This is a genomic window from Clostridium sp. Marseille-P299, assembly GCF_900078195.1.
Lineage (GTDB): Bacteria > Bacillota > Clostridia > Lachnospirales > Lachnospiraceae > Lachnoclostridium.
In genome coordinates this window covers 867,573-982,915 of sequence record NZ_FJVE01000006.1, presented here as the reverse complement: position 1 = coordinate 982,915, position 115,343 = coordinate 867,573, and the positions used below count along the sequence as shown (strand labels likewise).

The 115,343-nt window shown below is 33.4% G+C and carries 108 protein-coding genes, 8 tRNA genes and 1 other annotated feature (2 of these 117 cut by a window edge); of the genes, 103 read left to right on the top strand and 13 right to left on the bottom strand.

Going from position 1 to position 115,343, the window contains the following annotated elements; genetic code table 11:
- From BN4220_RS08330 to BN4220_RS08260, 14 genes are all read left to right on the top strand, one after another.
- Positions 1-548 carry the 3' end of an N-acetylmuramoyl-L-alanine amidase gene (locus tag BN4220_RS08330; RefSeq protein WP_066715405.1) on the top strand. 604 nt of this gene lie to the left of the window's left edge, so the window shows 548 of its 1,152 coding nt (coding positions 605-1,152); its start codon lies beyond the left edge, outside the window; it ends in the stop codon at positions 546-548.
- 78 nt (positions 549-626) lie between these two features.
- Positions 627-1,220, top strand: a complete 594-nt coding sequence (locus BN4220_RS08325) for an XTP/dITP diphosphatase (protein ID WP_066715404.1) — start codon at positions 627-629, stop codon at positions 1,218-1,220.
- Positions 1,221-1,223: 3 nt separating this feature from the next.
- Positions 1,224-1,718 carry a metallophosphoesterase family protein gene (locus BN4220_RS08320; RefSeq protein ID WP_066715403.1) on the top strand — a complete coding sequence of 165 codons (495 nt, stop codon included), beginning with the start codon at positions 1,224-1,226 and terminating at the stop codon, positions 1,716-1,718.
- Positions 1,719-1,902: 184 nt separating this feature from the next.
- A tRNA-Pro gene (locus tag BN4220_RS08310) sits at positions 1,903-1,977 on the top strand.
- A 20-nt stretch (positions 1,978-1,997) separates the two neighbouring features.
- Positions 1,998-2,068: transfer RNA gene (locus tag BN4220_RS08305), tRNA-Gly, on the top strand.
- A gap of 40 nt (positions 2,069-2,108) precedes the next feature.
- Positions 2,109-2,182: transfer RNA gene (locus BN4220_RS08300), tRNA-Arg, on the top strand.
- Between the two features lie 32 nt (positions 2,183-2,214).
- Positions 2,215-2,288: transfer RNA gene (locus BN4220_RS08295), tRNA-His, on the top strand.
- Positions 2,289-2,350: 62 nt separating this feature from the next.
- Positions 2,351-2,422, top strand: a tRNA-Gln gene (locus tag BN4220_RS08290).
- A gap of 45 nt (positions 2,423-2,467) precedes the next feature.
- A tRNA-Lys gene (locus BN4220_RS08285) sits at positions 2,468-2,540 on the top strand.
- A 33-nt stretch (positions 2,541-2,573) separates the two neighbouring features.
- A tRNA-Leu gene (locus BN4220_RS08280) sits at positions 2,574-2,653 on the top strand.
- 51 nt (positions 2,654-2,704) lie between these two features.
- Positions 2,705-2,779: transfer RNA gene (locus tag BN4220_RS08275), tRNA-Pro, on the top strand.
- Between the two features lie 698 nt (positions 2,780-3,477).
- On the top strand, positions 3,478-4,350 hold the full coding sequence (locus BN4220_RS08270) for an AraC family transcriptional regulator (RefSeq protein WP_066715401.1): 873 nt from the start codon (positions 3,478-3,480) through the stop codon (positions 4,348-4,350).
- Between the two features lie 250 nt (positions 4,351-4,600).
- Complete coding sequence (locus tag BN4220_RS08265) at positions 4,601-5,152, top strand: DJ-1 family glyoxalase III (RefSeq protein ID WP_066715400.1); 552 nt, start codon at positions 4,601-4,603, stop codon at positions 5,150-5,152.
- Positions 5,153-5,252: 100 nt separating this feature from the next.
- A complete protein-coding gene (locus tag BN4220_RS08260; protein ID WP_066715399.1) occupies positions 5,253-6,608 on the top strand; it encodes a hypothetical protein in 1,356 nt (451 codons plus the stop codon).
- A gap of 2 nt (positions 6,609-6,610) precedes the next feature.
- Here BN4220_RS08260 and BN4220_RS08255 read toward each other — a convergent pair whose 3' ends face one another.
- Complete coding sequence (locus BN4220_RS08255) at positions 6,611-7,918, bottom strand: alanine/glycine:cation symporter family protein (protein WP_066715398.1); 1,308 nt, start codon at positions 7,916-7,918, stop codon at positions 6,611-6,613.
- Between the two features lie 739 nt (positions 7,919-8,657).
- Between BN4220_RS08255 and BN4220_RS08250 the strand changes: the two genes are divergently transcribed.
- The 8 genes from BN4220_RS08250 to BN4220_RS08215 all read left to right on the top strand — a co-directional run bounded on the left by BN4220_RS08250 (position 8,658) and on the right by BN4220_RS08215 (position 18,663).
- Entirely contained in the window at positions 8,658-8,885 is a 228-nt protein-coding gene (locus BN4220_RS08250; protein WP_066715397.1) for an alpha/beta-type small acid-soluble spore protein, read from the top strand.
- Positions 8,886-9,168: 283 nt separating this feature from the next.
- On the top strand, positions 9,169-10,515 hold the full coding sequence (glmM, locus tag BN4220_RS08245; protein ID WP_066715396.1) for a phosphoglucosamine mutase: 1,347 nt from the start codon (positions 9,169-9,171) through the stop codon (positions 10,513-10,515).
- Positions 10,516-10,836: 321 nt separating this feature from the next.
- Positions 10,837-12,123, top strand: a complete 1,287-nt coding sequence (gene tig, locus BN4220_RS08240) for a trigger factor (RefSeq protein ID WP_066715395.1) — start codon at positions 10,837-10,839, stop codon at positions 12,121-12,123.
- Between the two features lie 103 nt (positions 12,124-12,226).
- On the top strand, positions 12,227-12,808 hold the full coding sequence (gene clpP / locus BN4220_RS08235) for an ATP-dependent Clp endopeptidase proteolytic subunit ClpP (protein ID WP_066715394.1): 582 nt from the start codon (positions 12,227-12,229) through the stop codon (positions 12,806-12,808).
- A 127-nt stretch (positions 12,809-12,935) separates the two neighbouring features.
- On the top strand, positions 12,936-14,240 hold the full coding sequence (clpX, locus tag BN4220_RS08230; protein WP_066715393.1) for an ATP-dependent Clp protease ATP-binding subunit ClpX: 1,305 nt from the start codon (positions 12,936-12,938) through the stop codon (positions 14,238-14,240).
- A 141-nt stretch (positions 14,241-14,381) separates the two neighbouring features.
- A complete protein-coding gene (lon, locus tag BN4220_RS08225) occupies positions 14,382-16,694 on the top strand; it encodes an endopeptidase La (RefSeq protein ID WP_347477066.1) in 2,313 nt (770 codons plus the stop codon).
- A gap of 41 nt (positions 16,695-16,735) precedes the next feature.
- Positions 16,736-17,338, top strand: coding sequence for a ribosome biogenesis GTP-binding protein YihA/YsxC (gene yihA, locus BN4220_RS08220; RefSeq protein ID WP_066715392.1), 603 nt, complete (start codon positions 16,736-16,738; stop codon positions 17,336-17,338).
- Positions 17,339-17,352: 14 nt separating this feature from the next.
- Entirely contained in the window at positions 17,353-18,663 is a 1,311-nt protein-coding gene (locus BN4220_RS08215; protein WP_066715391.1) for an LCP family protein, read from the top strand.
- A gap of 185 nt (positions 18,664-18,848) precedes the next feature.
- Here BN4220_RS08215 and BN4220_RS08210 read toward each other — a convergent pair whose 3' ends face one another.
- The 4 genes from BN4220_RS08210 to BN4220_RS08195 are packed head-to-tail and all read right to left on the bottom strand — an operon-like array spanning position 18,849 to position 21,922.
- A complete protein-coding gene (locus tag BN4220_RS08210) occupies positions 18,849-19,268 on the bottom strand; it encodes an HIT family protein (protein ID WP_066715390.1) in 420 nt (139 codons plus the stop codon).
- A gap of 39 nt (positions 19,269-19,307) precedes the next feature.
- Positions 19,308-19,832 carry a DUF4364 family protein gene (locus BN4220_RS08205; RefSeq protein ID WP_066715389.1) on the bottom strand — a complete coding sequence of 175 codons (525 nt, stop codon included), beginning with the start codon at positions 19,830-19,832 and terminating at the stop codon, positions 19,308-19,310.
- On the bottom strand, positions 19,833-20,813 hold the full coding sequence (locus BN4220_RS08200; RefSeq protein WP_347477065.1) for a TIGR01212 family radical SAM protein: 981 nt from the start codon (positions 20,811-20,813) through the stop codon (positions 19,833-19,835).
- Positions 20,774-21,922: an NAD(P)-dependent malic enzyme gene (locus tag BN4220_RS08195; protein ID WP_066715387.1), complete on the bottom strand. Its 1,149-nt coding sequence runs from the start codon at positions 21,920-21,922 to the stop codon at positions 20,774-20,776. The genes BN4220_RS08200 and BN4220_RS08195 overlap by 40 nt, the downstream gene beginning before the upstream one ends.
- Before the next feature lie 383 nt (positions 21,923-22,305).
- On the opposite strand from BN4220_RS08195, the gene rho reads away from it, so the two are divergent.
- The 28 genes from rho (at position 22,306) to BN4220_RS08060 (ending at position 48,478) form a co-directional block, all read left to right on the top strand.
- Entirely contained in the window at positions 22,306-24,018 is a 1,713-nt protein-coding gene (gene rho, locus BN4220_RS08190; protein ID WP_066715386.1) for a transcription termination factor Rho, read from the top strand.
- Positions 24,019-24,136: 118 nt separating this feature from the next.
- Positions 24,137-24,343, top strand: a complete 207-nt coding sequence (gene rpmE, locus BN4220_RS08185; protein ID WP_066715385.1) for a 50S ribosomal protein L31 — start codon at positions 24,137-24,139, stop codon at positions 24,341-24,343.
- A gap of 99 nt (positions 24,344-24,442) precedes the next feature.
- Complete coding sequence (locus BN4220_RS08180) at positions 24,443-25,744, top strand: DUF1385 domain-containing protein (protein WP_082812220.1); 1,302 nt, start codon at positions 24,443-24,445, stop codon at positions 25,742-25,744.
- Positions 25,745-25,754: 10 nt separating this feature from the next.
- On the top strand, positions 25,755-26,615 hold the full coding sequence (prmC, locus tag BN4220_RS08175) for a peptide chain release factor N(5)-glutamine methyltransferase (RefSeq protein ID WP_082812219.1): 861 nt from the start codon (positions 25,755-25,757) through the stop codon (positions 26,613-26,615).
- Between the two features lie 26 nt (positions 26,616-26,641).
- A complete protein-coding gene (gene prfA, locus BN4220_RS08170; RefSeq protein ID WP_066715383.1) occupies positions 26,642-27,718 on the top strand; it encodes a peptide chain release factor 1 in 1,077 nt (358 codons plus the stop codon).
- Positions 27,719-27,825: 107 nt separating this feature from the next.
- Positions 27,826-28,479 (top strand): potassium channel family protein, encoded by a 654-nt coding sequence (locus tag BN4220_RS08165; protein WP_066715382.1) that lies wholly within the window; start codon positions 27,826-27,828, stop codon positions 28,477-28,479.
- 18 nt (positions 28,480-28,497) lie between these two features.
- On the top strand, positions 28,498-29,289 hold the full coding sequence (locus BN4220_RS08160; protein ID WP_066715381.1) for a TrmH family RNA methyltransferase: 792 nt from the start codon (positions 28,498-28,500) through the stop codon (positions 29,287-29,289).
- 155 nt (positions 29,290-29,444) lie between these two features.
- Positions 29,445-30,812, top strand: coding sequence for a hypothetical protein (locus tag BN4220_RS08155; RefSeq protein ID WP_066715380.1), 1,368 nt, complete (start codon positions 29,445-29,447; stop codon positions 30,810-30,812).
- A 250-nt stretch (positions 30,813-31,062) separates the two neighbouring features.
- Entirely contained in the window at positions 31,063-32,409 is a 1,347-nt protein-coding gene (locus BN4220_RS08150) for a glucose-6-phosphate isomerase (protein WP_066715379.1), read from the top strand.
- Positions 32,410-32,776: 367 nt separating this feature from the next.
- Positions 32,777-32,989 (top strand): FeoA family protein, encoded by a 213-nt coding sequence (locus BN4220_RS08145; protein WP_066715378.1) that lies wholly within the window; start codon positions 32,777-32,779, stop codon positions 32,987-32,989.
- 11 nt (positions 32,990-33,000) lie between these two features.
- Positions 33,001-33,219, top strand: a complete 219-nt coding sequence (locus BN4220_RS08140) for a FeoA family protein (RefSeq protein WP_066715377.1) — start codon at positions 33,001-33,003, stop codon at positions 33,217-33,219.
- Between the two features lie 308 nt (positions 33,220-33,527).
- Positions 33,528-35,588, top strand: coding sequence for a ferrous iron transport protein B (gene feoB / locus BN4220_RS08135; RefSeq protein ID WP_066715376.1), 2,061 nt, complete (start codon positions 33,528-33,530; stop codon positions 35,586-35,588).
- 83 nt (positions 35,589-35,671) lie between these two features.
- A complete protein-coding gene (locus tag BN4220_RS08130; RefSeq protein ID WP_066715375.1) occupies positions 35,672-36,124 on the top strand; it encodes a transcriptional repressor in 453 nt (150 codons plus the stop codon).
- Between the two features lie 34 nt (positions 36,125-36,158).
- Positions 36,159-36,314: a FeoB-associated Cys-rich membrane protein gene (locus BN4220_RS19780; protein WP_082812218.1), complete on the top strand. Its 156-nt coding sequence runs from the start codon at positions 36,159-36,161 to the stop codon at positions 36,312-36,314.
- A 61-nt stretch (positions 36,315-36,375) separates the two neighbouring features.
- A complete protein-coding gene (locus BN4220_RS08125) occupies positions 36,376-36,744 on the top strand; it encodes a metal-dependent transcriptional regulator (RefSeq protein WP_066715374.1) in 369 nt (122 codons plus the stop codon).
- Positions 36,745-36,931: 187 nt separating this feature from the next.
- Positions 36,932-37,216, top strand: a complete 285-nt coding sequence (locus BN4220_RS08120; protein WP_066715373.1) for a DUF2325 domain-containing protein — start codon at positions 36,932-36,934, stop codon at positions 37,214-37,216.
- 139 nt (positions 37,217-37,355) lie between these two features.
- Positions 37,356-37,802 carry an NfeD family protein gene (locus tag BN4220_RS08115; RefSeq protein ID WP_066715372.1) on the top strand — a complete coding sequence of 149 codons (447 nt, stop codon included), beginning with the start codon at positions 37,356-37,358 and terminating at the stop codon, positions 37,800-37,802.
- Between the two features lie 35 nt (positions 37,803-37,837).
- Positions 37,838-38,764 (top strand): SPFH domain-containing protein, encoded by a 927-nt coding sequence (locus BN4220_RS08110; RefSeq protein WP_066715371.1) that lies wholly within the window; start codon positions 37,838-37,840, stop codon positions 38,762-38,764.
- A 222-nt stretch (positions 38,765-38,986) separates the two neighbouring features.
- Complete coding sequence (locus BN4220_RS08105) at positions 38,987-40,186, top strand: patatin-like phospholipase family protein (RefSeq protein WP_066715370.1); 1,200 nt, start codon at positions 38,987-38,989, stop codon at positions 40,184-40,186.
- A gap of 183 nt (positions 40,187-40,369) precedes the next feature.
- A complete protein-coding gene (gene argF / locus BN4220_RS08100; RefSeq protein WP_066715369.1) occupies positions 40,370-41,305 on the top strand; it encodes an ornithine carbamoyltransferase in 936 nt (311 codons plus the stop codon).
- A gap of 140 nt (positions 41,306-41,445) precedes the next feature.
- Complete coding sequence (locus tag BN4220_RS08095) at positions 41,446-42,327, top strand: LiaF transmembrane domain-containing protein (RefSeq protein ID WP_066715368.1); 882 nt, start codon at positions 41,446-41,448, stop codon at positions 42,325-42,327.
- Between the two features lie 147 nt (positions 42,328-42,474).
- On the top strand, positions 42,475-42,825 hold the full coding sequence (locus tag BN4220_RS08090) for a DUF6145 family protein (protein WP_066715367.1): 351 nt from the start codon (positions 42,475-42,477) through the stop codon (positions 42,823-42,825).
- A 36-nt stretch (positions 42,826-42,861) separates the two neighbouring features.
- Positions 42,862-43,635: a type III pantothenate kinase gene (locus tag BN4220_RS08085; protein ID WP_066715366.1), complete on the top strand. Its 774-nt coding sequence runs from the start codon at positions 42,862-42,864 to the stop codon at positions 43,633-43,635.
- Between the two features lie 96 nt (positions 43,636-43,731).
- Positions 43,732-44,703 (top strand): tRNA dihydrouridine synthase DusB, encoded by a 972-nt coding sequence (dusB, locus tag BN4220_RS08080; protein WP_066715365.1) that lies wholly within the window; start codon positions 43,732-43,734, stop codon positions 44,701-44,703.
- A gap of 74 nt (positions 44,704-44,777) precedes the next feature.
- Positions 44,778-45,218, top strand: coding sequence for a hypothetical protein (locus BN4220_RS08075; protein ID WP_066715364.1), 441 nt, complete (start codon positions 44,778-44,780; stop codon positions 45,216-45,218).
- A 285-nt stretch (positions 45,219-45,503) separates the two neighbouring features.
- Positions 45,504-46,586: an aspartate-semialdehyde dehydrogenase gene (asd, locus tag BN4220_RS08070; protein ID WP_066715465.1), complete on the top strand. Its 1,083-nt coding sequence runs from the start codon at positions 45,504-45,506 to the stop codon at positions 46,584-46,586.
- Between the two features lie 231 nt (positions 46,587-46,817).
- Positions 46,818-47,516, top strand: a complete 699-nt coding sequence (locus tag BN4220_RS08065) for a helix-turn-helix domain-containing protein (RefSeq protein WP_066712009.1) — start codon at positions 46,818-46,820, stop codon at positions 47,514-47,516.
- Positions 47,513-48,478 (top strand): IS3 family transposase, encoded by a 966-nt coding sequence (locus tag BN4220_RS08060; RefSeq protein ID WP_066712010.1) that lies wholly within the window; start codon positions 47,513-47,515, stop codon positions 48,476-48,478. The genes BN4220_RS08065 and BN4220_RS08060 overlap by 4 nt, the downstream gene beginning before the upstream one ends.
- A 100-nt stretch (positions 48,479-48,578) precedes the next feature.
- Here the strand turns inward: BN4220_RS08060 and BN4220_RS08055 are convergent, their stop codons facing one another.
- The 3 genes from BN4220_RS08055 to BN4220_RS08040 all read right to left on the bottom strand — a co-directional run bounded on the left by BN4220_RS08055 (position 48,579) and on the right by BN4220_RS08040 (position 53,058).
- On the bottom strand, positions 48,579-49,295 hold the full coding sequence (locus BN4220_RS08055) for a hypothetical protein (protein WP_066715363.1): 717 nt from the start codon (positions 49,293-49,295) through the stop codon (positions 48,579-48,581).
- 427 nt (positions 49,296-49,722) lie between these two features.
- A protein-coding gene (locus tag BN4220_RS19775; protein ID WP_242867755.1) for an IS3 family transposase occupies positions 49,723-51,146 on the bottom strand; the annotation gives its coding sequence in 2 pieces (ribosomal slippage) (positions 49,723-50,621 and positions 50,621-51,146; 1,425 coding nt in all).
- 199 nt (positions 51,147-51,345) lie between these two features.
- The gene (locus tag BN4220_RS08040; RefSeq protein WP_066715362.1) at positions 51,346-53,058 is read right to left on the bottom strand and encodes a DUF6583 family protein; all 1,713 of its coding nucleotides are present in this window, start codon (positions 53,056-53,058) and stop codon (positions 51,346-51,348) included.
- Positions 53,059-53,687: 629 nt separating this feature from the next.
- On the opposite strand from BN4220_RS08040, the gene BN4220_RS08035 reads away from it, so the two are divergent.
- The 40 genes from BN4220_RS08035 to BN4220_RS07850 all read left to right on the top strand — a co-directional run bounded on the left by BN4220_RS08035 (position 53,688) and on the right by BN4220_RS07850 (position 97,514).
- On the top strand, positions 53,688-56,183 hold the full coding sequence (locus BN4220_RS08035; RefSeq protein WP_066715361.1) for a GH36-type glycosyl hydrolase domain-containing protein: 2,496 nt from the start codon (positions 53,688-53,690) through the stop codon (positions 56,181-56,183).
- A gap of 324 nt (positions 56,184-56,507) precedes the next feature.
- Entirely contained in the window at positions 56,508-58,124 is a 1,617-nt protein-coding gene (locus BN4220_RS08030; RefSeq protein WP_066715360.1) for an ABC transporter substrate-binding protein, read from the top strand.
- Positions 58,125-58,186: 62 nt separating this feature from the next.
- A complete protein-coding gene (locus BN4220_RS08025) occupies positions 58,187-59,128 on the top strand; it encodes an ABC transporter permease (protein ID WP_066715359.1) in 942 nt (313 codons plus the stop codon).
- A 22-nt stretch (positions 59,129-59,150) separates the two neighbouring features.
- Positions 59,151-59,939: an ABC transporter permease gene (locus tag BN4220_RS08020; RefSeq protein WP_066715358.1), complete on the top strand. Its 789-nt coding sequence runs from the start codon at positions 59,151-59,153 to the stop codon at positions 59,937-59,939.
- An 86-nt stretch (positions 59,940-60,025) separates the two neighbouring features.
- Positions 60,026-61,591 carry a dipeptide ABC transporter ATP-binding protein gene (locus BN4220_RS08015; protein WP_082812217.1) on the top strand — a complete coding sequence of 522 codons (1,566 nt, stop codon included), beginning with the start codon at positions 60,026-60,028 and terminating at the stop codon, positions 61,589-61,591.
- Between the two features lie 326 nt (positions 61,592-61,917).
- The gene (locus tag BN4220_RS08010; RefSeq protein ID WP_066715357.1) at positions 61,918-63,768 is read left to right on the top strand and encodes an ABC transporter ATP-binding protein; all 1,851 of its coding nucleotides are present in this window, start codon (positions 61,918-61,920) and stop codon (positions 63,766-63,768) included.
- A gap of 29 nt (positions 63,769-63,797) precedes the next feature.
- Complete coding sequence (locus BN4220_RS08005; protein ID WP_066715356.1) at positions 63,798-65,555, top strand: ABC transporter ATP-binding protein; 1,758 nt, start codon at positions 63,798-63,800, stop codon at positions 65,553-65,555.
- 31 nt (positions 65,556-65,586) lie between these two features.
- A complete protein-coding gene (locus tag BN4220_RS08000) occupies positions 65,587-66,165 on the top strand; it encodes a GNAT family N-acetyltransferase (RefSeq protein ID WP_066715355.1) in 579 nt (192 codons plus the stop codon).
- 304 nt (positions 66,166-66,469) lie between these two features.
- Positions 66,470-66,964, top strand: coding sequence for a translation initiation factor IF-3 (gene infC, locus BN4220_RS07995; protein WP_066715354.1), 495 nt, complete (start codon positions 66,470-66,472; stop codon positions 66,962-66,964).
- 156 nt (positions 66,965-67,120) lie between these two features.
- Entirely contained in the window at positions 67,121-67,318 is a 198-nt protein-coding gene (rpmI, locus tag BN4220_RS07990; RefSeq protein ID WP_066715353.1) for a 50S ribosomal protein L35, read from the top strand.
- A 27-nt stretch (positions 67,319-67,345) separates the two neighbouring features.
- Positions 67,346-67,702 carry a 50S ribosomal protein L20 gene (gene rplT, locus BN4220_RS07985; protein ID WP_066715352.1) on the top strand — a complete coding sequence of 119 codons (357 nt, stop codon included), beginning with the start codon at positions 67,346-67,348 and terminating at the stop codon, positions 67,700-67,702.
- A 380-nt stretch (positions 67,703-68,082) separates the two neighbouring features.
- Positions 68,083-68,757 carry a LiaF transmembrane domain-containing protein gene (locus tag BN4220_RS07980; RefSeq protein WP_066715351.1) on the top strand — a complete coding sequence of 225 codons (675 nt, stop codon included), beginning with the start codon at positions 68,083-68,085 and terminating at the stop codon, positions 68,755-68,757.
- Positions 68,754-69,656 (top strand): DUF4097 family beta strand repeat-containing protein, encoded by a 903-nt coding sequence (locus BN4220_RS07975; RefSeq protein WP_066715350.1) that lies wholly within the window; start codon positions 68,754-68,756, stop codon positions 69,654-69,656. The genes BN4220_RS07980 and BN4220_RS07975 overlap by 4 nt, the downstream gene beginning before the upstream one ends.
- A gap of 514 nt (positions 69,657-70,170) precedes the next feature.
- Complete coding sequence (locus BN4220_RS07970) at positions 70,171-70,986, top strand: hypothetical protein (RefSeq protein WP_066715349.1); 816 nt, start codon at positions 70,171-70,173, stop codon at positions 70,984-70,986.
- Positions 70,987-71,264: 278 nt separating this feature from the next.
- Positions 71,265-74,822 carry a DUF5717 family protein gene (locus BN4220_RS07965; protein WP_148401708.1) on the top strand — a complete coding sequence of 1,186 codons (3,558 nt, stop codon included), beginning with the start codon at positions 71,265-71,267 and terminating at the stop codon, positions 74,820-74,822.
- Positions 74,823-74,865: 43 nt separating this feature from the next.
- Positions 74,866-76,128, top strand: a complete 1,263-nt coding sequence (locus tag BN4220_RS07960) for a DUF5716 family protein (RefSeq protein ID WP_066715347.1) — start codon at positions 74,866-74,868, stop codon at positions 76,126-76,128.
- A 25-nt stretch (positions 76,129-76,153) separates the two neighbouring features.
- The gene (locus BN4220_RS07955; protein ID WP_066715346.1) at positions 76,154-76,993 is read left to right on the top strand and encodes a hypothetical protein; all 840 of its coding nucleotides are present in this window, start codon (positions 76,154-76,156) and stop codon (positions 76,991-76,993) included.
- Positions 76,994-77,015: 22 nt separating this feature from the next.
- Positions 77,016-78,194, top strand: coding sequence for a hypothetical protein (locus BN4220_RS07950; protein WP_066715345.1), 1,179 nt, complete (start codon positions 77,016-77,018; stop codon positions 78,192-78,194).
- A 179-nt stretch (positions 78,195-78,373) separates the two neighbouring features.
- Positions 78,374-79,144 (top strand): basic amino acid ABC transporter substrate-binding protein, encoded by a 771-nt coding sequence (locus BN4220_RS07945; protein ID WP_066715344.1) that lies wholly within the window; start codon positions 78,374-78,376, stop codon positions 79,142-79,144.
- A gap of 25 nt (positions 79,145-79,169) precedes the next feature.
- Positions 79,170-79,883: an amino acid ABC transporter permease gene (locus BN4220_RS07940; RefSeq protein ID WP_066715343.1), complete on the top strand. Its 714-nt coding sequence runs from the start codon at positions 79,170-79,172 to the stop codon at positions 79,881-79,883.
- Positions 79,873-80,616 carry an amino acid ABC transporter ATP-binding protein gene (locus BN4220_RS07935; protein WP_066715342.1) on the top strand — a complete coding sequence of 248 codons (744 nt, stop codon included), beginning with the start codon at positions 79,873-79,875 and terminating at the stop codon, positions 80,614-80,616. The genes BN4220_RS07940 and BN4220_RS07935 overlap by 11 nt, the downstream gene beginning before the upstream one ends.
- Before the next feature lie 274 nt (positions 80,617-80,890).
- Positions 80,891-81,670: a nucleotidyltransferase domain-containing protein gene (locus BN4220_RS07930; RefSeq protein WP_066715341.1), complete on the top strand. Its 780-nt coding sequence runs from the start codon at positions 80,891-80,893 to the stop codon at positions 81,668-81,670.
- Between the two features lie 61 nt (positions 81,671-81,731).
- A complete protein-coding gene (gene splB / locus BN4220_RS07925; RefSeq protein WP_066715340.1) occupies positions 81,732-82,754 on the top strand; it encodes a spore photoproduct lyase in 1,023 nt (340 codons plus the stop codon).
- A 63-nt stretch (positions 82,755-82,817) separates the two neighbouring features.
- Positions 82,818-83,717: a tocopherol cyclase family protein gene (locus tag BN4220_RS07920; protein WP_066715339.1), complete on the top strand. Its 900-nt coding sequence runs from the start codon at positions 82,818-82,820 to the stop codon at positions 83,715-83,717.
- Positions 83,718-83,904: 187 nt separating this feature from the next.
- Positions 83,905-84,630, top strand: a complete 726-nt coding sequence (locus tag BN4220_RS07915; RefSeq protein WP_066715338.1) for an MBL fold metallo-hydrolase — start codon at positions 83,905-83,907, stop codon at positions 84,628-84,630.
- 219 nt (positions 84,631-84,849) lie between these two features.
- Entirely contained in the window at positions 84,850-85,218 is a 369-nt protein-coding gene (locus BN4220_RS07910; protein WP_066715337.1) for a VOC family protein, read from the top strand.
- Positions 85,219-85,305: 87 nt separating this feature from the next.
- Positions 85,306-85,614, top strand: a binding site (T-box leader).
- Positions 85,615-85,792: 178 nt separating this feature from the next.
- Positions 85,793-88,471 carry a valine--tRNA ligase gene (locus BN4220_RS07905; protein ID WP_066715336.1) on the top strand — a complete coding sequence of 893 codons (2,679 nt, stop codon included), beginning with the start codon at positions 85,793-85,795 and terminating at the stop codon, positions 88,469-88,471.
- Between the two features lie 373 nt (positions 88,472-88,844).
- Entirely contained in the window at positions 88,845-88,985 is a 141-nt protein-coding gene (locus BN4220_RS20255; RefSeq protein WP_197467907.1) for a hypothetical protein, read from the top strand.
- 28 nt (positions 88,986-89,013) lie between these two features.
- Positions 89,014-90,420, top strand: coding sequence for a tetratricopeptide repeat protein (locus BN4220_RS07900; protein WP_066715335.1), 1,407 nt, complete (start codon positions 89,014-89,016; stop codon positions 90,418-90,420).
- Between the two features lie 134 nt (positions 90,421-90,554).
- A complete protein-coding gene (gene spoIIAA / locus BN4220_RS07895; protein ID WP_066715334.1) occupies positions 90,555-90,935 on the top strand; it encodes an anti-sigma F factor antagonist in 381 nt (126 codons plus the stop codon).
- A 69-nt stretch (positions 90,936-91,004) separates the two neighbouring features.
- Positions 91,005-91,481, top strand: a complete 477-nt coding sequence (gene spoIIAB, locus BN4220_RS07890; protein ID WP_242867757.1) for an anti-sigma F factor — start codon at positions 91,005-91,007, stop codon at positions 91,479-91,481.
- 68 nt (positions 91,482-91,549) lie between these two features.
- A complete protein-coding gene (sigF, locus tag BN4220_RS07885; protein ID WP_066715333.1) occupies positions 91,550-92,266 on the top strand; it encodes an RNA polymerase sporulation sigma factor SigF in 717 nt (238 codons plus the stop codon).
- A 143-nt stretch (positions 92,267-92,409) separates the two neighbouring features.
- Positions 92,410-92,550, top strand: coding sequence for a hypothetical protein (locus BN4220_RS20035; RefSeq protein WP_156476408.1), 141 nt, complete (start codon positions 92,410-92,412; stop codon positions 92,548-92,550).
- 28 nt (positions 92,551-92,578) lie between these two features.
- A complete protein-coding gene (locus BN4220_RS07880; protein WP_066715332.1) occupies positions 92,579-93,208 on the top strand; it encodes a stage V sporulation protein AA in 630 nt (209 codons plus the stop codon).
- Between the two features lie 51 nt (positions 93,209-93,259).
- A complete protein-coding gene (locus BN4220_RS07875) occupies positions 93,260-93,676 on the top strand; it encodes a stage V sporulation protein AB (protein WP_066715331.1) in 417 nt (138 codons plus the stop codon).
- Between the two features lie 54 nt (positions 93,677-93,730).
- Positions 93,731-94,228 (top strand): stage V sporulation protein AC, encoded by a 498-nt coding sequence (gene spoVAC, locus BN4220_RS07870; RefSeq protein WP_066715330.1) that lies wholly within the window; start codon positions 93,731-93,733, stop codon positions 94,226-94,228.
- Between the two features lie 63 nt (positions 94,229-94,291).
- Entirely contained in the window at positions 94,292-95,347 is a 1,056-nt protein-coding gene (gene spoVAD, locus BN4220_RS07865) for a stage V sporulation protein AD (protein ID WP_082812215.1), read from the top strand.
- A gap of 48 nt (positions 95,348-95,395) precedes the next feature.
- Positions 95,396-95,752, top strand: coding sequence for a stage V sporulation protein AE (spoVAE, locus tag BN4220_RS07860; protein WP_066715329.1), 357 nt, complete (start codon positions 95,396-95,398; stop codon positions 95,750-95,752).
- A gap of 101 nt (positions 95,753-95,853) precedes the next feature.
- Complete coding sequence (locus tag BN4220_RS07855; protein WP_066712009.1) at positions 95,854-96,552, top strand: helix-turn-helix domain-containing protein; 699 nt, start codon at positions 95,854-95,856, stop codon at positions 96,550-96,552.
- The gene (locus BN4220_RS07850; RefSeq protein ID WP_066712010.1) at positions 96,549-97,514 is read left to right on the top strand and encodes an IS3 family transposase; all 966 of its coding nucleotides are present in this window, start codon (positions 96,549-96,551) and stop codon (positions 97,512-97,514) included. The genes BN4220_RS07855 and BN4220_RS07850 overlap by 4 nt, the downstream gene beginning before the upstream one ends.
- 150 nt (positions 97,515-97,664) lie before the next feature.
- Here BN4220_RS07850 and BN4220_RS07845 read toward each other — a convergent pair whose 3' ends face one another.
- Complete coding sequence (locus tag BN4220_RS07845) at positions 97,665-100,553, bottom strand: transglycosylase domain-containing protein (protein WP_066715328.1); 2,889 nt, start codon at positions 100,551-100,553, stop codon at positions 97,665-97,667.
- Between the two features lie 144 nt (positions 100,554-100,697).
- Positions 100,698-101,354, bottom strand: coding sequence for a YigZ family protein (locus BN4220_RS07840; RefSeq protein ID WP_066715327.1), 657 nt, complete (start codon positions 101,352-101,354; stop codon positions 100,698-100,700).
- Between the two features lie 221 nt (positions 101,355-101,575).
- Here BN4220_RS07840 and BN4220_RS07835 point away from each other — a divergent pair, with 221 nt between their 5' ends.
- A complete protein-coding gene (locus tag BN4220_RS07835; protein ID WP_066715326.1) occupies positions 101,576-102,145 on the top strand; it encodes a VanZ family protein in 570 nt (189 codons plus the stop codon).
- 5 nt (positions 102,146-102,150) lie between these two features.
- Here the strand turns inward: BN4220_RS07835 and BN4220_RS07830 are convergent, their stop codons facing one another.
- Complete coding sequence (locus BN4220_RS07830) at positions 102,151-102,330, bottom strand: DUF4250 domain-containing protein (protein WP_347477070.1); 180 nt, start codon at positions 102,328-102,330, stop codon at positions 102,151-102,153.
- Positions 102,331-102,446: 116 nt separating this feature from the next.
- Between BN4220_RS07830 and BN4220_RS07825 the strand changes: the two genes are divergently transcribed.
- The 5 genes from BN4220_RS07825 (at position 102,447) to BN4220_RS07805 (ending at position 106,986) form a co-directional block, all read left to right on the top strand.
- Complete coding sequence (locus tag BN4220_RS07825) at positions 102,447-103,766, top strand: replication-associated recombination protein A (protein WP_066715324.1); 1,320 nt, start codon at positions 102,447-102,449, stop codon at positions 103,764-103,766.
- 85 nt (positions 103,767-103,851) lie between these two features.
- Positions 103,852-104,109 (top strand): hypothetical protein, encoded by a 258-nt coding sequence (locus BN4220_RS07820; RefSeq protein ID WP_066715323.1) that lies wholly within the window; start codon positions 103,852-103,854, stop codon positions 104,107-104,109.
- Between the two features lie 237 nt (positions 104,110-104,346).
- Complete coding sequence (gene sdaAB / locus BN4220_RS07815; RefSeq protein ID WP_066715322.1) at positions 104,347-105,009, top strand: L-serine ammonia-lyase, iron-sulfur-dependent subunit beta; 663 nt, start codon at positions 104,347-104,349, stop codon at positions 105,007-105,009.
- A 70-nt stretch (positions 105,010-105,079) separates the two neighbouring features.
- Positions 105,080-105,952 (top strand): L-serine ammonia-lyase, iron-sulfur-dependent, subunit alpha, encoded by an 873-nt coding sequence (sdaAA, locus tag BN4220_RS07810; RefSeq protein ID WP_066715321.1) that lies wholly within the window; start codon positions 105,080-105,082, stop codon positions 105,950-105,952.
- Between the two features lie 533 nt (positions 105,953-106,485).
- On the top strand, positions 106,486-106,986 hold the full coding sequence (locus BN4220_RS07805) for an SEC-C metal-binding domain-containing protein (protein ID WP_066715320.1): 501 nt from the start codon (positions 106,486-106,488) through the stop codon (positions 106,984-106,986).
- A gap of 253 nt (positions 106,987-107,239) precedes the next feature.
- Here BN4220_RS07805 and BN4220_RS07800 read toward each other — a convergent pair whose 3' ends face one another.
- Positions 107,240-107,587, bottom strand: a complete 348-nt coding sequence (locus BN4220_RS07800; RefSeq protein ID WP_066715319.1) for a helix-turn-helix domain-containing protein — start codon at positions 107,585-107,587, stop codon at positions 107,240-107,242.
- Positions 107,588-107,904: 317 nt separating this feature from the next.
- Between BN4220_RS07800 and BN4220_RS07795 the strand changes: the two genes are divergently transcribed.
- The 3 genes from BN4220_RS07795 to BN4220_RS07785 are packed head-to-tail and all read left to right on the top strand — an operon-like array spanning position 107,905 to position 112,033.
- Entirely contained in the window at positions 107,905-109,410 is a 1,506-nt protein-coding gene (locus BN4220_RS07795; RefSeq protein WP_066715318.1) for an ATP-binding protein, read from the top strand.
- Positions 109,411-109,419: 9 nt separating this feature from the next.
- The gene (locus tag BN4220_RS07790) at positions 109,420-110,508 is read left to right on the top strand and encodes an HD domain-containing phosphohydrolase (protein WP_066715317.1); all 1,089 of its coding nucleotides are present in this window, start codon (positions 109,420-109,422) and stop codon (positions 110,506-110,508) included.
- Between the two features lie 40 nt (positions 110,509-110,548).
- A complete protein-coding gene (locus BN4220_RS07785; protein WP_066715316.1) occupies positions 110,549-112,033 on the top strand; it encodes a putative glycoside hydrolase in 1,485 nt (494 codons plus the stop codon).
- 137 nt (positions 112,034-112,170) lie between these two features.
- Here the strand turns inward: BN4220_RS07785 and metF are convergent, their stop codons facing one another.
- On the bottom strand, positions 112,171-113,040 hold the full coding sequence (gene metF / locus BN4220_RS07780; protein ID WP_066715315.1) for a methylenetetrahydrofolate reductase [NAD(P)H]: 870 nt from the start codon (positions 113,038-113,040) through the stop codon (positions 112,171-112,173).
- Positions 113,041-113,281: 241 nt separating this feature from the next.
- Here metF and BN4220_RS07775 point away from each other — a divergent pair, with 241 nt between their 5' ends.
- From BN4220_RS07775 to fabD, 4 genes are all read left to right on the top strand, one after another.
- Positions 113,282-113,869 (top strand): RNA polymerase sigma factor, encoded by a 588-nt coding sequence (locus BN4220_RS07775; protein WP_066715314.1) that lies wholly within the window; start codon positions 113,282-113,284, stop codon positions 113,867-113,869.
- Positions 113,859-114,248, top strand: a complete 390-nt coding sequence (locus BN4220_RS07770) for a hypothetical protein (RefSeq protein WP_066715313.1) — start codon at positions 113,859-113,861, stop codon at positions 114,246-114,248. The genes BN4220_RS07775 and BN4220_RS07770 overlap by 11 nt, the downstream gene beginning before the upstream one ends.
- 42 nt (positions 114,249-114,290) lie before the next feature.
- Positions 114,291-114,524 carry an acyl carrier protein gene (acpP, locus tag BN4220_RS07765; RefSeq protein WP_066715312.1) on the top strand — a complete coding sequence of 78 codons (234 nt, stop codon included), beginning with the start codon at positions 114,291-114,293 and terminating at the stop codon, positions 114,522-114,524.
- 203 nt (positions 114,525-114,727) lie between these two features.
- Positions 114,728-115,343, top strand: the 5' portion of a protein-coding gene (gene fabD / locus BN4220_RS07760) for an ACP S-malonyltransferase (protein ID WP_066715462.1). The gene runs 305 nt beyond the window's last position; the window shows 616 of its 921 coding nt (coding positions 1-616); its start codon is at positions 114,728-114,730; its stop codon lies off the right edge, out of view.

Sequence of the window (115,343 nt, the reverse complement as noted above, 5' to 3'; positions counted from 1 at the left end):
GAATCGATAGTGGTACATACTCAAGTGGGTTTGAGCATTTAGAAAAAGATATGAATTTAAGCATGCTTTTATATCTAAAAGAATACTTAGAACAAGCAGATTTTAAAGTTTATTATACAAGGACAACAGATAGGAAATTATCACTTAGCCAAAGAGTTGGATTAGCTAATGCAGTGAATGCAGATTTATTTTTAAGTATTCATTGTAATGCAAGTGAGGATACTACTACGAATGGTATTGAGGTCTTGTATAATGAAAAGCAGAATGAATTAACTTCCTTTCGATCCATAGATTTTGCTGAGATTTGTTTAGACGAGGTAAATCAACTCATTAATAAAAATAATAGAGGAATTGTTCCAAGAAGTCAAAATGTTCAGATTATTGGAGATGCAAAGGTTCCTGTTGCACTTGTTGAGGTTGGCTTTATGTCTAATACCAGTGATCTTAATTTTCTATTGCAAGAGTCAAATCGTAAACTAGTTGCCAAAGGCATCTATAACGCGATTTTAAGGGCATTAGAAGAGATTGATTCGTCTGTAAGAAATTGAAGTTGACAAAGAAATAAAGATTATATAAGATTTTGAATAAAATAGAAAAGGTAAGTCTGTGCCAGTATGGAGGATAAGATGAAACGAATTATTTTTGCAACAACCAATGAAGGTAAGATGAAAGAAATTCGATTAATATTAAAAGATTTAGACTATGAAGTAGTTTCTCTTAAAGAAGCTGGATTAAATCCTGAAATAATCGAAGATGGTAAAACATTTGAAGAAAATGCAATAATTAAGGCTAAAAAAGTCATGGAGTTGACCGGTGAAATGGCACTTGCTGACGATTCAGGTTTAGAAATTGACTATCTTAACAAAGAGCCAGGTATTTATTCGGCACGTTTTTTAGGTGAAACAACTTCTTATGATATCAAAAATCAATATTTTTTAGATCAATTAAAGGATGTTAGCGAGGATAAGAGAACCGCGCGCTTTGTTTGTGCAATTGCACTTGCATATCCTGATGGAAGATGTATTACAAAGCAAGCAACCATTGAAGGTAGAATTGCACATGAAATTGCAGGCGAGAATGGGTTTGGTTATGATCCAATCTTTTATGTGCCAGAGTTTTCATGTACGGCAGCAGAATTATCTATGGAACAAAAAAATAAGATTAGCCATCGTGCTAAAGCGTTAAATGCAATTAAAACTGAGTTAATTTCAGGAGAATAATACATGAAAGTACTAATTGTAAGTGATTCTCACAATAAATGTTATTATTTAGAACGTGTACTAGAAAAAGTTCAACCCGTTGATTTATTAATTCATCTGGGTGACTTTGAAGGTGATGAGAGATATATTAAAGGAATGGTTAATTGTCCAGTAGCAATGGTTTCTGGAAACAATGATTATTTTACAGAAATTCCCCGAGATGATTTTATACAATTGGGGAAATACTATATTATGATAACTCATGGACATAAATACGGAGTTAATTATGGCGTTGATCAAATCAAAGAAGTGGCAGTTCTTAATGGAGCCAACATTGTTATGTTTGGTCATACACATCGTCCAATGATTGATTTATCCGATGATAATATTTGGGCTATTAATCCAGGTAGTATCTCTCAGCCACGACAAGATGGTAGAATACCATCCTTTATTATCATGGATATTGACCCACGAGGAGAGGCTCATTTTACGATAAATTACGTAGATAATGCCTACTAAAATACCATACAAAAAATTACTTTTTTCTTGGCTAAAAATGGATTTAAAAAAAATAAAAAAAAGTTTAAAAAAAGTGTTGACATTCTTCTTTGAGTCATATATAATATGTCTTGCGTCTGACAGTGATGAAAACAAACGACAGACACGAGATAAGCAATTTGATAATTGAATATCGTTTTTAATCCGGGGTGTGGCTCAGTTTGGCTAGAGTGCTTGATTTGGGATCAAGAGGTCGCAGGTTCGAATCCTGTCACCCCGACTTTAGAAACAAAACCCTATGCGGGTGTAGTTCAATGGTAGAACACTAGCCTTCCAAGCTAGATACGTGGGTTCGATTCCCATCACCCGCTTGATGTTTGACAGAAACATCTAAAACAAGCTGTCGTAAATGTGCTAGTAGCTCAGTTGGATAGAGCAACGGCCTTCTAAGCCGTGTGTCGGGGGTTCGAATCCCTTCTGGCACAGTTGTCTTTAGAAAATAAAGACGAGTTTTGTGGTGGGTATAGCGCAGTTGGTTAGCGCGCCAGATTGTGGCTCTGGAGGCCAAGGGTTCGAATCCCTTTATCCACCCTTGCAAAAGCTATTATATATATTTAATATTATTATATTGAAGTTTAATAGGTTTTCGCTATTGGGCTATCGCCAAGCGGTAAGGCACAGGACTTTGACTCCTGCAGTCGGTGGTTCGAATCCACCTAGCCCAGTTCCAATTTTAAATTGGAAAGTTATTTCTTCTTGATAGAGAAGATGGGACATTAGCTCAGTCGGTAGAGCACTTGACTTTTAATCAAGGTGTCCCGGGTTCGAATCCCGGATGTCTCATGTAAAAGATACAATTTTTTGTGTTTTTTATACGCGGATGTGGCGGAATTGGCAGACGCACTAGACTTAGGATCTAGCGGGCGACCGTGCAGGTTCAACTCCTGTCATCCGCAGTTGCCTTGTGGGCACGCTCACAAGGCATTTGTTAACTACATAGTGAATCTCGGGGTGTGGCTCAGTTTGGCTAGAGTGCTTGATTTGGGATCAAGAGGTCGCAGGTTCGAATCCTGTCACCCCGATTGAATTATGGGAAGAAGTCAATTACAATTGTTTTACAATAGTAATTGGCTTTTTTGTTATTATAAATAATTGGTTAATAAAAACTTATTAAAAGTAATAAATAGGTTAATATACTTTATATTATTAATTCTATGGATAAATAAATCCAATAGGATCATGTCAATAGTTTTATGTAAATTAATCTTAAGTAATAAACGATCAATATAAATAAATCCTATATGTAGATAAATCTAATACATGAACTTCACCAATGCATGGGATGTTCTAAATTACACCAATATGCCCATTATTCCAAATGTGAATTATTTCAATCTGAGAATAACCCAAATAGATAAATTCTCCAAGAATCAAATTTCTCCAATTGATAAATTCTCCAAAACTCGAATTTCTTCAATAAATAAATTCTCCAACACTTGGATTACTCCAATAAATGAATGGCTCAAATACTTAAATCAATCGAAAGCTATAATATTATCAATCTAGCAGCAGAATGCAATAAATGCTAGGTAGAGAACATTGCAACCTGATATATTTTATTTGTAAGCAAGTTCGATGAAATAAGATATTTGCTTATATAGATGGGCGAGTATGTTATACATAGAAGGAAACATATAAATAAAAAGTTTTAAGATGCTGTTCTGATGGATGACATATTATGCTTTCAGCTTTAAGTTATTATTGAAGGGAGGAAATATTGATGGAGTGGCTAAATAGGATGAATAATGCCATAAACTATATTGAGAATAACTTAGAAGATAAGATGGATTATGAAAAAATCGCAAGAGCTGCCTGTTCTTCTGTATATCATTTTCAACGTATGTTTTCATTCATAACGAATATACCACTATCTGAATATGTTAGACGTAGAAAAATGACACTTGCTGCATTTGAGCTTCAAAACAGCGACATAAAAATCATTGACCTTGCTCTTAAATACGGATATGAATCACCAGAGGCTTTTACACGAGCTTTTCAAGCGGTTCATGGTATTACACCGACATCAGCGCGCAGAGACGGTGCTAATCTAAAGGCATATCCGCGTATTTCCTTTCAGATGAGTATGAAAGGAGACAGTGAGATGAATTATAAGATTGTTCAAAAGGAAGCATTTCAGGTGTATGGGGTAGAAAGAATTTTTGATACAAAAGATGGGGAGAATTTAAGAGAAATACCGCAATTTTGGTTGGAGTTAAGAGATAATGGGGAATATGAAAAGCTACAAAATTCTGCGAATTATCCGCATACCATTCTTAATTCTATTTGTGGGTATAAAGAGATTGAGGGGAGTAAGTTCCCATATATGATATGTACTCTTAAAACACCATTAAGCGATACGCAAGGTTATACAGTAGTTGATGTTCCAGCTTCTACATGGGCAGTTTTTGTAAATGAGCCTCATAGTATAGAAGAAACTTCAAAAGAAATACAAAGCTTGGTGTCACGAGTTTATACGGATTGGTTGCCTACCTCAAATTATGATATTGATCCGGGATTTGAATTTGAGATGTATTATACCATAAATGAGAAATTCTATGAAGAGACATGGATTAGGGTACTTCCGAAGAAGTAAATGGTAAATACTCATATACCTTAGTAATAAATTGAGATAGATTTCCGATTAACTAAAAGAGAAATGAAAAAGGATTAATTGTAAATAAAATAATTTACAATTAATCCTTTTTTTGACAGGTAAAAATAAATATGATATAAATGATAGTAAGTAAATAAAATTGATTCTTAAAAATTAGAAATTTCAATTCTTGCAGATAATCTAATTTTATATGTCAATATTATTTAAAAAATAAGGAGATGTAATTGATATGAAGAAAGTATATATTTTTTTAGCGGATGGATTTGAGGAGATTGAGGGATTAACAGTTGTAGATATTGCAAGAAGAGCAGGAATTGATGCTGTTATGGTATCGATTACTGGAAAGAAAATGGTGGAAGGGGCTCATGGAATTGGAGTTTCTGCCGATATATTATTTGATGAACACGAATTTTTAGATGCAGATATGCTAGTATTACCTGGTGGTATGCCTGGCACAAATGCATTAATGGAACATGAAGCATTAAGAAATCTATTGATAGAATTTGATAATAAGAAGAAAAATATTGCAGCGATATGTGCAGCACCTTCTATATTTGGTATGAATGGATTATTAAAGGGCAAGAATGCAGCTTGCTATCCAGGGTTTGAAAATAAACTTATAAAAGCCAATGTATGTTATGACAATGTTGTTGAAGATGGTCACATTATAACTAGTAGAGGAATGGGCACAGCAATTGAGTTCTCACTTGCTATAGTAACCAAGTTAATTGGTAAAGAAGCTGCGGATAATCTAGCAAAAGCGATTGTTTATCGTGCATAGATTTTAATAAAATGATTTATTTTTGATTCTATCTTTCTAGATTTTGAGTTTGATTATTAAACTTTGTAACAGTTTAATGCTAAGTACATGGAGGGGTAGAATGGACGTCAAGAAGAAACAGAATGGAAACAACAAGATAAAGAAGGTAAGATATAAAAGAAAGTCGGTTATTGTTAGTACATTATTTATACTTTCTGTCATTTGTAACTTAATTTTAGTTTATAATATGGAAACAAATGAGGAAAATAAAACGAAGAATAAAATACTTGTAAATGCCGCAGATATTTCGGAAGATGTGACATCAGATGATTTTGATGTGATTCAGGTTGAACAGGATACAGAGGGCAGTTTAACAGAGAATACTGTAGAACCATACGCATCTTCTCGGTCTGTTTCAGGCTTACAGTCGAATATAGATTATGTGAAAAGTAAGATTATATTAACGTCAAGCAATGGAAGTACGAAGTTTTATATTAGTAAAGATAAACAAAAAAGTTGGGAGCTATTAAATAGTACGGTAAAAGGAAGTAGTACTGAGCTCGAACTTGCGGCCTATATGAAGACTTCTGAGGTAGTCCTATATTTTAAAGGGGACAAAGATTTGACTCCAATTGAGCTTAAGATACCAAAAGAAGAGACAGATTTAAAAGTAACATATAAAGTATCTGGTACAAATGGTTCACTTGTTTTTACAAATAGAAAAGGTGCTCTTCTAGAATATCGTACAAGTGCGACGGGATATTGGATTGAGCATAATAGTGATACCTTTGATACATCTGCTTATGACGACACAGGGATGACATTACAATTCCGTACCAAAGCGACTACGAACAAAAGAGCAGGTAAGATTGTAAACGCTAAAATTCCAAAACGACCTAGCGCACCTACTGTTAAAGTAGATTTTCAAAATATGGAGATTACTGGCCTTAAAAAAGGAAATACGCAGTATCGCGTTGGTAATAACAGTACTTGGACAACTTTTAATCCAAGTGACACAAAAGTAAAAGGCTTATCTTTATATGATATACTTTCAAATGGAACGGTATCCAATACAACTCAATTAAATGCAAATACCATTGAATTTAGAACTATAATTGATGGAAAAAAAGTACCTTCTGCAATTAAGTTGCTTGATTTTAATAAACAACCATCGGCTCCTAATATCGATGGGGTTTTAAGTGGAAGCACCATAACGATTAAAGACGCGTCAAAAGATAAACCTTATGAGTATGTTGTTTTAAAAACGACAGAGATTGCAGAAATGAATCCTAAAACTGCAAAGTGGAAGAAAGTAACAAGCCCTAAAAGCATTATTATTAAGAAAACTGGGAATGCAACAACGATTAAAGGGGATGTTGTGTTTATACGACTTGCTGCTGTAACTGATGCGAAGACATCCAAAATAACACCTCCTTCTCTTTACGCTCAAAAAGTAATTGAATCCACGACACCTTAAAGCTAAGTAGATTTTATTTCTTTTCGTAAATAAAATAAAGCAATAAGGTTAGGAATTGCCATTAGTGCATTTATTAAATCGGCCGATTCCCAAACGATATCAAGAGATAGAATAGAACCAAAAAATATCATAAGTATGTAAATCAGGCGGTAGCTATTTATTCCTTTTCCGTGGAATAAGTAAACTACCGCTTTTTCGCCAAAATAAGACCAACCAATTAGGGTAGCACAAGCAAATGCCACTAAGGATACATTCAACATTCGTACACCAATGAAAGGTATTTGGGCAAAAGCAGCTGTAGTTAATTCGCTGTAAGAAAGTCCATTTATAGAACTCGGACTTTTTATAATGGTAGAAATAATAACAAGCCCGGTAATTGCACACATAATTACAGTATCCCAAAAGGTAGCAGTCATAGAAACAAGTGCTTGTTCTTTTGGATTTTTTGAATGAGAATCGCAAGCGGCAATAGAAGCGGAACCTAGGCCAGCCTCATTTGTAAAAAGACCTCTTGAAACGCCATATCTTGCAGCAGTTCTTAATGAACCACCAATAACACCACCGGCGATCGCCTCAGGAAGAAATGCTGACTTTACGATTACAATGATAGTATCTATAAGAAAGTGACGATTTAAAAACAATATAATTAGACAAGCTATGATATAAAAGGCTCCCATTGCTGGAACTAAACGCATACAAACCTTTTGAATCGAACGGACACCACCAACAATCGCAAGTCCAATAAGAAATGCTGTAATAATTCCGGATACATAAGGTGAAATACCGATGGTTTTAGTCGCATCGGTTATTGATCTAGCTTGTGTAGAACATCCCATCCCAAAGGCAGCTAAAAGAGTGCAAACAGCAAATAAAATGGCAAGAGGTTTTGAATGGACACCATGTTCTAGGGCATACATTGGTCCACCTGTATAACTTCCATCCTTTTTTTGCTTACGATAAATATGTCCTAAATAACATTCTGCATATGTAGTAGCCATTCCAAAGATGCCAGTGATCCAACACCAAAAAACAGCACCTGGACCACCAAGTGCAACAGCGGTAGAAATTCCTACTATATTACCTGTACCAAGAGTGGCAGCAAGTGTTGTAGTAAGTGTTGAAAAGCTACTTGCGTTACCATGGCTATCTACATCGGAAGAGAGAGAAAGTTTTATTCCCTGCTTTAGATTTTTTTGTACGAATTTTAGATGAAACGTAAAATATAAATGGGTTCCAATGAGTAATAAAAGCATTGGACCTCCCCATAAAAATGAATTCAAGCCTTTTAAGGTTACTAAAATATGATTCATATATTCTCCCTTCCGCGTAGTAATAAAACAGATAAAGAAAGCAACGATTTATGTTATGAGATGAAATTTTAAATTAATATGTAATAATGAAGGCAAAAAGGAATATCAAAAAGGAATGATAAAAGGAACATAAAATACGAAAACTAATACTAATAGTGTGCTTAATCAATGTTTAAATAGTGAAAATTGTAATACTAATAACTGTAATACCAATAACTGTAATTTTAATAGCTGTAATACTAATAACTATAATTCTAACAACTGATAATTAGTAACTTATAATAAATAAGGATAATTTGGAGGCATTGAATAGAAACATCATGTTTCATATATATGAAACGATAAAGAAGAATAGCCCTAAATACTAAAACTTACCATAATATTATTTATATCAAAGGTAATAATAATACCAAGATAAGTGAAGAAAAACAAAACTTTCATTAAAATAGTTTATTTCGTATTCATTATAGTATCGCAATGCGATTTTCTCGAAACGTTTAAGCAAAATGGCTAGTTATGCCGCATAATACGCTTTATCATGAGAGAAAAATTCTATAATATGTTATTCTATCCACCGTGTTTGGAATTATAACAGTACGTTTAAATGTTTTTTCGATAAGTGTTGTCAAGTAAGCGCTTATCGAAAAAAAAAGAATAATATATCCTAGTATTATTACAGGATAATCCTAACAAAATGGATATTATTCAAAAACTATACAGACTCACGGAGGTGAACGTAATGGCAAGTAACAACACAGGTTCTAACAGAGTAGAAGTACCACAAGCGAAGGAAGCATTAAACCGTTTTAAGATGGAAGTTGCATCTGAACTTGGAGTACCACTAAAACAAGGTTACAATGGTAACTTAACAAGTGCACAGAATGGTTCTGTTGGTGGTGAAATGGTTAGACAGATGATTAAAAGACAAGAAGAATCAATGTCTGGTTCCAGCGGAACAAGTGTCTAATACGTTAAAGTAGAAGATACAAGCCTTGCTATGATTCTATTATAATCTAAACGAGAGAGCAGTTGCATAGTAGTTGCAATATTCAATAAACATTGAATGAGCTACTATGTAATAGCTCTCTTTCTTAATTTTATGACAGTGCGTAGTTGCAAGAATACGCCACAAGATTTATTATTCTTGATGAAAGATAACAATAATTAATCATTTTCATCTAAGAATAAATATGTTACAATAATCGGTATGTGAAGCATATAATGACTTGAAAGGATATAGGAGTAATCACATGGGTAAGTATTTTGGTACAGATGGCTTCAGGGGAGAAGCTAATATTGATTTAACCGTGGAGCATGCATATAAGGTTGGAAGATTTTTAGGATGGTATTACGGAAGAGAACATAAAGCAAAAATAGTAATTGGAAAAGATACAAGAAGATCTAGTTATATGTTTGAATATTCTTTGGTAGCAGGATTAACTGCAAGTGGGGCAGATGTTTATTTATTACATGTTACTCCAACACCAAGTGTGTCCTATGTAGTAAGAACAGAAGATTTTGATTGTGGTATTATGATATCTGCAAGTCATAATCCATATTATGATAATGGAATCAAGGTAATTAATGGAAGTGGATATAAACTAGAGAATGATGTTGAAGAATTAATAGAATCTTATATTGATGGGGTACATGAAGAAGTTCCATTTGCCACTCGTGAGAATATTGGTCGAACCGTTGATTATAGTATTGGTAGAAATAGATATATCGGATACTTAATATCTTTAGCAACTCGCTCTTTTAAAGAAGTAAGAGTTGGTCTTGATTTAGCGAATGGTTCAGCAACCACTGTTGCAAAAGGAGTTTTTGATGCACTTGGTGCAAAAACATATACGATGAGTAGTGAACCAGATGGTACGAATATCAATGAAAATTGTGGATCTACACATATAGAAAAGTTACAAAAATTTGTAGTTGAAAATCAGTTAGATATCGGTTTTGCATACGATGGAGATGCGGATCGTTGTCTTGCAGTAGATGATTTAGGTAACGTAGTAGATGGTGATTTGATCTTATATTTATGTGGAACATATATGAAAGAAAAAGGGGAGTTACCAAATAATACAATAGTTACAACCATTATGTCTAACCTAGGATTATATAAAGCCCTTGATAAAAAGGGGATTTTATATGAGAAGACAGCAGTTGGAGATAAATATGTATGTGAAAATATGATTAAAAATAATCACGCTATAGGTGGGGAGCAATCTGGTCATATTATTTTTAGCAAACATGCAACTACTGGAGATGGCGTATTAACTTCTTTAAAAATCATGGAAGTAATGCTTGAGAGTAAAACAAAGATATCTGAATTACTAAAAGAAATACAAGTATATCCTCAACTCTTAAAAAATGTTCGTGTGAAAGATAAAAAGACAGCAAGAGAGGACGTTGATGTTCAAAAGGCTGTTAAGGAAGTTGAAAATACACTTGGAGAAGAAGGAAGAATTCTCGTTCGTGAGAGTGGTACAGAACCAGTTTTACGTGTTATGGTGGAAGCAAAAACTGATGAATTATGTACAGAAAATGTAAATAAAGTAATTCGTGTCTTAGATGAAAAAGGACATGTACAAATATAATTAAATAATTTACAATTGTATAGATTATAGTTTTTGATGGTAAAATTAGTATAAAGTGCTGGAATAGGCGAATTTATAGTCATTTCATAAAAAAGTTATAGATTTTGTAGAAACTACGTGATATAATATACCAATGTCAAACTGCGTTCTGCACTTTATGCATATAAAGTGTAAAAACTAATGATTTAGGAAGAAAGATGTTCCAAGAGTCAGGTGGATGGTGTAATAAATACACCTGATACATGAAAACGCATGTTTTTATAGAAAGTGTGGTATATGAAGGATGCATATACTTTACAATATTTAAGGAGGACTTAACAAATGAGTTACAAGGTGGAAGATTTAGGAAAAAACATGACAAAGCTTACAATAGAAGCTACAGCAGAGGAATTTGAAGTTGCATTAGAAAAGGCTTATCAAAAAAATAAGAATAAGCTTAATGTACAAGGATTCCGTAAAGGAAAGGCTCCAAGAGCTGTTATTGAAAAAATGTATGGCGTTGGTGTTTTCTATGAAGATGCTGCAAATGAAATTATTCCTGAAGCATATGAAAAAGCTGCTGAAGAAAGCAAACTTGATATCGTTTCAAGACCTGATATCGATGTAGAACAGATTGAAAAAGGAAAGCCTTTTATCTTTACAGCAACAGTAGCTGTAAAACCAGAAGTAACACTTGGTGAATATAAAGGAATTGAAGTAGAAAAGACAGTTGTAGAAGTAACTGAAGAAGAAGTTAACGCTGAACTTGAAAAAGTTAGAGAACAAAATTCTAGAATGATTACAATTGAAGATAGACCAGTAGCAGACAAAGACATCGCTGTAATCGATTTTGAAGGTTTCGTAGATGGTGTTGCATTTGATGGTGGCAAGGGTGAAGATTACTCCTTAGTAATTGGTTCTCATTCCTTTATTGACACTTTCGAAGAACAATTAATTGGTAAAAACATTGGTGAAGACGTTGAAGTTAACGTTACTTTCCCAGAAGAATACCAAGTTAAGAGCTTAGCTGGAAAGCCTGCTTTATTTAAAGTTAAGATTAAAGAAATTAAAGAAAAAGAATTACCAGCACTTGATGATGATTTCGCTCAAGACGTATCTGAATTTGATACACTTGCTGAATACAAAGAAGATATTAAGAAAACAGTATTAGAGAGAAAAGAAAAAGCTGCTAAGACTGCAAAAGAAGATGCAGTTGTTGATAAGTTAATTGAAAATGCAACAATGGATGTTCCAGATGCAATGGTTGCTACTCAAAAACGTCAAATGGCAGAAGAATTTGCTCAAAGATTACAAATGCAAGGTTTATCCTTAGAACAATACTTCCAGTTCACTGGAATGAATGCAAATGGATTCTTAGAAACACTTGAACCACAGGCATTAAAGAGAATTCAAAGTAGATTAGTATTAGAGGCTGTTGTTAAGGCTGAAAACATCACTGTATCTGAAGAAGAAATTGATAAACAATTCGCAGATATGGCAGCTGCTTACCAAATGGAAGTAGATAAGTTAAAAGACTTAATTGGAGATAAAGAAAAAGAAGCAATGTCTATGGATATTGCTGTTCAAAAAGCAATTGATCTTGTTGCTAGTGAAGCAAAAGAAGTTTAATTTCATCAGGCTGTTGCTTAGCAACAGCCTATTATGCAATAAATGATTGGGAATAACATACAATGTTAGGCCTTGTATTTTAAAGAAAGGTGAGGGATAAGTTATGAGTTTAGTTCCATATGTTATTGAACAAACAAGTAGGGGAGAAAGATCTTATGATATCTACTCTAGACTATTAAAAGATAGAATTATTTTCCTTGGGGAAGAAGTAACTGATGTTAGTGCAAGTGTAATTGTTGCTCAATTATTATTCCTTGAAGCAGAAGATCCAGGTAAGGATATTAATCTTTATATTAATAGCCCAGGTGGTTCTGTAACTGCTGGTATGGCAATTTATGATACAATGAACTATATCAAATGTGATGTTTCAACAACTTGTATTGGTATGGCAGCTAGTATGGGAGCTTTCTTATTAGCTGGTGGTGCAAAAGGAAAAAGATATGCTCTTCCAAATGCAGAAGTTATGATTCATCAACCATCTGGCGGCGCTAGAGGTCAAGCAACTGATATCCAAATTGTAGCTGAAAATATATTAAAGACTAAGAAAAAGTTAAACCGTATCTTAGCTGAAAACACTGGAAAACCAATCGATATTATTGAAGTTGACACAGAAAGAGATCATTATATGTCAGCGGAAGAAGCACTTCAATATGGTATCATTGATAGTGTTATTACAAGCAAATAATAATTAAGTTACTATAGAAGTTCTGGCAATAAAATATAAAATACAACATATCTTATGATAAAACTGTTGTATTTTATATTTGTTGTTAGAAAATAATGTAGGTATTAGATAAAGTGAGGTGAATTTATTGGCAAATAGAACAGATGAAAGAAAACAACTACGTTGTTCTTTCTGCGGTAAGTCTCAGGAGCAGGTACGTAAGTTATTAGCTGGCCCTAATGATGTTTACATCTGTGATGAGTGTATTGAGCTTTGCTATGAGATTGTCGAAGAAGAATTTGAAGATGATGATGTCGTAGAGAACAATAATGGCATTAATTTGTTAAAGCCTGCAGAAATTAAAGAGTTCTTAGATCAATACGTTATCGGGCAGGATGATGCTAAAAAAGTACTTGCTGTATCCGTTTACAATCATTATAAGAGAGTATTATCTGAAAAAGATTTAGATGTTGAATTACAAAAAAGTAATATTTTAATGATTGGTCCAACAGGTTCTGGTAAGACATACGTTGCACAGACATTGGCGAAGATACTTAATGTACCATTTGCAATTGCAGATGCAACTGCACTTACAGAAGCTGGTTATGTTGGTGAAGATGTTGAGAATATTTTACTAAAAATAATTCAGGCAGCAGATTATGATGTTGAGAGAGCGCAATATGGTATCATCTATATTGATGAAATAGATAAGATAACAAGAAAATCTGAAAATACATCAATCACTAGGGATGTTTCTGGTGAAGGTGTACAACAGGCTTTGCTTAAGATATTAGAAGGAACCGTTGCAAGTGTACCACCTCAAGGTGGTAGAAAGCATCCACATCAAGAATTTATCCAAATTGATACTACGAATATTTTATTTATTTGTGGTGGTGCGTTTGATGGATTAGATAAAATTGTGGAAGCGAGAACTGGTCAAAAGGTAATTGGCTTTAATTCTGATATTACCCTAGGACAAAATGTTAATATCGGTGATTTATTTAGAAAAGTACTTCCACAGGATTTAATCAAATTTGGTATGATTCCAGAGTTTGTTGGTCGTGTACCAGTGAATGTAGCACTTGATTTATTGGATGAGAAAGCATTGGTTCGTATTTTAACAGAACCACGTAATGCTATTATAAAACAATATAAGAAGCTATTTGAATTAGATGGCGTTGAACTTGAATTTGAAGAAGATGCTTTATATGAAATAGCAAAACGTTCCTATGAACGTAAAACCGGTGCGAGAGGACTTAGAGCAATTATGGAATCTGTCATGATGGATACTATGTATAAAGTTCCAACGGATACTAGTGTTCTAAAGTGCATAATTACAAAAGAAGCTGCACAGGGCACGGCAGAACCAAAGTTAATTTGTTCTGATGATGGTGGTCAAAGAAAACCGGCACAAAAAAGAACAATGAAAAAGAGCAACAACGAGATTGCCTAGTATTGTCTGTCAGCGGATACAGAAGTTGAAGCTGACAGATTTTTTTTCTTTATAGACATTGAAAAGCACGGAGTACATGATCGTATAAAATAAAAAACTATATTAGATGTAATCAACTAGGTACAGAATGGAGGAAATTAAGTGAGTGAATATACGAGACAAATGCCAGTCGTGGCCATAAAAAACATGGCGGTAATGCCCGGAATGTTGATTCATTTTGATATAAATAGAAAGTTCAGTATGAAAGCTGTGGAAGAAGCTATGATGTCTGGTGAGCGAATATTTTTAGTAGCTCAAAAGGATGATAGCATAGAAGAACCAACCAAAGAAGATCTGTTTGAAGTAGGAACCATCGCCTTAATTAAACAGTTAATTAAACTTCCTGGTAATGTAATGCGTGTCTTAGTAGTTGGTGAAGAAGCGGCCATTCTGAATGAAATAACATCATCGGAACCATTCTTAACAGGTATCATTTCACCATGTATTACCGACAGCGATGAATTATATAAAAATGAAGAAGAGGCTATGATTCGTAGCTTAAAGGACATTTTAGAGGTCTACCTAAAAGAAAATACAAGTATAAACGTAGATGTAGTGAATCAGTTACAATCCATCCATGAATTAGAAAAAATGGTGGAGCAGTTATCGATTTATATACCTATGTCGCTGGAAGAAAAGCAGGATATCTTAGCTGCAACGACCCTTATGGAACGTTATGAGCGATTGCTTGTAATCTTAACGAATGAAATCGAGATTATTCGTATTAGGAAAGAACTTCAAGGGAAGGTAAAGGATAAAGTAGACAAGAATCAGAAAGACTACATATTGCGAGAGCAATTAAAAGTGATTCGTGAAGAGCTCGGCGAAAGTAATTCAATATCCGATGCAGAAGAATTTATGAATAAAGCGAAAAACCTTGTTGCATCCGATGAAATTAAAGAGTCTATTTTTAAAGAAATTGAACGTTATAAAAATGTTGCAGGCAGTTCCTCTGAAAGTGCAGTATCCAGAACATATATCGAAACATTATTATCACTACCATGGGATAAGATGAGTGAAGATAGAAATGATATAAAACAAGCAAGAAAAATTCTAGATCAAGAGCATTACGGACTTACTAAGGTAAAAGAGAGAATTTTAGAATTTTTAGCAGTAAGACAATTAAAGAAGGATGCGGATAGTCCAATTCTTTGTTTGGTAGGCCCTCCTGGTACGGGTAAGACATCCATTGCGAAATCATTAGCAAAAGCATTACAAAAGGAATATATTAGAATTAGTCTTGGCGGAGTAAGGGATGAGGCTGAAATACGTGGACATAGAAGAACTTATGTTGGGGCCCTTCCTGGTAGAATCGCCAAAGGATTAATAAATGCGAAAGTGAAAAATCCTTTAATGCTACTTGATGAAATAGATAAAGTTGGATCTGATTATAAAGGAGATACGGCAGCTGCACTTCTAGAAGTGCTTGATGGAGAGCAAAATAATAAGTTTGTAGATCACTATGTAGAATTACCAATTGATCTTTCTAATGTATTGTTTGTGGCTACCGCGAATTCACTTCAAACAATACCAAGACCATTGCTTGATCGAATGGAAATTATTGAAGTGAGCTCTTACACTGCAAATGAGAAGCTACACATTGCAAAAGATTATCTTGTGAAGAAACAGATTTCAAAGAACGGACTTAAAAAAGAGCAGATTAGTATTTCAAAGTCTGCGCTGGAAAATATTATACTCCGTTATACAAGAGAAGCTGGTGTACGTAATTTAGAAAGAAGAATCGGCGAAGTATGTAGGAAAGTAGCGAAGGATATACTAGAAAAAGAGGATACGAAATATAAGATTACGGACAAAAATCTAGATTATTATTTAGGAAAACCTAAGTTTAGTTTAGATAAAGCAAATGAAACAGACGAAATAGGTATTGTTAGAGGATTAGCATGGACGAGTGTCGGCGGTGATACTTTACAAATCGAAGTCAATACAATGAGTGGTAGAGGTAGCTTTGAACTTACTGGCCAATTAGGTGATGTTATGAAAGAATCAGCAAAGGCTGGGATAAGCTATATACGTTCTGTCAGTGAAGAATATGGGATAGAAGAAGATTATTTTAAAAAGCATGACATCCATATTCATATTCCAGAAGGGGCAGTTCCTAAGGATGGTCCATCCGCTGGTATTACAATGGCAACGGCTATGATTTCTGCAATTACGAAGAAAAAGGTTCGCCATGATATTGCAATGACAGGTGAAATTACGCTTAGGGGTAGAGTACTACCAATTGGCGGGTTAAAAGAAAAATTATTAGCGGCTAAGATGGCAGGTATTAAGCTTGTATTAATACCAGATAAAAATCAAAAAGATGTAGATGAAATTGAAGCTGAAATTAAAGAAGGAATAACAATTATTCCAGTAAAAACAATGACAGAAGTATTAAAATATGCATTTGTTTAAATTAGAGTGGTACTTTAATTTAAAAGAGCATGGAGGTAAAAATGAACGTCAATAAGGTAAATTTAGAAACTGTTTGTGGAGTTACAAGTGTATTACCCGAAAATGATAAACCTGAGTTTGCATTTGCGGGGAAATCAAACGTTGGAAAATCTTCTTTGATTAACGCTTTAATGAATCGTAAATCTTATGCTAGAACATCGTCACAACCAGGAAAAACACAGACAATTAACTTTTATAATATTCAGGATAGTCTATATTTTGTAGACCTTCCTGGATATGGATATGCAAAAGTTTCTTTGGAGTTAAAAGCAAAATGGGGTAAAATGATTGAAAGATATCTAAAAACCTCAAAACAGTTAAAAGCAATCTTTTTACTTATCGATATTCGTCATGAGCCATCAGCAAATGATCGAGATATGTATGAATGGGTTGTATATAATGGATTTGAACCAATCATCATTGCAACAAAATTAGACAAAATTAATAGAAGCCAAAAAGACAAACAAGTGAAAATAATTCGTGAAGGATTAGGGGCAAAAAAAGAAACTGTAATCATTCCGTTTTCGGCTAGTTCAAAACAAGGTTTAGAAGAAATATGGTCACGTATTGAGGGACACCTTACCCCTAACATGGAAGAAGAGTAGAAGAGGATTTCAGGATGGATGAATTTGATGAAAAGAAGGACCCCTTTACAGAAAGATTTGAAGAAGAGCAGGATTTAAACTTCTTTGCTGGAGAAACAGACGATTTATTTGATATCAGTGATATATTGAAACAACAAGTAAATGAAGAATTTTGTGCCGAGTCTGCGGCAACAGTCATCTCAGAACCTGTTGGAGTACGCAAAAGAAAAGGTACACCAAAGAAAAAACTACCATTTAAGTTATTAAAAATATTTGGGATTACAATTACATCCTTTATGTTAATCATCGGATTCTTTGCTGGTACTAAGGGTGGTCGAAGTATCATTTATGATGTAGCAAGTCGCATTATCTTAGCCTATGTTAATAAGGGCGAGAGTGTACAGACCTATGCTACAATCAGTTTTGAAGATGTTATGAGTAACTTGATAAAGATTGCTGGTGAAGAGCAAAATGAGTTAAACACTGGAAGTCTTACCAATGTTAGAAAAGAAGTATATGTAAAAAACTATTTAATCTTTGGTATTGAAGAAATTGGTGGTGCAAAGAATACGGATAGTATTATGATTGGATCACTGAATACAAAAGATAATACGATTAAATTAACTTCACTACTTCGAGATTCCTATGTGGAAATACCAGGTTTTAGTCCGAATAAATTAAATTCTGCTTATGCCAAAGGCGGTATTTCATTGCTTATGCAAACCATAGAGCAGAACTATAAAATAAAACTAGATGGATATGCCTATGTAAATTTTGATTCCTTTGAAAAGATTATTGATTTATTAGGTGGTATTGATATAGAATTAGGTGCTTCAGAAGCAAATTACTTAAATACAACAAACTATATTTCTAATCCAGCGAATCGATACGTAAAACAAGGTTGGAATCATTTAAATGGTAATCAAGCACTCGGTTATTGCCGTGTAAGAAAAGTTGCTACACTTGGTGGAGCAAATAATGATTATGGTCGTACAGTTCGTCAAAGAAGAGTTTTAAATGCGATATTTGAAAAATGTAAGTCAAAGAGTATATTTGAATTGCTAGGTATCGTAGATGATTGTCTAGGCCTTGTTACAACAAATGTCAGTGCTAGAGATATTAAAGATGCTTTAGAGCATTTGGTTGAGAATGGAATTACAACATTAGATACTACAAGAATCCCTGTAGATGGTTTGTTTGATGATCCTCGTGAATATAATGGGGTTACATATCCAATTGTTTTAGATTGGGAAGCGAATATCAAAGAATTATATAAATTTATATATCTTGATGATGATGTAGAAGCCGAAACGCAGTTGGATTCCTTGTCAGAGACAGGACAATAAAGAGTCAATAAAATAGAAGGTCTAGAAAACTTCAGATAGATATCAATCTATTACAAAATTATTTGATTATAATTAAATAATAAAAGAGAGGCTATTTTTATGGTATCCCTGATGTAAACAGCTTATATTAAACTGTTTGTACAAGGAAATAATCATAAATAATAGTCTCTCTTTTTTAGATATTCTTATAATTGTTCTTTTAATGCTTTAATTATTTCATCATATTCAGCATCACTTAATGTAAGCTGTTTTGGATCCATTGCAAATGTTCCGCCCCATTCAAATTCGTCTTTGTACTTTGGTACAAGGTGGAAATGTAAATGGTGTCCAGTATCTCCATAAGCACCATAGTTCACTTTATCTGGATGAAATGCTGCATGGATTGCCTTTGCTACATGATTTACATCAGCAAAAAATGCATTTCTTTCTTCATCTGATAATTCAGTCATCTCACTTACATGAAATTTACTTGCAACGATGCATCTGCCTTTGTGGCTTTGTTCTTTAAAAAGATATAATTTTGTTGCAGGTAATTCACAGATTTTAATACCAAATTTCTCAACAAGTGCGCCTTCTGCGCAATAGGAACAATTTTCATCAAACATAGTTACCTCTTTCTGCCGTAAGTAGCGGCGTATAAAATTTTAGTTATCAGCAAGGAGAGAAGAGATAACATAAGCATAAATGTCAGAGCTTTTATTCTTCCAATTTGAGCAGATAAGGTTGGCTTCCTTTTCTGTTGGAACAGATAGTTTTAAATCAATGATGGCACTATCACGTTCCATAACTCGAAGGTGAGCAATGTACTCGTCTTTTTTAGCTTCGTAGTAATCTGCCAAACTAGAAACTTCTTCTCTTAAGCTGTATTTATGAATCTTTAGGTATTCCTCAATTTCTTCACGAATGACGGAAGAAATTGTATTGCTAAAGAAAGATAAGGTCTCGCGACCACTATCTGTGATTTGATAGAGGGAACTGTTGCGTATGGTTTCAGAGGAAATATACTGATCGTCTACTAATTCATTAATCGTTTGTTGAATATTAAAGTAATTGGTATATTCCTTTTCTAAAATAAAGTTGGTTAACTGCCCATTGGTTAACGGAAAGTCTACTTTATCTAAAATATATAATACGATTAACTTATAAAGCATAAGTGTTTCCGCTTGCATTTAAGTTCCCCTTTCACATAGTATTCCTTGATACGTATTTCGTTTTTTTAATTCATGATGAATCGTGTTTAATACTCGTTTTTTATCACTACTCCATAATGGTGCTAGTAGTATTTTTTTTGGCCCATCTCCAGTAATTCTATGAATCACAATATTACTTGGAATTCGTTCTATACAATCAATAAGAGTATCGACATAATCTTCAATATTTAACATACGAAATGCTTCAGGGTGTGTTTTATAAACTTGCTCTAGTTTCGTACCCTTTAGCACATGCATTAATTGTAGTTTTATTCCCTGGATATCTAGGTTACTAACGTAAGAAACGCTTGTAAGCATATCCTCTTTCGTCTCATATGGCAGACCAAGGATGATATGCACGATTACACTAATATTTCTTTTACGCAATTGCTCTACCGCTGTGTTAAATATTGAGAGTGGATAGCCACGATTAATAAAATTGGCTGTTTCTTCTTTCGTTGTTTGTAAGCCAAGCTCCACCCATACAGGCTTTATTTGATTTAATTCATCTAATAAAGATAGAACTTCCTCTGGAAGGCAATCTGGTCTTGTAGCGATTGATAATGCCACAATTTCAGGATTTTCTATAGCCTCATAAAAGATTTTTCGTAAATAACTAACAGGAGCATAGGTATTTGTATATGCTTGAAAGTATGCAATATATGCCCCGTGGTCCATTTTATTTCTTACAAGTGCTTTTGCTGATTCAATTTGTGTGGTAATTGAATCTAGAGAATTCGTAGCAAAGTCACCAGAACCACCGGAAGAACAAAAAATACAACCGTTCATTCCAAGGGTACCATCACGATTTGGACAAGTCATACCACCATTTAATGATAGCTTATACACCTTAAAACCAAATGTCTCCTTAAGGTAATAGTCAAGTGAGTGGTATCGTTTATCATTCCACATAGTCATAATTATATCAAAGCCTTTACTGCATTGCTTACTACTTCGCATACTCGTTCATCAAAGGCTTCTGGAAGAATAAAATCTTCATTTAATTCGTCCTCACTTACTAAATTAGCGATTGCAACTGCAGCAGCTAGCTTCATTTCATCTGTGATCTTAGATGCTCGACCTTCTAAGGCACCTTTAAAAATACCTGGGAATGCAATTACATTATTCACTTGATTTGGAAAATCACTTCGGCCAGTGCCTACAACCTTTGCACCAGCAGATTTTGCAAGATCAGGTAGAATCTCAGGTACAGGGTTTGCCATTGCAAAAAGAATGGAGTCTTTGTTCATTTTAGAAACCATCTCAGGGGTAACGATGTTTGGAGCAGAAACACCAATAAAGATATCTGCACCTACAAGGGCGTCACTTAAAGTTCCCGCTTCGTTCAAAGGATTTGTGACTTCCATCATTTCCCGTTGCATGTAATTAAGGTCTTTCGTATCTTTTGATAGGATACCAACTTTGTCGCAAAGGATTAGATTTTTAAAGCCATATTGTAATAATAGTTTCGAAATGGCAATACCGGCTGAACCAGCGCCATTTACGACAACTTTGCAATCTTCTTTTTTCTTGTTTGTAACTTTAAGTGCGTTAATCACACCTGCAAGAACTACGATTGCAGTACCATGTTGATCGTCATGAAAAACAGGAATATCTAGAAGTTCCTTTAACCTATTTTCTATTTCAAAGCATCGTGGAGCTGAAATATCTTCTAAATTAATACCACCAAATGCTGGTGCGATATTTACGATGGTTTTAATAATTTCTTCCGTATCTTGTGTATCTAAGCAAATTGGAAAGGCATTAACGCCACCAAATTCTTTAAATAAAACACATTTACCCTCCATTACAGGCATTGCAGCTTTTGCACCAATATTTCCAAGTCCAAGAACTGCGCTACCATCACTAACAACAGCTACTGTATTTGATTTAATTGTGTATTTATATGCAGCTTCTGGGTCATTGGCTATGACCTTACAAGGCTCAGCTACACCAGGGGTATATGCAAGTGATAAATCTTCTCTAGATTTCACTTCACATTTTGCAGTTGTACTCAACTTTCCATGCCACTCTTCATGTAACTGTAATGCTCTTTCACTTAGTGTCATATGATATCCTCCTAATGGTATTAGCGCAATTTATTTGGCCAAGTAGTAATCGAATTAATAATAACACTATGAAGTGGGTAAATCAAGCAAGAATCTAAGTGTAGCTTTTAATTTGTTCTATTTATAGTAAATTTGGCCCGAAATCAAAAAACTCTTTTTTTTCTTATATATATAGTGTATAATGAAGCATATCAGAAGTTCTAAAACAATTTTTGACAATAGTTTATTCGGAACAATCATGAAATATAAGTAGTAGTCTATATTATTTTAGTATTCGTATTACTAGAATGCACTGCAGACATTATGTTGACCCTATATCAATTCTAAATCAATTCCGATTATCAATCCTCAGAAAAAACATTTTATATTGAAGGAGTATGTCTATGAATAATATGTATCATGATATGCCATTAAGTAGTTTAAAGGCTTTAGCAAAAGAAAGAGGCATTAAAAATTTATCCACGTTACGGAAGCAAGAATTAATAGATATATTAATTAAAGCAGATGATGTAGATTCTGAGGCTTCTATAGAAGTTAGTGGAAAAGAAAATCTAAATAAACAGGAACATCACACCATAGGGGAAGGTGTAAATATAAAAGAATCAGGTAAAAAGCAAGAGGAGCCCCAATCAAGTGAAGTAAATAATAAGCAAATGGTTCGTGGTAAACAAGTTGATATAAATAAAGCTGAGGATGTAAGTAAAGACAAAGCAGAAAGCAAACATGAAGAATCTAATAAGATGCATGGATTGAAAAAGAGCGATGAAACAAATAGATATGAGGATAAGAACAAAAGAGAAATGAATCATAGAACAGATATGTCTCGACGTGAGGATTATTCAAGTAGGGATAACAACAAAAAACATGAGGAAGCTGTTACAAGAGTTGATAATATTAGAACGGAGAGCAATGATAGAAATAGGGAAAATTCGAGAAATTCCAATACAGTTGATATGGAACAATTGGATTCAGGAGAAACCAAAGAAGGCATCCTAGAGGTGCTAAGTGATGGATATGGTTTTATTCGTTGTGATAATTTCCTTCCTGGTGAAAATGACGTATATGTATCCCCTGCGCAGATTCGAAGATTTAATCTAAAAACAGGAGATATCATTGTTGGAAATACTAGAATAAAAAATCAAAATGAAAAGTTTAGTGCACTTTTATATGTAAAGAGTATCAATGGATTACATCCATCGGATGCTGTTAAAAGAAAGAAATTTGAAGATTTAACTCCAATTTTTCCAAATGAGAGAATCCATTTAGAAACACCTGGATGTGGCGTTGCTATGAGAATGGTAGATTTAATTTCTCCAATTGGAAAAGGACAAAGAGGTATGATAGTTTCCCAGCCAAAGGCAGGAAAGACGACGTTATTAAAGCAGATTGCTAAGGCAATAACAAAAAATCATCCAGAAATGCATCTAATTATTCTATTAATTGATGAACGTCCTGAAGAAGTTACCGACATCAAAGAATCTATCGAAGGAACAAATGTTGAAGTTATTTATTCCACCTTTGACGAATTGCCAGAAAATCACAAAAGAGTATCCGAGATGGTTATTGAACGTGCTAAGCGTTTAGTTGAACATAAAAAAGATGTTGTAATCTTATTAGATAGTATAACAAGACTTGCAAGAGCGTATAATCTTACAGTACAAGCCAGTGGTAGAACATTATCTGGAGGTCTTGATCCAGCAGCTCTTCATATGCCAAAGAAGTTTTTTGGTGCTGCAAGAAATATGAGAGAAGGCGGAAGTTTAACAATTTTAGCAACAGCTCTTGTTGAAACTGGAAGCCGTATGGATGACGTTGTTTTTGAAGAATTTAAGGGAACTGGTAATATGGAACTTGTATTAGATCGAAGTTTATCAGAAAAAAGAATTTTCCCTGCAATTGATTTGCCAAAATCTAGTACAAGACGTGATGATTTATTACTTACAGGTGCTGAAGTGGAAGCAAATTATTTAATGCGAAAAGCCTTTAATAGTATGAAGTCGGATGATGCTGTAGAGAGAATTATTCAATTATTTTTACAAACAAAGACAAATAATGAATTTATAGAGCTTATTAAAAAGACAAAAATCGTTTTTTAGGTATTGCAAAAAAAGGCTGTCTATGTTATAATGAAAAAGCTGTTTATTTGAATGAAAAAGTTTTGTTCGAGTAATCGAATGAACTATCATAGAAATGGGATATAGAGAGGTGAAAATCATGCAAGAAGCAATTCAACCAAAATATTATCAAGCTAAGGTTACCTGTAACTGTGGAAATGAATTTGTAACTGGTTCAACAAAGGAAGAAATCCATGTTGAAGTATGCTCCAAATGCCATTCTTTCTACACTGGACAACAAAAGGCTGCTGCAGCACGTGGCGCTATTGATAAGTTCAATCGTAAGTATGGTATTAGCAACAATTAGGTTTATTGACAATAAAGAGACAAAATCAGGTTGAGGTGTATAATCTCAACCTATTTTTAAATTGTAAAAAAATGTCAATCGTGAAAAGGGGATCTGAGTATGAAATCATCTGGAATAGGTGGACAGGCCGTACTTGAAGGCGTAATGATGAAGAATAAAAATCAATACGCTGTTGCTGTGCGTAAGCCTGACGGAGATATTGCAGTAGATACGAAGGAATTTAAAGGCGCAAGCGAAAAGTACCCATTTTTAAAACTACCAATTGTAAGAGGAGTAGTTGCTTTTATCGAATCTTTAATGATAGGAATTAAAACCTTAACTTTCTCAGCAAGTTTTTATGAAGAGGAAGAAGAGATAAAGAAAGAAACAGAATCCAAAAAATCAGGGGAAGGATTTTCAAATTTTTTAATCGTATTTACATCAGTATTACTTGCCGTAGGTGTATTTATAGTTTTGCCATATTATGCATCTCAATTTTTAGGTAAGAAAATAGATTCTCAAACGATTTTATCATTATTTGAAGGTCTCATTCGTATTGCATTATTTGTTGGTTATGTGATTGCAATTTCACAAATGAAAGATATAAAACGAGTTTTTATGTACCATGGTGCGGAACATAAAACTATAAATTGTATTGAACAAGGTTATGAATTAACCGTTAAAAATGTAAAACGTCAGCCAGTACAGCACAAGCGTTGTGGTACTAGTTTTATGTTAATTGTTATGTTTATTAGTATTATTTTCTTTATGTTTATACGTGTAGAAGCTCCTTGGCTTCGTTTACTTTTACGTTTGATTTTGGTTCCTGTAATTGCCGGTGTATCTTATGAATTTTTAAAGCTAGCAGGTCGTAGCGATTCTAAAATTGTGGATATACTTAGTAAACCAGGTTTATGGATGCAAAAACTGACAACAAAAGAACCAGATGATAAAATGATAGAAGTTGCAATACAGTCTGTAGAAGCTGTGTTTGACTGGAGAGCTTATTTAGAAGAAAATGCTCCTAAGAAGTCGGTTAGAAACAAGAAAAATAAGAAAAATAATAAGAATAAGACAGAAGAGAAAAGTGCGGTAACGAAAAAAGCCTCCACAAAGGAAACGTTAACCAAGGAAACAAACAAGACAACTGATTCTAATCAGCAAACATTAAACAAGAATGATTTGGAAGATGAATTAGAAAGTCTTGATATGATATTAGATGACACAGAAATCGATTCTAGTGTTTTAGCAAAACAAAAACAAGATAGTTTAAAAGAAAAAGTTCGAATTGCAGAAGAAAGTGTTAGAAATTCATCATTGGAAGTTTCTTCTTCCCTAGAGCCAACGGAGGAAGAAGATGATTTGATTTTAAGAGCTCTTGATAAGTATTTTGTTTTTTCGAACGAAGATGCATCAAATTAGGGAGTAGATGATGATATCTTATAACAATGCATTAAAAGAAGCTATCACTTATTTGGAACAAGAAGATATCATGGATGCAAAGATAGATGCATGGTATTTATTAGAGTATATTACCGGATTTTCACGTGTGGATTTCTTACTACGCGGAAATGAAGATATGTCAGATCAGGAGTATCAAAAGCTTAGGGAACTGACTGCGAAACGTGCAGCCCACGTTCCCTTACAGCATCTTATAGGGACAACTGAGTTTATGGGTCTTTCTTTTTGTGTGAATGAACATGTTTTAATTCCAAGGCAGGAGACCGAACTTTTAGTCGAGGAAGTACTTAAAGTTTGCAACGGAAGAACAGTACTAGACATGTGCACAGGATCTGGATGTATCATCATAAGTCTTGCTACATTAGGAAATGTAAAAGAGGCTTATGCTGTAGATTTATCGAATGAGGCATTAGCGGTTGCAAGCAAGAATGCAACACTTCACAATGCGAATATTACCTTTATCCAAAGTGATATGTTTAAAGACATAAAAAATAATAATAATATCAATACTAAATTTGATATTATTGTATCAAATCCACCATATATTAAGACAGAAGATATAAAAGATTTAATGCAAGAGGTGAAAGAATACGAACCTTATATGGCATTAGATGGTGATGAGGATGGTTTGAAGTTTTATCGTATTATTGCAAATGAAGCTGGGAACTATTTAAATGAGGGTGGATATTTATTTTTAGAAATTGGATACAATCAAGGAGAAGATGTAAAACAATTATTAAGTGAACGTAACTTCACTAATATAAAATTACTAAAAGACTATGCTGGACTTGATCGTATTATTATTGCAAGATTAAATGCTAATGGTATCTAATACCAACGGGTTATGGAGGAATAGAGATGTTTGATAAGTTAGAAGATTTACTGATTCGTTATCAAGAAATTCAAAACGAATTAAGTGAGCCAACTGTCATTAATGACCAAGTAAGATTTCGTAAATTAATGAAAGAACAAAATGATTTAAGTGAAATTGTAGATAAGTATATTGAATATAAAGATACTAAGAAGAATATTGAAGATAGCTTACTTATGCTTGAGGAAGAAAGTGATGCTGAGTTAAGAGAACTTGCTAAAGAAGAGCTTTCTACTAGCAAAGCTAATCTTGAAGTAATCGAAAAAGAATTAACAATTTTACTATTACCAAAAGATCCAAATGATGAAAAGAACGTTATTGTGGAAATCAGAGCTGGTGCAGGTGGTGATGAAGCTGCTCTTTTTGCTGCTGAATTATTCCGTATGTATACAAAATATGCAGAAACAATGCGTTGGAAAATCGATACAATGAACGTGAATGAAAACGGAATTGGTGGCTGTAAAGAAGTTATTTTTATGATTAATGGTCAGGGTGCATACTCAAAACTTAAATATGAAAGTGGAGTTCATCGTGTTCAACGTATTCCAGTAACTGAATCTGGTGGTAGAATACATACTTCTACTGTAACCGTAGCGATTATGCCAGAAGCAGAAGAAGTAGATGTTTATATTGATATGAACGACTGTAAATTCGATGTTTTCCGTTCTTCAGGTAATGGTGGTCAGTGCGTTAATACGACAGACTCCGCAGTTCGTTTAACTCATATTCCTACTGGAATCGTTATTTCATGTCAAGATGAAAAATCCCAGCTTAAGAATAGAGATAAAGCATTAAAAGTTCTTCGTTCTAGATTATATGAATTAGAACTTCAAAAAGCACATGATGCAGAAGCGGCAGCAAGAAAGAGCCAGGTAGGTACAGGAGATCGTTCAGAAAAAATCCGCACTTATAACTTCCCTCAAGGTCGTTGTACAGATCATAGAATTAAATTAACTAGCCACCGTCTAGATGATATTATGAATGGTGACCTTACTGAAATAATTGATAGTTTAACAGCAGCAGATCAAGCTGCTAAGTTAGCGAATATGAACGAAAGTGCATAATCTTTCGTATGCATTTGGGTTCTTGGGTAAATAATTACCAGGAACCCTATTGCTATTTCTAGCAATCAATTTTTATTTAAAATCATATTAAGGAGGTTCGTTAACATATGGCTAAAAAAGAATTTGTAGTATTTGGTTTAGGAAGATTTGGATTAAGCGTAGCCGAAACACTTTCCGATAGTGGGTGTCAAGTGCTAGCAGTGGATAATGATGAGGATAAAGTAAATGCAGTAGCTGATAAGGTAACTTATGCTGTTAAAATGGACGTAACAGATGCAGATTCCTTAGCTACACTAGGTATTCGTAATTTTGATGGTGCGATTATTGCAATCGGTGAAAATTTAGAAGCAAGCGCTTTAGTAACAATTCTTGCAAAGGAAATGGGAATTCCTTATGTATTAGCCAAGGCACAAAATGATATCCATGCAAAAGTTCTTAAAAAAGTTGGTGCTGATATGGTGGTATTTCCAGAGAAAGAAACGGGAATACGTATTGCAAATAATTTGATTATGGGCAACTTTTTTGATGCCGTTGAGCTTTCGACCACTCATAGTATGATGGAATTAGATATCCCAGAAGAATGGATTGGGCATAGTTTGCGAGAGTTGAATTTGCGAGCTAAGAAAAAAATAAATGTAATAGCAATAAAAAGACATGATAAAATAGATATAAATCCAGAGGCAGAAGATCCACTAGAAAAAGATGATGTACTTGTGATTATTGGCCAAAACGAAATGCTTAATAAATTAACGAGTCAGTAAAGGAAAGGTACCAAAGACATGATTAGTAGTCTATCAAATGCTCAAATAAAAAATATTATACAGTTACAAAAAAAAGGTCGTGAGAGAAAAGAACAAGGTGTATTTGTTTGTGAAGGAATTAAAATGTTCGAAGAGGCAAGGGCTTTTAAAGATGGAAGAATCATAAAAGCGTATCTTTCAGAAAGTTACTTCGAAGAACAAAATCAAATAGGAAATCATTTTGAGGATGTACCCTATGAAGTTGTATCGGATCAAGTATTTCGTGAAATCTCTGAGACTATGACACCACAAGGAATACTCGCCATTGTGAAGCAACCAGAATACACTCTTCTAGATATGATAAAAGATGAGGAAGCTAGATTACTATTACTAGAAGATATCAGAGATCCAGGTAACTTAGGAACTATGGTAAGAACTGCAGAAGGAGCTGGCTTTAGTGGGATTATTCTTAGTAAGGGTTCTGTTGATATGTTTAATCCTAAAGTAATCAGGTCTACGATGGGGGCTATTTACCGTGTACCATTTATATATTCAGAGAATTTTTTGGATACATTAGCTGATTTAAAAAAGAAGCAGGTAAGTATATATGCGGCACATTTAGAGGGAGCATGTGATTATGATGCTATTTCTTACGAAAAAAAGACAGCAATCTTAATTGGAAATGAAGCCAATGGGTTAAGCGATGAGAGTGCCGCAATAGCTAGTCGCTGTATTAAAATTCCGATGGAAGGTAATGTTGAATCGCTAAATGCAGGTGTTGCTGCAGCCATCCTTATGTACGAAGTGTATCGTCAGAAAAGAATAGTATAAATTTTTTAGAGATAGAGTCTACCATGAAGTATGAAAATCCTTGATTACAAAGCGTATGTTGCGATTTTTGTCAATCTAAGACGTTCGTTTTTTCTTTTCAAAATTGGGACAATCATTTATAATGAATGTAAATTATTGGAAAAGGAGCGACTAGGATGATACAGAAATTGTTTGATACATATGTGTTTTTGTATGTCATGGGGGGATTATGTGCAATAGGTATTCTAATTAAACTATGTTTATTTCTGGGATATCGTTCTTTCATCAAAGCTTCGGATTCCGTTAGCGCTAGTAAAAAACGCTGGATGAAGCAGATGAAGATGAAGTTTGAAACATGCTATCAGTTAAAGATAGGTGTGAATAATGTGGATGTTTTTGTGGATAAGTATGTTAGTAAACGCAAATTTTGTGGATTATTGTTATCCACGTGGGAAAATATTAGTGGACAAATGATAACGCTGTGTCTGCTAACCGCTTCCTGCGCAGGCATTTTAGGCATCGTTTATGACTGTGGAAAAGATATCGTTTTATTCACTTTTTTTATGGGAGCAGTTGCAAGTATTCTTGTTATTATTGTGGATAACCTTGTGAATATATCTGCTCATAAAAATATTTTGTTTTTAAACTTAAAAGATTATTTTGAAAATTATTTAAAAGTACGGTTAGAGAGAGAGCATTTTTATCCAGAAGAATTAAACCAATACAGAAGAGAATATTTTAATCCAGTGTCTGAAAGTAAATTAGAAATGGCTAGTACAAAAGAAGCTAATATTATAAAGCCAGAGCTTCGCGCACCTAATATTAAAGTAATAAATTCATCTTCTATGGTGTCAGAAAAAGAGCCAATACAAAATGATGGTAAAATCAATGAAACTTTGAATAATAAGGTTTCAAAACGTCAGGAGAAAAAGACAGCGAAACTTGTTAAAAAAGAGGCAAAAAAAGCTGAAAAGTTTGCTAGAAAAGAAGCCAGGGAATCAGCAAAACTTATTAGAAAATCTGAAAAAATGATAAGCAGACGTTCAAAAAAAGATGATAGCTTAGCTAAAAAAGTAGCTAAAAAAGAATCGGTTTTACAGATGAAACTTTCTAAAAGAGAAGCAATCGAAAAAGAAAAGCAAGAACGCATTAATGAAAAAGCACGTTTAAAACAAGCTCGTATCGATGAAAAGAAAGCGAAAGAAGATAAGCTTTCACAAGAAAAAGAAGAGAAGATACGTTCAAAGCAGGAAAAAGAGTTATCTCAGCAAAAAGCTTATCAACTTAAAATGCGTTTAAAAGAAGAAAAAGAGTTAGAAAGAAAAGAAATGGAGCAAAGAAAAGCAGAGGAAGCCCTTAAAAAACAAGAGGAAGAAAAACTTGCGAAAAGCAATGAATCCTTACAGGAAACTAAGGTTACTGAAACTGTTAATATGAATGCTGATGACTTGAAGGATTTGGATAAAACTGCTAAAAATCCAAATGAACGTAAGTCGGAAGAGGACAAGCTTATTGAAGAAGTTCTTAGAGAATTTTTGGCATAGAATTCATTAATAGTTCTAAGAAAATTACTATAATTGAAGAGAAAGACTTTTACTAAATGTGATTGAGATACATAGTAAAAGTCTTTTTTTAGCACTTAAATAAGCAGATATAGATTATTTTACGAAACGCAACGAAAATATTGAAATATCTTACAGGCTTTGATAGAATGAAACAGAGTTACAATAAAATAAGTGTTCGGTCTACATATTAATAAAGTAAAAAAATGTGCTTAAAAAGGAGTGTTTTCTCATGGCAAAAGTATCGTTTGATTATTCAGTTGCAAAACAGTTTATTCGAGATGAAGAAATAAACAATATTGAAAAGATAGCAGAGGCTGCTAAATCAGAATTATTGTCCAAAGAAGGTGCAGGGAACGATTATTTAGGGTGGATAGACTTACCTGTTAATTATGACAAAGAAGAATTCACAAGAATTAAAAAAGCGGCAGAAAAAATTAAGGAAGATTCGGAAGTATTACTTGTAATTGGTATAGGAGGTTCTTATCTTGGTGCTAGAGCTGCAATTGAGTTTTTAAGACATAGTTTTTACAATTCAGTTTCTAAAGAAATAAGAAAGACACCTGAAATCTATTATGTTGGAAATAATATCAGCAGTACTTATATCACTCATTTAATCGAAGCAATTGGTGAACGTGATTTTTCTATTAATATCATAAGTAAATCAGGGACAACAACAGAACCAGCAATTGCTTTTCGTGTATTTAAAAAGTTATTAATCAATAAATATGGTAAAGAAGAAGCTGCTAAGAGAATTTATGCAACAACAGATAAGGCCAGAGGAGCTCTTAAAAAATTAGCAACAGAAGAAGGGTATGAAAGTTTTATCGTACCAGATGATGTTGGAGGCCGTTTTTCTGTTCTTACAGCAGTAGGATTACTACCAATCGCTGTAAGCGGCGCTGACATTGATCAATTAATGGAAGGTGCAAAAAGCATGAGAGAGCGTTGCTTAAATAATAGCTTCGCAAACAATGATGCTGTTTTATATGCAGCGGTACGTAATATTTTATTAAGAAAAGGAAAAAGTATTGAAATTCTAGCAAATTATGAACCTTCTCTACATTATGTTGGTGAATGGTGGAAGCAATTATATGGAGAGAGTGAAGGAAAAGATCAAAGAGGAATTTTTCCAGCAGCAGTTGATTTAACCACAGACTTACATTCTATGGGACAGTTTATTCAGGATGGTCAAAGAACTATGTTTGAGACTGTTTTAAATTTAGAAAAGTCAAGTTGCGAAATCGTCTTAGAGGAAGAAGAAGTTGATCTAGATGGCTTGAATTATCTTGCTGGAAGAACTGTAGATTTTATTAATAAAAATGCGATGAAGGGTACCTTACTTGCACATACCGATGGTAATGTACCAAATCTTATTGTTAATATTCCTGAGCAAAATGAATTTAGCCTAGGTGAATTATTCTATTTCTTTGAATTTGCATGTGGTGTAAGTGGTTATATGCTTGGTGTGAATCCATTTGATCAGCCGGGTGTTGAAAGCTATAAGAAAAACATGTTTGCTCTTCTTGGTAAGCCTGGTTTCGAAGAACTTAGTAAAGAATTGTTAAAACGTTTATAATTTGAAATATATTGTCTAACAAATAGACTGTTTTAAAAGTGTCAAAGCATAGACCAAAGTATATGGTTGTGTGTTGGCACTTTTTTTATATCATAAGAAATTGCTCTACATTTCCTATGATATAAAAGCCCTGCGGGAAAATGATGTATAGCTGCTCGCGCGGAACCAAAGGTGTGGTATATCAGTATTTGCTCGCGAGTACATTTTACGATTGTAATAATAAAAAATGATGTTTAAAGATAGTTAAATTAAATTTTATTCAATATTAAATGAAAATAATTATCAAAAACATTATTGACAAAATATGAGAAATATTATATGATGTAGGAAGTTAATGATAATCAATATCAAATAGGAGGTAAGAGCTATGCCACTATCTTTAGTAGACCTAGGAGAAGTGAAAACAATACTCGATTTTCGTGGTAAAGAGGATGTGAAACGTCATCTCACTGATATCGGTTTTGTTAAAGGAGAACAGGTGAAAGTACTAGCAGAAAATGAGAGTGGTCTTATTTTATTGGTAAAAGGTACAAGAGTTGCAATCAATAAGGGGCTTGCCTCAAAAATTGTTGTAGAATAGGAGACGCCAAGATGACATTATTCGATCTAAAGCCAGGAGAAGAAGGAAAAGTTGCTACGATTGGTTGTAAGGGAGCTTTAAAAAGAAGAATCATGGATATGGGGGTTACACCAGGAACTGCAATTAAAGTAGTTAAGATCGCTCCACTCGGTGATCCGATTGAAGTGAATATTCGTGGTTACGAATTAAGCCTAAGAAAAGAGGAAGCAAAACAGATAAATCTTGTTTAACAAATCAATCTGGTATAGCAAATCAGTCTTGTTTTGCAGATAAGCTTTGTTAACAATAAATATTTGTTAACAAATCAATCTGGTTTAATGAATAACCTTCATTAAGAAATAATTTGTCTTGATAAATTAAATTTTTAACAAATAGAGTTGCTTAAGCTTAAATTTAAAATAGATAACCATGCTTAAACAAATACAATTGGATAAGGAAAAAACAATTGTTTACTAAACAATTGCTTTCATGGGTATGTGAACAGCATAGCCATATATTTTATTAAAAAGTTAGCCAAAACTAACTACGGGAGGAAATCATGGGTATTAAAATTGCTCTAGCAGGTAATCCAAACTGCGGAAAAACAACACTTTTTAATAGTATCACTGGTTCAAAACAACATGTTGGAAACTGGCCAGGTGTTACAGTTGACAAGAAGGAGGGAATTTATAAACGCGATAAAGAAGTAAGCGTTATTGACCTTCCAGGAACTTATTCATTATCGCCATATTCTCAAGAAGAGATTATTGCAAGAGATTACATTGTGAAAGAAAGTCCAGACGTTGTAATAAACATTGTTGATGGAACGAGTATTGAAAGAAACTTGTATTTAACATTGCAGATCATGGAAACAAGAATTCCCATGGTTATTGCAATGAATATGATGGATGAAGTTGAGGCGAAAGGTGATGTTATTGACTGCAACAAAATAAGCAAAGAGCTAGGAATTCCAGTGGTTCCGATTGTAGCAAGAAGCGGCAAAGGAATTCATGAACTTATGGATGCAGCCATACGTGTGGGGAAACAAAACTATGAACTTAAGCAGTTAGACATTTATGATGATAATATTATACAGGCAAAAGATCAAATAAAGTTACTACTTGATAAAGATACAGAAGCCGTAGCAGAATGGAAAGCTCTTAAACTTGTTGAGGGAGATGAAATTGTTACAAACAGTCTTCCAGAAGATGTGAAAGCTAAAGTAAGCAAAATTGTGGAAAAAGCTGATAATGCAGCGGATGGAGATGTGGAAGCCAAAATTGCTGATTTACGATATCGATTCATCGGAGAACTTGTAAAGAAAACAGTGAAAAAGAAGAGCAAGGGACATACACTTACAAAGTCAGATAAAATTGATAAGGTATTAACGAATCGTATTTTAGCATTGCCTATTTTTGCTGGTATCATGTATTTGATGTTCTCAATTACCTTTAGTGAAACGATCTTTGGTGTATTACCAGGTATCGGTGTTTGGTTACAAACAATAGTTGTGGACTTTTGGGATGGCCCACTAACTGATTTCATTATGGGAGCAATTGAAAGCGCAGGTGCTTCTCCTTGGGCACTATCCTTAGTTGGTGATGGAATACTTGCTGGTTTAGGTGGAGTTATCTCTTTCTTACCTCAAATTTTAATTCTATTCTTACTAATGTCTTTCTTAGAAGACAGCGGATATATGGCAAGAGTTGCCTTTGTAATGGATCGTTTGTTCCGTAAGTTTGGTTTATCAGGAAAATCATTTATTCCATTATTAATGGGATTTGGCTGTTCTGTTCCTGCATTGATGGCAAGTAGAACATTAGAGAATGATAAAGACCGTAGATTAACAATGATGATGACACCATTTATGTCTTGCGGTGCAAAATTACCAATTTATTTAATGTTTGCAGCTACCTTATTCCCAAGTAGCAATCAAACCTTATTAGTTTATTCTGTATATTTCCTTGGTATGGCAGTAGCGATTATCTCTGGAATTATATTAAGTAAGACTATGTTTAAAGGTGAAGTAAGTAACTTCATCATGGAACTACCTCAATATCGTATTCCAACCCTTAAGAGTGTTTTAATTCATGGCTTTGAAAAGGTTAAGGGCTTTGCAATTAAGGCAGGTACAATTATCTTAGCATCTACTGTTTTAATTTGGTTCTTATCAAGATTTACATTCGGTTTACGTTATTTAAGTGAAGATGAAATGAATTTAAGTATTATTGCTAAGATTGGTCAAGCACTTAAGTTTATTTTTATTCCTTTAGGATTTGGTAATGACTGGAGACCAGTTGTTGGTACACTAACAGGATTTATTGCAAAAGAAAACATCGTTTCAACATTTGGCGTATTATTTAATGCAGCGGATGGTATTGCGGATGCAGCAGCTGAAGGTAGCGCAGCAATTCCAGGTTTAGAAATGGTATTCACACAAGTAACAGCATATGCGTATATGGCATTTAACTTATTATGTATGCCTTGTTTTGCAGCAGTTGGTGCATTACGTAAAGAGATGGGAAGCACAAAGTGGACATTAAGGGCAATTGGATTCCAAATGCTAGTTGCTTATATTGTTGCTTTATTAATTAATGTAGTAGGAAATTTGATATTCTAACTGTAGGATATTAAATCTGAAACTAAGTAGTTATTTCTTGGTAAAGGGAATGCTTTCCCTTTACCATAGTTAGAAGGTGAAGTATGAGAGCAAATGATATTTTATTAAACCAACCTTTTACAAGTCATCATAAAAAAAGAGAGCTAGTAATCGAAGAACTTCGTAATAGTGGTTGCCGTATTACCCAGCAACGAAAAATAATTCTTGATATTATTTTAAATAATGAATGTTCTTGTTGTAAGGAAATATATTACCAAGCAGTTCATAAAGACGATTCTATCGGTATTGCGACTGTGTATCGAATGATTAAAAAACTTGAAGAAATAGGAGCGATCGATCGTAAAAATCAATATCAAGTTACTAGTGAGAAGTTTGATGAAACACTTAATGAACGAATGATTTTGCACAAAGATGAAGTTTCCATTGCCATTAAAGATGAACAATGGTTAGAAGAGATTCGTGCGAAGTTAAAGGAACATGGATATATTAATAATGAACCAGTATCTGTAGTTTTTCATGTAGGAAATAAGCAGTAAGTTCTAGGTTATTAAAAACCGGAAGGGAGTTTTTATGATAGACATCGTAATTGCAGTTTTATGTATTGGATTTGTAGGATTTGTTGCAGGTAGAGGTATTTGGCGCATGAAAAAAGGTGAAAGTGGAAGTTGCGGATGTGGGTGTAAAGGATGTTCATCACAATGTCACAGCGTTGAGGAAAAAAAATAGCTGGACGATTCCTGTGGAATCATATATGATGGACTTAAGCTATATAAAGGAGTGAAGAAACATGTATGAGTCTGGGGAAAATTATTTAGAAACAATTTTATTATTAAGTAAGAAAAATGGAGCGGTACGCTCTATTGATATAGCAAGAGAATTAGAATTTAGTAAGCCAAGCGTTAGTCGTGCCATGGGATTATTAAAAGAATCGGGCCATATAAATATAGCGGCTAACAGTGAAATCACATTAACAGAATTAGGATTAGAAGTAGCTAATCAAATCTATGAAAGACATAGAAGTATTACAGAGTTCCTTATGAAAACAACAAAGGTAACACCAGAGATTGCAGAAAAAGATGCTTGTAGAATAGAGCATATTATGAGTGAAGAAGTATTTCTTGGAATAAAACAATATCTTGAGGAACATAAAGAATAAATCATGCATAAATTGGAATATAATATAGAGTATTTATTCGTTTAAATAAATTCGTATAAATTATATATTCAAATAAATAAAATATGAAAACTTATGGAATAAAACAAATATGTAATTGGTAAAACCATGATTATATTTGTTTTTTTTCTAAAAAAGAGTTAGCATAGACTAACCAAGGGAGGCTATTATGAGTATCGTAATCATTGGCGGTAATGAAAGAATGGAATGTCAATATAAAGAAATATGTAAACAGCACAAATGTAAAGTAAAAATATTTACAAAAATGAAAAGTGATTTAAAGAATCAAATAGGTAAACCTGACTTAATTATTTTATTTACTTCAACCGTTGCCCATAAAATGGTGCATTGTGCATTGAATGAAGCAAACAAACACCAGATAGTTGTTGAAAGATCTCATAGTAGTAGTGCAAACGCGTTAAAAAGTATTTTAAAGGACTATACAGTTGCATAACTATCAATCAATTGCATAACCATCAATAAGTTGCATAACCATCCATCTGTTGCATAACATGGTATTAATAGAATCAGCTTGTAATTTTTTGCTAAATCAAGTATGATGTGGGAAAGGAGATGAAAGGAGGACAGATCGTATGACTTCCATAGCATGGCTTGTAATACTTGCAGTATTAATTGTTATTGAAATTGCTACGCTAGGATTAACTACGATATGGTTTGCCGCAGGAGCCCTGGTAGCATTTTTGCTTTCTTTAGTACAGGGAAGTGTATTCTTAGAGGTAATTATATTTTTAGGGATATCATTATTAATGCTAATATTTACAAGACCAGTAGCAGTAAAGTTCTTTAACACAAAACGAATTAAGACAAATTATGAGAGTGTGATTGGACGTGTTGCTAAGGTTACTGAGACAATAAATAATTTTAATTCAACAGGGGGAGTCATTGTAGCTGGTGTTGAATGGACTGCTAGGGCAGCAAATGATAATAACATCATTAAACCTGGAACTAAAGTTATTATTAAAGAAGTTTCTGGAGTTAAATTAATTGTTGAACCACTTGGAGAACAAGTAGCCATATAGTTAGTTATGTGATGAAAAGATAGGGAGGAAGAAGGATGGGATCAGGATTTCTTATAACGGTTTTAGTACTATTATTATTGGTTTTAATCGCTTCATGTATTAAGATTGTTCCACAAGCAAATGCATTTGTTATTGAACGACTTGGTGGGTATCAGGCTACATGGGGAGTGGGAATACACTTTAAAGTACCTATTATTGATAAGGTGGCTAGAAAGGTTGTTTTAAAGGAACAAGTAGTTGATTTTGCACCTCAACCTGTAATTACAAAAGATAACGTAACAATGAAAATTGATACTGTTGTATTTTATCAGATTACAGATCCAAAGTTATATGCTTATGGAGTAGAAAGACCGATTATGGCCATTGAAAATCTAACAGCTACTACATTAAGAAATATCATTGGTGATTTAGAGCTTGATGAAACACTTACTTCTAGAGAGATTATTAATACTAAAATGAGGGTTTCCCTTGATGTTGCAACGGACCCTTGGGGTATAAAAGTAAATCGTGTTGAATTAAAAAATATTATACCTCCATCTGCAATTCAAGATGCGATGGAAAAACAAATGAAAGCAGAACGTGAAAGACGAGAGGCAATCCTTAGAGCAGAAGGAGAGAAAAAGGCTACGATTTTAGTTGCAGAAGGTAACAAAGAGTCGATTATTTTAGAAGCAGAAGCTGCAAAAGAAGCTGCTATACTAAGAGCAGAAGCTGCGAAAGAAGCAATGATTCGTGAAGCAGAAGGCCAAGCATCAGCAATCATTGCTGTTCAAAGAGCAAATGCAGATGGAATTGTTATGTTAAATGAATCGGCACCAGGTAACGCAGTTCTTCAATTAAAGAGTTTAGAAGCATTTGCAAAAGCTGCGGATGGTAAAGCTACTAAGATTATTATTCCATCAGAAATCCAAGGACTTGCAGGATTAGTAAAAGGTATTACTGAAGTTGCAAAAGAAAATTAAATATACATAATAAAAAGGGCTGTTGCTAAAAATTGTTTATATAGAGTCACTATATGTTTTTATAAGTTTAAGAACATATTATTGTGTCAATATATCATACAAATAATCATAGCGACAGCCCTTTATTCTTGCAATTTGATTACAAATAAAGTAAAATATAATATATTTTAAACAACTCATCATCTTAATGTAACGAAAGAAGAAAGTGAGGGATAAGATAATATGTCCAAATTTGATTTTAGCAAGGAGTATGGTGTTGTATTAGAAGGTGGAGGAGCCAAAGGTGCTTATCAAATAGGCGTTTGGCGCGCTATGCAAGAATGTGGTGTCAAAATAAAAGGTATCTCAGGTGTTTCAGTTGGGGCATTAAATGGAGCACTCATGTGTATGGGAGATCTAAAGAAGGCAGAGTCAATTTGGGAAAATATATCATACTCACAGGTTATGGAAGTGGATGACGAGCAGATGAATCATTTGATAAATCTAAATCTAAAGCAATTAGATTTAAAGCTATTATCAAAAACCGTAGCAAAATTTTTAACGGATGGAGGATTTCATATTGATCCGTTAAAAAAATTAATTGATGAATGTGTGGATGAAGAAAAGATTATAAATTCCCCAATAGAATTTTTATTGGGTACGTTTTCAATGAGTGGTTTTAAGGAGCTAGAAATCCCAGCAAATGCAGATAATAGCGAATATTTAAAAGATTATCTATTGGCAAGTGCATACTTTCCGGCATTTAAAAACGAAAAACTTCATGGGAAAAAGTACGTAGATGGTGGAATTGTAAATAATGTACCCGTGGACCGTTTAATTAAGCATGGTTATAAAGATATCATTGTAGTTCGAATCTATGGAATTGGTATTGAAAAACGTATAAAGATTCCAGAAGATGTAGTAGTGATTCAGATTGCACCAAGGGTGGATCTTGGTAATCTTCTTGATTTTGATAGTAAGAAGAGTAAACGTAATATGAAAATCGGATATTACGATGGATTACGTTGTTTCCGTTCATTAAAAGGGTATATTTATTATATCGATAGCAACTTAAGTGAGGAAGAATGCGTCAATCGTTTGATGCATAGTGATGAATTTGCGCAAGTGGCATTTTTAGAATATTATGATTTAGAATATAGTGATCCGTCTACTTATTTAAGAAATATACTTGAGAAAGTACTTCCATTAATTGCAGAGGAACTAAAACTTTCTAAGAATTGGGGATATGAAGAACTTTACCTAGCCATGTTAGAAATTTGTGCGAAAGCGGTTCGGGTCCCAAAATATAATGTTTATACTGTAGAAGAATTGATTTGTAAAATACGCGAAAGATATAAAATACTTAAGAAAAAAGACCCTAATTTTATGTTACCGTTATTTATAGATTTGGTTATGAACTTAATTATCACACCAAATGAATAAAAATTAATGGCAGAATCTTATAAGTTTAAGAAGCGTGAATCATCTTCTTAAATATAAGTATTCTGCCATTTTGTATTTTATGGATAATATTTATATTGACAAAAATAATGATAGGGGTATAATGTATAAATAAACATAAACGTGAATAATATTACAATAAAATTAATATAAGGGGGATGCAACATGAATTTAAAAGGACGTTCATTTCTAACACTAAAGGATTTTACAGCAGACGAAATTATGTATTTCATCGACTTGGCAGCAGAGTTAAAGGCTAAGAAAAAACAAGGCATTACAGGTAAGAGTTTACAAGGTAAAAATATTGCTTTGATTTTTGAAAAACCATCAACACGTACTCGCTGCGCATTTACCGTTGGATGTATTGATGAAGGAGCTCATCCAGAGTACTTAGGGAAAAATGATATCCAATTAGGGCACAAGGAGAGTATTGAGGATACCGCTAGAGTTCTTGGAAGAATGTTTGATGGTATAGAGTACCGTGGCTTTGCACAAGAAACGGTAGAAAAGTTAGCAAAATATAGTGGTGTTCCAGTATGGAATGGTTTAACAGATAGTGATCATCCAACGCAGATATTAGCAGACTTTTTAACAATGAAAGAACAATTTGGTGAGTTAAAGGGGCTTAAATTAGCATTTGTCGGTGATGGTAGAAATAATATGGCAAATAGCTTGATGATAGGCGCTACTAAGGTTGGAATTCATTTTACAATACTAGCTCCAAAGAGTTTATGGCCAGAAGAAGAGTTAGTAGAAACTTGCAAAGAATATGCAAAAGAGTCTGGAAGTGTTATTGAAATTTCAGAAAATATAGATGCAATTAAGGATGCAGACGTTGTTTACACGGATGTTTGGTGCTCAATGGGAGAAGAAGATCAGGCAGCTACTCGAATCGAACTTCTTCGTCCATATCAGGTGAATGACAATCTTATGAAAAAGACCGGAAAAGATTCTACAATTTTATTGCATTGTTTACCTGCAGTAAAGGGAAATGAAGTGACAGAAGAAACATTTGAAAAGTATGCAGATGTTATTTTTGATGAGGCTGAAAATCGTATGCATACGATAAAAGCAGTTATGGTTGCAACCTTAGGTAATTAGTTAAATGTACACCCTAATTCATTTTTATTTCATTAGATATCTCTAATCAAACTTTAATTTGATATTCTACGTTGTAGAGGTTATTATAAAATTAGTAATTGAATGTAGAATAGAAATTGAATTAAAAGGAGTGAGATATAATGAAACGAAATTCTAATGGATTTATTTGGGGAATTATATTAATTGTTTTAGGATTGTTCATCGCTAGTCGAGCTTTTGGATTAATAACATTTTCAATATTCTTTGATGGTTGGTGGACTTTATTTATTATTATTCCATGTTTTATTGGTTTATTTAGTAATGAACATGGAAAGATGTCTTATTTAGTTGGTTTATGCATAGGTGTTTTATTATTGATGTCAGCACAGCATATAATTACGTGGAGAATGTTTGGACCATTGATTTTTGCTGTTATCTTGGTACTTGCAGGAATTAGTATCTTATTTAAGAAGGATCCTTCAGAATACCAAAATCATTATACTGAGCATCAGAATGGTCATAATTTTAATCAATCTGGTGAATATAAGGAATATAAGAGTAATCATGATGCAAATGGTGATTCAACAAATGCTTCCTTTGAGTATACTTACTCCAATGATGAGAATAATACTACAAGCGAGAACAATACGCAAAATAGAAATTATAATACGGGAAATAATAATAAATCCTATCAAAATTACCATACTGGAGCAGGATATTGTGCGTGTACAGCAGTTTTTTCTGGAAAAGATATCAGATTTGATAATAAAGAGTTTCGTGGTGCGGCATTATCTACAATCTTTGGTGGAATTGAATTAGATTTAAGAAATGCAATTATCAACGAAAATGTTGTGATTGATGCGAAGGCAATTTTAGGTGGAATTGATATATTTGTACCAAATTATGTTCGTGTTTCTATCGATTGTACACCAATTTTAGGTGGAGTTGATGATAAAACAAGAACACCACTTGGTGCAAATGAGAGTACACCAACAATTTTTATTAATGCAACTTGTGTTTTAGGCGGTATCGATGTAAAATAGAATAGCACCTATTTTAGTGCAAAAGTCAGGGGCGGTTTAAAAAACAGCCCCTTTTTACTTTTAGGAAAATTCATACTATGAAATAAAAGCTAGAATGCTTTGTTATGTTATTAAATTACGATTTCAATTAAATTTAGGAGGAATACGATGTACCAGGAAAATGTCGTCCTTTGTGGATGCAATTCATACGAACAAAAATATTATTTAAATGAGAATTTTGATGGATTGCCACAAACAATAAAAGATGAGCTAAAAATAATGTGTGTGTTATATACAGAGGATGTTGGAGGGATAGTAACTCTTGAATTTGAGGAAGATGGACATTTGATTTTTAAAGTTTCCAGTGAAGAAGGAGACTATTTATTTGATGAAATCGGAAGTGTTTTAAAAATGAAGCAATTACAGGAAGAGAAAAAAGAATTATTTGAAACCCTAGAAGTTTATTATAAAGTATTCTTTTTGCATGAAGAAATTGCGGATTTACTTTCTGATGAGTAGTTAGTTAAAATCATCCAGAATGAGAGAGGTGACAATATGTTATTAGTAATAGATATAGGGAATACAAACATAACATTAGGCTTATTTGAAGGTGAGACATTGACTGCTAATTTTCGTATTACAACTACAATCAGTCATACTTCCGATGAATATGGATTATTAATATGTGATTTGTTAAATTCCAAAAATATAAACAAAAACCAAATCGATGATGTTATTATAGCATCCGTAGTTCCAGGGATTATGTATTCATTTACGAATGGAATTAAGAAGTATTTAGATAAGAAACCAATTATCGTAGGGATAGGAACTAAGACAGGAATTAAAATTGTTACTGCAAATCCAAAAGAAATCGGTGCTGACCGTATTGTTGATGCAGTTGCAGGATATGAATTGTATGGTGGACCTATTTTAGTGATTGATTTTGGAACTGCAACTACCTATGATTTAATTTTAGAAGATGCATCTTTTGCAGCTGGAATTACATCTCCAGGAATTCGAATTAGTGCAAATGCGCTCTGGAGAGACACCGCGAAGTTGCCTGAAGTTGAAATAGAAATGCCTGATTCCATCTTAGCAAAAGATACGATAACTAGTATGCAAGCGGGACTTGTATTTGGTTGTATCGGACAAACAGAGTACATTATCAAACGAGTGAAAGAAGAAGCGAAACTTTCCCAGATGAAGGTAATTGCAACTGGTGGGCTTGGTAAGATCATTGCGGATGCAACACCACTCATTGATGTTTATGATCCTGATTTAACGATGAAAGGATTGCGATTAATATACTTAAAGTGTAAAGGTAAATAAAAGTGTTAGAAAAAGCATTTTTATCTACGTAGGTTTCATCAATTCATAGTAAAGTGAGATTCATTTTATGAGTTGAATTGATTCATGGAGGTTAATATGAGTTTTACCATTGGTAATATAACAATGGAGGGGAATTTGGTACTTGGACCTATGGCTGGAGTCACAGACTTGCCATTTCGTCTTCTTTGTAAAGAATGCGGAGCAGATTTAATTTATACAGAGATGGTAAGTGCAAAAGGCATCATGTATAATAATAAAAACACAGAAGCTCTACTTATGGTAGAGGAAGTTGAGCGCCCAGTCTCTTTACAGTTATTTGGTGAAGATCCTTATATCATGAGCGAAATGGCTAAAAGAATCGAGGATAGAAATTTTGATATCCTTGATATTAATATGGGCTGTCCTGTTCCTAAGGTTGTAAATAATGGTGAGGGTTCTGCGTTAATGAAGAATCCTAAGAGAATTGGTGAAATTGTTTCTGCTGTATCAAAAGCGATTCAAAAACCTGTAACAGTTAAGATTCGTAAGGGATTTAACGATAGCACTATAAATGCAGTTGAAGTTGCTAAAATCGCGGAAGAAAGTGGTGCAGCAGCAGTTGCAGTACATGGTAGAACGAGAGAGCAGTATTATAGCGGACAAGCAGATTGGGAGATTGTTCGTAAAGTAAAGGAAGCATTAACAATTCCCGTAATCGGGAATGGAGATGTCTTTACACCACAAGATGCAAAACGTTTGATAGAGGAAACGAAATGTGACGCTATTATGATGGCAAGAGGTGTTCGAGGAAATCCTTGGTTGTTTATGCAAGTAAAAGAGTATTTAAAGAGTGGAACACTAATGGAAAAACCAAGTGTTGATGAGGTTATTTCAATGATTCTGCGACATGCTGATTTACAGATTCAATTTAAGGGTGAATTTACGGCAATGAGGGAGATGCGAAAGCATGTTGCATGGTATACAACTGGTTATCCAAAGTCTGCAAAATTACGCAATAGGGTAAATGAGATTGAAGATAGACAGGGCTTAGAGGAGCTTATGCAAGAGTATAGGGAGTATTTAAAATAATTAAAGGTTAAAAATGCGCGTTTAGGTGTTTTAGCGCCTAACTTTTTCTGAAAAGGAAAGGAGGAGCACATCGATTGACTAATAGATACAAACAAAATGGAGAAACACAAGTATGCGCAAGATGTAGACGCATGTTTACTTACTCAGGATTTGGGCATCGTTACTGTGAAATTTGTAAAGAATATGATGCTGCGGACTTTGAAAAAGTAAGAACTTATATTTATGAGAATGGGACAGCGACTATGCTAGAATTAACTGAGGCTACTGGGGTTGAAATCCATTACATTGAACAGTATTTGCGGGAAGGCCGACTAGAAATACCAGAGTCATCGAATATTTTTATTCATTGTGAGATGTGCCATGCAGAAATCCGTTCCGGAAGGTATTGCAAAGATTGTGCAGTGCAACTCTCTAAGAATTTTAGTGGAGTATTTGATGAATATGAAGTTGGAGAAAAAGCAAAACGAAGTGACGGCAAAGGTAAAATGTACTTCTTAGGAAAAAATAAAAAGTAACAAAGGAAAAATGGCGAAGGCATATGTCTTCGTCATTTTTAACAAATTATCGAATTAAAGTAAAAAAGAGTTGATTTTTTTGTAAAAAAGGCATAGTATACTTAACAGAAAGACAAATGTACGCAATACAAGTACAAAAAATAATGAGTGTTATGATGCTAAAATATGTATACATAAGAAAAAGATATGAGTAAGATGATACTAGGTAAAAAGTGAGAAGAAACATATTCAAACTTATACGCAGATATCAATCGATCAAAATTATTGAAAGGTATGGGTAAAGATATGAGTAAATTAAAAGTTGGTATTTTAGGTGCAACTGGTATGGTTGGTCAACGATTTATCGCATTATTAGAAAATCATCCATGGTTTGAAGTAACTGCATTAGCGGCAAGTCCTAGAAGTGCAGGAAAAACTTATGAAGAAGCAGTAAGTGATCATTGGAAGATGACTACTCCAATGCCAGAAGCAGTAAAACATATCGTAGTTAAAAATGTGAATGAAGTTGAGGCAGTTTCTAGCGAAGTAGATTTTGTATTTAGTGCAGTTGATATGACTAAAGATGAAATTAAAGCACTCGAAGAGGCATATGCAAAAGCAGAAACTCCAGTTGTATCTAACAATAGTGCTCATCGTTGGACAAAAGATGTACCAATGGTTATCCCAGAGATTAACCCAGAACATTTTGAAGTAATTAAGAGCCAAAAAGATCGCCTAGGCACAAAAAGAGGATTTATTGCTGTAAAACCTAACTGCTCTATCCAAAGTTATACACCAGCATTACATGCATTAAAAGAATATGGACCAAAGGTAGTAGTAGTAACCACATATCAAGCAATCTCAGGTGCAGGTAAAACTTTTAAAGATTGGCCTGAAATGATAGATAATGTAATACCTTTTATCGGTGGAGAAGAAGAAAAGAGTGAACAAGAACCACTTCGTATTTGGGGTAAAGTTGAGAATGGTGAAATTGTAAAAGCAAATGCACCTCTTATTACAACACAGTGTATTCGTGTACCAGTTTCAGACGGACATACAGCAGCTGTATTTGTTAGCTTTGATAAGAAACCAACAAAAGAACAAATTATTAAAGCATGGGATGAATACAAAGGTTTACCTCAAGACTTAGAATTACCTAGTGCACCAAAGAAGTTCTTAAATTATCATGAAGAAGAGAATCGTCCTCAAACAAACTTAGATCGTGATTATGAAAATGGAATGGGTATTTCACTTGGTAGACTAAGAGAAGATACTGTTTATGACTATAAATTCGTTGGCTTATCTCATAACACAAAGCGTGGCGCAGCTGGCGGAGCTGTTCTTACCGCAGAATTATTAAAAGCACTTGGCTATATAACAGCAAAATAAGCTTTATAATAAGCTATATAAAATAATTTGCATATAACTGTGTCATAATCAGAAATTAAGTTGCAAAAATGTAGAGATTAAACTGCTAAGTAAATTGTAAAATAAGTTTTAAAATAAACAATAAATAATACCTGAGAAATAAAAAACAAGAGGCCTTCGCATTACGAATTGATATGATCCTCCTTAAGTAGACAAGGTAAATAACCAAAATCTACTTAAGGAGGATTTTTCATGTCCAGAAAAGCTAAATACTCCCCTGAAACTAAAGCGAGTGCTTGTGAAGATTATTTATCTGGAAATTTATCAATGCGAGAAATTTGTGCAAAATATGATATTCCTTTTAACGAAAAGAAAAGGAATTGTTCTGTTCATAAATGGTTACATTTTTATAACTATTCAGGTATTGAGGTGTTTCAAAATCCAATAGGGAATAAAGCTTATACAAAAGAGTTTAAAACTGAAATGGTCGAACGATATCTGCGTGGAGAAGGATCTTTAGAAGAACTTGCAGCTAAATATAATATTTTGTCTGATTCGACACTAAAACAGTGGATTATGAAGTATAATGCCAATAGAGAACTTAAGGATTACGATCCGAAACGGGAGGTCTATATGGCAGAGGCAAGGCGAAAAACAACTATTCAGGAACGCAAAGAAATCGTTACATACTGCATTGAACACAATCGTGATTATAAGGACACAGCAGCACTTTACGATGTTTCTTACAGTCAGGTGTATTCCTGGGTGAAAAAATATGATGCCACAGGTGAAGAAGGTCTTACTGACAAACGTGGTCGACATAAGACAGATGATGAAGTTGATGAATTAGAACGATTACGAAGAGAGAATCTTCGGCTAAAGCGTCAGCTTGAAGAAAAAGATATGGTGGTAGAACTGTTAAAAAAAGTGAAAGAATTCGAAGGGATGTGAGACTCGGAAAGCAACGCCATGAATCAAAGTATCTTGTTATTGAATACTTCCATACGAACAAGGGTTGGAGTGTCAACTGGATGTGTGCACAGCTTGGAATCGCCAGAGCTGCGTTCTACAAATGGAAACATAGAATTGTACCAGAACAAGAAAAAACTAATATCGAAATCGCAGAATTAATCAAAGAGTATGATGAAAGATTTTCTCATATCTTAGGGTACCGAAGAATGACGGATTGGATCAATCATTTCAATCATACTCATTATTCAAGGAAACAAATTCATCGTATTATGAAAAAACTTGGAATCCATTCTGTTATTCGTAAAAAGAAGAAAAAATACAATTCTTCCAAGCCAGAAGAAACAGCAGAAAATAAGTTAGCAAGAGACTTTTATGCAACAGAGCCTAATCAAAAGTGGGCTACTGATGTAACGGAGTTTAAGATTCCTGAAACCAATAAGAAACTATATCTTAGTGCGATCATAGATCTCTATGATCGTTATCCTGTTGCATTTGTTATAAGCGGCAGAAACAACAATCAACTGGTATTCAAAACCTTTGATAAAGCAATTGATGCTAATTCAACTGCAAAGCCTATTTTTCATAGCGACCGAGGCTTTCAGTATACAAATAAGGTGTTCCAGAGAAAACTTCAAGATAGCGAAATGATTCAATCAATGTCCAGAGTTGGCCATTGTATTGATAATGGACCAACGGAAGGTTTTTGGGGAATCATTAAATCAGAAATGTATCAAATGTACGAGATAACAGATGAGTTATCATTACGTCATGCAATCAAAGATTATATCCGATTCTATCGAGATGAGCGACCTCAAAGCAGATATGATTGTAAAACACCTGCTGAGGTAAGGGCTGAAGCGTTAGCTTCCGCAACTCCAACAACATATCCGATTGCAAAGAATAAAAGAATTGAGAAATATAAATCAAAGTGGTGCGCATAAAAAATCAGCCATACGAAAATCGTATGACTGATTTATGAGCATTACTTTAGATATTTGGCCTGTCTACTTGACAGGGAGCATATCAAATGCCTCTTGTTTTTTATGGATTTATATTGAATAAATAACGAATAAATTCGACGGCGTTCTCATTATGTGAACTGGATAAAACAATTCCTAGTACAGGTGGATCTTCTTTAGAATAACCTTTAAAGAGTTCAGTGTCATCTAAGTAGATTCCAAATACATAAGATGGTCCAGTGGCCTCTTCCATAGATTCCTCATCCTGACGAAGCTGTGAAAGATAAAATTTATCAGATAATGCACTGTATAAATCAGTAGGTAATTGATCAGATAATGACCAAAGTGAACCACTAAATGCATACTCTTTAAATTTGGATTCTGGTACTATAAGAACATCTAATTCTCCCGCAAAGGCTAAAATAGAAAGTTTTTCGGTACTTGTGTAATCAAAATCACTAAGAATATAAGTTGGGTCAAAGAGTATGTCTTGTTTGTCGGTGTTAATTCCAAGGTATTCACCAAAGCCTTGTTCCAGTTGTTCTATTTGCTCCTCTGAAAATTGATAATTAGCACAGGCAACATGTAAAACTGTTTCTGGTTTTGGAGATAAAACGGTGTATAAGAAATAAGCTACGAATGCAATTAAAATGGTCGACATGATAGTCTTTTTTAAATAATAATCCTTGTAATATTGCCATTTTTCTTTGCCATTCATTTCACTAAGCTTTTGTCTTTCTGTTTTTGGGTTTCGACGTTCATATATACTAGCACTGTCGTCTAAGCGTGTTTCTTTCATAGATTGCCCTCATTTCGTTTTAGGATAATTATACCTTCCTCATAAAAATCTATACTCAATTAACATAAAGAACTTTTAAAGTCTGCTAATAGTTTAGCACATATCAACATCTAATAAAAGAAATTATTTCTAAAATTAATGTAAAATAACCTGTTATTTTATATTAAAAAACAAAATAAGCCTTCGTAAAACGAAAGCCTATTTTGCGTATTATGATTATAAGATATGAGTACCACCGATATGGGATAAGAGTGGCACAAGAAGGAGAGCTATTAAAGTCGTAGCAGTTCATATCTGATCCTCCCTTTTACAGATATAAGCCCTAACGAAACAATAATAAAAAAAAGGCACTTCTTAGATTTCTATGATGTGACCCCTAAAAGTTAGACTTTATTGCGAAGTGGATTTTCCGCTTCGCATTTTTCATTTATGCGGCTAAGAGTTTGAACCTATATTCAACAGGGCTCATCCATCCAAGTTTCTCTTTTATTCGTTGCTTATTATAATACTCTATATATTGATCTATTGCATCTTTAAGTTCGTCATAACTGTAATAAACTTCTCCATAATACATTTCCTGTTTCATTATTCCGAAGAAATTTTCCATAACTGAATTATCATGGCAATTTCCTTTTCTGGACATACTCTGAAAGATTCGATGTTCTTGTAAAGTATGAACATATGCCTTCATTTGATACCCCCATCCTTGGTCTGAATGAAAAGTTCTACGATATGGGCAATCTGATGTAATCTCTATTGCGGTGTTCAGTGCATCCATTATGTTTTTAGCTGATGGTGTAGGTGATACACCATAGCTAATAATTTCTCTATTACATAAATCCATAAACGGATCTAGATATAATTTTTTAATAATCATACGGCCTTTAGAATCAGTATCATAATATTTGAACTCTGTAGTATCTGTGGTAATCTTTTGATGTGGTATTTTGGTTTCAAAACGTCTTCGTAATCTATTAGGAGCAACTTTTCCAATTTTCCCTTTATATGAACTATATTTTCGGCTTTTTCTTGTAAAAGAAGTAACCTGTAGAGATAGTTTCTGCATGATTCGTTGAACGCGTTTTTTGTTTATAACGCGACCTTGTTTACGAAGTTCTCCTAGCATACGTCTATAACCAAAATCTTTATGAATTGAATGGATTTCCTTGATTTTTTCTTCCAATTCTTGATTTGGATTCACTCTATCAAAACGTTTTTGCCAGTACATATAGGTTGCTTTAGGAAAACCAACAATTGCGAGAATATTTTTTAGTTTGAAGTCTCTTCGGAGGCTGTGGATAATTCTCGCTGTTTTTTCAGAAGAGCTTCCTCCTCTAATCGCAGCCTCCTCAATTCTTTTAAATAGGCATTCTCTATTCTTAACTTTAATAATTCATCTTCAAGTTCTTTTACATGATCTATACTAGTATCCACAGAAGTAGCATCTGATATGGCTTTTATGTTCGTGTTCTTATTATTTGAATTCAATGTTTTCTTTCGACCTTTCTTTTTAGGTCTCAATGCATCAGGTCCAGCGATTCTGAAATCATTTACCCATTTACATATTTGAGCAGGATTATTGATTTTTTCTTGAACTGCTAATTCCTGATATGAAACCTCACTCGATAGATATAACTCTACCACATGAAGTTTGTATTCAAAAGTATATTTTTCATTTTGTCTTGAACAAAGTAAACCTTCATCTCCATGAGCTCGATATAGATCAACCCATTTTTTGATGTTGCTACTTGCTGGTACATTATATTTGGTTGCTAAATAATTGCGACCTCCTTTTCCACCTAAATAGTCTTCAACTATTTTTTTCTTAAATTCAAAGCTATATTTTGCCATGAAAAAACCGACCTCCCAATCGTTAGATTTTTGGTCTAACTTTTGGGGGTCGGCTCACTAAGAAACGCCTTTGTTTATAATGACATTATACTATAAGTATATTAAAAGTTAAATAGTATTTACAAAAAAAATCCTTTTTCGTGATATTAAATAAGAAACTGTCATGGAATAATAAGTTTTTGGTTAATACATACATAAATTACCAAATATCTTCAGAGCCCATTAATAGTGAGGTAAGATCAATATTAAGTTTTTCACTTAGATCATAAAGAAAACCGAATAGATTTGAATTACTAATGTAGGTTTCCATATCAGTTTCCATATCATAAACCTCTGCATCAGCAGCAGGGTAAATTATTTCATTAAATTCAGTTTGTGTATAATCGATACTAAGAGTTCCTAATTCCATACCCATTGTGTTTACTGCTAAGGTAATGTTCTGGGTTTTATCGCTTCCTTGTAAGGAACATGCTAGTGAAATTCCTGCAAATGAATCTGAAGATATTAATAATGTGCCGTTCACTGTACCTATTTCTTTATTTACAACTTTTATATCCTGAAAGGATATGTTAATAGAAGTAGTGGTCTCACTATAGTCGTCAGTAATCGCTTTTATATCAATTGTTCCAGTTTCACCAGTTGAAGTGGAGTCCCATTTACCTAATACAGATACATATTCGGTATCATTATTTGATACTTTAAAAATTAAACTGTTGGAGTCAGCTTTTTTGGCTGTAAAAAATGAAATTTTAGTAGCGTTGTCATCGGTTGCATTAATTTCAATACCTTTTAAGGATTTATTATCTACATAGATACTAAAATTAACGATTTCTTCTTGACTTGCTGTCTCACGAGATGCTTCTAATTCATCAATATTTGTTTGAATATCTTCTTTTGTCGGTGCAGACTGTTCAGATAATTGAAACAGTTGATCGATAATATTAAGAGATTCTTTGTCATTAAGGGCTTGTTTAAGGATTGCTATTTGAATATCAATCATATCTTGCTCACTTAATGAAACAGATAATTTATCATAGGTAGCATCTAAAACATTTACATTTACTTTTACGTCTTTTTCTAATGAGACGTCATCAAGAGTATCTAAGATAACGTTGATATAGTTCTTTGATAGCTTTTCAATGGTATCAGGTGTTAATGTATTTTGAAAAGCTGTGACCTTATTTAGGTAATCGTAGCTATATACCTCTTGGGACATTTGTACTAAATTTGTTTTCAGGTATGCACTTGATAATTCGGGGATTTGCATATACATAACTTGTTGATCTAGACTCATGGACATAAGATAAGAGAATAAATCAATTCCATTTAAGCTAAATTTAGCTGTGGTACTTACTTCATTACCCTTCATATTTATTTTCATAAAAGCATTTAAATTGTCTAAATCAATGGTATCATTGGCTAAAAATTGTTTTGCATAATCTCCTAGTGTTAATTTTAAATTCATATCAAAAGAAGTGCCATCTGCTCTAGCTTTTAATTGCTTTTCAGTGTTACTTTTAAGATAAGTGGATAGTTTGTTAGTTTCCACGCTTAAGACTGATTTTAAATATTCGTTGGGATTTTTGGTTGAAAAACTAAAGACACTTCGAATTGCAGGTACTGAGAATGCACCAATAATAATTAATAGACAAGCAACTGCAGCGAATATACCAAGTTTTACTTTTTTACTCTTCTTTCGTTTGGTTTCAATTTCTTCAATAATAGTTGAAGATTCCGGATTTGATGAAGCATTATTTGTACTTTCTGATTGGCTTATGCCATCCGTAGTAAAATCAATTCTACTTGCATCTAAATTTGTAGTTTCACCTAGGTTTGAAGAATCATTTGTTGATGTGTTTTCATTTGGACCCTTATTAATGTTTGAGCTATTTTGCTCATCATTTTGTGACATACTCTCTACTCCTTTTTAAAAACTTTACCCCTTATAAATGAGAAGTATTTTAGTATCATATGTGTTTTATAAGAAAAATAAAACTATGAATAAAAATATAGTCCATATCAAAGGTGGTAAAATTTGTTTATAATATACAACTATGATTATAAGTTACATAATTTGATATGTCAAAGCAATATTAAGAAAACAGGTTGTATATAATGCGAATATTTTCGACAAAATATGACAGAAACACGTATATCATAATTCTTTATAAAATAGAAACTTTGATAATATGCATTCAATAAGATATAAAATCACAAAATGTGAAGTGATTAATAATGAAAATAAATAAATGCGTTGAAATTACAATATTACATAGATAAGGTGGAATTATTTCATAGATAAGTTTGCAAATTGTGAAATTGAAATTTAGATTAACGAAAAATTTTCGTATGATAAATATTAACTAATATTAAAAAATACGAAAGTTTTCGTTAAAAATTCGTGTAATTTTCACAAGGTTTAACTCTAGAATTTGTGGATTACTTCAATTGTTTACATGAAAAATATGGTATATAATGGGAATATAAAACAGTTACTTTTAGTAAGGGAGTTCCCTATCAATTCAATAAAGGAGAAACGACATGAAATTCGGTTATTTTGATGATGTAAATAAGGAATATGTCATTACAACACCGCATACACCGTATCCATGGATTAACTACCTTGGTTCGCAGGAATTTTTTTCATTAATTTCTAATACGGCTGGTGGCTATAGTTTTTATAAGGATGCTAAGCTACGCAGGATTACGAGATTTCGTTATAATAATGTACCACTTGATTTAGGTGGTGGTCGTTATTATTACTTATATGATAATGGTGATGTTTGGTCTCCTGGATGGGCGCCAGCAAAAAAAGAGTTAGAGTCTTATGAATGCCGCCATGGTATGGGATATACTAACATTAAAGGAAGAAGAAACGGGATTGAAACGAATGTATTGTTTTTTGTTCCAAATAATTATAATGGCGAAGTACATAAAGTAACGGTTACGAATGTAGGGAATGAATCAAAGACAGTTAAATTATTTTCTTTTATAGAATGGTGTTTATGGAATGCACAAGATGATTCTACTAATTTTCAAAGAAATTTTAACACAGGGGAAGTAGAAATCAAAGGTTCTGTAATTTATCATAAAACAGAGTATAAGGAACGTCGTAATCATTACGCTTTCTTTTCTGTTAATGCTCCAATTAGTGGTTTTGATTCAGATCGCGAGAGTTTTATTGGAACTTACAACGGATTTGAGAATCCACAAGCGGTTATGGCTGGAGCATCCAATAATTCGGTAGCAGATGGTTGGTCACCAATCGCTTCTCATAGCATAGACATTACACTTGAACCTGGCGAAAAGAGAGAGCTTGTTTTTGTTCTTGGTTATGTTGAGAATGAGCAAAATGAAAAGTGGGAGTATCAACTGGGTGACGTAAATGAGGAGGGGCTTTTATTATCAGCGAAAGCACCGAATGGAACGAATATTATTAATAAGAAAAAAGCAGAAGAAATGATACAGAAATTTGCAACAGTGGATGCGGTGGATCAAGCATTTAATGAACTAGCGGAGTATTGGAATCAATTATTATCAAAATATACGATATTTTCTAATGACGAAAAGTTAAATCGGATGGTTAACATATGGAATCAATATCAATGTATGGTGACATTTAACTTATCAAGAAGTGCATCTTATTTTGAGTCTGGTATTGGAAGAGGTATGGGATTTCGTGATTCCAACCAGGATTTACTTGGATTTGTTCACCAGATTCCAGACCGCGCAAGGGAGAGAATTATTGATTTAGCTTCAACACAATTACTAGATGGTGGAGCATATCATCAATATCAACCGTTAACCAAGAAAGGAAATGACGAAATTGGTGGTAACTTTAATGATGATCCATTGTGGCTTATTTTAGCAGTAGTAGCTTACATAAAAGAAACGGGAGATTATAGTATTTTAGATGTGAATACTCCATATGATAATAAGGAAGAATTAGCGAGGCCATTGTCTGATCACTTGAAACGTTCCTTTGATCATGTTATTAATAATGTTGGACCTCATGGTCTTCCACTCATTGGTAGAGCTGACTGGAATGATTGCTTGAATTTAAATTGTTTTTCTATGGAGCCAGGTGAGTCCTTCCAGACAACTACTAGTAAAGATGGAAAAGTTGCAGAATCTGTTATGATCGCAGGAATGTTTGTATATATAGGGGAAGAGTATGCTAAGCTCATGGAAAAAGCGGATAACCTTGAAGAATCAAAACGTGCGTATCACGAAGTTGAAAAAATGCGTGATATCATTATGGAACATGGTTATGATGGTGAGTGGTTCTTAAGAGCTTATGATGACTTTGGTAAAAAAATTGGTAGTAATGAATGTGAAGAAGGAAAAATTTTCATAGAATCTCAAGGTTTCTGTGTAATGGGCAAGTGTGGTTTAGAGGATGGGAAAGCAATTAAGGCACTTGACTCGGTAGAGAAATTCCTTGGAACAAAATATGGATTAGTACTGAACAATCCAGCATTTACTAGATACTATGTAGAGTATGGTGAGATATCGACTTATCCAGCAGGATATAAAGAAAATGCGGGTATTTTCTGTCATAATAATGCATGGATTATGTGTGCAGAAGCATTGGTTGGAAGAGGAGATAAGGCATTTGATTATTATACAAGAATTGCACCTGCTTATACCGAAGAATTCTCAGAGGTTCACCGTTTAGAACCATATGTTTATGCACAGATGGTGGCAGGCAAGGATGCAAGACGCTTTGGAGAGGCCAAAAATTCATGGTTAACAGGAACAGCATCTTGGAACTTTGTAGCTATTTCACAATATATTCTAGGTATTAAACCAGAGTATGATGGATTGATGATAGACCCGTCCATTCCAAAAGATTGGGATGGTTATAAAGTAATTCGTGAGTTCCGTGGCGATACGCTACATATTGAGATACAAAATCCGAAGCATGTATCAACTGGTGTTGCTAAATTGGTTGTAGATGGTGAGGAGATATCAGGTAATATTGTACCTGTATTTGGTGATAGTGAGGCACATAACATACTAGTGATTATGGGCTAACTAATAAATACTTTCTTTTCAAACCTTCCTTTTAACAAAAGAGTGTCACAAAGCATTAAGATATTAATGTTTTGCTGATACTTTTTTGTTATATTAAGTTGAGATACCCCCTTTCGTAGGTGATTTTTAAAGAGTTTGACTCTTATATTAGGGTAAATAGAAAATTAAACATGGATTTAAAACTTAATTTGCTTAATTTGAGAATAAGAATTAGAAAAAAATACTTGCATCATCGATAATTTGAGTATATTATTGTTATGCTAAGTATAATTTAGCAAAACAATTGAATAATAATGAGAGAATATATCAATTTGGAGGTATTTTATGAAGAATGTGAAACGAACCCTTCTTCTCTTGTTATTACTCTTATCATCAATTGCACTCTACGGATGTAGTGGCGGTATGAAGGAAGGAGATAATAATAAGACACCAACGGATGATATTACTTCGGGAGCCGGGCAGACAGAGGATGATAACCAGACAGTAAGTAAAGAACCGGTGTATGGAGGCTCAATAATTGTAGGAATACCACAGGATTTGGATAGTCTTGACCCACATAAAGCAGTTGCGGCGGGAACTAAAGAAGTGCTGTATAATATTTTTGAAGGTTTAGTAAAACCGGATGAACATGGTAATTTAGTTCCTGCAGTTGCAAGTGATTATGAAATGAATGAGGATGGAACTATTTATACCTTTACACTAAGAGAAGGTGTAAAATTTCATGATGGATCACTTGTTACAGCAGAAGATATTATATACTCATTAAAACGCAGCGCTGGTTTACTTGACACATCCGATCCGGAGGTCAAGGTGGAATCGGCGCTTTCTATTATTGATTCGATAGATGAAATTACAACTAGCGACGGTAAAGATGCGATTCAGATTCACTTAAGTGAGCCTAATACAGAATTGATTGGATACTTAACCTGCAGCATCATTCCGAAGGATTATGACGATCAAGCAAATCATCCAATTGGAACAGGCCCTTTTAAGTTTGTTTCTTATGCGCCAATGCAAAATTTAGTTATGGAAAAGAATGAGGATTACTATATTGAAGGTGTTCCTTATTTAGATCAAGTAACATTTAAAATATCAGCAAGTATTGATGCTGCTTTCTTAGAATTGATGGCAGGTTCCATTGATATTTTTGCTAGATTAACAGAAGAGCAGGCAGCGCAGTTACCAGACGATTATAATGTTGCTGTTGGTAGTATGAATTTGGTGCAGGCGTTATTTTTAAATAATGATGTGGAACCATTTAATAATGAATTAGTAAGAAAAGCATTATGTTATGCAATTGATAGACAATACATCATTGATATGGTTGGTGGCGGAGACGGAGTTGCAATCGGAAGTAATATGCTCCCAGCCTTCCAGAAATATTATGATGAGACATTAGTGGATATGTATCCATATGATGTGGAAAAAGCAAAGGAATTATTAGCACAAGCGGGATATCCAGATGGTTTTTCATTTACGATAAAGGTGCCATCAAACTATGATTTCCATGTAGATACGACACAAGTAATTGTAGAACAATTAAAGCAAGTAGGTATTACAGCAAATATTCAATTGGTTGAATGGGCTAGTTGGTTATCTGATGTTTACACTGCTAGAGATTATGAAGCAACCCTTATTGGATTAGATGCCGATTTAGCTCCAAGTGATGTCTTAAATCGTTATCGCTCCGATGCACGTAATAACTTTGTAAATTATAAAAATTCAAAATTCGATGAAGTACTTACTAAAGCCATTGCGACAACAGATGAAAATGAAAAAATCGCAAACTATAAAGAACTTCAAAGAATTTTAGCAGAAGACGCAGCGTCTGTATATCTACAAGATCCAACGCTAAAAGTTGCGATTAATAAAAAATTAAGCGGATATAAATTTTATCCAGTTTACGTACAAGACATGTCAACAATTTACTATACAGAATAAAGAGATATCAATATTGATATTATTTTAATAAGAATTACTATGAACAAGGAGATGGACTCAGCATGAAATTTTACGTAAAGAAAATAATAACTCTCATTATTACCTTATTGTTAGTATCCATGCTGACGTTCATCGCCTTTCAGGTGATTCCTGGAGATAGCGCATTATCAAAATTAGGGATAGATGCAACCGAAGAACAAGTGGAAGCTTTACGAGAAGCTATGGGACTTAATAAAAGTATTCCGGAGCGATATATTAATTTTGTCTCTGGAGCAATTAAAGGTGATTTTGGAAATTCGTCACAATATAGTCAACCAGTGACTCAGATGCTAAAAGAACGACTTCCAGTCACTCTTTGGCTTGCAGTTTTATCCATTGTAATGGTTATCGTTATTTCCATACCATTAGGAATATTAAGTGCTAGGAAAGAAGATGGATTCATTGACCGTTTCGTATCTTTCCTTAGCCAAGTCTGCATGGCAATTCCTCCATTTTTCTTAGGAATTATGCTTACACTCTTATTTGGTATTATATTAAAATGGTTTGTTCCAGGAAAATATGTAGCACCCAATGAGAACTTTCTGGAATTTATAAAATATTTATTTTACCCAGCACTTGCAGTTAGCTTACCCAAGATAGCGATGACTGTTAAATTTTTAAGAAGTTCTATTTTACGAGAACTTCATCTTGATTATGTAAGAACGGCAAAAAGTAAAGGTAGCAGCGGTGAGAGAATATTATGGCGCCATGTACTTAAGAATGCATTGATTCCTGTCATTACTTTTATGGGTATGGTAATTGCAGATTTATTTGCAGGTAGCATTGTAATTGAGCAAGTGTTTAATCTTCCAGGCTTAGGAAGGTTATTGGTGGTTGCTATATCAAATCGAGATTTTAATGTTGTACAGGCAGCAGTGCTATACATAGCAGCCATTGTTATTTTTGTTAATTTTATCGTTGATATTTTATATCAAGTATTGGACCCAAGAGTACGAATTTCGTAGACTACAGTAAGGAGCAAAGAAAATGAAGAGAAAATTAAATCTTAATTTAATCATTGGAATTATTTTGATTTCATTTGTTTTACTGCTTGTTGTAGTAGGAATTTTCTATACACCATATGATCCGAATGCTATGGATATTATGGCTAAGAATAAGGCACCAAGTTTAAAACATTTGTTTGGAACGGATTTTTTAGGACGAGATATCTTATCAAGAGTTATGAAGGGTGCAGGGACTACGTTTTTTATTGGACTAGCAACCGTTTTCATTGGTGGAATCATTGGAACTATCGTAGGTGCAATCACAGGATATTATGGTGGTATTTTAGATGAGATATTAATGCGTTTAAATGATGGACTTACGTCTTTTCCTAGTATTTTATTAGCCCTTGTTTTTGTGAGCGTATTAGGAACAGGTAAGTATAATATTATTTTAGCGCTTGGAATTATCTTTATTCCTAGTTTTGCACGTGTTGTGCGAAGTGAATATATTTTGCAAAAGCAACTGGATTATGTTAAAAACGCAAAACTTATGGGCGCAAGTGATTTTCGGATTATGTTTGTACATATCTTACCGAATACATCCTCAATTTTAGTTTCTGCGTTTGCAGTTGGTTTTAATAATGCAGTATTAGCCGAAGCAGGTATGAGTTATTTAAGCCTTGGGGTACAACCTCCAGATGCAAGTCTTGGTAGAATGCTCTCAGAAGCGCAAACATATTTATTTAAGGCTCCTTGGTTTGCAATTGCACCTGGTGTGATAATTATTATAACAGTATTAGGTTTTTCTTTAATTAGTGAAAATAGAAGATAGGCCTAAAAACATTTCAACTGGGAAAAAAGAAGAGAGGTTACTTTTTACTAGGAACTTAGCTACCGAACGGCAACATGGAGGATAGAATGCAAGAAAATAAAAATACTCCCCTTTTAACTGTAAAAGATTTATCAATTGGATTTATAAATGGAAAAAAAGTCACAAAGGTTGTTGATGAAATTTCTTTTTCCTTAGGGGAAGGAGAAATCGTTGGTATTGTTGGAGAATCTGGATCTGGTAAGAGTGTTACAGCGCTATCCATCATCGGTTTGCTAGCAAAGGATGGAAGGGTACTGAATGGAGATATTATTTATAATGGTAAGAAATTAAATCTTTTATCAGAAAAAGATATGAGAAAATATCGTGGTAATGAAATAGCAATGGTGTTTCAAGAGCCTATGACTTCTCTTAATCCTGTTCTAACCATTGGGAATCAGTTAGAAGAAATGCTTCTTTTACATTCAAAGCAAACAAAAGAAGAGCGTAAACAAAATATACTTGAAATGTTAAGTGAGGTTGGTTTACATCAAGGAGAAGCACTTCTTAAAAAATATCCCCATGAGTTATCTGGCGGGATGAGGCAAAGAATTATGATAGCTATGGCAATGTTATTAAGACCAAAGCTTTTGATTGCTGATGAACCCACAACGGCTCTGGATGTAACAATTCAAGCTAAGATTTTGTCATTACTTAAAAAGATGAATGAAAAGCATGGTACAAGTATTTTGCTGATTTCACATAATTTAAATGTTATTAAAAATATCTGTAGCAAAGCCATTGTCATGCATCATGGAATTATTGAAGAAATAGGAACGATGCATGAACTTTTTGAAACACCAAAAAAAGAGTATACGAAGTGTCTTTTACAAGCTTCCAATCAGGAAATGAAGCCATTAAAAGAAAAAAGAGAGCTTTCCAATACAAATATCGTTTCAGTGAAAGATTTACAGGTTTTTTATAATAAGAAAAAAGAAACTTTGTTTGGTAAGAATGAAAAGGTAGAAGTAGTAAAAAAAGTTTCTTTCGATATGAAGCAAGGAGAAATTCTTGGTATTGTTGGTGAAAGTGGATCTGGAAAATCAACATTAGCAAAAGCCATTGTTGGATTGCAAGACTTCGTAAAAGGGACGATGAATGTGAGTACGAAATATCCTCAGATGGTATTTCAAGATCCCTACAGTAGTTTAAATCCTTCAAAAAAAATAGGTTGGCTATTAGAAGAGCCTCTTCGTTTTCATAAGAATATAAGTGAAAAGGAACGAAAAGAACGTGCTCTTTTGATGTTAGAGAAGGTTGGCTTACCAAGGGATTATGCAAATAGATATCCATCAGAGTTAAGTGGAGGACAAAGACAGAGAGTTGCAATTGCTATGGCAATTATTCTAAATCAAGATCTTATTGTTTTAGATGAACCAGTATCTGCGCTAGATGTCACAGTACAGGCACAAATCCTAGAACTTTTAGTAAACTTGCAAAGCGAATTTCACTTATCCTATTTATTTATCTCCCATGACATGAGTGTAATAAGGAAACTATGCGATCGTGTTTTAGTTATGTATCAGGGACAAATTGTTGAGCTTGGTGATACAGAAGATATATTTAATCGACCAAAACATGAGTATACTAAAAAATTAATTGATGCTATTTTATAGAACATAAATCAGTAAAGAATATATCGGTAAAGAATTTATAACAGTAATCAATATATAATAGTATTGAATATAGCAATAAAGTAAATAAACAAAATAATTAAATGATTAGAAAGTGAGTTGTTATTCAAGCATTAAATGGTTTGAATGGCAGCTCATTTTTAATATTTTTTACTTAACATATTTTTAAAGTACATGCCTTTAACTAGATAATATGCATAAAGTAGGGTGTTGCAAAAAAATATCATTTGTAGCATAATGTATTACGTTACATAAAATTGCATTTTTATAAGTGAGAATAGGAAAAGAGGAATAGGTGCGGAGGACATATGGTTGTAAAGTATATAAAAAAATATAAGTGGAGTTATTTGTTTGGTATAATAACTCTTTTTTTTGTTGATTTATTGGGGCTTTATATCCCACAATTTACAGGAGATATAACAGATGGTTTAGAAAGTGGAAGTATGGATTTTAACGGAGTGATGCGATATGTTTTAGGCATCGTACTTGTTGGACTTGGACTGACATTAGGAAGATTCCTTTGGAGGTTCTTTATTTTTGGGTCTTCTAGAAAAATTGAGTACGAACTAAGAAATGATTTATTTGAACACTTATCAAAACTCTCTATGCGTTATTATAATGAGCATAAAACAGGAGATTTAATGGCGCATTTTACAAGTGACTTAAATGCAATTCGTATGTCAATTGGACCAGCAGTTATTACTTCTTTTGATGCAGTGATATTAACGATTATGGTTATTATAAAAATGATCGTTTATGTAGATTTAAAATTAACATTGATGGCATGTATTCCGATGATATTTATTGCCATTGGTGGTGTAAAATACGGAAAATCCATTGAGAAACGTTTTACACAAAAGCAAGAAGCGTTTTCAGAGATGACAGATCAAGTACAAGAGAATATCTCAGGTATTCGTGTCATCAAAGCGTTTGTTCAAGAGCATAAAGAAATTATTTCATTTGCAAAACTGAATAAGAAAAATAAAGATATGAATTTGCGTGTTGTTAAATTGCAAGCAATTGTATTGCCTTTATTAGACGTAATTATTGGACTTTCAAGTGTAATTACTTTGTTATATGGAGGATATCTAGTAGTGAATGGTCAAATATCTCCAGGTAAATTTGTTGCGTTTAACTCTTATATTGCCATGCTTGTATGGCCAATGCTTGCGACTGGTGAGAGTATTACCTTCTTTTCACAAGGCTTTGCGTCTATGAGACGTGTTGAAAGTATATTTAAAGAACAACCAGAAATCGTGGATGATAAAGAGGCAGATTATAATATAACTTCTATCAAGGGTGATATTTCCTTAAATCATCTTACATTTCGCTTTCATGAGGAGTTACCACCGGTACTTAAAGATGTTTCGGTTGAAATTCCAAAAGGAAGTACCCTTGCTATCTTAGGCCACACCGGCAGCGGAAAAACAGCGATTGCAAACTTATTATTACGTATGTATGACGTTGATAAAGGTATGATCAAGATTGATGGAAATGATATCAAAAAGATTCCTCTTATGACATTAAGAGAGCAAATTGCTTATGTTCCACAAGATAATTTCTTATTTTCAGACTCGTTACAAAGCAATATTGCCTTTGGAACTCGTAAATTAATGGATTTCCCAGAGGAAAAAACAAAATTATTGCTAAAACATAAAAATCATCTTGAGGACTATTTAGAGATAGATTTATTAAAACGAACCAGTAAAATTGATGAAGCTTACGGGGATTTAGAAGAGGTAAAAGAATCTGCAAAACTTGCTTGTGTCCATGAAAATATTATGGATTTCCCAAGACAATACGCAACTATGGTTGGTGAGCGTGGTGTGACCGTTTCTGGTGGACAAAAACAAAGAAGCTCCATTGCACGTGCTTTAATGAAAAATGCACCAATATTAATTTTAGATGATGCATTGTCAGCGGTTGATACAAATACAGAAGAGCAAATTTTAGCGAATTTAAAGCAAAACCGAGTAGGTAAGACTACAATTATTATAGCACATCGAATTTCGACCATACAAAATGCTGACAATATTCTAGTTTTAAATGAAGGTGAAAAAATAGAATATGGTTCACATGAAGAATTGCTGGCACTTGGCGGAGTTTATGCAAAACTTTATGAAAAGCAGCAGTTGGAAAAACAGTTAGAAGCAGTATAAATATCCGAAGTTGGATAGATGGGAGTCGTATGTTACGAAGAGAAATTGATATAGAAAAATCGGTACAAGGAAGTGTATTCTTTAGATTAATGCGATATGCTGTTCCTTACTTACATTTAATGATTTTAGCAGTTGTTTTGGTACTGTTTATTACAGGCTTTGAACTTTATCGACCAAAGCTTATGGGAGAAGCAGTCGATTTATTTATAGCGAATGGTTCTTTTGGTGCGATTAAGGAAACAGCAATTATTTATTTATTAGTTTTACTAGGAAGCTTTCTTTTTAATTTTTTACAAACGTGGATTTTACAGTTAACCGGTCAAAAAATTATATATAATATTCGTCAAGAAGTGTTTGAGCATGTACAGCACTTATCGCTACGTTTTTTTGATATCACACCGGTGGGCCGTATTGTTACAAGAGTAACCAATGACGTAGAAGCCCTACATGAAATGTATGCGAATATTTTAGTAAAGTTAATTAAAAATATTGCAAAAATTATAGGTCTTGCAATTGTAATGCTAAGCATGAATGTGAAAATTTCATTATACGCATTCGCTTTATTGCCATTTATATTTGGATTGACTTGGTTGTTTAAAAATGTATCAAGAGCCACATATCGTGTTGCAAGAACAAAAATTACTGCTATTAATACGTATCTTTCAGAGCATTTATCTGGCATGAAACTAATTCAGATATTTGCAAGAGAAGTAGAGAAAAACGCAGAATTTAAACGAAAAAGTAAAGAATTATATCGTGCAAATTACAGGGAAATGATGGTATTTGCTATCTTTCGCCCTTCAATCTATTTACTTTCCGTTATTGCGCTTGTTATTATAATTATGGTAGGTAGTGATGCAGTATTATCAAACGTAATTACCGTTGGTATGTTATATACCTTCATTCAATATATTACATCATTTTTTGAACCAATTCAGGAACTTGCAGAGCAATTTGGAACATTGCAGTCTGCAATGGCAAGTGCAGAGAAAATTTTCACTTTATTAGATGAGGAAGTAACGGTTAAAAATCCGGAAAATCCAAAGTACTTAAATCAAGTGAAAGGTAAAATAGAATTTGAACATGTTTGGTTTGCATACCAAGGGGAAGATTGGATTTTAAAAGACGTAAGTTTTACTATAGAACCTGGCCAAAGCGTTGCCTTCGTTGGGGCTACTGGGGCAGGTAAATCTTCAATCCTTAACTTAATAGGCAGATATTATGATATTCAACGAGGAAGAATCTTAATTGATGGAGTTGATATTAAAGAACTGAGTATGGATCAGTTACGTTCTGCCATCGGACAGGTACAACAGGATGTATTTATGTTTACCGGAAATATTAAGAGTAATATTCGATTAAAAAATGATGATATTACAGATGAAGAAATTGTAGCGGCAGCGAAGTATGTAAATGCAGATACCTTTATTTCGAAATTAAATGATGCCTATGAGGAAGCGGTAACTGAACGAGGAGCTACATTATCCGCTGGTCAAAGACAACTTTTATCCTTTGCTAGAACCCTAGCGTATGATCCATCCATTTTAGTAATGGATGAGGCAACGGCAAACATTGATACAGAAACAGAAAGTTTGATACAAGAAGCATTAAAGAAGTTAATGCAGGGAAGAACTACTATTATGGTTGCGCATCGCTTATCCACCATACAGCATGCGGATAAAATTATCGTTATGCATAAAGGTGTGCTACGAGAACAAGGTACTCATCAGGAACTACTAGCGGCGAATGGAATCTATAGAAAACTATATGAGTTACAGCTAGCATAAAGGAATTGTCAAATGTATTAGGAGAAATATTATGTTATCAATAAAGCAATTAAATTTACAAGAAATTCAAGATGTTTATAATAAGTACCTTGTCAATGATTTTCCAAAAGAAGAGCAAAAGCCCTTATCATTGATACAAGATTTAATTCATAAGAATGCTTATGTTTGTTATGGATTATATGAAGATGAAACACTAGTGTCTTACGCATTCTTTGGTAAAGATACATCTAGTAGTAGCATATTACTTGATTTCTTAGCAGTAGTTGATGAATATCGTTCTTTTGGATATGGAAGTAAATTTTTATCTCTAATAAAAAAAGAATTAAAGGGATATGATGGTATTATTTTTGAAGTAGAAAGCGGAGAGAGCGCTGCCGATGAGGAAGCAAAAGCTATTTGTGAACGCCGTATTGAATTTTATCATCGCAACGGAGTAAGAAGTACTACGAATTATTGTTTTTTCTTTGGAGTAGATATGGTGATTATGTTTATGCCTCTTATGAATGATCTTGAAGATGACAAGATTGGTGAAACATTGGATCAAATTTACCATGTTATGTATACAAAGGATGTATACGAGAAAAATATAAAATTAAGAAAAGAAAAATAGTATTTAATTAAGAAAAAATACAAAAAAAGTATTGACAATCATTGTGGTTTATGTTACTATTAATGAGCTGTAGCTATGAAGTGATCATAAGCTACAATGACAACTTTAAAGCAGAGTATCCACTCTCGCCCCAAGCGATTCGGCAAACGGGCCTTAATACTTAGATAAATAAAGTTTCTCATATACGATAAAGGTATATGTGTATGCTTATTTTGTATGGTTTGAATGAACGGTGGATAGCTTGCTATTCACCTTATTTTTTTTTTATAATATCCTATGGAGGTGCAGAACTATTAGCGAATTAATGATTAATGAGCAAATCAGAGACAGAGAAGTTCGTCTGATTGGTAAAGACGGAGAACAGCTTGGAATTGTATCATCAAGAGATGCATTGAAGTTAGCACAGGAGGCGGAACTTGATTTAGTAAAGATTGCCCCAACGGCTAAACCACCTGTTTGTAAAATTATTGACTATGGTAAATATCGATATGAATTAGCTAGAAAAGAAAAAGAAGCTAAGAAAAAGCAGAAGGTTACAGACGTTAAAGAAATCCGTTTAACACCGAACATCGATGACAATGATTTGAATACAAAGGCAAATCAAGCAAGAAAGTTCATTACCAAAGGGGATAAGGTCAAGGTATCTCTAAGATTTCGAGGCAGAGAAATGGCACATATGGGACAAAATAAGCAGATCTTAGACGATTTTTATGCTTTACTCGAAGATGTGGCTTCTGTTGAAAAACCTGCAAAAATGGAAGGAAGAAGCATGAGCATGTTTCTTACAGAGAAAAAATAGTAGTCGTTAATATCATTTTAATAGGATAACTCATTGAGTGATTTGGTTAAAATGTATTAAATAATGGGACTTGTATAGCATGTTTCATAGCAGTAATAAATATTGTGGTTAGTGCTTAAGTTATTGTGCTAAGCCTATAATTAAGGAGGAAATATCATGCCAAAAATGAAAACAAGCAAAGCAGCAGCTAAGCGTTTTAAGATGACTGGTACAGGTAAATTAAAGAGAATGAAAGCTGGAAAACAGCATATTTTAACTAAGAAATCTACAAAAACTAAGAGAAATCTTAGAAAAGCAACCATGATGGATGCAAGTAACGAAAAGAACATGAAAAAGATTTTACCATATCTATAAGATAAGGTATAAGGAGGGAAATAGACTATGGCAAGAATTAAAGGTGGCTTAAACGCTAAGAAAAAACACAATAAAGTATTAAAGCTAGCAAAAGGTTATAGAGGCGCTAGAAGTAAACAATATAGAGTTGCAAAACAGTCCGTAATGAGAGCGTTAACTTCCTCTTTCGCTGGACGTAAAGAAAGAAAAAGACAATTCAGACAATTATGGATTGCAAGAATTAATGCAGCAGCTAGAATGAATGGTCTTTCCTACAGTAAATTCATGTATGGCTTAAAAGAAGCTAACGTTACTGTAAACAGAAAGATGTTAGCAGAAATGGCTGTTAACGATGCAGAAGGCTTTAAAGCTTTAGTTGAAGTTGCTAAATCTAAGATTGCGTAATTTTAACATATAATATGAAAAATATGAACTGTTATAAACTATAGTTTCATTTATTTTAAGGAATAATTGAGATAGATAGTTTATAGCAGTTTTTTTATTTGTAAAATAATTCATAAATGCTTTGTCATATAACTTATGCATAAGTTCTGTGCTTTATAATTTAAGGAATAAGAGCTGTGCCATATAGCTTAAGGTATAAATACTTTGTTTTAATTAAAAAATGCTCGATTTAGTACGTGCATGACGATGAAAATGTTCTACTTTAAATGAAAATCAAATGAGACGATTCTAATATAATTCTAACTTGAATATGAAAGTCTCCTGTCGTATGATAAAATCAATAAAATATGTAAAAATAGATATATAGTCAGGAGGGTGTTATGAGATATAAAATATCAAACATGTTATGGGGAATCTTTTGGATTGCGCTTGGTTTAGGAATTGCGGGAAATGTTCTTAATTTATGGGATTTTAACTTCTTCTTTGATGGTTGGTGGACATTCTTAATCATTATACCTAGCATTATTAGCATTGTTAAGTATGGATTTGGAAGTGGCTCAACCATATGGCTTACAATAGGAGTTTTTCTACTACTTTCTAGTAGGGATCTTATTGATATGTCAATGGTACGTAAGTTAATAATTCCAATCATATTAATTGTAATAGGTATTCATATGATAATAAAAAATCTTTTTTATTCTACGAAGTTTAAAAACATTATGAATAATCAGAAACCTAGTACTGAATATGCGGTAACGTTTAGCGGAAGACGAATTGTGCTGCCTCCAGAAGTATTTTATGGTAGTGAGCTTAATGCAATCTTTGGAGGGCTTGATTTTGACTTAAGAAATGCTGTAATTGATGATGATATCGTTATAAATGCAACTGCGATATTTGGAGGTATAAACATATGGGTACCAGAACATGTTAGAGTTAAATGTTCGTCTACTTCCATTTTTGGAGGGGTAAGCAATAAAAGATATAAAAATGCGAAAGAGGGACCTACAATCTATATTAATGGAACCTGTATGTTTGGAGGTGTAGATATAAAATGAATCCAGTACAAAAAGTAATCAAGTATTTTGCTATCGCATTTGCAATCTTCCTTACAATAGGAATATTTACTGGAATATTTGGTATTATTGCAGGAATTTCTACGGGCGTAGAGATAAAAAATAGTAAAACACAAGTAGTTAGCTTTTCAGAGGAGTTTACAAATGTAACTAGCTTAGAAGTTGAATGCGCAAATTACTCAGTGACAATTCAGACAGGGGATCGTTTTTTAGTAGAGGCAAAAAACGTATCCGATAATTATCAAGCTAGATTAACACAAAATGGAACATTAGTAATTGGTTTTGAAAATCAAAAAAATTGGTTCTTTAATCTATTTTCATTTATTGATGGGAATATGCAAAAAGCAGAAGTTATAGTTACAGTACCAGAGAATTTTATTGCAAATAAAATTAATATTGATGGTGGAAGTGGATTTTTAAATGTCGATGGATTACATTCAAAAGAGCTGCGCCTAGACCTTGGTTCTGGAGGTATGAAAGGTACAAATATAGTTGCTGATGATGCCTATATTGATGGTGGTTCTGGTGAAATGTTATTTGAGAATATTGAACTTTCAGAGGTAGTTATTGATGCAGGTTCAGGTTCGCTTACGATACAAGAAGCATGGTTAAATGATTTAGATTTGGATGCAGGTACTGGTTCTATTAATATCAATGGTTATCTACATGGAGATAGTAAAATTGATGGCGGAAGTGGAAATATAACACTCGCAATAAAAGATACCATTGATAACTTTAATCTCAGGGGTGATGCAGGTTCGGGTGGAATCTGGGTAGCTGGAGAAAAAATGATGGATGACTTTAAAAGAAATAATATTACAGCAAATAATTCTATTTATATTGATGGTGGCTCTGGTAGAGTTGCACTTGACTTTCAATAATATTCATTTCTATAAGGTTGACAGGGCTTTTGACAACTGAATCCTATAAAATAAAAAAAGCGTAGATTCGGGGAAATCTACGCTTAGTAAGGGAGGAGATAATAGATAGGTGAAGGAAATAATGGGGGAACACCTATCTATTTTTACTCCGGGGATATAAACCATCACAGTGTAGTTCACACTGGCAGTTTTACAACTACATTATTACATTATTCTGAGTAAATGTCAATAAAATATTTGTTAAAAAGCAACTTATGGTAAAAAGTACATGAAAAAGGATATTCTACTAAAGAAATTAGGAAATATTTGAAAAACTTCATTTTATCTGAACGCACATGTGATTTGTTTCAACAAAATTTAGGATATACTGTGGTCTTGTAACATCTTTGGAGGATATATGTAACAATTAGTAACACAAATTTCATTGATATTTTCATAAAACATGTTATATTTATTATAGTAAAGAATATGGCCTTCAAAATTGGTGTGTTCTTATAATCTAAGGAGGAAGACTATGGCGAATAAAAAAAGAAGTAGAAGAAATAAAAAATCATCAAGAAAATCCTATACATTAGTAGCTATCATAGGTATCGTCTGTGTTGGTGCGATTGTAGTTGCAAGTGTATTACATAACAATAAAGTAAAACAAACTGATGGGACAGACTTAGTTACACCAAGCGTTACAACAGAACCAACAATTGGGGTAACTGTAACGCCAACACCTGAAGTAACAGTTAAACCTGCAGTTTCACCTACGCCTGAGGTCACAGGCGAGGCAACAGTGACAGAAGCTCCAAAAGTAACGGAAGCAGAGGCGCTTAAATTAGTAACAGATGCTATTGCAGATAATCAATATACCGTTGTTCTTAAAAAGGAGCCCTTGTCTATTGAAGGAAAAGAGTATTATGCCTATGTTATTTCTAAGGACGGTGTAGAAATAAATCCTGAGATAATTGTTTTAAAGGAGAATGGAACTCTTTATTACTATGATAATGCTGGTGTGATATCTGCATTTACAAAGTTCCCATTAGATAAGGTAGAAACTGCAACACCAGAAGGTGAAGAAATAAGTAAAGATGCAGCAATTGAACGTGTAGCAAAGCTATCCAAGAAAGTACTTGGGCTAAGTAAAGATCTAAAAGATTACATCGTTGAAGTTGATGAGTGGCCGACAACAGTAAATGGAGAAAATACTTATTGCCTTAATGTCTTTGATAAGATGGATAATGGCCAGCAACTTGTTGGTATTTATTATGTATCCCTAGACGGAAAGGATGTCTACAAATTAAATGACGAGACTCAAGAATTTATTCTTATATCTGAAGAATAAAGAAGCGTAAATGGAATTGAGTGTAAGCGTGTAAAAATAACGGACAGCATTGGATGCTTTAACAAATCGAATGCAAAATATTTGAAAGTGTTTCTATGTAAAATCCATGTCGATCAAGGTTTGAAACCGACAATTGGAAGATTACGTGGAAACACTTTTTCAATATGTAGTTTTATTGATAAAAAACGGTAAAAGTGGTATAATTAGTCGAACATTAGTGCTAAAATTACGGGCTATAAACGTGAGAGTTAAGTCTTATTATGCTTGAGGTGAACATTTTGAAAGAAAAAATTGAACAGTTATCTAGAGGTGAATTCACATATGAATTACCGAATATTCTTCTATCTGAAGAAGAACTTTTTATAACCGTTGAATCTGGTGGTACCCAGGATGGAAATTTTACTATATATAATAGTATTAATTCTAAGATAAAAGGGGTACTTTATTCTTCGAGCAGATTTTTATGTATCGATAAAAAACATTTTTATGGAGAAAATAATTTAATTGAATTTCGCGTGATTGCAAAAGAATTGGAAGCGGGACGAGTAATAGATGCGTTTATTGATATTATTACGGATTGTGGTGAAATTAAGCTTCCTGTAAAAATTCAGGTAGAGGAGCCAAGCATATCAAGCTCCATTGGTAAGATGAAAGATTTAATTCAATTTGCAAATTTGGCAAAAAGTGATTGGTCAGAAGCTAAGCAATTGTTTAAGTCAGAAGAATTGCCTAGACTATTAAATTATTACTATAAAAAAAATATTCTTGTTTATAATGCATTGCGAAGAAGTAGTGGCATGAGCCAAGCAATGGATGAGTTTTTAGTGTCTGTACATAAAAAAGTAGCAGTGAAATTCAAAGTTGAAAAGACAAATTATGAATATGAAGCAAGTTTATATAGCTTTATGGATAAAGTTGTTCTTACAAAAGAGGGATGGGGATACGCAAAATTACGTATTTCAACGGATGCTCCGTTTCTTGAGATAGAACGTAAAATTATTTGGGCAGATAATTTTATCGGTGATCGATATGAACTGAACTTTGTTGTAAAAGCGGAAGATATGAAAGATGGGGTTCATCATGGGAATATCTATATTGAAACTGTTCATCAAACGTTTATAATTCGTGTAAAGGTAGTGCGTAAAAGAGAACGAGCAGAGGAACGTATCAAAGAGCGCAAGAATAAACAATACTGCGTATTATTTGTGCGTAATTATATAAGGTTTCGATTCAATCAAATTTCTGCAGAAGAATATGAACGAAGTGCAAAAAAATTACTAGAGGAAGTAAGAAATCAGGAGCTTTATAATGCGTATTTTAAGTTATATCAGGCTCATGTGGAGTTGATTTCTGGTGATGAGTGTGAAGCACTAAAGCTTTTAAATGAGGTAGAGGAAAGTATTACCATTGAGGATAGCCAGTATCCAGTGATATCAGGAGTATCTACGTATTTACGAACTTTAGTATATAAAAATAATGAGGATATTGTTAATGCTACGAAGGCAATTAGAAGAATTTATGAAAGAGAAGAAAAATCGTTTCTTTTATTATGGTGTTTGCTATATATAGATAAGAGTTATGAGTTTAATCTTTTAAAAAAGTATGAGGATATCAAAGACCAATGTATGAGTGGTTGTATGAGCCCGGTACTTTATTATGAGGCAATTTATCTAATGGTGGAAGAACCTTCACTTGTAAAAAGTTTGGACTCATTTGAACTTAGAGTTTTAGCATTTGCTTTACGAAATCAGTACTTTTCTATTGATTTAGCTAGACAAATTACTTACTTAGCATCAAAAGCGAAGGAAAGTAATCAATTGTTGTTTTATATACTACGTAAGGTATATGAATGTTATAAATTAAAAGAGACATTAATTGCGATATGTACATTGCTAATACGAAATCATATTAAAGATGTAAATGTAAACGAATGGTATTATAAAGGGATTTTGGAACAATTAAGAATTACAGAATTGCCTGAGTACTATATGTATTCACTAAGTGATGAAAATTATGAACCATTTAATCATTTCATATTAACGTATTTTAATTATAATAATAAGTTACCAGATAAAAAGAAAGCATATTTATATGCAAATATAATTAAAAATAAGGAAAATGATCGAACGACATATCAAAATTATGAGAGAGCTATTTATGAGTACGCATTACAAAAACTTGCAAACAAAAGTATAAACAAACATCTTGCAGTAATCTATGATGATGTATTTCATAGGATAGAAATTGATGAAATGATTGCAAAAAATCTTCCTGATGTAGCTTTTTACTATCAGGTGGAGTGTTTTAATCCGAATATAAGAAGTGTAGCGGTTGTACATAAAGAATTAAAAGAAGAGACGGTTGTACCATTTATAGAAGGAAAAGCTTTCGTTGAGATTTTTACTGATAATGCAAAGATCTTTTTGCTAGATGAAAATAATGAGAGGTATCACTCAACAATTGATTATACGATATATAAATTATTATACTTAAATGATGTTATGTTAAAGTGTTATGAGTGGAATCAAGAAAATCCTAAGTTATTATTGTTTCTTGCTCAAAATCAAAGTGATTATCAAAGACTAGATGAGACTACAATTTCTCTGAAACATAAGCTTATTGAGAGTGATATTTTTTCAGATGAATTGAAACGGGAATATACAAAATCATTGATCTATTATTATCACGATAATTTTAATGCAGATAGCGAAGTCTTCGATTTACAACATATCAAATTAGAGACACTTGATAAAGAAACGCGCAAAAAAGTCATAGAAATGATGATTTTGAGTGAAATGTATGAAGTGGTAATAGAAGCATTGAGTGAATTTGGATATCAGGATATCGATATAAACTTACTCATGAAGTTTTGTTCTCAATGGATTCATAAAGAATCCATTGAAATACAACTAGTGAATATTATCGTAGACATTTGTTATTTCGTATTTACCAGCGGAACGTATGATGAGTCAATAATAAAATATCTCCTTCATTTTTATAGCGGACCAACAAAAGATATGCATGATTTGTGGAGAGCAGCGAAGAATTTTGATGTTGATACCATAGAAATAGAAGAACGTCTACTTGGTCAAATTCTGTTTGCAGAATGCTATATTGCAGATGCAGTTCCAGTATTTATGAGCTATTATAGGAATGGATTTAATCACGTGTTAATTCGTTCGTTTCTTTCTTACTATGCGTATAAATATCTGGTTAAGGATAGGTTACTAGAACAAGAACTTTTTGATGTAATGAAACGAGAAAATGGGTATGAAAGAAATGATATATGTCTACTAGCTTTATTAAAGTTTTATGCAGGGAAAGACTTGTTAACGGATAGTGAGCAAAATTTTGTTGATTATCATATGAGTACCTTTGAGCAAAATAATATGATTCTACCATTTTTTAAAGATCTTAAGATTATGAAAAGGTTCTCTCTACGTATACATGATAAGTATTTTGTTGAGTATCGAACGGATCCTAATAATAAGGTTTTCATTCACTATTTAATTGATGGCAATGAGGATAAGCAGAACTTCATTTCAGAAGAGATGGTAAATGTATGCTATGGTATTTTTATAAAAGAATTCGTACTATTTGAAAATGAGATATTACAATATTATATTTCTGAGGAAAGCGCCAGTGGATCCAGTATCACGGAAAGTAAAAGTGTTAATATAGAAGTGATGAAAGACGAAATACAAGAAACAAATTTTGGACGTTTAAATAGTATTATTCATACGAAAGAAACTATGGATGGAGAAACATTTGACATGGAATTAGATCAGTATATTCGTATGGAGCATGCAATAGATGCATTATTTAAACCAGTATAATTAATAGAGTTATAAAAGGCATAAGACGAGAGGAGGAATATTCATGAATGACTTACGAACTCTTTTAATTGGAATTGATATTAACGATGAATATACTCAAGTAAGTAATTATCAATATAAATTAAAAGTGCCAGAAGCTGTGAGTTTTTCTTCTGATAAAGAGGATTTTTTGATTCCTACCTGCCTTTGTGTAAAAGAAAGTACGAAGGAGTGGCTCTTTGGACATGAGGCAATCCGTTGCAAGGAACTTATGCAAGGTGAACTTGTAACTGGATTATTTACGAAGCTAATCAATGATGAGAAAGTTACGATTTACGGAGTGACCTTTACAGCACTTGATTTACTTGAACGATATTTTAAAAAGTTACTAGGTGCGCTAAGGCAAGCAAATCGTAATAATAGTATTTTAAAATTAGCGATTACAATGAAAAAAATGACAGTGAAATTAAGAACTGGATTGATGGAAGTATTGAATCGATTAGGGATTGAAGAAGATCGAGTGTTAATTTTAAGTCATGTTGGCAGTTTTATGTACTATGCAGTAAGTCAAAGGCCTGAACTTTGGACAAATGATGTGGGCTTATTTCATTATGATGAAGAGGGGCTTTCCTATTATCAATTAACCATTGGAAGACGTATGACTCCAGCGGCAATTGTTGCAAGAGAATATGATATTTCAGAAGAGTTTCCATATTCATTAAGGAGTGAGGAAGAGCCGATGCGCCTTTCTTATCGGTTTGAGGATCTTGCAAAGCGAGTATTATATAAAAAGATAGTATCAACTTTATATGTTACTGGAAAAGGCTTTGAGGGAGGCTGGGCGGATAGTGCGCTTCGTAATCTTTGCGCGGGTAGGAGAGTATTTCAAGGACAAAATATATATACTAAAGGGGCTTGTTATGCAGCTCTTGCCCAAAATAATGGCCTATTTGATGGTTATGTTTTTTTAAATGAAGACATGATAACCTCAAACATTGCATTATCGGTATACCAAGATGCAAAGGAAGTAGATTATGTTCTAGCAAAAGCGGCAACATCTTGGTGGGAGATTGATACGACAATTCACGTAATCTTAGATGATACGGATGAACTTAAATTTAAGGTAAGTAATTTACTGAATAAAGAATCCATGGATGAAATAATGAAATTAGAAAACATGTATGTACGTGAAAATAAAACCATTCGTTTGCAAATACGTTTACATTTTCTTAATAGGGAGACAGCTGTAATTACAGTGAAAGATACAGGATTTGGTGCTTTTTATAAAAATGGCTACCGAATTTGGGAACAGATATTAAAATTATGATGAGGCGATAGATGAGGAGTAGTTTATGGGAAAATTGATAATGTGTAGTGGTAAAATAGCTAAAAATCCTTTTGAAATGAAACCCAGTGGCGTTTTAATCTATTCCATTGAGGAGCTATGCTATTATATTTATCATAATATTGACACCATAACCGATGATTTGCTGAACGAAGAACTAATCTTATTTATGAAGGACGAACTAGGATTAGAGGAACGTGCGTTATTTCTTCAAAAATTAATGGAGAATAAAGCAGGGATTAAAGATATCGTAGTTAGCATATTTTGTAGTGCAGACTATTATACCGAGGAAGAAATAAAGCAGTTTTTAGCTCAAATCGATGTGTTTTTATCCCTTAGTATTGTTCAAAGAAAAAAGAGACATGGGGATTATTGCTTTAAGAATGGACATTTTACACAGGCGTTAAGAGAATATCAAAAAATACTTAACTCAAAAGAGATTCAAGAATTAACACCTTGTGAATACGGGGATATATTACATAACATTGCTGTGATTGAAACTAGGGTGGGAGCTTTTAATATTGCAGCCAATCGATTTTTAGAAGCCTATGAAAGAAATGAAAGACCAGAATCTCTAAAGCAATATATATATGCATTAAAGCTTGGAAAGCAAGAAGAGAAGTTTGAACGTGAACTGAAGCATTTACTTGAAAATAATAAAGTTTTATACGATGAAATGGAAAAAGAATTATATCATGTACTTGAAACAGAAGAATTTTCAGAGTCATATCAAGAAGTCAGAATGCTAAGGGAGTTAAAAGAAGAGAATCGAATGGATGAATATCATCAATTAGCAGATCACATTTTAGAGGGATTAAAGCAGAGTTATCGCTTAAGGAGTATATAATAAAGGGCAAAGGTAGGTACAGATGGGATTCTTATCATTTCTTAAGAAGAAAAATAGTATAGAAAACACTGAGTTCGAGCAAATTACGGTGGAAGAAGCATTAAAACAATACGGAATTAAGGACGAGGAATTAAGTAGTAAGGATATCTTAGGGCAAGCGGAAGATGCGTGTAAGCAAGTTCTTGAAATAAATCAGCAGATTATTGAATCAAAAAATGAATATGATGTTGTTACTTCTCATCTTTCAGATATACAGCGAATCGAGATGATTCCATTGGAAGAAAGAGAAGGGATTAATGACGCGGCAAGAAAGATTATTAATTTATCGAAAGAAAGATTAAAATATAAAAATAATAAACATGGGATAACGGAAGAACAATATCATTATCTAGAACAATTTGAGCAGGAATTACCAAGAGAACTAGAGCAAATGAAAGCGAAAGAAAAGCATCAAAACATAATAAAAAATGATTTGAGACAGCTTGAAGGAGAAAAAGGAATTTGCAATTACCAAAAGGAATCTGCCATTGAAAAAATTAATTTTATTAAACGTCTTTCTGTAGTGATTAGTGTGTTGTCGTTTGTAGCTTTTGCTATATTAATACTTCTAGGAGATTCTTTAGAAAAAGATATGACAGTACCTTTTTTTATTACTGGAATTATGGCAGTATTTGCGATATTTTATATCGTTGTAGAGTCTAGACGAAGCGTTTATCGTTTACGTATGGCAGAAAAGAAATTAAATAAAGTGGTAGCCCTCACCAACAAGGTTAAAATTAAATATGTAAACAGTACCAATGTATTAGAGTATTCTTATGAAAAATATCGTGTTCATAGCTATCAAGAACTACAATTTTTATGGACAGAATTTGTACGTGCGAAAGATGAAATAGAGATGTATAAGAAAAATACAGACCTCTTAGGAAGTTACAATGAAGCCTTACTATGGGAACTACAAAACAAAGGAATCGCAGATTCAAATGTTTGGTTATATCAACCAGAGGCATTGGTAGATAAAAAAGAAATGGTAGAGGTAAGACACCGTTTAAATAATCGTAGACAAAAACTTAGAGAGCAAATTGAGTTTAATAATAAACAGTTAGACATTTGTAAAAATTCATTGTTATCTTTAAAGAAAAATTATCACGAATATCAAGCAGCAATTGATGATTTAATGCATATGTACCACATTGTTTGTTAAAAATATTGAATCTTATCCTTTAATAGAACTTTTTATTATACACTATTTTTGAATATTTATACTTGATTTATTTTAATTTTAAGTTATAATCTTATTATTATAGTAGATATCACTTAGAAGATGGGTGAATAAAAAGTGATAAGTTAAAATAGGTGAAAGTGATAAGAGGAGGAATTTTTATGAAAAAGAAGAATTTATTTGTTGCAGCAGTATTAGCAATGGCAGTGACATTATCTGCGTGCGGAACAAAAGCGGATAATAATAGTAATGTTGGTAGTGATGGTGAGGAAGTTAAAACGCTTATTATGGCAACGAATGCAGAATTCCCTCCATATGAATATTATGAAGGTAATGAAATCGTTGGTATTGATGTTGAGATTGCAAAAGCAATTGCTGAAGATTTAGGAATGGAATTAAAAGTGGAAGATATGGCTTTTGATTCTATTATAGCAGCAGTACAAACTGGAAAAGCAGACATTGGGGCAGCAGGAATTACAGTAGATGAAGATCGATTAGTAAATGTAGATTTTACAGATACTTATGCAAAAGCTACACAAGTTATTATTGTAAATGAAGATAGTACAATAACAAAACCAGAAGAACTTAACGGAAAAACAATTGGTGTTCAACTTGGAACTACTGGTGATATTTATGCAGATGATATTGAAGGTGCAACGGTAGAACGTTACAATAAAGGAGCAGATGCAGTTCAAGCTTTAAAGACAAATAAAATTGATGCAGTTATTATCGATAGTGAACCAGCAAAAGTATTCGTAAAAGAAAATGAAGGCATCAAGATTTTAGATGAAAAGTTTACAGATGAAGATTATGCCATTGCAGTTAAAAAAGGCAATGAAGAATTTTTAAAACAAATCAATGATTCATTAGCAAAATTAAAAGACTCAGGGAAATTACAAGAAATTATTGATAAATATATTGTAGCTGATTAATGTGTAGTATAGTAAGGGAAAGAATATGATTGAATATTTTCAAAATGGAATACAATCGTTTAAAGATGCATTTTATTTAAACTTTATTAAGGAAGATCGTTGGAGATATATAACGGATGGTGTTGCAACAACATTAAAGATCACGTTTTTTGCGGTGTTACTTGGTATTGTTCTTGGATTTTTAGTTGCGATTATACGATCTACGTATGAAAAAACTCATAAACTGAAGTTTGCAAACTTTTTATGTAAGGTGTATTTAACCGTAATTAGAGGAACACCAGTTGTAATACAGCTTATGATAATTTACTTTGTTATCTTTCAAGCGGTAGATATTGATAAAGTATTTGTCGCAATCATAGCGTTTGGTATTAATTCGGGCGCATATGTTGCGGAAATTGTAAGAAGTGGAATTATGTCCATTGGTAACGGCCAATTTGAAGCAGGTAGAAGTTTGGGATTTAATTATTTACAAACAATGAGATATATTATTATGCCACAGGCATTTAAAAATGTATTGCCTGCACTTGGTAATGAATTTATCGTACTGTTAAAGGAAACATCTGTTTCTGGTTATATCGCCCTACAAGATCTTACAAAAGGTGGCGACATTATTAGAAGTAGAACCTATAGTCCTTTTATGCCATTGATGGCAGTAGCAATTATATATTTATTAATGGTATGTGTTTTTCAATTCTTTGTGGAACGTTTAGAGAGGAGGCTGCAAAAGAATGAGCACTAATAATAAGCCTCTAATTGAAGTTAAAAATATTAACAAAAAATTTAAAAGAACAGAAGCACTAAAAGATATATCTCTTGATATCTATGAAGGTGAGGTAGTTTTTATCATTGGACCATCTGGTTCTGGTAAAAGTACGCTACTTCGATGCTTAAATCGTTTGGAAGAACCAACGGGCGGTCAGATATTTTTTGAAGGTGTTGATATTACAGATAAGAAAGTAAATATTGATAAGCATCGTCAAAAGATGGGTATGGTATTCCAGTTATTTAACTTATTCCCTCATATGACAATCATGAAGAACTTAACCTTAGCACCTATGAAACTTCAAGGTGTCAGCAAAGAGGCTGCAGAAGCGGAAGCCATGCGATTACTTAAAAGAGTAGGCCTTGAAGATCGTGCAGATGCTTATCCAGATCAGTTATCTGGTGGTCAAAAGCAACGTATTGCAATTGTCCGTGCATTATGCATGAAGCCAGATGTTATGCTGTTTGACGAACCTACTTCTGCCCTTGACCCTGAAATGGTTGGTGAAGTTCTTAGTGTTATGCGTGAACTTGCCAACGATAAAATGACGATGGTAGTTGTAACCCATGAAATGAACTTTGCAAAGGAAGTAGCAACAAGAGTTATTTTCATGGATCAAGGTGTTATTGTAGAAGAAAATAATCCAAAGGAACTTTTTGAAAATCCAAAGAGTGATCGTTTGAAAAACTTTTTAAGTAAAGTATTATAATTCTAATATAGAGTAATGATCCTAATCATAAGTTATAATTAATATAAGAATATTAATTTAAGTAAAGAGTATCGTAACTAGGTAACTAGATACGATACTTTTTTTTGATAGAAATAAAGGCATAAACGTACCAGCAGGAGAATATGTTACTAGAATTCTTTGCTTATTTATTAGTTATTTAAAGGTTTGCTTAATAATACTTGTAAGGCAGGAGGAAAAAATATATAATAAATAAAATATTCAAAAGGAAGTTTAAGGTAGAGGAGGAATAGAATTGAGAACTTATGATGCAATTGAAAAAGTAAGCAAGCGAATTATAGAAGATAATATATGTGAAGCTATCATAGTTAAGGGCTCCATAGGACGTGGAGATGATGATGCGTATTCTGATGTTGATATGTATGTAATTGTTGCAGAAAATAGAATGCAAGAGTTTTTAGATAAAAGAATCGAGTATTTAAGTACATATCAGCCAATTATATTTTATGAATACCAAAACTTTGTAGCGAATCAGGTTGTTGCGATATTTGAAGATGGTTTGCATTTTGATTTATATACAGTAACAATGGAAACACTTCCGCAAAAGGATAAAATAAAAATTGTATATGATCCAAAGCAGTTATTAGAAAATTATAAGGTTGGTGTTATTTCAATTACGAAAGAAGATTTAGCCAGCAGTTTCCATAATATTCTTTATACATTTGTTGAAGCAGATACTGCATTTTCACGTAAGAACTATCCATGGACATCAAGCATGTTAAGATATTCTATTTCAGATTGTGCGTTATTACTTCGTTACATCTTTGATAAGGAATATGCTTATCTTCGACTTAAAAAAATAAATGAAGTAATCCCAGAAGAACAATATATGTGGTTAGAGGAAGCTTCAGAGAGCTTAAATCAGCAAGGGTATCAAAGAGCAATTCAATTAATCATTCAAATACTAGATTATGTAGTACAACAACTATCGGAAGAGGATATGGATGGATTTAATTTTGAATTTTTAAAATGGATTAAAGCTCAAATAGGAAATACACTATTTACCAGAAAGTAAATGTATGATTGTACAATCTTGATTTACACTATGAGAAAAGGAGTAAGAAAGGGATTGCATAATGTTTCGACCAAAGCGTGTTATATTTGAGCAAGGAGCGAAAGAATTTGCTCTTGGTAAAGAGTTATATGAACGGTTTTTAAAAGAAGAAGATATCGAAATTTTTGAGGTGAGTTCGAATCGAGTAAGCTCTCACATTCCAGGAAAAGAATTGCATGAAAAGTATCAAAGTGGCAAGCAGACGTTAGTCGTTGGGGTCAAGAAAAGTTTAAAATTTCAAAGTTGTAAACCCTCTGCACACTATCAATTGCCCATTGTTAGTGGATGTATGGGACAATGTGAGTATTGTTATTTAAATACACAACTTGGAGATAAACCCTATGTTAGAGTTCATGTAAATATCGATGAAATCTTAGAAAAGGCGGGGGAATATATAAAGGAAAGGCTTCCCGATACTACAATTTTTGAAGGGGCAGCTACATCTGATCCACTTCCAGTTGAGCCATATACGCATGCATTAGAATCCTGTATTCGATATTTTGGGCAAGTGGAACATGCTAGGTTTCGGTTCGTAAGTAAATATACGGATGTAGAATCCTTACTATCGCTACCCCATAATGGACATACAGAAATCCGATTTAGCCTCAATACCGATACAATTATTCAGAAGTATGAGCACCATACACCGACGGCTAGGCATCGTATCAAGGCTGCAACTGCAGTTGCAAAAGCAGGATATTCCCTTGGATTTATTATAGCTCCAGTCTTTTTATATGATGGATGGGTAGAAGAGTATCAGAACTTATTGTTAGAACTGCATGAGGAGCTTCCAGAAGATGTTTTAAAACGAGTGAGTTTTGAAGTGATATCCCATCGCTATACATTACGAGCAAAAGGACGGATTAATGAAATATTTCCAGAAAATCAATTACCAATGAAAGAAGAGGAACGCCAATTTAAATACGGGCAATTTGGTTACGGAAAGTATTTATATCCAAAAGAAGATTTAGAGGATATGAAAACATTTTTTATATCTGAATTAATTCGATATTTTCCAGAAAGTGAAATTAAGTATATCATATAGAAGGATGATTATTGCAGCAATGGGCAAAAATAAGAAAAATTGACTAAATGGAGGCTTGCTGCAATGAAATGTTTTCATGGTGATGGAAAGACAATATCCTATTTTGAAGGATGGTATTTTAAACATCAGAGAAAGAAAAAAGTGATTTGTTTTATTCCAGGAGTACAAATAGATGGAGCTGGAAATGCATCCGCGTTTATACAAGTTATTACGAACAATCAGACCCATTATGTTACGTATCCATACGATTGTTTTCAATCACATCCAAAACGATTATGGATTAAAATAGGAAATAATTTATTTACCGAAAAAGGTGTAAAATTAGATATAAAATGTCCTGATCTAGAAATTAAAGGTAAAATTAAATATGGTCCACTCACTCCAATTTCATACTGCATCATGGGTCCACTACGTTTTATACCATTTATGAAATGTAGCCATGATGTATTTAGCATGTCACATAATATCAATGGTAAATTAAGCATGAATGGAAAGCAATTTTGTCTAGATGGTGGAAAAGGATATATAGAAACAGATTATGGAAGTTCATTTCCAAGCACGTATTTTTGGGCACAGTGTAATGATTTTAAAGGAGAAGAGTGTTCCGTTGTTACAGCAATAGCTGATATGAATATTTTATGCTTTAAAATAAGAGGATGTTTTGCAATCATATATTATCAGGGGAAGGAATATCGATTTGCAACTTATCTTGGTGCAAAAGTAGTATTACTTCGTAAAAACAAGGTATGCATTACACAAGGTCAAGATACCTTATATATACAAACGTATGATAGGCAACCACGCGAATTAAAAGCACCGCAAAATGGGACGATGAATCGTTCGATTTATGAAGATGTCTCTTGTTATATAAGATTTAGATTCTATCATGCAGGGAAAAAGGTGTTTGATTTAAGGAGTAGTCATGCAAGCGTTGAATATGTGGGAATAAAAAATAGTAATTAATCTTTGTATTAAAATAATCAAGAAGATTTAGTGAAATCAGGGATACGTTATGGTATAATTGTAGTATGTTATAAGAGAAGTATAGACATTGTGGAATAATTACAATAGATATTATGAAAGAATGATATTCAAAAAAGTCACTCTATAATTAACTGTTATACACATAATAAAATAAGGAGGATTGCGTATGAAGGTAACGTATATCTATCATAGCTGTTTTGTTGTTGAATTGGATTCCTATATCTTAATCTTTGATTATTTTAAAGGAGAACTACCAAAGTTTGATTCTTCAAAGCGCATCTTCGTTTTTTCAAGTCATAAGCATTATGATCACTTTAATAAAGAAATCTTTCAGATAATGGAACCTTATAAGGATGTCACATATATCCTATCAAAGGATCTAAAGATGAATGAGAAGTATATGGAAAAGCAAGGGATACCACAGGAAGATTATGATAAAATTCATTATGTTGGAAAGAATGAGACGATTTCAATAGATTCGTTAAGTACACTTACCACATTAACTTCAACAGATGAGGGAGTAGCATTTTATCTTGATATTTCTGGTACGGTCATTTATCATGCTGGAGATTTGAATTGGTGGTCTTGGGCTGGTGAAACCAAAGAAGAATACGAAGATATGACCAAACGTTTTAAAGATGAAATTAAAAAGTTGGAAGGTAAGAAGATAAAAGTAGCATTTCTACCACTTGACCCTAGACAAGAGGATCGCTTTTGGTGGGGATTTGATTATTTTATGAAATTAACCGACACAACATATGCATTTCCAATGCATTTTTGGGAGAAACCATCCGTCATTGATCAGTTAAAAGGTATGGAAATTGCAAAAGAATATAAAGATCGAATTATGAATGTTGATAAGGAAGGGAAAGAATTTCTTATTGAATCATAAATCCATTATTGAATCATAAATCCATTATTGAATCATAAATCCATTATTGAATCATAAATCCATTATCGAATCGTAAATCCATTATTGAATCGTAAATTTATAATTCAATGACATCTAGTTCGTTATGATTGAATAAAATGATCACTACGTCAAAAAATAGAAAAATAAGGCGTGTATCAATATAATAAAAATATTTTTATATGAAAGGATGAATAATTTATGGAGTTTAAATTTGCACATAATAATATTAATGTACTTAATTTGGAGAAGTCTTTAGAATTCTATAAAGAAGCCTTAGGATTAGTAGAATCAAGAAGAAAAGTAGCTGAAAATGGAGAGTTTATACTTGTATACTTAGGTGATGGAGTTACAGATCATTTACTTGAATTAACTTGGTTAAAAGAATGGGATCGCCCATATAATCTAGGGGATAATGAATTCCATTTAGCATTTGAAGTTGACGATTTTGATGCAGCTTATGAAAAACATAAAGAAATGGGTTGTATTTGTTTTGAAAATAAAGCAATGGGTATTTATTTTATCAGTGATCCAGATGGTTACTGGCTTGAAATTGTACCTGGGAAGTAATCTGACAGCAATTTAATGATTGAAGTTTTTGTTTCAGAAAGCCCTTGACAACTGCAAAAACTTTGCATATTATAGTAACATAATAAGATAAGTGTGATGATGGAGAGGATTACATGAGTAACCTTAGCAGAGAGAACAACTCAATGGCTGAGAGGTTGTTTTAAGAAGTGCTTATGGAAGGTAGCTCCGGAACAGTATCTTTGAAACACAAATTAAATGTAATTATATGAATTAAATTTGTGCGTGTAGGAGATAACGGGAAGTCCCGTTACAGACGAGTGTTTTTATCATTGTGTAAATAGTGATATGAGATGCGTATTGAGACAATCAACTACTAAGAATTTGGTGTATGATTGATTGTAAATTAAGGTGGTACCACGGTTCTTCGTCCTTTTTGACGAAGAACCTTTTTTTGTTTATAAGGATAGTAAGGGAGAATCCTCCCAAAAGCGAAAACCACCAGAAACAAATTCTCCTCATACGAAATCTACAAAAGCACACGAATGAACAAAAAGAAATTAAAACAATCCTTTAAGGGAAATTACCATCAACAAGGAAAGGTACAGGTGATTCGATGCAAAAAGAATTAGCAAAGACCTATGATCCAAAGGACATAGAAGAGAGATTATATAGCAAATGGCTAGATAAGAAGTATTTTCATGCAGAAGTAGATAAGAGTAAGAAACCATTTACGATTGTGATGCCACCACCAAATATTACGGGACAGCTTCACATGGGGCATGCCCTTGATAATACTATGCAAGATATCTTAATTCGTTATAAGAGAATGCAAGGATACAATGCACTTTGGCAGCCAGGTACAGACCATGCAGCAATTGCTACAGAAGTAAAAATCATCGAACAGATGAAAAAAGAAGGAATTGAAAAAGAAGATCTAGGTCGTGATGGCTTTTTAGAACGTGCTTGGAAGTGGAAAGAAGAGTACGGCGGAAGAATTATCGACCAGTTAAAGAAGTTAGGTTCTTCTTGTGATTGGGAAAGAGAACGCTTTACAATGGACGAAGGATGTTCAAAAGCAGTAGAAGAAGTTTTCATTAAATACTATGAAAAAGGCTTAATCTACAAGGGATCAAGAATCATCAACTGGTGTCCAGTTTGTGGAACTTCTATCTCTGATGCCGAAGTTGAATATCAAGATCAAGCAGGACATTTCTGGCACATTAAGTATCCAGTAGTTGGTACCGATGAATTCTTAATCTTTGCAACTACAAGACCAGAAACTATGCTTGGTGATACTGCGGTTGCTGTTCATCCAGAAGATGAAAGATATGCACACTTAATTGGTAAGACTGTAAAGGTTCCTTTTGTTGATAGAGAAATTCCTATCATTGGTGATTCCTATGTTGATCGTGAATTTGGTACTGGTGTTGTTAAGATTACACCTGCTCATGACCCTAACGACTTTGAAGTTGGAAAGCGTCATAACTTACCAGAAATCAATATCATGAATGACGATGCTACGATTAACTCCTTAGGAGGAAAATTCGAAGGACTTGATCGTTACGAAGCAAGAAAGCAGATCGTAAAAGAACTTGATGAAATGGGTCTTTTAGTTAAGGTTGAAGATCATTCCCATAACGTTGGAACACATGACCGTTGTAAAACAACAATTGAACCATTAATTAAACAACAATGGTTTGTAAAAATGGATGAATTAATTAAGCCAGCAGTTGATGCGGTTAAGAATGGTGAAATTACATTGATTCCAGAACGTATGGAAAAAATCTATTTTAACTGGACTGATAATATTAAAGATTGGTGTATTTCAAGACAGTTATGGTGGGGACACAGAATTCCTGCATATTACTGCGATAAGTGTGGTGAATTTGTAGTATCCAAAGAGATGCCAGAAAAATGTAAATGTGGTCATGACCATTTCACACAGGATCCAGATACATTAGATACTTGGTTTAGTTCTGCACTTTGGCCATTTTCAACTATTGGCTGGCCAGAAGATACCGAAGATTTAAAATACTTCTATCCAACGGATGTTTTAGTAACTGGTTATGATATCATCTTCTTCTGGGTTATTCGTATGATTTTCTCAGGATATGATATGATGAAAGAAAAACCATTTAAAACTGTATTATTCCATGGTTTGGTTCGTGACTCTCAAGGAAGAAAGATGAGTAAGTCTCTTGGTAACGGTATTGATCCACTTGAAATTATTGATCAATACGGAGCAGATGCTCTTCGTTTCACGTTAATTACAGGTAATGCTCCTGGTAACGATATGCGTTTTTATTTAGAACGTGTAGAAGCAAGTAGAAACTTTGCAAATAAAGTTTGGAATGCATCCCGTTTTATCATGATGAACATGCAACAGATGGAAGAGGCAGGAAAAGATCCAAAGGTTGCTACAATTGATATGAGCACATTAACAGATGCTGATAAGTGGATTTTATCAAAGGCGAATGAATTATCTAAGGAAGTAACAGAAAGCTTAGATAAGTTTGAACTTGGTATTGCAGCACAGAAAATTTATGATTTCATTTATGATGAATTCTGTGACTGGTATATTGAAATGGTTAAACCAAGACTTTATGGTGATGATGATTCTACTAAGACAACTGCAATTTGGACACTTCGTAAAGTTCTTACAACAGCACTAAAATTATTACATCCATATATGCCATTTATCACAGAAGAAATCTTCTGCACATTAAAGGATATGGAAGGTATTAGTGAGACAGAAGAGTCTGTTATGGTTTCTGAATGGCCAGTATTTGATGAGTCTATGAGCTTTAAGGCACAAGAAGAAGCAGTAGAATTAATCAAAGAAGCAGTAAAAGGAATCCGTAATGTTCGTACAGAGATGAATGTTAAACCTAGTAGAAAAGCTACGGTTTATATCGTTTCTGATAGTGAGAATGTACGTGAAATCTTCACAAATAGTAAGGTATTCTTTGCAACTCTTGGTGGTGCAAGTGAAGTTATTATCCAGGAAGATAAAACAGGAATTGATGAAGATGCCGTTTCTGCAGTGATTCCAAATGCTACAATCTATATGCCATTTGCGGATTTAGTTGATATTGAAAAAGAAATCGAGCGTTTGAATAAAGAAAAAGAACGTTTGACAGGAGAATTAAAACGTGTTCAAGGAATGCTTGCAAATGAGAAATTTGTTAGCAAAGCGCCAGAAGCTAAAATAGCGGAAGAAAGAGCAAAACTTGAAAAATACACGAATATGATGGAGCAAGTAGAGGAAAGATTGGCACATTTCCAAAAATAATTGCTAAAAATGTAGTAGAAATAAAAACTATTTTTAATCATGCTAAGCCAAAAGCTTAGATGTTGACGAATCTTTGATAATGTTGCGATTTATTGCGACAAAAATTTATTGCAATCAAACTACAGTATACTATAATGGAAGCATGGTACATGCTTTTTGGGGTATACTGTAGTTTGATTTTTTAATCCTATTAAGCAGCTTAAATAGATTATATATACCTATTTTGATAAATTATAAAATCCGTTTGTTGATAAATCTTAACATATATTTAATTTTGTTGATAAAAGCTTGATTTTTTAAGGGTTAATCGTTATCATATAGAATGTAGTGTTATAGAAAAATTCGGTTTTTATGGTAGAAACGAGGTGTCGATATGATTAATTTTGATGAAGAGGTTGCAAAGTTTCAACCAAGCCTTGAAGTCGATCAAGCGGAAGAAGCAATTTTTAACAACGACTTGACAGATATTGCCGATATTATAGATGCAGTTTTAAAAGAAAAGAAAGATAAATAAGACTTTGATAGACCATGGGGGGAAGACGATGAATTGTCCATATTGCGGCAATGTAGTCGCGGTAAGAAGAAACCGCTGCGATATGTGCGGTAAAGATTTAACAACATATAAAAGAGTATATCGCGTATCGAATATGTATTATAACCAAGGGCTTGAGAAGGCAAAAGTAAGAGACCTATCAGGTGCGGTTTTAATGTTAAAGAAAAGCCTTGAGATGAATAAAAGAAACACTAACGCTAGAAATTTATTAGGTCTCGTATTTTATGAGATGGGAGAAATCGTTGCAGCGTTAAGTGAATGGGTCATCAGTAAGCATTTCCAAAGTAATGAGAATGATGCAGATGTTTACATGGGAGAAATCCAGGCGAATCCTACAAAGTTAGATAATATGAATCAAGCAATTAAGAAGTATAATTTTGCTTTAGAATCTGCAAAGCAAGGAAATTATGATTTAGCAATTATTCAGCTTAAAAAAGTTGTAAGCCTAAATCCACATTTTATACGTGCTCTACAATTGCTTGCTTTATTATATATGAAAAACAATGAATTTGAACGTGCGAGACGTGCTTTACTACGGGCAAGTAAGATAGACATTTCAAATACGACTACGCTTCGTTATTTAAGTGAGTTAAATAGCATGTTATCATCCGGAAATGCTGGACAAGCCCCATATTGGAGCAATGGAGATTTACCGGAAGCAAATAATAAAGGGATTACACCGATTAGTTCCTATCGGGAAGAAAAGCCTAATGTATTGGCATTTGTTAATTTAGTATTAGGTGTTATTATTGGAATTGCAGTTGTATTTTTCTTAATTGTTCCTACTGTAAAATCAAATATTCGTAAAGAATATGCGAAAGAGGAATTAGATTATAGTAGCCAACTAAATGTTCAACTTGCAACTATTAACTCAAAAGAAAAAGAAATTGAAACCTTGACAACCAAGTTAGAAGAAGCAGAACGTAAGTTAGCAGATGAACAAGGTACACAAAAAGATAATAAGATTTATGATAACTTACTTAGTGCACTTAAATTATACACAGATGTTAAAGCTATAAACAAGCCAAGTGAGGATGAGCTTTTAACGGTAGCAAAAGCTCTTTATCTTGTGGATGCAGAAAAATTAACGAATAAAGATGCCAGCGAGCTTTATGATTTAATGAAGAGTGATATTTATCCATCGGTTTATAATGCGGCATTTTTGACAGGCCGTGACCAATTCGATGCGGGTGAATACGAAAAAGCTGTAGAATCATTACTTGAAGCATATGCATATAATCCTACTTACGATTATACGCTTTACTATCTAGGAAAAGCATATCAAGAACTTGATAATGATGAAAGTGCAAAAATTTATTATAATGAATTACTAGAAAACTGCCCAGATTCAACCTTAAGGGATTCAACAAATACAAGATTGAATTCATTACAATAAACAACAGGGTTAATTGACATTAGATAAAATGATTTTGAAAAAGACATTTCTATAATTAGAATGTCTTTTTTTATAAGTACGATATGTAAAATTATGTTAAATATTATATAAAGATTAGAAAGGATTATATTTATATGGGAAAAAGAGAAGATATTATTTGGCTCACACCTCGGGAAGAAACCTTTGCAGATTTTGAGCTAAGGAACCGAACCTTAATCATTCATTTAAAAGAAGATTTGGACCATCATAATGCAATTTGGATTAGAGAGCAAGCGGATAAGATATTAGAGCAAAGAAATGCGCTTAATATTATATTTGATTTCAAAAAGGTTTCCTTCATGGATAGCTCAGGAATTGGTGTTATTATGGGCAGATATAAGAGAGTTATATTTATAGGAGGGAAAGTGGCGGTGGTTGGAGTTTCTGATTCAGTTAATCGTATATTGATGCTTTCTGGACTATATAAAATTATGGCTCATTATAAAGATATTGAAGAAGCTATGGCATCTATGTAGATTAAAAAAGCACAATAACATGTAATATGTTTAATAAATAAGCTGTTTGAAGACGGCATGGAGGGTATTATGGAGAATTTGAAAGAGGCTTTTAATAAAAATATGGAGGAGAGTACCTTGGAATATGACAATGAAATGACGATAGAGTTTGATTCAAAGTCGCAGAATGAAAGTTTTGCTCGTATGGTAGTGTCTGCCTTTGCATCTCAATTAAATCCTACGATAGAAGAATTAGCAGATATTAAAACAGCAGTTTCAGAAGCAGTTACAAATTCCATCATACATGGATATGGAAAAGAGAAAGGAAAAGTTAAGCTTCATTGCTATATTAAGGATAGAGAAATTGGAATCGCCGTAAGTGATCAAGGTGTTGGTATTGAAAATGTTTTGCTTGCAATGGAGCCACTTTATACTTCAAGACCTGAGTTAGAACGTTCTGGTATGGGATTTGCATTTATGGAAGCTTTCATGGATGAACTAGAGGTGAAATCTAAGATAGGTGAAGGAACCGTTGTTATTATGAAGAAAGTAATTCAAACTACATAGGTTAGATTTAAATAGTTCGTTTATTTAATGCTAACCAAATAATTACCACGGTAGAAGGGAGATAATTCGTGGATACGCTGGAACTTATTCATTTGTCAAAACAAGGGGATAAAGCGGCGAGAGATTTAGTGATTACTGAGAATGTTGGTTTGGTATGGAGTATTGTTCGTAGATTTTTAGGTAGAGGACATGAAGCAGAAGATTTATTTCAAATTGGAAGCATTGGTTTGATGAAAGCAATCGACAAATTCGACATGAGCTATGAGGTAAAATTCTCAACGTATGCAGTACCAATGATTACAGGAGAAATTAAACGTTTTTTAAGAGATGATGGCATGATTAAGGTTAGCCGGTCTATTAAAGAAACAGCGGGAAAAATAAGAATGATGCGCAGTGAGCTAGAAAAGAAAAATGGTAGGGAACCAACACTTGAAGAAATATGCGTGAGTTTACAACTTGAAAAAGAAGAAGTTGTCTTAGCGCTAGAATCTGGTGCAGAGGTTGAATCACTATATAAAACAATTTATCAAGGTGATGGAAATGCAATATATTTAATGGATAAAATTGAATTTATGGAAGATGAAAGTGATACCATGATTAACCACTTAGCATTAAAAGAAGTTATGGATTCATTAGAAGAAAAAGAACGAGATATTATAACATTACGTTATTTTAAAGATAAAACACAAACAGAAATTGCTACTGTACTTGGAATCTCACAGGTTCAAGTTTCAAGGCTAGAAAAAAAGATTTTAAGAACAATGAGAGAGAAGATGCTTGGATGAATAAATTACCAGCATATCCTTAGAGAAATTGGAAATCATAGTAACAGCATATGGAAGAAGGTGGCTGTTGCAAAATGTATTTAGATTATTTGTATTAAATAGCCTAAATATATTTTGCAACAGCCTTTTTTTAAGGAGGAGCTATGGTGAAATCAAAACGAGTATTTATTATGGCACTGATTGTTGTAACAGTAGCCGTTGTAATTGGCGCTATTGTTTACTTTTCAGGAGATTCAAAACAGGTACTTGAAGGAACCCTAGTGTATGAGGGGTGTAAATTTTAAGAGAAAGGGGTAAGTAATTGTTAAAACTATGGAGATGCAAACGTTATATATTAAAGCAGAAATGTGTTCAATTGTTACAAACCGTAAAGTCTTTCTAAGGGATGTTGTAAAACTTTATGGAACTGATAAGAAAATGGTAAAAGAATTAAATGAAGAAGTGGTGCTTGTTGTTCCAAATGAGAAGAAATGTAAATTTGCGGTTTCTGTACTAAAGATTATTGAAATTCTTCAAAAGCAACATCCCAATGTTTTGGTTATAAATGTAGGTGTAATAGATTTTGTAATTGAGTATATTCCACCAGGAAAAAAGAAGAAAGCCTTAGAAATTGCAAAAACTATTTTTGTTTGTTTGGCAGTTTTTTTTGGTTCTGCATTTACCATTATGACATTCAATGAGGATGTCAGCGTTGAAAAGGTCTTTGACCAATTTTATAGGTTGGTTATGGGGCATACAAAATCGGGTGGCAGCGTTTTAGAAATATCATATTCCATAGGGTTGCCTATAGGAATTATCGTATTTTTTAATCATTTTACACGAATTAAAATTGATTCGGATCCAACTCCATTACAAGTCCAGTTACGCCTATATGAACAAGATATGAATACTACGGTTATTGAAAATGCTAGTAGAGAAGGAAAATCAATTGATGCTGGATAAATCCTATATAGTACTAAGTACAACATACGAAGGGAGTGCTTATCAGCTATTATGAATATCATACGTAACATTATTTTAGGGTTTATCGGAGTTACTTCAGGCGCTATGGTAGCAGCTGGATTATTTGCATTTATTACTTTAATAGGAGTCGTTGAAAGAATGGCTGCTAGAAGTAAAACCAACAAATATATTTTATTGTATGAAGACATGGTTTTATTTGGTGCGATATGTGGAAATATTATATCTGTTTTTAATTTTGAACTCCCCTTAGGAGTTTGGATTTTAATTATTTATGGAATATTTTCAGGTGTATTTGTTGGATGTCTATCAGTTGCTTTAGCAGAAGTAGTAAAAGTTATACCTGTGTTTGCAAAGAGAATTAACTTAAAATATGGTTTGCCATTTGTTATTCTTAGTTTTGCCATAGGCAAACTTCTAGGGGCTTTCTATCAATTCATGACTAGTTAATTAGGACTGAATCATAATAAACAACAGAATTAGTTGTAGTAAGGAGCTATTTTTATGTCAGATGAAAATAAAAAAGTAACCATATCCCAAGTTGAACAAGAATCAAATAAAACAGAAAGAGATAAATTATATAACCAATATGTTAAGCAGGTAACGCCAAAGCATAGTTGGTTTTTAAACTTAATTAAAGCATTTATTTCAGGTGGAATCATATGCGCGATTGGGCAAGGATTTACGAATTTTTATATGGCAAGGGGCGCGGAGAAAGAACTTGCAGGTGCCTATACGACGTTATCCCTTGTGTTACTCGCGGTTTTACTAACTGGATTTAATGTATATCAGAAAATTGCAAAATTTGCTGGTGCAGGTAGTGTTGTACCGATTACGGGATTTGCAAATTCAGTGGCTGCGCCAGCGATTGAATTTAAAAAAGAAGGGCAGGTTTTTGGTATTGGATGTAAGATCTTTACGATTGCAGGCCCTGTAATACTGTATGGAATTTTCTCTTCATTTATTTTAGGTGTTATTTATTATATCTTTCAAAAAATATAGTTTTGTTTTAAATATTAAAAAGAAGATCTTAATGAGAAATATTAAGGAGAAAGGTGTGTTACAATGAGTGATGCAAAGACACAGACAGGAAAAATGCAGGGGAAACAAAGCATATATTTTAAAGAACCGCCTATTGTATTAGGTGTTGCCTCTGTTGCTGGACAAAAAGAGAGTGAGGGGCCATTAGGTGCTTATTTTGATTTAGTTGAAGAAGATCCAATGTTTGGTGGCGAAACGTGGGAGGATGCTGAGAGTAAACTACTTTTAAAAACTGCTGAACTTGCAATTCAAAAAGCAGGATTAAAAAAAACAGACATTCGTTTTTTAATTGGTGGTGATTTACTCGGACAATTAATCGCAACTTCCTTTGGTGTTGAGAGCCTTGATATTCCACTTCTTGGTGTATATGGCGCTTGTTCCACTATGGGTGAATCAATTGCTATAGGAGCAATGATAGTTGAGGGAGGTTATGCAGATAAGATACTTGCCTTAACTTCAAGTCACTTTGCAGGAGCAGAAAAACAATTTCGATTTCCTCTTGGTTATGGAAATCAAAGGCCATTAGCTGCATCATGGACAGTTACTGGAAGTGGTGGTGTAATCATTGGGAAAAGTGATATTAAACCTAAGAATTGGGAAGGTGCTAATGTTCATATAAAAGGTCTTACGTTAGGTAAAATTGTTGACTATGGAATAAAAGACTCTATGAATATGGGGGCGTGTATGGCGCCAGCAGCGTCCGCTACAATCGCGCAACATTTTAAAGATTTTAATATTAAACCAGATTATTATGATAAGATAATAACTGGCGATTTGGGTCAGATTGGATCCAATATTTTAATTGAGCTATTAGAAAATGAAGGATTTGATATAAAGTTAAATCACATGGACTGTGGAATTGAGATATTTGATACAGAGGTTCAAGATACACATGCTGGTGGTAGTGGCTGTGGATGTAGTGCAATCACATTAACTGGTTATGTCATGAAGCAATTATGTCAGAAAAAGTGGAAGAGAGTACTTTTTGTGCCTACCGGAGCATTGTTATCGACGGTAAGTTTTAATGAAGGTCAAAGTGTACCAGGAATTGCCCATGCAGTTGTTTTTGAAAGCGATTAATACAAGTGTAATAAACGTATGGATGAATGATAGAAAGGTTGGATTGCTATGGATTATGTAATCGCGTTTTTAGTTGGTGGTGCGATCTGTGCTGCTGTTCAAATACTTATGGATAATACAAAGTTACTTCCAGGGCGAATTATGGTAATATTGGTTTGTTTAGGCGCATTATTAGGAGCAATTGGGGTTTATGAACCATTTGCTGAATGGGCAAAAGCAGGTGCTACGGTACCTTTAATAGGATTTGGAAATACTTTATTTAAAGGAATTAAAAAAGCAGTAGATGAGGAAGGATTTATCGGACTTTTTAAAGGAGGATTTACTTCCAGTGCAGTTGGAATTTCGGCAGCTTTAATCTTTAGCTATATTGCTTCATGGATTTTCAACCCTAAAATGAAGGATTAATATGATATAAATGAAATATATAAAAAAGGTAGAGATTTTTGATATGATCCTCCTTAAGTAGACAAGGTAAATAACCAAAATCTACTTAAGGAGGATTTTTCATGTCCAGAAAAGCTAAATACTCCCCTGAAACTAAAGCGAGTGCTTGTGAAGATTATTTATCTGGAAATTTATCAATGCGAGAAATTTGTGCAAAATATGATATTCCTTTTAACGAAAAGAAAAGGAATTGTTCTGTTCATAAATGGTTACATTTTTATAACTATTCAGGTATTGAGGTGTTTCAAAATCCAATAGGGAATAAAGCTTATACAAAAGAGTTTAAAACTGAAATGGTCGAACGATATCTGCGTGGAGAAGGATCTTTAGAAGAACTTGCAGCTAAATATAATATTTTGTCTGATTCGACACTAAAACAGTGGATTATGAAGTATAATGCCAATAGAGAACTTAAGGATTACGATCCGAAACGGGAGGTCTATATGGCAGAGGCAAGGCGAAAAACAACTATTCAGGAACGCAAAGAAATCGTTACATACTGCATTGAACACAATCGTGATTATAAGGACACAGCAGCACTTTACGATGTTTCTTACAGTCAGGTGTATTCCTGGGTGAAAAAATATGATGCCACAGGTGAAGAAGGTCTTACTGACAAACGTGGTCGACATAAGACAGATGATGAAGTTGATGAATTAGAACGATTACGAAGAGAGAATCTTCGGCTAAAGCGTCAGCTTGAAGAAAAAGATATGGTGGTAGAACTGTTAAAAAAAGTGAAAGAATTCGAAGGGATGTGAGACTCGGAAAGCAACGCCATGAATCAAAGTATCTTGTTATTGAATACTTCCATACGAACAAGGGTTGGAGTGTCAACTGGATGTGTGCACAGCTTGGAATCGCCAGAGCTGCGTTCTACAAATGGAAACATAGAATTGTACCAGAACAAGAAAAAACTAATATCGAAATCGCAGAATTAATCAAAGAGTATGATGAAAGATTTTCTCATATCTTAGGGTACCGAAGAATGACGGATTGGATCAATCATTTCAATCATACTCATTATTCAAGGAAACAAATTCATCGTATTATGAAAAAACTTGGAATCCATTCTGTTATTCGTAAAAAGAAGAAAAAATACAATTCTTCCAAGCCAGAAGAAACAGCAGAAAATAAGTTAGCAAGAGACTTTTATGCAACAGAGCCTAATCAAAAGTGGGCTACTGATGTAACGGAGTTTAAGATTCCTGAAACCAATAAGAAACTATATCTTAGTGCGATCATAGATCTCTATGATCGTTATCCTGTTGCATTTGTTATAAGCGGCAGAAACAACAATCAACTGGTATTCAAAACCTTTGATAAAGCAATTGATGCTAATTCAACTGCAAAGCCTATTTTTCATAGCGACCGAGGCTTTCAGTATACAAATAAGGTGTTCCAGAGAAAACTTCAAGATAGCGAAATGATTCAATCAATGTCCAGAGTTGGCCATTGTATTGATAATGGACCAACGGAAGGTTTTTGGGGAATCATTAAATCAGAAATGTATCAAATGTACGAGATAACAGATGAGTTATCATTACGTCATGCAATCAAAGATTATATCCGATTCTATCGAGATGAGCGACCTCAAAGCAGATATGATTGTAAAACACCTGCTGAGGTAAGGGCTGAAGCGTTAGCTTCCGCAACTCCAACAACATATCCGATTGCAAAGAATAAAAGAATTGAGAAATATAAATCAAAGTGGTGCGCATAAAAAATCAGCCATACGAAAATCGTATGACTGATTTATGAGCATTACTTTAGATATTTGGCCTGTCTACTTGACAGGGAGCATATCATTTGGTCTCTACCTTTTTTATATTGCAGTCTGTAAATATTGATTACAAACTTAATTTTATTATATTTATTCATCGGACTCTGGTGGGATAATTACAACTGGAGGCTCAGTTACTGTATTATCATTGCCGTTATCACCAGTATTACCTGAATTACCACTGTTACCAGAGTTACCACCGTTACCATTGTTAACGGAGTTATCGCTGTTACCGGAGTTGCCAGTATTACCGTTGTTACCAGTATTACCGTTGTTACCAGTGTTGCCGCTGTTACCATTGTTTCCAGCGTTATCACCGCTGTTGTTAGTGTCATCAGTTTCTTCATCTTGCCACCATGAATCATCATCGTTGGTATCATCTTCTTCTGGTGGTAAGATGCTACCATCACTATGAATTGGACAAGGAGTAGCTTTATCACCAGTAGGATAAAGGTTTTCAGTATCCCATGTAGTTGAAGTTTCGCTATCTTTGACTAAATAAACAACTTCTTCTACCTGATCAAGCGGACAATATGCGCTAGCAATATGACCAGATTCTTTACAAATTTGTACTTTAACATGAACATCGCAATACTCTGTAGGAACGGTACCTTTTGCAAAGTATTCTGTCTTTACAGTACTACCACCTTTGGCATGATCACATAGTCCAGCAACTGCCAACTTACCAGATTTCGTACAAATTGATGCTGTAACGATTGAATCAGGCTTTGTGAAGGATTTCTTTTCTAAGTTTAAGGTAGAGTGAATTTCCTCCATAATGTTTCGCCATAAATCTTGGTGATATGTTTTGTTGGATTGTTCCCTATTATTATCAAAACCAGTCCATATAGAAGCTGTGTAATAAGGTGTGTAACCACTAAACCATAAATCCCAGTAATCATGAACAGTTCCTGTTTTTCCTGCCACTGGCATGCTATAATTTCTAAATCCTAATCGTTTACCAGTTCCGATTTTAATTGTATCTTCCATTGCATTTGTTAATAACCAAGCAGTTGAAGATTTCATAACTTGAGTAGAATTCGTTTCGTTGGTTAATAGCACTTTTCCATTGTGATCTACAACTTTGGTATAAAAAATTGGTTTGTTATAAACACCACCATTTGCAATTGCTGCATAGGCTGCAGTAAGCTCTAAGTTAGTAACACCATTGGTTAATCCACCAAGTGCTAAGGACACATTGACGTCGGATCTACCATTTTTATCTGGTTCATCAACAAGGGTAGAAAAACCTAATTTCTTTAAGTAATCAAAACCAACACGTGGAGTTACCGCCTCAAGAGTACGAGTTGCAACTATATTCATGGAGTTATAGATACCTTCACGAATTGTAGATAAGCCTTTATAAAATCCTTTGTACCAGTTTGTAACTTTTTCTCCAGTTGGATAAAAGTATTCGGAATCATCAAATGGGGATGCTAGTGTATATCCACCACTATCAAGAGCTGGTAAAAAGGCTGCTAAGACCTTAAAGGTTGAACCAACTGGACGAGTTGTACTAGTTGCACGATTTAGGACACGATTGCCTGTTTTTTCTCCACGACCACCATAAAGAGCAACAACTTTTCCAGTAGATTGATCCATAATTGTCATAGAAGTTTGAGGCTGAATCGTTATATTAAGATTCTCACCAGAGACTTCATCATTCGGTCCAAGCATCGCAGCTTTAAACTCTTCGGTTTTAGCAATCATATCTTCTTTATCATACCCATAACTGCTAATTCCTTTTTTACCTGAGGTATGAAGATATTTACCTTCTGTGTCATCATAATCTTTAAAATATTCAAATAAATCCTTAAGGTGGTAATGAACTTCGCTACCATCTTCTTTCATAATAGAAAGGGCATAATTTAGCTCATAATAAGATCCTTCACCAACGGCTGGGAAATTTGATTCATCTGTAAAATATTTATCAACAATTGTCTGAATGTTCTTATCTTGCGCTGAGGTAATACTTAAACCGCCACTAAATACTAATTTTTCAGCTTGTTCTGCAGTATATCCCTTTTTCTCTTGTAAATCATTGATTACTTGATTTATGACTTCATCAGTATAATAAGAGTAGTAAGAATCACTTGTTTTATCTTGGGCATGAAGGGATATTCTAGAATACACATCATCGTTGATTGCTTCATCGTATTCTTCTTGGGTACAAAAACCTAGTTCAAGCATATTATCAAGACATTTTTGTCTACGTTCAGCATTGGCATCCGGATGATTAATAGGATTTTGTCTTACAGGAGATAAGGCAATCGCTGCAATTACTGCGGACTCTGATAGAGTTAAGTCTTCAACATCTTTGCCAAAATAACTTTGTGCAGCGGTTTGAACACCGTAAGAACCATTTCCTAAATTAATTGTATTTAAATACGCTTCTAAGATTTCATCTTTCGAGTATTCGTTTTCCAATTTAATCGCTAGGTATTGCTCTTGGACTTTACGAACAATCTTATCTAGATTATTTGACTCTGCACCACCACCGAATACTTTATTCTTAAGTAGCTGCTGGGTAATGGTACTTGCACCAAAACCAAGTCCTTTGGTTTTTAGAACTGAAAAACCTGCACGGAAGATACCACGAATGTCGATTCCTTTGTGTTCGTAAAAACGTTCATCTTCTAGTGCAATGAATGCATGTTCTAATACATCTGGTATTTCATCAATCGTTTTCATGACACGGTTTGCTTCAGCGTCAATTATAGTATCTGCAAGAGTACCATCGCTATAATAGACGTGAGTTGCAAAGCGGTCTGGATCGATATTTATCTGGGCTATATCTGGGGCGTTATCAAGCATACCTTTGACAGCACCAGAGACTGTAAGTACTCCCACGATACCTACAAAGACAACACAAACGAGACAGAGTCGAAACAAAGTGACACGTAATTTCGTATTTAGTCGCTTTGAGGTTGACTTTATCTGGTGTTGTTTGTCAATAACACCTTTTTTACTAAAATTCATATAAAACCTCCTAAACGCAACGGTTTAATCGTTCTTTTATATACATAAGTATTGACCGTTTCCCGATTATTATAGCATTTTGGGCTATGTTTGGCAATGTAATGTAATTTACAATATTATTAATTTTCTATTTAGATTTCATTATCAAATGGGAAATTCGAGGATAGATCCGTTAACATTTGCATAATATATCTCGTCTAATTCATTAAAAATAGCCTTACCATTGGTGGCTTCTAAAAACTTTTTACGAAAAGCATTCTCATTTTCTTCGGTTACAAGTAATATTGCAGTTACTGTATCGGTGTAAATTGTATCTAATGTGATAATTTCCATCGTAGCCGTAATATATTGTAGTTTTCCGATTCCATTATAATCAGTAATTACCTCTAATTTTTTTGCTGGTATTTTTTCAATTACGATGCAATTAGCAAGACCCTCTTTTACAGCAGCTTGGTATGCACGAACCAATCCGCCAGTACCAAGTAAGGTACCTCCAAAATATCTTGTCACAACGGCTGCAACATTGTGAATACCTTCATTTACAAGAACATCAAGCATTGGGCGACCTGCAGTTTTACTAGGTTCACCATCATCGCTACATCTCTCAATTTCATTTTTGCTTCCCAAAACGTAAGCAGAACAATTATGATTCGCATCCCAATATTTTTTTTTCATCTCATCAATAAAATCAATTGCTTCTTGTTCCGTAGAAATTGGTCTGATCGTAGCGATAAATCTTGATTTTTTTTCTACAATTTCACCATTTCCACCTTGATATAAAGATTTATAAGAACTATTCATATTTTTAAACCAAATTCACTGCCAGTTCTAGGAGATTTAACCTCGGCAGACCTTTCTAAATATATTTTTCAACCTACAGTCTTTTTTGCACTTGGTGTACATTCCTTGACAAAAATGAACTGTTATTTTACTATTTGAATTATAACAACGATAGATAAGAAGCGCAAGCAATCTAAATCAATGGCTTCTATTAATAATCTCGAAAAGGAAATATAGAAGAAATGCAAAAGAATTTAATAAATAAGGAATCTAAAGTGGAACAGGAGCCTTTGCAAAAGAAAGAAATATTAAAGAAGCAACTTTTATCTAAAAAACGATTTTTATCGTTAATACCAGCTTTAATTATGATGATTATTATATTTTTATTTTCATCGAAAACAGCGGTTGAATCCAATGATAGTAGCTCAGTAATTGCTAATTTTCTGCTTGAAACAAAGGAACAAGTCTTTGGTTCAATGGATAGTGCTAAGCGAGAAATTACATTAGAGTTTATAAACCATATTGTTAGGAAAGTAGCACATATGACTGAATATGCAGTTCTTGCAATTCTTCTTGGAATACATTTCTACACAATTAAGGTTGGCATAAAAAAGTATTTTATACTTAATATAGGTATTTGTGTTTTATATGCTATGAGTGATGAATTTCACCAACTATTTGTAGAAGGTAGAAGTGGACAAATCAGTGATGTAGGTATTGATTCCATTGGGATAATTATCGGTACGTTAATTTTTTATTTTCTGATGCGAAAGAGAATGAATCAAACAAAATTAGAACAGAGTCTGTTCTAATTTCATTAAATAAATTGATTTTTTACGTCACTGTATTCATAATTAATTGTTTTTAATTTATTAATAAGCTCTTCTTTTAAGATGTCAAGACTGCTACATAAGTCGTCTAAATTGTCATAGAAATCTCTTAATTGAGTATTAATATAACTTAAAAGCATTACTGGATCGTTAGGAATTGCCATGATAATCTCCTTTGTTTTTCATAATGTTAATTTACTGAAGTGTAATTTTATCATAAATTAGAATGAATGACAAGTAAAGCAAAAGGGGTATCAAATCGTAGAGGGGGTAGGGTATCAATATGGATTTATTTGAATATATGAGAGAACAAAATAAGGATAAAGAATCTCCGTTAGCGGCTAGATTGCGTCCTACGACATTAGACGAGGTAGTTGGTCAGACGCATATCATAGGAAAGGACAAGTTACTATATCGTGCAATTAAAGCAGATAAGTTAAGTTCTATTATATTTTATGGACCACCAGGCACTGGTAAGACAACGTTAGCAAAGGTAATCGCGGGTACTACAAGTGCTATCTTTAAACAAATCAATGCCACATCAGCAGGGAAAAAGGACATGGAGGAGGTAATTTCTGAGGCAAAGAATACCTTTGGTATGTACGGTAAAAAGACAATTCTTTTTGTTGACGAGATTCATCGATTTAATAAAGGACAGCAAGACTATTTATTGCCCTTTGTTGAAGATGGTACAATTATTCTTATCGGAGCAACCACTGAGAACCCGTATTTTGAAGTTAATGGAGCGTTAATTTCCCGGTCCATTATTTTTGAATTAAAACCATTGTCCAAAGAAGAAATAAAAATCTTATTAAATAGAGCGGTATATGATAAGGAAAAAGGGCTAGGGGCTTACAATGCGACAATTGATGAAGAGGCATTAGAATTCCTTGCAGATATCTCCAATGGGGATGCAAGGTCTGCATTAAATGCAATTGAATTAGGTGTATTAACTACGGAAAGAGATACCGATGGCAAAATACATATAACATTAGATGTAGCCCAAGAATGTATTCAAAAAAGAGTAATTAAATACGATAAGACAGGGGACAATCACTACGATACTATTTCAGCATTTATAAAGAGTATGAGAGGGTCTGATCCAGATGCTGCAATCTATTATTTAGCTAAGATGTTATATGCGGGAGAAGATATTTCGTTTATTGCCAGAAGAATTATGATTTGCGCAGCGGAAGATGTAAGTAATGCAGATCCTAATGCTTTAGTTGTTGCTACAGCGGCCGCGCAAGCAGTAGAGCGAATTGGCATGCCAGAGGCTAAAATCATACTTGCGCAAGCGGTAGCCTATGTTGCCTGTGCACCTAAGAGTAATTCTGCTATTATGGCAATTGAGGAGGCTATGAAAGTGGTGGCAAGTGAGCAAACAGCTACGATTCCTAGTTATTTAAGAGATGCACATTATAAAGGAGCTGCAAAGCTTGGTCATGGAATTGGCTATAAATACGCCCATGATTATGAAAATAACTATGTGGAACAACAATATCTCCCAGATGAAATAAAAGACCGAGTATTTTATCATCCTGTAAATCATGGATATGAGAAGGAAATAAAAGAGTATTTTAAGAAGATAAAGCGCCAATAAAAGTATATTACTTGCAAAAATAGTGTTCTTATGCTATTCTAGCTTGGTAGAAATAGTGATTTGTTGTAGAAAGGAGAGCACATTAATGAAGAATGTAAAAAGAGTCGTAGCACTTGCAGGCGTAGTTTTATTATTAAGCCTTTATGTTGTTTCATTGATTTCTGCTATCTTTGCAAAACCATATGCAAATGGCTTGTTTATGGCTAGTTTATTTTGTACGATTGTCATTCCGATTTTATTGTATGGATTTTTAATTGTATATAGACAGGTTCATAAAGAAGATGATGGGATTTCCATTAAAGAGCTTAGAAAGATGAACAAGGAAATGAAGTTAGATAAATAAGAAGTTAAAATATATCTTTAAGGCAAAAAGTTTTGATTGATGTTAAAAATCGAAGCCGTTTATTTTGTCTATAAGGGGATAAACAAAGAGGTCTGGTTTCGAATATTTGTCGGAATCAGACCTTTATTGCCTTTTATGAAGAAAAAATCAAATGAAAAATCACTTTCTTAAGAAGACTCACAATATGGCTACTTTTACTAGATTGTAGCTCTGTGGGCGATAGAATGAGAGGAAATTATGAAGTATAAAAGTGTGTTTGATATTATCGGTCCTGTTATGATTGGACCATCCAGCTCCCATACTGCTGGGGCTGTGCGTATCGGAAGAGTTGCCCGCAAAATCTTTGGAAAAGAACCAAGTGAGGTTGAAATTCATTTCTATGGTTCCTTTGCTAAGACTTACAAGGGGCATGCAACAGATGTTGCGGTTGTCGGTGGTATTTTAAACTTTGAAACCGATGATGCTAGAATTAAAAACGCCATCTCACTTGCCAATGAAAAGGGGATTACACTTAAATATTTTGAAGAAGCAGCACATGCTAGTCATCCCAATACGGTAAAGCTAATTCTAAAGGCTGGAACTGATCGTATGGAAATTACGGGGATATCAGTAGGTGGTGGCGCTATTCAAATAACTGAACTGGATGGATTTTTATTAAAGTTATCAGGAGAATATCCTTCTTTATTAATTCTTCACAAAGACGCTTATGGTGCAGTTGCATCTGTGGCAACCGCTCTAACGGAACATAAAATTAATATTGGACATATGGAAGTCTCTAGAATAGAAAAAGGGCGTACTGCTTTAATGGTGGTAGAAACAGATCAACCTGTGAATGAAGATTTAATTAATGAAATATCAACGATGAACAATATTCAAAAAGTGATTGTGCTTAATGCATAAGTTAAGAAATCGATGATATGAAATAAAACGTTACTAAAATAAATTCTACTAAATCGCATGAGGGTAAAACATGTTTAAAAATATTGCAGATCTTGTAAAACAAGCAGAAGAGCAAAATAAGAAAATATATGAGTTAATGATAGAACAAGAAATGGAAGCAACGGATTGTACAAAAGAAGAGATAATTCGTACGATGGCATATAATTTCAAGGCAATGAAGAATGCTGCGCATGAAGGCATTAAAGGAGTGGTATCAAGTTCTGGAATGACAGGTAATGATGCAAAAAAATTATATGATTATTTACAAAGTGGGAAGTATATCACTGATAAAACATTTTTAACAGCGCTTTGCTATGCAGTAGGAACGAATGAAGTGAATGCGTCCATGGGAGTTATATGTGCAACTCCTACCGCTGGGTCTTGTGGCGTGTTGCCGGCAGTAATGCTTGCCATTCAGGAAAAATATAATTTATCCGATGAAACTGTAATTAATCATTTATTTACTGCAGGTGCAATTGGGTATGTGATTGCCAATAATGCAAGTATTTCAGGTGCAGCAGGAGGTTGTCAAGCAGAGGTAGGTTCAGCGAGTGCTATGGCAGCGGCTGCAATTACCGAAATGATGGGGGGCACACCAAGTCAAGCAGCCCATGCAATGGCAATTGCCTTGAAAAATATGTTGGGATTATCCTGCGATCCTGTGGCGGGTCTTGTAGAGGTTCCTTGTATTAAAAGAAATGCGGCAGGGGCATCGAATGCTTTAACAGCTGCTGAGATGGCTCTTGCAGGAATTGAAAGTAGAATACCCTATGATGAAGTAATAAGTGCAATGTACCAGATTGGGTTAGCCATGCCAGTGTCTCTAAAAGAAACAGCTATGGGGGGACTTGCGGCCACTGAAACGGGTCTCCTTTGGAAACAAAAAATCATGGGTGAGGATTAGAAATTTTCTAAAATTTGATATGGATAATTTATATATTAATATAAGGATAGTGCAATAAAAAAGTTGTAAAATAATATGTAAAAATAATATAAAATAACGTAGAGTAAAAGTTGCGTATCCTTTGGTTATATGTTAAAATATCACTTGTGTCAAATTATAGTGGAAAATGCAATAGAAAAAAGTAAAGTCCACTACGCCATTGTAGCAGACTTTACATTAAAAAGGGGAGGATAAGTATTTAACTCTTCTTTTGTATGGTTGCTTTTCATTGGAGGGGGAATCCAACTATTGAAAGAGCATACGCATATCTAATTCTAAATCGGAACTACAAGGTAGGCTGTTGTTATCTTGTTTATGCCGAGAATAAATTAGATTAACTATAGTATTAACCATTCATGGTGATTTATACAAACAATAATATTTTTTTACAAAGAAAGTAGCATTTTTGCTACAATATTTACTTTTGATTTAGGCATACTAATCTTAGGATAATTTTATGCAAAATCGGAATTGAAATTGAAAGGATGAAGAAAATGAGTTTACTTACTGAGTGGAGAGAATACGCTTATGCGGAAAATATGGATGAAAAAGAAGAGGAAAAACTTTGGCTTAATTATTTTACCGTAGAAAAAGGTATTTACGAAAAACTATTAGCAAATCCAGATGAAGTAGTTGAAGGAACTGTTCAAGAATTAGCAGATAAATATGGCGCTTCCTTACAGCATATGGTTGGTTTCTTAGATGGTATTAATGAAAGTTTGGTAACACCAAATCCAATTGAAGAAATGACAGCAGATACAAAGGTTAGTCTTAAATTTGACAAAGAAAAGCTATACTATAACATGGTAGAAGCAAACGCTTCTTGGTTATTTGAGCTACCAGCTTGGAAGAATATCTTATCTGACGGTCGTAGAAAAGAATTATATTTAAAACAAAAGAAATCTAATACAATCGTTAAAGAGAAAAAAGTAGGAAGAAATGATCCTTGTCCATGTGGCAGCGGTAAAAAATATAAATTCTGCTGTGGCAAATAATAAAATAGAATAAATTTATCTTAAAATAAAAAAGGAAGGATGCAGAGTCTTTAGGAAACTGCTCCTTCTATTTTACGTTATAGGATTTAATCCTATAACGTAAAAGCGCTCCGATTAGGATACGCACTCACGCAATTTGCAATATGTCACCAAGGTGACTGTGCTTGTTTATCGTGTTTGAACTTAGTTATTATTCATCTCCTCAAATTGAAATATGTAAAATAATACGAAATAATAGTCTTATGGACACAGGCTAAAAAGAACCTTCGCGTTCTTGTTTGTACAATAAATAATCCGCATAATTTTTCAGTTCTTGTGCGCTTTCCAAATCAAGTTGTTGATATACATTAAAAAATTCAACAATATCTTTGTCTAACACTTCTCCACCAACTGGTAGATATGCATCAGAAATTCCCAATAAATAATCACAAGAGACGTCGAAGTATTTTGATAATGAAATTAATTTATCAAAAGATGGTTCATTACGTCTTGATTCATAGTTTGATACAGCGGTTGGCTTTAGACCTAAAATATCAGCTAACTCACTTTGAGTTAATTTATGTTTTTGTCTTAATTGTTTTAAACGTATGTTAAAGTTCATGTGCCCTCCATTCAATTTCATTAGTTATCTTCATATATAAGGCATTATATAACAAAATTTGGGAAAATGTCAAGATAAACAGAATTTTGATTCAAGAAAATCAAAAGAATAGTTCATAAAACGTGAATATTAAGATATTTATCATAACTTGTTACATTTTACAATATTATTTGCATGTTTTGCAAAGCATTAAATGAATTAATTTTAAAAAGAGAAACCCAATAAATACAAGGATTTGAATGTCGTTGACAAATGATTTTCCTTGAATTAAGATAGAAATTGGAAAAGTTTGATAGTTATATGAATGAGAGGATACGATGTTGATAGGTAATGAAAGTGATTTTAATACCAATTACAATTGTTTTGATGAGTGCTTAGAAGCAATCCTTTTGTTTGATGAAGCTGGAGTCATTGTATATAGCAATAAAGCTGCAAAAACCGAATTGGGAGACCTATGTGAAATTGGATGTAATGACATTTTATGTGTGTTTCCAAAGGTATTTCAAAGAAATGCGAAGCAGCTACAATTATTAGAGCAAGACTTGCTGCAAAAAGAAGAGAATTGTACATATTATGAGACAGTAGCATATCGAAGCAACCAAACCTGCTGTCCAGTACGACTAAAAGTTGTTATGCAACCAGAGAAGATTAGCTGCACTGGAATTTGTTATGCAATTGATATTTCGAAAGAAATACAAGCAATCAAAAGAGAAAATTCAACAAAAAAGGAACTAAATAAAGCAATCAACATTAAGAACGAATTTCTTGCGAATATTACTCATGAACTTCGAACGCCGATCAATGGAATACAGGGCCTTGCCAATAATTTACTTGAAACAAATTTATCATCCATGCAATTAGAACATATTCAAATAATATTAAGAAGTTGCGATCATATGTCTAAAATGGTGAATGATATTCTTGATTTTAGTAAGATAACAGCTGGAAAGTTAATCCTAGAGAAAAGAGAATTTGATTTTGAAGAATTTATGCATCATGTATTATCCATGCATAGTACTGCTGTTCAAGATAAAGGTTTGAGACTGGTTTTAAACATGGGGAATGATATTCCTAAAAAAGTAATTGGAGATGAACTACGTCTTGGTCAAATATTAAATAATTTATTATCCAATGCAATTAAATTTACGTCCATCGGTCAGATAACCATTGAGGTTATGAATACCTTACAAAAGGATTCAGAAGTTGAGTTATTCTTTTTCGTGGTTGATAGTGGAATAGGTATCTCAAAAGATGATATGGACAAACTATTTATAAGTTTCTCTCAAGTAGACGGGTCAATCACTAGACGTTTTGGTGGAACTGGCTTAGGACTTGTTATTAGTAAGCGCTTAGTTGAGCTTATGGGAGGAAATATTCATGTAAATAGCGTGAAAGGTAAAGGAAGTACATTTTCATTCTCAGTACGTTTAGGAATTAATAAGAATGTAGCTGAAAAAAAGAATAATAAAAATGAATCAAGACAATTTTTGGTAGATGAAGACGGAAGGTTTTCGAATTTAGGGTATACAAAGGGGAGTATGCTTCTAAGTGATTTACATTTTCATACGGAAACTGAAGTAGATGATTCTAAGGAAGAACGTATGCGTGGTGTAAAAGAAATCATAGAAAAATTAAGCTTATGCATCGAATTAGGGAATTGGGAAAAGGCAGAAAATTTTGCTGGTGTTATTAAAAGTTTATTTTTGGAAAACGAGCAAGAAGAGCGTAAGAGAGCTTTTCGATTAGAACTTGCTATTCGTAAAGAAGATTATGATAACACAATGAAAAGAATGGAAGAATTGCAACATTTGCTGTCATATTAGGGGGAAATAATGATTACACAAGATACTATCCGAGATGAAATAAACGTATTAATAGTAGATGATATTATTGCAAATTTAACAGTACTTGCAGAAATGATAAAGAAAGCAGGCTTTATGGCAAGACCGGTAACAAGCGTGATACAAGCTCTTGAAGCAATTGAAATCTATGAACCACAATTAATATTGCTTGATATTTCAATGCCTGATATGGATGGTTTTGATTTATGTGAAATGCTAAAAAGTAGTACGAAAACAAGAGACATACCAATCATATTTATTTCTGCAATGAACTCTACGGTTGATAAAGTAAAAGGTTTTAAACTAGGTGCTGTAGATTTTATAACAAAACCTTTTGAACTAGATGAAGTAATATTAAGAGTAAGTACTCATATTAAAATATATCGTATGCAACACGAACTTGAAAGTTATAATAATAAATTGCAAAGATTATTAAGTGAGCAACATAATACGATGATGATGGAGTACCGCAATATGTTTCTTACTATGGCAAAGCTAGCGGAAGCTAGGGAAAAAACGGATGAATTGCATTTTATAAATATAGCAAAAAAATGCCGTATATTAGCTATGAGTCTACAACTTTCCGATTATTTTGAAGATAAGATTAGTGATGAGTTCATTAATTTAATTGAGTTGGCTGCGCCATTGCATGATATTGGTAAAATCACACTACCAGACAACGTTTTATGTAAAAAGGATCAATTGACAGAAGAAGAAATGGATATAATAAAGAAACATCCAAGTAATGGATCAGAGATTCTAAAAAGCGTTAATAAACTAAAAGAGCATAGTGATTTATTCGAATTAGCAGCTGAAATCGCAAACTTCCACCATGAAAAATGGGATGGTAGTGGTTATCCAGAAGGTCTTAAAGGTGAAGAAATACCAATTAGTGCAAGAATAATGGCTATTGTGGATTCTTATGAGGCACTAACAAGTAAGACATGCTACCATGAGCCATACTCTCATGAGGAAAGTATGAAAATAATTATCGATGAAGCTGGTAAAAGCTTTGATCCAGAGATTGTAGAAATTTTTACTAAAATTCAAAAGCAAATCATAGGTGATAAATCTTTATAATACGATACCCTTGTGAATTCGTGAAAAAAAGGATGACTTTATGAGAAAGAAAGATATGAAACTTAACTTTAGTTCCCAAAAGAAGAAACGAAGATATTCAGAATCTTTTATAAAAGTCAGTAGAGTGAGCAAGCGTTTTAAACTTTTTTTACTTGTAATTGTGTTTGCTTTTATAACTGGCATTACCACTTATATAATTGCGAATGAAAAACAAAATAATGATACTTTCCCAAAAAAGAGTGAGGAACATCAGCGGGAGGATTCTATCATAGAGCAAGGACAAAAACAATTCATCATTGGTCCCTATGGAATTAACGGAGATTTCGTTGAGGAATTAAACGAGATAGAAGAGGAAGAAACAGCGGATGTTTGGATGAACGGCTTTATAGAGACTCGTATTCCTACAAAAGTAAAAGGAATCTATGTTACCGCTTCAAAAGCGAATAGTACCATTGATGATTTAATATCTCTTGTTGATGAAACAGAGCTAAATACTATGGTCATCGATGTGAAAGATGATGAAGGAAGAATAACATTTTTAATGGATGATCAAATGGCAAAAGAAATAAAAGCCACTAAGGCTTATATTTCAGATATTGATGGGTTGATTAAAAAGTTAAAAGAAAAAAACATATATTTAATTGCACGAGTTGTAGCATTTAAAGATCCATTATTAGCGAAGGAAAAACCTGAATTAGCCCTGAAAAAAAAGGATGGAACTTTTTTTTTAGATAAGGATGGTTTGGCTTGGGTTAATCCATATAAGAAAGAAGTGTGGGATTATTTAGTAGGAGTTGCAACACAGTGTGCAGAAGTTGGATTCGATGAGGTAAATTTTGATTATATCCGATTTTCAACAGATAGTAGTATGAAGCAAGTAGATTTTGGAGAAGAAGCATTAAACAAAACGAAAATAGAAACAATCACTGAATTTGTAAAATATGCCTGTACAAAGTTACGTGCAAAAAAAATCTTTGTATCTGCTGATGTCTATGGAGCAATAATAAATAGTTCTGTAGATGCTAAAATAGTCGGTCAAAGCTATCTAGAAATGTCGAGATATTTAGATTATATATGCCCAATGATTTATCCCTCTCATTATGGAAATGGATCTTATGGTATTGACTATCCTGATACACAACCTTATGAACTGATTCTGGGGGCCCTTGGCTCTTCTAAAAATGTTTTGAAGGGGATTTCAGAAGGAGAGCATAAGGCAGTTGTTCGGCCATGGTTACAAGATTTTACCGCCTCTTGGTTAAAACATTATATTAAATATGGCGGAAAAGAAGTAAGAGAACAAATAGAAGCCGTATATGAGTCTGGTTATGAAGAATGGCTTTTGTGGAATGGTGCTATGAATTATACACAAGAAGCTTTAATGACAGAAGCAGAGGCGCAAAAAGCTATGAAGAATCGTGAATTACAAAACGAAACTACAGAAACTATTGAGGAAGAAGTAATTCCATCAAAGCCACCAAATATCGAACAGTTTATTACATCACCATGGAAGGTGGATAATTAAATAAATATGATTTGGGTTCCAAATTCTACTATATTTTATAGGCGTTTATATAGCACTACTTATTTTGTCGTAGAAGTTGGCACCCTAATCGTAAAATAAAAAATAAATAATCATAGAAAAAGGCTTGGCATTAAAATTTATTTATAGGAAAAAATATTTTGATAGATAGATTTGCTAACATCTACTTTATTCATTGTGTAAAGATGAATTCCAGAAACCCCTTGAGATAATAAATCAAGAATTTGTAGAATTGCAAAATCGATTCCAGCTTTCTTAAAATCTGAAGGATTATCTTGGTATTTCTCAAAGATTCGTTTTAATTTTAAAGGTACATATGCATTGGACATCTCTATCGTTGTTTTTATTTGTTTTATTGAAGTAATAGGCATAATACCAGCGATAATTGGAACTTTGATATTCACAGTTTCAGTTTTATCTAGAAATTCATATAATCTAGAATTTTCAAAAAATAACTGAGTTATTAAAAAGTCAGTCCCCGCATCTACTTTTTCTTTTAAATGAAGGATGTCCTCCTCCATTGTTTTTGCCTCCACATGTTTTTCAGGATAACAAGCACCAGCGATACAAAAGTTATTATTTTTCAAGCGAATGTCTGAAATCATGTCGGATGCATAGGTATATTTACGTCGAAGAAAATCCTCTAGTGCCATATCCTTTGGCTTATCCCCACGAAGAGCTAATATATTTTCAATTCCCATAATTTTCAAGTTATCTAATGATTCCATAAGATTTGACTCATCTAATGTTGTACAAGTAAGATGGGCTAGGGAATCGATACCTAGGTCATTCTTTATGTAGCTTGCAATTTCAGCGGTCTTTTTAGAATTACTGCCACCTGCGCCATAGGTTACACTAATAAAATCTGGCTGGATTTCAACTAGTTCTTCAAGTGTTTTATAAATACCTTGGAATTCCTCTTCTTTATTTGGAGGGAATACTTCGATTGAAATCGTCTTCTTTTTCTTTGCTAAAGTATCTTTAATCATTATTCTACCTTGCCTTTCTTACTGTTATCGTTATTTAACTGAATAATTAAATATTATTATAACAAAATAAATAGGTAGTAACAATATTGACAAAAACTCGAAAAATGCAAATTGCAACCCAATAATTTCAATGATATAATTATGCTAATTCTAATTGACTTAAAAAAATAAAAAGTTACATGCAAGATATCCAAAAAAAATGGGTATAGATTAATGTGCATGTTCGAAGGAGGCTGTAGTCTTGACAGATGAAGAGATACTTACTCTGATTTGTAAGAAAAATGAACTCGGTTTGTCGATGATGGCAGAGAAGTATGAAAAATTGCTTATTTATATAGCTACAGGTATATTAGGAAATCACGTTAGAGATATAGAGGAATGTGTAAATGATACATATCTTAAATTTTGGCGAAATGCAGAAAGTTATGATATGAATCAAGCCTCACTTCCTACATATTTGAAAGTGATCGTACGAAATACAGCAATAAATAAATTACGAGATTTAAAAAGACATGAAGATAAATTATATGTAGAGGATGTTTCGGACATAGCAAATGCAGTAACAGATCATAATCAGAACATTGAAAATCAAATGGTTCGTAAAGAGAATGTGAAAAAGTTGAATGCAGTCATTGCTAGCTTACCTGAGAAAGATAGAGAATTAGTCATTAGAAAGTACTTTTATTTGCAATCTTCTAAAATCATAGGAAAAGCGATGAATATGACGGTGACAGCGGTAGACAGTAGATTATCACGTCTTAGAACTAAGGTGAAAAATGTATTTGATGATATGGAGTACCAAGAAAGGGGGAAACGAAGTGATCGATAGTGTATTAATTGATTTAATGGGCGATATTGATATCGCACTGCTAGAAAATAACTTTTTAGAAGAAGATTTGCTTAGACAACAAAATACCTTTACTGCATATGTAAAAAAGCGGATTAATAAAAACAAAAATCGTAAGTTTGAAATTTCTGATTCACTTAGAGTCGCTATTATGGAACAGAATGAACGTAATGAAATGCCAGAAATCCGAGAAAAGATTGAGATTAAAGTAGAAAAAATTAAGAATAGGTTTAGATTTATGATGCAGATTGTGTCATGGATAGCCGCTATGGTGGTACTTTTGGTAAGCGTCATTCTTATTTTAATAAAGAAAAAAAGCAATGCAAAATTGCTTCATAAAAAAATACAGGCAACATGGTAGGCCAACATTAAGAAAATAAAACAATAAAAAGGAGAACATAACATGCTAGAAAAAATGAAATCAATTATTGCTGAACAATTAAATATTGGAGAGGAGACAATTGCATTAAGCTCATCTCTAAAAGATGATTTGGGAGCCGATTCATTAGATTTATTTGAACTTGTTATGGCACTTGAAGAAGAATTTGAAACTGAGATACCTACAGAAGATTTAACAAACATAGATACAGTAGAAGACATTGTAAACTACTTAAAATCTAAAGGAATAGAAGAATAAATAAATATACGAAAAGAAAAAGGGGAGTGTTCTAGAGGCAAGAGGAAAGTGCAAAAAGCATGAAATGCCTTTGGGATACTCTCCTATTTAAAAGAGACTAAGTTAAAAATATAACTATTAGAAAGGCCTGCCATATCACAGTTTGTTATATGACTGCTGATTAAGATTACTCTTAATTTATGGCAGCTAAAATGGGTATAAAGATGAGTAAAATTGCTTTTATATTCCCTGGGCAGGGATCACAATATGTTGGAATGGGAAAGGATTTTTATGAAAACTTTCCTGAAAGTAAAGAAGTTTATGATAAAGCTAGTAAACTTCTAGGCATTGATATGGTTAAACTTTGCCATGAAGAAAATGAAGATTTAAACATTACTGAGTATACACAGGCAGCTATGATTACAACCATTGGAGCAATGCTAGCCCATATCAAAACATTAGGTATTGTTCCTGATGTATGTGCAGGATTAAGTTTAGGTGAATATGCAGCACTTGTGGCAAGTGAGGTTATGAGCTTAGAAGATGCGATTTCCTTAGTAAGAAAAAGAGGAATTCTTATGCAAGAGGCAGTACCACAAGGTCAGGGGGCTATGGCAGCAGTACTTTCCCTGGATATGGATACTGTACTTGATGTTTGTAATCAAACAGAAGGCGTTGTAGGAATTGCAAATTATAATTGTCCAGGGCAGTTAGTCATATCTGGAGAGAAGGCTGCAGTTGAGAAAGCAAGTGAAAGCTTATTACATGCAGGAGCAAAGAGAGTAATACCACTAAATGTAAGTGGACCATTTCACTCTCCATTGTTAAAAGAAGCAGGAA

Coding starts and splice junctions, on each gene's coding strand:
- BN4220_RS08325 (WP_066715404.1), top strand. CDS start 627: ATGAAACGAATTATTTTTGCAACAACCAATGAAGGTAAGATGAAAGAA.
- BN4220_RS08320 (WP_066715403.1), top strand. CDS start 1,224: ATGAAAGTACTAATTGTAAGTGATTCTCACAATAAATGTTATTATTTA.
- BN4220_RS08270 (WP_066715401.1), top strand. CDS start 3,478: ATGGAGTGGCTAAATAGGATGAATAATGCCATAAACTATATTGAGAAT.
- BN4220_RS08265 (WP_066715400.1), top strand. CDS start 4,601: ATGAAGAAAGTATATATTTTTTTAGCGGATGGATTTGAGGAGATTGAG.
- BN4220_RS08260 (WP_066715399.1), top strand. CDS start 5,253: ATGGACGTCAAGAAGAAACAGAATGGAAACAACAAGATAAAGAAGGTA.
- BN4220_RS08255 (WP_066715398.1), bottom strand. CDS start 7,918: ATGAATCATATTTTAGTAACCTTAAAAGGCTTGAATTCATTTTTATGG.
- BN4220_RS08250 (WP_066715397.1), top strand. CDS start 8,658: ATGGCAAGTAACAACACAGGTTCTAACAGAGTAGAAGTACCACAAGCG.
- glmM (WP_066715396.1), top strand. CDS start 9,169: ATGGGTAAGTATTTTGGTACAGATGGCTTCAGGGGAGAAGCTAATATT.
- tig (WP_066715395.1), top strand. CDS start 10,837: ATGAGTTACAAGGTGGAAGATTTAGGAAAAAACATGACAAAGCTTACA.
- clpP (WP_066715394.1), top strand. CDS start 12,227: ATGAGTTTAGTTCCATATGTTATTGAACAAACAAGTAGGGGAGAAAGA.
- yihA (WP_066715392.1), top strand. CDS start 16,736: ATGAACGTCAATAAGGTAAATTTAGAAACTGTTTGTGGAGTTACAAGT.
- BN4220_RS08215 (WP_066715391.1), top strand. CDS start 17,353: ATGGATGAATTTGATGAAAAGAAGGACCCCTTTACAGAAAGATTTGAA.
- BN4220_RS08210 (WP_066715390.1), bottom strand. CDS start 19,268: ATGTTTGATGAAAATTGTTCCTATTGCGCAGAAGGCGCACTTGTTGAG.
- BN4220_RS08205 (WP_066715389.1), bottom strand. CDS start 19,832: ATGCAAGCGGAAACACTTATGCTTTATAAGTTAATCGTATTATATATT.
- BN4220_RS08200 (WP_347477065.1), bottom strand. CDS start 20,813: ATGCGAAGTAGTAAGCAATGCAGTAAAGGCTTTGATATAATTATGACT.
- BN4220_RS08195 (WP_066715387.1), bottom strand. CDS start 21,922: ATGACACTAAGTGAAAGAGCATTACAGTTACATGAAGAGTGGCATGGA.
- rho (WP_066715386.1), top strand. CDS start 22,306: ATGAATAATATGTATCATGATATGCCATTAAGTAGTTTAAAGGCTTTA.
- rpmE (WP_066715385.1), top strand. CDS start 24,137: ATGCAAGAAGCAATTCAACCAAAATATTATCAAGCTAAGGTTACCTGT.
- BN4220_RS08180 (WP_082812220.1), top strand. CDS start 24,443: ATGAAATCATCTGGAATAGGTGGACAGGCCGTACTTGAAGGCGTAATG.
- prmC (WP_082812219.1), top strand. CDS start 25,755: ATGATATCTTATAACAATGCATTAAAAGAAGCTATCACTTATTTGGAA.
- prfA (WP_066715383.1), top strand. CDS start 26,642: ATGTTTGATAAGTTAGAAGATTTACTGATTCGTTATCAAGAAATTCAA.
- BN4220_RS08165 (WP_066715382.1), top strand. CDS start 27,826: ATGGCTAAAAAAGAATTTGTAGTATTTGGTTTAGGAAGATTTGGATTA.
- BN4220_RS08160 (WP_066715381.1), top strand. CDS start 28,498: ATGATTAGTAGTCTATCAAATGCTCAAATAAAAAATATTATACAGTTA.
- BN4220_RS08155 (WP_066715380.1), top strand. CDS start 29,445: ATGATACAGAAATTGTTTGATACATATGTGTTTTTGTATGTCATGGGG.
- BN4220_RS08150 (WP_066715379.1), top strand. CDS start 31,063: ATGGCAAAAGTATCGTTTGATTATTCAGTTGCAAAACAGTTTATTCGA.
- BN4220_RS08145 (WP_066715378.1), top strand. CDS start 32,777: ATGCCACTATCTTTAGTAGACCTAGGAGAAGTGAAAACAATACTCGAT.
- BN4220_RS08140 (WP_066715377.1), top strand. CDS start 33,001: ATGACATTATTCGATCTAAAGCCAGGAGAAGAAGGAAAAGTTGCTACG.
- feoB (WP_066715376.1), top strand. CDS start 33,528: ATGGGTATTAAAATTGCTCTAGCAGGTAATCCAAACTGCGGAAAAACA.
- BN4220_RS08130 (WP_066715375.1), top strand. CDS start 35,672: ATGAGAGCAAATGATATTTTATTAAACCAACCTTTTACAAGTCATCAT.
- BN4220_RS19780 (WP_082812218.1), top strand. CDS start 36,159: ATGATAGACATCGTAATTGCAGTTTTATGTATTGGATTTGTAGGATTT.
- BN4220_RS08125 (WP_066715374.1), top strand. CDS start 36,376: ATGTATGAGTCTGGGGAAAATTATTTAGAAACAATTTTATTATTAAGT.
- BN4220_RS08120 (WP_066715373.1), top strand. CDS start 36,932: ATGAGTATCGTAATCATTGGCGGTAATGAAAGAATGGAATGTCAATAT.
- BN4220_RS08115 (WP_066715372.1), top strand. CDS start 37,356: ATGACTTCCATAGCATGGCTTGTAATACTTGCAGTATTAATTGTTATT.
- BN4220_RS08110 (WP_066715371.1), top strand. CDS start 37,838: ATGGGATCAGGATTTCTTATAACGGTTTTAGTACTATTATTATTGGTT.
- BN4220_RS08105 (WP_066715370.1), top strand. CDS start 38,987: ATGTCCAAATTTGATTTTAGCAAGGAGTATGGTGTTGTATTAGAAGGT.
- argF (WP_066715369.1), top strand. CDS start 40,370: ATGAATTTAAAAGGACGTTCATTTCTAACACTAAAGGATTTTACAGCA.
- BN4220_RS08095 (WP_066715368.1), top strand. CDS start 41,446: ATGAAACGAAATTCTAATGGATTTATTTGGGGAATTATATTAATTGTT.
- BN4220_RS08090 (WP_066715367.1), top strand. CDS start 42,475: ATGTACCAGGAAAATGTCGTCCTTTGTGGATGCAATTCATACGAACAA.
- BN4220_RS08085 (WP_066715366.1), top strand. CDS start 42,862: ATGTTATTAGTAATAGATATAGGGAATACAAACATAACATTAGGCTTA.
- dusB (WP_066715365.1), top strand. CDS start 43,732: ATGAGTTTTACCATTGGTAATATAACAATGGAGGGGAATTTGGTACTT.
- asd (WP_066715465.1), top strand. CDS start 45,504: ATGAGTAAATTAAAAGTTGGTATTTTAGGTGCAACTGGTATGGTTGGT.
- BN4220_RS08065 (WP_066712009.1), top strand. CDS start 46,818: ATGTCCAGAAAAGCTAAATACTCCCCTGAAACTAAAGCGAGTGCTTGT.
- BN4220_RS08055 (WP_066715363.1), bottom strand. CDS start 49,295: ATGAAAGAAACACGCTTAGACGACAGTGCTAGTATATATGAACGTCGA.
- BN4220_RS08040 (WP_066715362.1), bottom strand. CDS start 53,058: ATGTCACAAAATGATGAGCAAAATAGCTCAAACATTAATAAGGGTCCA.
- BN4220_RS08035 (WP_066715361.1), top strand. CDS start 53,688: ATGAAATTCGGTTATTTTGATGATGTAAATAAGGAATATGTCATTACA.
- BN4220_RS08030 (WP_066715360.1), top strand. CDS start 56,508: ATGAAGAATGTGAAACGAACCCTTCTTCTCTTGTTATTACTCTTATCA.
- BN4220_RS08025 (WP_066715359.1), top strand. CDS start 58,187: ATGAAATTTTACGTAAAGAAAATAATAACTCTCATTATTACCTTATTG.
- BN4220_RS08020 (WP_066715358.1), top strand. CDS start 59,151: ATGAAGAGAAAATTAAATCTTAATTTAATCATTGGAATTATTTTGATT.
- BN4220_RS08015 (WP_082812217.1), top strand. CDS start 60,026: ATGCAAGAAAATAAAAATACTCCCCTTTTAACTGTAAAAGATTTATCA.
- BN4220_RS08010 (WP_066715357.1), top strand. CDS start 61,918: ATGGTTGTAAAGTATATAAAAAAATATAAGTGGAGTTATTTGTTTGGT.
- BN4220_RS08005 (WP_066715356.1), top strand. CDS start 63,798: ATGTTACGAAGAGAAATTGATATAGAAAAATCGGTACAAGGAAGTGTA.
- BN4220_RS08000 (WP_066715355.1), top strand. CDS start 65,587: ATGTTATCAATAAAGCAATTAAATTTACAAGAAATTCAAGATGTTTAT.
- infC (WP_066715354.1), top strand. CDS start 66,470: ATGATTAATGAGCAAATCAGAGACAGAGAAGTTCGTCTGATTGGTAAA.
- rpmI (WP_066715353.1), top strand. CDS start 67,121: ATGCCAAAAATGAAAACAAGCAAAGCAGCAGCTAAGCGTTTTAAGATG.
- rplT (WP_066715352.1), top strand. CDS start 67,346: ATGGCAAGAATTAAAGGTGGCTTAAACGCTAAGAAAAAACACAATAAA.
- BN4220_RS07980 (WP_066715351.1), top strand. CDS start 68,083: ATGAGATATAAAATATCAAACATGTTATGGGGAATCTTTTGGATTGCG.
- BN4220_RS07975 (WP_066715350.1), top strand. CDS start 68,754: ATGAATCCAGTACAAAAAGTAATCAAGTATTTTGCTATCGCATTTGCA.
- BN4220_RS07970 (WP_066715349.1), top strand. CDS start 70,171: ATGGCGAATAAAAAAAGAAGTAGAAGAAATAAAAAATCATCAAGAAAA.
- BN4220_RS07960 (WP_066715347.1), top strand. CDS start 74,866: ATGAATGACTTACGAACTCTTTTAATTGGAATTGATATTAACGATGAA.
- BN4220_RS07955 (WP_066715346.1), top strand. CDS start 76,154: ATGGGAAAATTGATAATGTGTAGTGGTAAAATAGCTAAAAATCCTTTT.
- BN4220_RS07950 (WP_066715345.1), top strand. CDS start 77,016: ATGGGATTCTTATCATTTCTTAAGAAGAAAAATAGTATAGAAAACACT.
- BN4220_RS07945 (WP_066715344.1), top strand. CDS start 78,374: ATGAAAAAGAAGAATTTATTTGTTGCAGCAGTATTAGCAATGGCAGTG.
- BN4220_RS07940 (WP_066715343.1), top strand. CDS start 79,170: ATGATTGAATATTTTCAAAATGGAATACAATCGTTTAAAGATGCATTT.
- BN4220_RS07935 (WP_066715342.1), top strand. CDS start 79,873: ATGAGCACTAATAATAAGCCTCTAATTGAAGTTAAAAATATTAACAAA.
- splB (WP_066715340.1), top strand. CDS start 81,732: ATGTTTCGACCAAAGCGTGTTATATTTGAGCAAGGAGCGAAAGAATTT.
- BN4220_RS07920 (WP_066715339.1), top strand. CDS start 82,818: ATGAAATGTTTTCATGGTGATGGAAAGACAATATCCTATTTTGAAGGA.
- BN4220_RS07915 (WP_066715338.1), top strand. CDS start 83,905: ATGAAGGTAACGTATATCTATCATAGCTGTTTTGTTGTTGAATTGGAT.
- BN4220_RS07910 (WP_066715337.1), top strand. CDS start 84,850: ATGGAGTTTAAATTTGCACATAATAATATTAATGTACTTAATTTGGAG.
- BN4220_RS07905 (WP_066715336.1), top strand. CDS start 85,793: ATGCAAAAAGAATTAGCAAAGACCTATGATCCAAAGGACATAGAAGAG.
- BN4220_RS20255 (WP_197467907.1), top strand. CDS start 88,845: ATGATTAATTTTGATGAAGAGGTTGCAAAGTTTCAACCAAGCCTTGAA.
- BN4220_RS07900 (WP_066715335.1), top strand. CDS start 89,014: ATGAATTGTCCATATTGCGGCAATGTAGTCGCGGTAAGAAGAAACCGC.
- spoIIAA (WP_066715334.1), top strand. CDS start 90,555: ATGGGAAAAAGAGAAGATATTATTTGGCTCACACCTCGGGAAGAAACC.
- spoIIAB (WP_242867757.1), top strand. CDS start 91,005: ATGGAGAATTTGAAAGAGGCTTTTAATAAAAATATGGAGGAGAGTACC.
- BN4220_RS20035 (WP_156476408.1), top strand. CDS start 92,410: ATGGTGAAATCAAAACGAGTATTTATTATGGCACTGATTGTTGTAACA.
- BN4220_RS07880 (WP_066715332.1), top strand. CDS start 92,579: ATGGAGATGCAAACGTTATATATTAAAGCAGAAATGTGTTCAATTGTT.
- BN4220_RS07875 (WP_066715331.1), top strand. CDS start 93,260: ATGAATATCATACGTAACATTATTTTAGGGTTTATCGGAGTTACTTCA.
- spoVAC (WP_066715330.1), top strand. CDS start 93,731: ATGTCAGATGAAAATAAAAAAGTAACCATATCCCAAGTTGAACAAGAA.
- spoVAD (WP_082812215.1), top strand. CDS start 94,292: ATGAGTGATGCAAAGACACAGACAGGAAAAATGCAGGGGAAACAAAGC.
- spoVAE (WP_066715329.1), top strand. CDS start 95,396: ATGGATTATGTAATCGCGTTTTTAGTTGGTGGTGCGATCTGTGCTGCT.
- BN4220_RS07855 (WP_066712009.1), top strand. CDS start 95,854: ATGTCCAGAAAAGCTAAATACTCCCCTGAAACTAAAGCGAGTGCTTGT.
- BN4220_RS07845 (WP_066715328.1), bottom strand. CDS start 100,553: ATGAATTTTAGTAAAAAAGGTGTTATTGACAAACAACACCAGATAAAG.
- BN4220_RS07840 (WP_066715327.1), bottom strand. CDS start 101,354: ATGAATAGTTCTTATAAATCTTTATATCAAGGTGGAAATGGTGAAATT.
- BN4220_RS07835 (WP_066715326.1), top strand. CDS start 101,576: ATGCAAAAGAATTTAATAAATAAGGAATCTAAAGTGGAACAGGAGCCT.
- BN4220_RS07825 (WP_066715324.1), top strand. CDS start 102,447: ATGGATTTATTTGAATATATGAGAGAACAAAATAAGGATAAAGAATCT.
- BN4220_RS07820 (WP_066715323.1), top strand. CDS start 103,852: ATGAAGAATGTAAAAAGAGTCGTAGCACTTGCAGGCGTAGTTTTATTA.
- sdaAB (WP_066715322.1), top strand. CDS start 104,347: ATGAAGTATAAAAGTGTGTTTGATATTATCGGTCCTGTTATGATTGGA.
- sdaAA (WP_066715321.1), top strand. CDS start 105,080: ATGTTTAAAAATATTGCAGATCTTGTAAAACAAGCAGAAGAGCAAAAT.
- BN4220_RS07805 (WP_066715320.1), top strand. CDS start 106,486: ATGAGTTTACTTACTGAGTGGAGAGAATACGCTTATGCGGAAAATATG.
- BN4220_RS07800 (WP_066715319.1), bottom strand. CDS start 107,587: ATGAACTTTAACATACGTTTAAAACAATTAAGACAAAAACATAAATTA.
- BN4220_RS07795 (WP_066715318.1), top strand. CDS start 107,905: ATGTTGATAGGTAATGAAAGTGATTTTAATACCAATTACAATTGTTTT.
- BN4220_RS07790 (WP_066715317.1), top strand. CDS start 109,420: ATGATTACACAAGATACTATCCGAGATGAAATAAACGTATTAATAGTA.
- BN4220_RS07785 (WP_066715316.1), top strand. CDS start 110,549: ATGAGAAAGAAAGATATGAAACTTAACTTTAGTTCCCAAAAGAAGAAA.
- metF (WP_066715315.1), bottom strand. CDS start 113,040: ATGATTAAAGATACTTTAGCAAAGAAAAAGAAGACGATTTCAATCGAA.
- acpP (WP_066715312.1), top strand. CDS start 114,291: ATGCTAGAAAAAATGAAATCAATTATTGCTGAACAATTAAATATTGGA.